Source organism: Mesorhizobium sp. M0478, from assembly GCF_040321305.1.
GTDB lineage: Bacteria > Pseudomonadota > Alphaproteobacteria > Rhizobiales > Rhizobiaceae > Mesorhizobium.
This window is the reverse complement of record NZ_JAMYRH010000003.1, coordinates 167,512-282,854: the sequence shown is the minus strand read 5'-3', so window position 1 is coordinate 282,854 and position 115,343 is coordinate 167,512. Positions and strand designations below refer to the sequence as shown.

The following is a 115,343-nucleotide window of genomic DNA, read 5'->3' as shown; positions in this document are numbered from 1 at the left end:
TACCGGCCGCCCTGGACGGTCTTCTTCTGCCACGCAAAGGATCAGAGCGGTCTGCCCTCTCGCTTCCGGAACGTCCTCGAATGCCTCGACAATGGCGCCTGAGGCGAGATGCGCCATTCGCTTCTCGCCAACCCAGTTGCGAGGCAGGGGTACAGGTGCGCCGATCAACCACTCGTCTTTGTCGTTCTTGAAACGTGTTTCCTGGAAGCCATCAATGCCGGCTCGCATCGCTGCGCAGGCCGATGGCGCATCAAGGCCAACCGCCGTAACCATGCCGACCGAAATAATATCCAGTGCCGGCTTCACGTCGTCTCGGCCTCCAGCACAATCGTTTCATCGGAGCGGGAATAGACACGCCCCGTGGCATGCGCCCGCATCATCGCTTCGGTAGGCGGCCCGATCCAGCATTCAGAAAAGTCGAGTATGGTTCGGTGAAGTCGCTGCGACACCCGCCAGACCAGCGAGAAGCGCCCGTTCTCCGGGTCGAAAAGTATAGTGTCCGGGTTGATATTTGCGTCGAGAGATTTTCTTTGACCTTTGAGTAGCGCCACGGGCAGCGCAGTCTGCGGCAGGCGAAAGCTCACCCGTCCTTCAGGCGTCAGGTTCACGAGCTGCACGTCTTCGCCGCCCTTCGGCAGGTCAATCTGCTGGTCGGCAGGCGCCATCTGGAAATAGCGATCGTCAAAGTCCGGAGGCAGGAACGGAAATATGTTTTTGGTCCAGTTGTCATCGTAGGTGCCGCCATATTCGATGCGTCCCGGCCAGCCACGCCCCATCGGACCAAAGCTCATCGGCTGGTAGTCGCCGAAGGGCGAGCGTACATCCTCGCCCATTGCCTGGGTATTCGGCAGCCGTAGGCCTGGGATCCGCCGCTGGTTCTGCGCGCGCGACCAGCCGGTTCCCACGGGGTTGTGTTTATAGCTGCCAGGCAGCTTGTCTTCCGGATCCAGCCTGTCGATGCCGCCCCAGGCAACGTCGTAGGAGATGGGCAGTTTCAGAAACGGTTGCGGCGATGTGGCGGTAAACACCGGGCCGATGGAGCGCCATTCGCGATGGCCGACAACCTCGAACAGCTTTGACCAACCACCAACCTTGAGACCGACCGGCACACGTTCGGCTGGTCGGCCGTTTGGGGCGTAAGCAAACCCGTTGGCAACCACATCGCAGCGCGGCTTGCGAAAGGCAAAATCTGTCTCCCACAATGTAGCCGAATATCCCGGGATGCCCGTGTGCGTGTCAGCCATGACCAGCGGAACCTGTTCCGCCGATCTTCGTACCGTTTCGCCCGGCTTCGACGGGAAGTCGAATGTGCCTTTCACGACCACGACCAGCCAGTCGTGTCCGGCAACATCGGTGGCAGTCGTGAATTCGTGCGGATACCCCATCTGGTTCCAGATCTGCATCAGCTGGTCTCCCAGCTGCCGGCGAGGATTGTCTCCAGCGTCGGTTGCGGCGCGTGCGGACCGATGTCGAAAATGTCGGAGTGCGCCGTCCACATCACCATGTCGGCGATCAGCTCTTCGCCCGGCTCGGCCTGTGGCATCGGCAGTGCCGTCAAAGCTGCATCCAGTTCTTCGGGCGTCAGCTCGCCCTGCTGGGCGGCGGTGGCGGCCTCCTCGATTCCGGCAAACCATGCCTCGGCATGCGTCAGCGCGACAGGCGCTTCGGGTAGCAGGGCAACGACGCTCAAGGGGAATTTCCGGCCCACCTTGTCGGCGCTCTGCAGGATGATGCCCGCCGACGCGCCGAAGGAGTTCGGGCCGGCCAGAAACCGCAGCGCCGTGGCCGGCGGCCAGATGTCCTGGCCAAACAGCGGCACCAGATGCTGCGCCAGCCAGCGGTCCCAAAGCCGCACGAACTCGCCCGTCAGCCGCCGGCTGACGAAGTCGCCGGTGGCGGGCATTTTGCCGTAGAAGCCAGGCAGGATCAGATCTGCGGCGGACATGAGAATTTCTTGAACATCTGGAGGTTGTAGGGATTTTCGACACTCGCCGCCTTGAGCTTGAAATCGGCGTACATGCCTTTCGTCCCCAGCCGCAGGCTGTAGACATCGGACAGCGACGTCCCGGTGAAGCGGCCGCCGCGCAGCATCCTCAGCCACGCCCAGCTGCCGGTCTCGTTGAGCATGATTTCGGGCGAGCCGTCGATCGGCTGGAAGGCGAGCGAGATGACGCCGGTGCCGTCCTTGCCGGGCCACGTCATCGGCTGAGGTCGCGTCGCATTGTTGAAATAGACCAGGTTCTGGCCGTCGAGGTTGAGCGTCACGCGGGTGACGTTGGGCGACAGGTCGGTCGGCTCCAGCGTGAACGCCATCACCGGGCCCTGACCGCCGGGAAAGAGATCGTCGCGGATGCGCCGCGCCTGCTCGAAGGCGGCGAGCGCCGATGGGTCGAGGCCGAAATCGGCACGCCATTTCCAAGGCTGCGCCGAGGTGTCCACATAGCTGATCAGATGGTCGTTGATGAAGCCGTCGATCATCCCTGCCGGTCCGAACAGGCGGGCGAAGTCGCGCACATTGACGTCGACGGCGCTGTCTGGGCTGAACGGATAGCGGTCGTTGAGCGCGGCCTGGCAGAAGGGCAGGATATCGGCGCGCCAGATGGCGTTGAGCTCGGAGGCCACGGCCTTCTGCGTCAACCCGCTGGTGTCGCCGGCAATGCCGCTCAGCCAGGTGTTGACCGGGTCGGGCAGGATCTGTGCCTGGCGGGCGACGGCGCCGGTCAGTTCGGCCAGCCCGCCCTGTTTCTTGATCGCGTCCTGCGGGTCGGGATTGGCGGTCACCGTTTGCAGCACATTGGACAGCGCCGTCAGCGCAACGACCGCGGCATCGAGCGCCGGCGGCTGGCCGTCGACCTCGGCAATCGTGCTCTTGAGCGGCTTGAAGTGTTCGGCCACCAGCGTGCCGGTCAGGTCGACTTCGCTGGCCGATCCTGCGCGCGGCAGCAGCTTGGCGCCAGTCTTGACGATCTTGCCCAGTTTGCCGAGTTTGCCCAGCAGTTTCGAGCCGCCCTTCGCCGCCGCCTTGTCGTCGGTCGGCGCCTCGTCCGAGCGGGTGAGGTCGACCTCCTGGACCACCGCCGTCAGCAGCCGCTTCAGCGCGGAATCGGCGCTGGAAAGGTCTTTCAGATTCTCGCTGGCAATGTTGAGGTCGCTGAGCGGCGCCAGCCGCATGTCGCGCAAAAAACTGTCCCACTGCGCGATGTAATCGTCATAGTAGAGCTTCAGGATATCTTCCGACAGCGCCGACACCGAGGTCTCGGAATTTTCCGAGCAACCGCCGGCAAACACCGCGCGGTCGAGTGCCGCCTGGGCGGCCACATCCTCGACCCGGTCGAGGATCGCGTCGTGGAAGCCGTCATAGGTGAAGGCGCCTGATATGCCGACGCGCAGCGTCTTGTCGGAGCGTCGCGAAAACACCTTGGCGCCGTTCGGCCCGGCGAAATTGGCGGGGATCCATTCCTTCAATCCGGCCACCGCCGGATCGGCCAGCAATTGCTTGTAGGCCCGCGCCGGCAGCGAGATCGTGCAGACCGTTTTCAGCGCTTCGGCGACCAGCGCCTGGTCGGGCGCGATGTAGCTGTCGTCGACCGCCATGCGCCGGATCGCGGCCAACTGGTGTTCTTCCGCATCGGCGGTCGGGAAGGGCGCGGCCGGCGCGAATTCGGGCAGGTCGTTCACCCACCAATTCTCGACGAAGTCGGAGTCCATCTGAGACAGGCCGGTCATCATGCGGTAGGTCTTGAGCGCCCCCAGCATGAAGTCCGGATCGCGGATCTGCCGCCACATGGTCGCTTCGAGCAACGCCACCATCCGCGGCTCCAGCACGTTGCGCAGAGCGTGGTCATAGGTGTCGGTCTGCGCCCGCATCATCTCGGCCGAAGCCGATGGTCCGAGCAGGTCCTGTGCCTTGTTGGGAGGCGCAGTCCTGGCATTGGCGACTTCGTCCATGGCGGTCAGGGCAACGTCCATAGCCGGCTGCAGCACCGAGGCGGGCGTCGCGGCGGTCGACGTCAGCGGCGCCTGCAGTGCTTCGAACTGGCCGGCTTGCGCGGCGATGGCGTTGCGATTGTCGTAGTAGGACCAGGTGAACAGGCCGCCGGCGAGTATGGCCGCAGCCGCGCTGGCAGCGGCGGCACCGCGCCAGATCCAGCTGCGGCGGCGCTGCGCCAGCGGATCGAAGGTGCCGAGCCCGGCCTCCTTGAAGATCACCTCGGTCAAAAGGTTCTTGAGGAAGAAGCTGCGCTTCTCGAAGCGCTGCGTCGGCATCGTGCGTCGTGCCGGCAGGCCGAAGGAGGAGGCGAGCGCCGCGGTCAGCCGGTCGATCGGCGCGCCTTCCTGGGTCGCCGAGGTGAGATAGAGGCCGCGCAGCCAGGCTGCCTCCTCGTAGCGGCTCTCGCCGAACATCGCCTCGACCAGCACCTGGATCGGCTCGGACAGGCTTTGCAGCTGTGCGGGAAAGCGGAAGATCTCGGCCCGTTCGGCCAGCTTGTCCTCATCCTCCAGCCGCGGCACCAGCCGCTTTTCCAGCTCCCTCGACAGCGTCGTGATTTCGCCCGCGATCATCTTGGCGTCGACGCGTGCATCGAGCGGGAAGGTCGTCCCCCATACCTGTTCGCGCGCCGCCGTCGACAGGCCGCCGAAGAAAGCCTCGAAGCCTCTGATCAGATCGGCCTTGGTCAGCATCAGATAGACTGGCAGGCGGATTTCCAGCCGCTCTTCGAGCTCGGCCAGGCGCCTGCGGATCTTGCGGCCATGCGCCTTGACGGCTTCGTCGCCCTCGGACAGCGCGTCGATCCCAAGCGCAACGATGACGCCGTTCAGCGCACGACGGCCACGATGCTTCTTCAACAGATCGAGGAAACCCAGCCATTCCACGGCGTCGACATCGGGCTGGCTTTCCTGCTGGACATAGCGCCCGGCGGTGTCGATCATCACTGCGTTTTCGGAGAAGAACCAGTCGCAGTTGCGGGTACCGCCGATGCCCTGCAGATCGTCGGTCAGGTCGATCGGAAAGTTGAGGCCGGATTGGCGCAAGGCCGTCGTCTTGCCGGTCGCCGGGGGGCCGACGATCACATACCACGGCATCTCGCGCAGGAACTTGCGGCCGCCGAGCTTGCGGCGCTTCAACTCGACCATGACGTCCTGGAACTTGGCGCCGACCGCGGCGACGTTTTCCTCGCCCGGGCTGAGCCGCTTTTCCTCGACCGGGGCGGAAATCTCGGCGACGAACATGCGGTTGGCGCGGATTGCGCGGCGCTGCGCGACGATCAGCCAGATCAGCCAGAAGATCACCAGAAGAGCGATGATGACGATGCGCACCGTCTCCGACGCCATCGGCACATAGTCGCCGACCCGTACGATCGGGCCGAATACCCAGATGATCAGCGACAGCAGCGCCAGGCCGATCAGCGTCCACAGGAAACGCGAAGTCAGGACCGCCCAGAGGAAGCGCAGGATGAACATGTCACAGCCTCTTTTCGACCAGCACTTCGACGCGGCGGTTCAAGGCCCGCCCTTCGCGTGTGCCGTCGTCGGCCACCGGATCGGTGGCGGCCCGGCCTTCGGAGCGCACGCGCTCCTTAGGCACGCCGTTCTGAACTAGGATATCGGCAATTTCCGCGGCGCGGGCTTCAGACAGCCGCTGGTTGGTGGACAGTGGGTTGGTCTTTTGCAAGGGAACGCCGTCGGTGTGGCCGACCACGGTGATATCGCCGATCAACTCCTGATTCTCGAGGATCACCTTGGCGACCGAGGCGATGAGCGGATCGAAGCCGTCTGTCAGCTGTGCTCGCGACGACTGGAAGAGTTCGGGATTGGAGGCCTGGATGACCAGCCGCGCCAGCGACACGCTCTCCGTGCCGCTCAGCGCTCTCTTGAGCTCATCCGGCGCCGCCGCCTGGAATTCCGGCAGCAGCGCGAAATCGACCGCCACCGGCGGCGGCGCGTCGACCTTCGGCGAAGCGCGGGTTACATCCATACGCGTCGGCGGCGGCAGTGCGCGCACCAGCGCCGAAAGCTCGACCGCCTGGCTGCTCAGGCTCATCGACAGCCCGATATGAATGGCGGTGGCGATCACCGCCGCTGCCGCAACCATCACCCAGATCGGCACGATGAAGCGCTGCGGCTCGTCGGAGGCGATCACGCCCTTCCAGTTGGGCGAAAGCTGTGCGCCTTCGGCGTCGCTGTCGCGCAGGAAACGCGCCGCGGCCACACGCACCGCATTGAGCGAACGGTCGCCGGAGCGGCCCGGAACGCGATATTTGCCGCGGAAGCCGAGCGCCATGCAATGATATTGCAACTCCAGCATTTCGCGGTCGCGATTGGGATGGCGTTCAAGCTCTTCGAGCCGGGCGAAGAACTGCGCGCCGGCGTCGACGTCGCCGCGCAGCATCACCACCAGCGGCTGGCGCGGCCATGCGCTGGCGCCGCCCCACGGCGTGTTCAGCGCCAGATCGTCGAGCAGGGCCGCCACCAGCCACGCGGCCTGGTCGGCGCGCTCGAGCGAGGAGCCCTGCGCCATGGTGGTGTCGCGGCAGCGCACAAGTTCGTCGAGCAGCCTGGTGCGCAGGGCTTCCGGGTTCTCCGGCGGCTGCGCGTTTTCGAGTTCTGGTGCAAATTCCAGCAGCGGCGAGAACGCGTTGACGAGCACGTTCGAATGCGCGCGCGCGGTGCGTTTCGCGGTCACCCCTGACGCCGGCAGCGGCATGGCGCGCGGCGTTGGCGCTCCGCTCAGCCGAATGCGCGTCCGCTCCCGATCCTCGGACAGTCCGAATGGATCGTCCCTGCTCATCATCTCACCTGTTGACCGAGTAGCAGTCGACCTGCGGTTCGCTGGGCAGCACGCCCGAAACGCCGATCACAAAACCCGGCGCTTCGAGCAGCGAGGCCCAGTGCTCGCTTTTCTGGTCCAGTTCGAGACACAGCCGGTCGCCGTCATAGGGAATTTCGCGCGGCTGCGAATGAAGGGGCTTCAGCGGAATGCCGGGCAGGCGTGATTTCCACAGCCCTTCGAATTCGCTGGCCGAGCCGACCGTCGCCTGGTTGACGAAAATCTTGCGCAAGGCATCCTCCGACAGTTCGGAGCCGATCCGCACCACGATGCGGCTCGCCACCAGAAGTTTCGGGTTGTCGATGCGGATCTTCCACACATTGGTGGCATGCCGCATGACCGGCAGGGCGCGCGATTTCGGCTCGATGTAGCGCAGGCTGAGGATCAGCGAACGCAGCGCGTCGGCCAGCGCCGAATAGGCCGGGCCTGGCGCCATGTGGTCGTAAACAGGCAGTTCGCCGAGCCGCCTTGCGCTCGAGCCATAGGTCGCCATCGAGCCGGCTAAGCCAGCCAGCTCCATATAGACCTCGGCTGGATGGAAGACATCCTGCACCAGCATGTGCGCCAGCCGCGGCCGCGCGGCGTTGACCAAATTGAGGATCAGAAGATCCTCGACGCTGCGCCCGGGGCCGCCCAGCACCATCTTGCCATGCGCCTCGGCGATCTGGTCGAGGCCGGTGACCACTTCCTGCAGCAGCCGGCTGTACCAGGACGCCGCGCCGATGACCAAGGTCGGCGGCAGGAAGGTGTCGTCCAGGGCCACGCCGCCATCGGCGCGCACGCCCTTGAATTCGGCCACCGGCAGCGCGGTGTAGCCGCCGACGGCCGTGCCCGGCGCCAGCAACAGCGCCTGCGGCCGTGCGATCTCGATTTCCTCGGGATCGGAGCCGCCATGCACGGCGTCGCGCACCGACACGATCCGGCCGCGATAGCGCGCGCCGGACGGCTCGGCGTGAGCGGGGTCGAAGCCGACGCCGCCTGGCGGTTCGAGCGGCAGCGCTATCAGCACCGGTCCAGCGCCCATCTCCGGCGTCACCGCCAGCGGCCGCGGCGCATCCATCGTCTCGGGGATCGCGAACGGCGTCCCGTCTGGAAAGATGCCGCGTGCCGAGAGCACCGAGATCTGGCCGGCATCGAGCTGTGCCTGATCGAGCGTCAGCGTTCGAAAGCCGAACGTATGCAGATGCCCCGCCTGCAAGGCGCCGCGCACCGTCGCTTCGAAGAAGCGGTCCTGTTGCTGGAAATGCTGGGTGCGGAGGAACAGCCCCTCCGACCACAGCACCCTGTTTGCATCGCTCATGCCGCCACTCTCTGCTTCTTGCTCGTCACCATTGGCGCGGCTTTGCGGATTGCCGCCGGCTAAGCGGAAATGCCGCCGCTGCCGAGCTTCACATTGACGGTGAACTTCGATCCCGGCGACACCGACTTGGTCGTGCGCCAGTTGCGTCCGGTGGGTTCCCTGATCAGCGCGACGAAGCCGAGTGCGGCCACTTCCGGTTCGACCGTGATGGTCTTCGATGCGGTCTTGCCGGGTCCGACCGATATCGTATCGGAGCCGATGAGATCGCCGCCAAGTGCCGCGCCGGCGCCGCCCTGCAGGGCGAAGTAATCGGCCGAATTGAAGGCGCCGGTGCTCTTCAGCCGTAAGACCATTACCGTTACCGGCCTGTCGCCGCCGCCCGGTCCCGGGTTCATGCCGGCCCCACCGGCCAAATTGACCGTTATGACGGACGGTTTAGGCGGGCCGCTCTGGCAAGCCGTCAGCAGTCCCGTAGCCCCGATGGCCAGAATGAATTCGCGTCTGTCGATCATGTCTCAGTCCTCCTCATATGCATCACGAAAATCAGCGCCGATCTCGCCCAGAAAACGCGTCTCGGCGCTGTGAGCGATTTCACGGTGGCGTTTCTGGTACAATTCCCAGAGCTTGGCGCCGCGCCCGCCGGTCAGCAGATTGCCGATCGCCGAACTCGACTTCAGTTCCTGCTCGATCGCCGCCGGATCGAAGCGGTCGATCATGCGCTTGAGCGCGCCTTGCACGCCGCGCCAGGCACGAACGTGGTGCTGCGCCAGATCGCGCACCGCGTCCTTGATCGCCGCTTCGGCGCCGAGGAAACCGGGGCTGCGCTCGGCCAGCATGGTCACCAGAGCATCGTCGACCGAAGGCAGGAATTTGAGCGGGTTGACCTCGGACGCGCCAACCACGGTCTGGGCGACGCGGGCGTTGCCCTTCTCTTCGGCGCGCTTGCGCAAAAGTTGCATCAACCCTTCCATCATCAGCCGGTATTCGCGGCCGAACTTCTCCATGTCGGCCACCGGATCGCTGCCGGGAAAATCGGACTCGTCCATGCCCATGCCGCGCAGGAAAGCGGCGCGCAATTCCGCGTCCGCCTGTCCGGTCGACGGCCGCGCAGCAGCTTGCCGGACAGGAGCACGTGGTGGCGGTGGAGGCGGGGTTGGCGGTGGCCGCTGTGGCGATGCCTCGGCCGCGCGGACCGGCAGATCCCAGGGCGCCGGGGCAGGCGAGGGCGCATCCACTGCGCCGCCATCCGTCGCGCCTGCGTCGAGACTGGTGGACTCGGCCGGGCCAAAACCAAACCCGTCATCGTAGGCCGGCGGCTGCTCGGAACTGGATCTGCTCGGCTCTCTCGACAGCGGTGCGGAATCGAGGCCGAAGGGATCGTCGAACAGCGGCTTGCCAACACCCTTGTCGGGGGCGGTCTCGGCCACCGGCGTTGCCACAGGGTCGAGGCTGAACGGATCGTCGAACGCCTGCGAGCTGCGTTCATCGGACCGCGCACGCGCGAATGCGCCGGGCACCGGCTTTTCGAATGGATCGGGCAGGTTGGCAGGGCGTGGCCGTCCCGGCTCTTCTTGGGTCGTGGACGAAAAGAAATCGTCGCCACCGAGACTGACCGGCGCCCGCGACGCCACCGGCTTGCTGGCGGGCATCGAAGGCCTCAAGGCCGGCGCCTCGGTCTTCGCCGTCTGCAAATCGACGCACACCACATAGTCGCCCAACCGCAGCCGCATGCCGCTTTGCAGGCGCTCGGTATTTCCCGCGCCGAGTGGGCTGCTGGCATCGTCGATGAACAGCCCGCTGCTGGAAGTATCGGTGACGAAATAGCCGCCCTGCTTGCTGGTGATCTTGCAGTGGGCGCGCGAGACGAACATGTCGGGATCGTTGATCTGCCAGTCGGCGTCGGCGCTGCGGCCGATCACCAGCTCACCCTCGTCCAGCCGCGCCTGCCGCGTGACTTGCGCGCGGGGTCCCTGTTCGAGCGTCAGCAGCAGGCTCATGCCGCCACCTCTTCGCGCCAGCCGACGATGGTGCGCAGCCGCATGTCTTCGGCATCGCCTCGCGCAGGGTTGCGCGCCAGCCAGGTGGTGCGGGCAAGCTGGACGGTGCCGAGCTTTGCCGGCGGCACTGCCTTTGCCGCAAGCACGATCCTGAGATCGACATCGATGGTCTCGCCGATCAGGTCGCGCACCGCCTGCTTCAACAACTTCAGCCGCTCGCCGCCGGGCAGGAACGCCTTGTAGTCGATATAGCTGAGCGCACCGATGCGCAGTTCGATTCGGCTTTGCCGGCTGAAGCTGCGCGGGCCGATGGTGGCGCTGCGGCCGAGTGTGGCATAGCTGCCGGCCAGCCGGCTCTGCAGCGCCTTGGGAATGGTCATCCAGGCGCCGACGAATTCCTTCAGCACCACCGGAACCTTGAAGGCTTCGGCAATGAACAGCGTCAGCCGTTCGGGACCCTCGACCTGGCTGGCGAGCGAGGCGGCCTGGCGAAGCTTTACCGCATCGAGTTCGGCGTCCTGGGTGCCCGGCAGCCCGATGCCGGCCATCGCTTCCAGCATCGAACGGACGCGGCCGCCGACACCGCGTTCGACCTGCACGGCCGGATGCGCATCCGCCCAGGCGCGATAATAAAGCGCGATCATCCGGTGCTGCAGGATGTTGACGAAATCGACGAAGGTCGTGTCGCTCGTTTGCCGCGCCTCGGCGCCTGCATACCAGCGCTGCGAAAGCCGATCGAGCACCCAGCGCGTCAGATGCAGCGGCATCGGCCCTTCAGGCCCGAGCAGGCCGAGATTGTTGACCGTCACCCGCGCCGGCGACTTGTCCGTCGGTTCGTGGAAATCCACCACGTCCTGCACTGCGAAGGACAGCCGCACATTCTGGCCGAGCCTTGCCGGCTCGCGGTCCGGCCGGCCGGAATGGCCGAACAGGCCGCCTTGCCGCTCCAGCCGGCGCAGCAGTTCGAAAAAGTCGAAACTCTCGGACAGGGTTGCGGCTCGCTCTAGATCAGGTAGCGATTGCCGGGCGTCATCGGCCATGGCACATCCTCCTGTTTCTGGAGCAACCGCGTGCGCGTGCGCACGAACCCGTTAATGCCGGCATGGCGGGCAAACAGCCGCGACAGCAGGCCCGACAGCAGCAGAGTGCTCTGTCCCGCCAGCACCGACTGGTCGACATGCAGCGTCACCTCCGTGCCGCGCCCAAAACACATTGGTCCTTCGATCGCCAGCCTTTCGATCACCGCGCGCGAATCGATGCGCACGATCGAGCGTACATTGCGGGCAAGCCCGGGATCGCCGCGTTCGGCATAGAGATCGAGCAGCGCATGCAGCGGATCGACGCCGCGGCCTTCCTTGGCCAGGCTGAGGAAGTTCAGCGCCAGCTGCGAGACCAGCCGCCAGGCCAGGTCGTCGGCGCGCGACTCGCTGTCGGCGCCGGTCGGCAGCGCTGCCGGGATGGCCGGCTGCGGCGAACGCAGCGCGCCGAGCAGCCTGACCGATTCCACCGGGTCGCCCGCTTCCAGCGTCAGCGTTGGCGTGTCGTCGAGGATGGCAAGATCGCGGTTTGTGCACAGTGCCACGACGTCGACGCGCTTGAGCGGCCGGTTGGCCTGACTGTTGACTGGGCGCGAAACCGCCAGGAAGACGTCGTCCCCGGCATAGGAGGTCCGCGTCACGCCCTGGCGCCGCTCGTCCTCGGTCGGCCGGCGCGGCCGCCGCTCCGTCGAATAGACCCAGCCGCTGCCGCGATTTTGCCCAAGGCTGAAGAGTTCCGGTATCTCCGCGTCGGGTCCCTCGGCATCGGCGTCTTCGACGCGGATGACGCGGTAGATTTCAAAGTCGCGCGCCCGCGTGCGGTCGGCATGCAGCACCTGGCGCGTCTTGCGCTGGTCGAGCTCGACGATGTTGCACTCGCGCTCGAAGAGATTGATGATCGGGGTGGCGAAGAGATCGAAATCCGCCGGCGTCAGATCGGCGAGTTCGGGCACCGGACGCCGGAACAGGAAGATGATTTCGAGCCCGGCCTGGCATTTGCGCACGACCGGCAGCAAGCCGGTGACGCGCCCATAATGGAAGCGCTCGGGCATCATGAAATATTCGCGCAGCAGGCGGTAGCCTTCGAAGGTCGGCCGCGTGCGCGGCATCAGCGCCTCGGCATCGGCAATGCCGACCATCTCCGGCGGCGGTAGCGGCGACAATGGATTGGTCTTGCCTTCCGGTCGAGCGCCGACACCAGAGCAGACTCCGAAGATGGCGTCGAAGATCAGCGGCGCCTTGGTGCGGTTGGCGAAATAGAAGTCGAGCCGGTCGAGCGCCAGTTCGTCGAGCTTGCCTTTGCCGGTCCGCGCCAGCGTGATGCGAAGTGCCGCTTCGCCGGCCTTGCCGGCGATCGGGCCGATGCCGGCGGCGGCAAGCGCGCTGCGGTCCTGGAAATAGGCGACCGAACTGATCGCGATCGGAAACAGCGTCATGTCCTGCGCGGTGGTGAAGGTGCAGCGTGTCGACAGGCCGGCCTGCAGGCTGGAGACCAGCCGCGTGCCGCGCTTGACGACGTGGCCGGCAAGCATTGTCTGCACCTGCTGGCCGGGCTTCAGCACCACCATGGCGGTTGCCGGCGCCGGCGTGACGAGATCGGGATAAAGCACGTCGAGGATGCTGCGCGAAAACCGCGAGCGCTCGGCATCCACCTTCAGGCGCGTGCGCGCGGCGAGGAAGGCGACGCCGTCGAGCAGCCGCTCCACATAGGGGTCGGGACACGGCACCGTATCCAGCGACAAATTGCGGGCAACCGCCGGATGCATGTCGGCGAACTCCGCCGCCAGCCCGCGTATGTGGGACAGTTCCTCCTCGTAATATTCTACGAAGACCCGGTCCATCTCTCAGGCTTCCCTGAACTCGGTGCGCGCCAGTCCGTTGTCGAGATTGATCGTCGTGCGCAGGCGCATGCGCTCGGGCGTCGGCGTCATGATCAGCACGGCGTCGATCTCGATCTTCAGGCCGGTCTTGTCGCCGAGGTTGACCGTGACTTTCGTCGCGCTCTCCTTCAGCCGCGGCTCGAATGCGGCGAGCACGGCGCGGATCTCGCGTGCCAGAACATCGCGATCGAAGTCGCGCGACGACCGGCCGGAGAAGGACGGCACGCCATAATTGACAACGCTGCGGCGCACCTCCGGAAAGTCGGCCAGCGATGTCGGACGGTCGGTCATCTGCTCGGCCTCGAGATCGGATAGCAGCGGCGCGGATTCGAAACGCTCGGTGTTGAACAGCGCCTCGATGTCGCGCCGCACGGCCTCGCGCAGCACATCGGGCGACACCACGATGCCTCGGCTTTCAAGCTCGCCACGGTGCCGGTTCTGAAACGCCAGCCGGTGCAGCCGGCGCTTCTGATCGGGGTTCAATGCGTCATCGGCGTCGATGCGCCTCGGTCCGTCTGCCAGCAGCTCGTCCAGGCGCTCTGCGCCAAGCTCCTCCTGCAGAGCCTGCCTGAGCCCGTCTATCTCCGAGCTCAGGCCCGGCAGGTCGTTGACGAGGCGGTCCCACAGCGAAGGCTGTACCGCCTCGCGCTTGGCCCGTGAACCGCCCGCCTGTACCTTGTCGGCGGCAGGGCGCTTTGCTCGCCCGTCACTTGCCGACATAGACATCCATTTCGGCTTCGTCATTGTCGTCATAGACGAACTTGATCTTCTTGTAGGCGAAGGAGACTTCCTCCTGGATCAGGTCGGCTTCATCATTGGCCTGCGACATGTCGTATTCCATGATCGAGGCGTCGGTCAGGGTAACGACCAGATAGTCCTTGCTCTCGCCGTCGATGGTCCGCCGCGCGGAGAATTTGACCTCGTCCAGCGCCTTGTTTTCGAACAGGGCCTTGGCCAGATAGGGTGAGGCCTTGTCATAGTGCTTGGTGAACTTGATCATGCCCATCGACACGCGGCCTCGGCGCGAGAGGGAATTGGGGTCGTAGGGCGCGACCATCTTGTAATCGACGCCATGGATTTCGATCTCGTCGTCATGGCCGTCGCGTGTGCTGGGCCCCTTGATATCCGGAACTTTCAGAAAACCGTCGATCTTCATTGTGGGCATTTTCGTTCTCCACCGCTTTCAAACAAAGGTTTGGTTGCTGCAATCAGGTCTTCACGGACGGCAATTCCGACACCAGCCTAAGCGAGGCGTTGATGCCCTCCAGCTGGTAGTGCGGGCGCAGATAGAAGCGGGCGTTGTAGTAGCCCGGCCGGCCCTCCACGCTGTCGACCTGCACCTCGGCGGCGGCAAGCGGACGCTTGGCGCGCGCCTTGTCGTCGGCGAAGGCCGGGTTGGCCAGCACGTACCGGTTGATCCATTCGGTCAACCAGATCTGCATGTCGGTACGTTCCTTGAACGAGCCGACCTTGTCGCGCGCAATCGCCTTGAGGTAGTGGGCGAAGCGCGAGACCGGGAACAGATAGGGCAGGTTGGCGGAGAGCCGCTCGTTGGACTGGGCGTCGGGGTCGACCAGGCGGCCCGCCCGCGTCTCGTCATCCTGCAGCGAATGGGCGCCGATAAAGGCCGCGAGATCGGTGTTCTTGCGGTGCAGGATCGGCATCAGCCCGAGCTTGGCCAGTTCCGCCTCGCGCCGGTCGTCGATGGCGACTTCCGTCGGGCATTTCATCGCGATCGAGCCGTCATCGGTCGGGAAGGAGTGCACCGGCAGGTTAAGCACAGTGCCGCCATTCTCGACGCCGCGGATCTGCGTGCCCCAGCCATAGAGCTTGTGGCTGCGGTTGATGTTGACGCCCATCGGGAAGGCGGCGTTCATCCAGACATATTTGTTGTGATCGCCCTGCACTTCCTCCTCGAAGGAGAAGCCCTTGACCGGCACGGTCTCCGAGCCGTAGGGCAGCCGCGCCAGCACGCGCGGCATGGTCAGCCCGATATAGCGCGCATCCTCGCTCTCGCGCAGCGATTGCCACGAGGCGTAGGCCGGGTTGGAGACGATCTGCTGCAGGTCCTGCGGGTTGGGCAGTTCCTGCCAGCTGTCCATGCGGAACAGCCGTGGCGAGGCGGCGGCGATGAATGGCGTGTGCGCCGAGGCGCAGATGCCGGAGATGTTGCGCAACAGGCCGACGTCGCGCGGGTGGTTGGAGAACTCGTAGGCGCCGATGACGCAGCCGATCGGTTCGCCGCCGAGCATCGAATACTCGTCGGTGTAGACCTTCTTGAAGATCGGGCTCTGGTCCCACATCTGGCCTTCATAGTCTTCGAGCGTATCGGCCAGCTGCTCCTTGGAAATGTTCATCACCCGGATCTTCAGCTTCTGATCCGTCTCGGTGTTGTTGATGAGGTACCAGAGGCCGCGCCAGGTGCCTTCCATCTGCCGCACTTCCGGCGCGTGCAGGATTTCGTTGACCTGGGTCGTCAGCATCTTGTCGATGCCGGCGATCAACGACTTGATCGACTTGATCGAGTTGGACGAAATCGTCGTCGTCTCGGAGCGCGACTGCGCCGCCAGAGCCAGGTTGCGAACCAGCTGCTGCAGCTTCTCGCTGTCGTCCTTCTTGACCTTGAAGTCCTTCTCCAAGAGCTGGCTGAATTCGCCGAGATCGACGGCCTCGGCCTCGGCGACGGATGCTGCGGTCTTTTGCTGTTCGGCCATGATCTATTCCTCACCCTTGTCGTCGGACAGCGCCTGGGCGGCGATCTGGCCAAGCAGCGGCTGGTTGTTCAGCAATTGGGCGATGCGCTTTTCGGCATCGACGCGGCCGTCCATGAAGCCGAGCAGCTCCTCGAGCTGGCGCCGCATCTTGAGGATTTCGGCCAGTTGCGGGACCTGTTCGGCGATCTTGTCGGGGGCGAAATCGCCCATCTTGGTGAAGGTCAGGTCGAGCGCCAGTTCTTCGTCGCGCTCCTGTCCCTCGGCCTGCGGCAGCGTGTTCTTCACCCGCGCCTTGACCCTGGGTCCCAGCGCTTCCATGAATTTGGGGAAGCGGTTGGCATCGGTCTCGACAAAGGAACGGTCGAGCACCGTCTTGGACGCTTCCCTGGTCTGCGATGCGCCCGACAGGTCGGCCATCACGCCCATGACGAACGGCAGTTCGATCGTCGTCGGGCTGCCGTAGGTTTCGACATCGTAGGCGATCTGCACGCGCGGGGCGCGATTTCGCTCGATGACCTTCGCTTTGCTTTCGGCTGGCATGTGTTGCTACCTTTCATCCTTCTGGGCAGTCTTCTTGGCGTCGGGAACGCCGGCGAGCAGCCGGAATTCCTTGAGCCCCGACGGGGCGAGGTCTTCCATCAGTTCAACGAAATCCATGTGCACCATCCTGCGCACCCGGCGGGCGAGATGCGGGATCGGGCTCGACGGCTCGGTGCGGTCGTAGAACGCGACCACAAGGTCGAGGCACTTCACCACATCGTCGCGCGAGGAAATCCTGTCCGGGAGCCCCGCACCGGTCTCCGCGTAGCTTGCCATCGTCTCGGCTCCATGACCGTTTCTGACCGGCGCGGCCGGGCTTGCCGGGGGAGCAGCCGGGCTGGCCGCCCCCTTCGTCGCTGCCTCTTCCGTGGTCTCGACCGCCGTATTGCGTTCCAGCGTCGTCAGCACGCGCTGCAAAAATCGTTTCAGGTCCGGGACGGCGGCCCCGTTGCTGTCAAGGCGGGCATTCAGCGCCGCATCGACCGCGTCGAGCGCCTCGATCGCTGCGTGCGCCCCGGCGATGAGCGCCGTCATCTGTTCACCGGCCTGGTCCTGATGGGCGGCACAACCGCTGCCCACCCGGTTCAGGAGCTGTCCGTGCGCGCTGACCAGTGCTGCCTTCTCCGTGGCATTCAATCCCGACGCCGCTTCCTGAAGCATGACGCGATCGTCGAGCGCACCCTGTTCGAGATCGCGTCCGCTGATCGGCCCGATGGGACGCGGCGCGAAGAAGACCATCTGCCTGAGGTTCGCCAGCAGGCCTTCCTGGCCGTTCTGCAGGTCGGCCAGCGCGTTGAGGCGGCGCAAGGCGGCCTCGCGTGGTTGGGGGCTGGCCCGCAGCGCCGGGTGCATCGTCTCCCAATGCGTCTCGAAGGTCCTTGCAATCAGGGTCAGGCCCTGTGCCAGTCCGGCCAATCCCTCTTCATTGGCCAGCGCCCGGGCGACAATGACGAGCAGGCGCAGGTCGCGGCCATGCGAACGCAACTCCTCGGCCTTGCCGAGCACGGCAGGCCAGTCGACCGGAATGGTCGATTGCGCGGCTGGCTTGTTGCGCCCGTCATGGACGACCTTGACCTGCGGCTCCGTGAGCCGCTCCAGCTCATGAAAAGCCGGATCGTTGCGCAAGTCTTCGCCTGACGGATTTTCACCGTCCAGCGGAGCAAGCCAGAGTGCGAGATCGATCACAGATACCCCCGGCGACCGGCTCTAAAACCGTACGTGACCCAACGTTAGCACACGGTTGCATATTCCCACAATTCGCCATCCGCTCAAAAGTTAACGAGCGCTAATGAATGTCGGTGCAACTGCGTCTCGGATGGCGCAATTCATGGCGTGCTTGGCCAACCTCGTATGTGAAGCGCATCGCATAGGATTAGAAAAAATCGTGGTTGTCTGCATTTGGCGGCGCGGGACTCTCCACAAAGGGAAAAGGCCGGCTGCATCAAGCGCTTTGTCAAGCGGCTGCTTATGTGGCAGGCTGTCGACGGGGCAGATTGCAGGAGCACGTTCGATGGAACAGCGCCGGTCGTCGCAGGGGTTCAAACGCAAGGAACTGGTTGGCAAGCTCAATCCGGTCTGCCTGCGCGCCTTCAAGGCCGCCGCCGACAGCGCCAAGCTGCGCGGCAATCCTTACGTCGAACTCGTCCATTTCATAGAACAACTGGTGCTGTCCGAGCGTTCGGATGTGCAGATGATCATTGCCGATGCCGGCGTCGATGCCAGCCGGCTTACCAGCGAAATGACCCGCGCCGTCGACAAGCTGCCCTACGGCGCCACCTCGATCGAGGAATTTTCCGACCACATCTTTCACGCCATCCAGGAGGCCTGGAACCTGGCGACGCTGGAATTCGGCATGGAGGAGGTCCGCAGCGCCCATGTCGTGCTCGCCTGCCTGAAGACGCCGGTGCTGGAAGGCCTGGTGGCGAAGATCAGCGGCGAATTCGACAAGATCGACGCCGACGGGGTCATCGCCCGCTTTGCCGAGGTGGTGGACGGTTCGCTCGAAGCCGGCGCCACGGCAGCAGTGGCTCCCACCGCGGAGGCGCCGCGGCGAGCTCCGGGCGGGGACTCCGCGCTGGCCAAATACGCCACAGACCTCACCCAGCGCGCCCATGACGGCAAGATCGACCCGGTCGTCGGCCGAGACCCGGAGATCCGGCAGATCATCGATATCCTGATGCGGCGCCGGCAGAACAACCCGATCCTGACCGGCGAGGCCGGTGTCGGCAAGACCGCGGTGGTCGAGGGGTTTGCCCTGCGCATCGCCCAGGGCGACGTGCCGCCGCCCCTGCAGGGCATCAGCGTGCGTATGCTCGACGTCGGCCTGATGCAGGCCGGCGCCAGCGTCAAGGGCGAGTTCGAGAAGCGCCTGAAGGCGGTGATCGACGAAGTTCAGTCATCCGAGACGCCGGTCATCCTGTTCATCGACGAGGCGCACACGCTGATCGGCGCCGGTGGTGCCGCCGGAACCGGCGATGCCGCCAATCTCTTGAAGCCGGCGCTGGCGCGCGGCGAATTGCGCACCATCGCCGCAACCACCTGGGCCGAGTACAAGCAGCACATCGAAAAGGACCCGGCGCTGACCCGCCGTTTCCAGGTGGTCAAGATCGATGAGCCGTCGGAAGCGGTCGCTGTGCTCATGCTGCGCGGTGTAGCCGGCGTGCTCGAACAGCATCACGAAGTGCAGATCCTGGACGAGGCGATCGAGGCGGCGGTCGGCCTGTCGCATCGTTACATCCCGGCGCGGCAATTGCCCGACAAGGCGGTCAGCCTGCTCGACACCGCTTGCGCCAGGGTGGCGATCTCGCAGCATGCGACGCCGGCCGAGGTCGAGGACATTTTGCGGCGCCGCCAGGCGCTGGAAGTCGAAAGCGGCATCATCGGCCGCGAGGCCGCGATCGGCATCGAAGTAACTGACCGGCAGGCGCGGGTCGAGGCCGGGCTCACTGAGGCCGGGACCATGCTCGCCGCCGCCGAGGAGCGCTGGGAGCGCGAAAACGCGCTGGTTGCCGAGATCCTCGAACTGCGCGCGCGGCTGCGCGGCGACGGCGTCCCGCTCGATGCGGTGGCGACAGCTGAGGCCGAAGCCGAACCGGCAGCGCCGGACGAAGAAAAGACCAAGGTGCCCAAGGCCGAGACGCCCAAGGCCGAAACGTCCGAGACCGAAGCGCCGGCTGCCGAAGGTGCGCCGTCAGATCCTGCCGCCGATCTGGCGCGGCTGCGTGAACTCATGGCCGAGCTTGCCACCGCGCAAGGCGAGACGCCGCTGATCCTGCCGTCGGTCGACCGCAATGCGGTAGCTGCCGTGGTCCAGGACTGGACCGGCATCCCGACGGGACGGATGCTGTCCAGCCAGACCGAAAAGGCGCTCAAGCTGGCCACCACGCTGTCCGAACGTGTCGTCGGCCAGGATCACGCCATGGAGATGATTGCCAAGCGCGTGCAGACCAGCCGCGCCGGGCTCGGAGCGCCGGAAAAGCCGGTCGGCGTGTTCCTGCTCTGCGGCCCCTCGGGAGTCGGCAAGACCGAGACGGCCCTGGCGTTGGCCGAGACGCTCTATGGCGGCGAACAGAACCTGATCTCGATCAACATGTCCGAATTCCAGGAGGCGCACACCGTCTCGACGCTCAAGGGCGCACCGCCCGGCTATGTCGGCTACGGCAAGGGTGGCATTCTCACCGAGGCCGTGCGCCGAAAACCCTATTCGGTGATCCTGCTCGACGAGGTCGAGAAGGCGCATCCCGACGTCCACGAGATCTTTTTCCAGGTCTTCGACAAGGGCATGATGGATGACAGCGAGGGAAGGCGCATCGACTTCAAGAACACGCTGATCCTGCTGACGTCCAATGTCGGCTCCGAAGTCATCATGGAGCGGACCGGCAACGGCACGGTGAGGGCAGGGCTCGACGGCCTCGATGCTGCACTGCGCGCTCCACTGCTGAAGGTGTTTCCAGCGGCCTTCCTCGGCCGCGTCGTGACCATCCCTTACTATCCGCTCTCGGATTCGATGATCGAGGCCATCACCCGCCATCAGTTCGGCAAGATCGCGCGGCGGCTGCGCGCCAGCCACGACGCCGAACTGGTGATCGGCGACGGCGTCATGGCGCTGGTCAGGGCGCGCTGCACCGAAATCGAGTCCGGTGGCCGCATGATCGACGCCATCCTCACCAACACGCTGTTGCCGGAACTCAGCCGCGGCGTGCTGAACCGGTCGCTCGACGGCGAGAAGATGACCAAGGTGACCGTCAGCGCTTCCACTGACGGGTTTGCCTATTCGTTCGAATAGTCAGGCCTGACTGCTCGGCTCCGTCTCGGCGCGGATCAGCTTGATGTCGGCGCCGGCTGCCCAGGCGCCGATATCCTCGCGCCGCAACGCCGCCGCCATCATGTCGGGAAACAGGTCCGGCGTGCAGGCGAAGACCGGTATGCCAAGTGCCGCGACCGAAGCCGACATCGCCGGATCATAGCCCGGCCGGCCCTGATCGGTCAGCGCCAGCAGCACGATGACATTGACGCCGGACCGGACCAGCGCCGCAAGCCGCCGCAGCAAGTCCTGGCCGTTGCCGCCCTCATAGAGGTCGGTGATCAGCACGAAGTGGGATTTGGTCGGCCGCTCGATGCGGTCGGCGCAATAGGCGACCGCCTGGTTGATGTCGGTGCCGCCGCCGAGCTGCACGCCAAACAGCACCTCGACCGGGTCGCTGAGCTCTTCGGTCAGGTCGACGATGGCCGTGTCGAAACAGACCAGCTTGGTGCGCACGACCGGCAGCGACGCCATCACCGCGGCGAAAATCGAGGCGTAGATCACCGAGCTCGCCATCGAGCCGGACTGGTCGACGCACAGCACCACTTCGTCGAGATCGACCAGCCGGCGTTGCTTGCGCATGAAGCCGACCAGTTTTTCCGGCACGACGGTTTTGTGCTCAGGCTGGTAGTGGCGAAGATTGGCCGAGATGGTGCGCGGCCAGTCGATGTCGCGTTGGCGCGGCCGGTTGGTGCGTCGCGACTTGTCGAGCGCGCCACGGATCGCCTCGGCGGTCTTCTGCTCCAGCCGCTGCATCAGCTTGGCAACGATGTCGGCGATGATGGTGCGGGCGATGTCCTTGGTCTTGGCCGGCATCACCGAACGCAGCGAGATCAGGTCGGCGACGAGGTTGACGTCGGCCTCGATCGCCTTGAGGAATTCCGGCTCCATCAGCATCTGCTTCAGGTTCAGCCGCTCAAAGGCATCCTTCTGGACGATCTGGACCACCTGGGCGGGAAAGAAGGAGCGGATATCGCCCATCCATTGCGCCACGCGTGGCGCCGAGCGGCCGAGCCCGCCGCGCCGCTTGCGCGGGTCGGCATCGGCATTGGCGCCGTCGCCGTAAAGCGCATCGAGCGCCGAAGACAGTTTTTTGTCATCACTGGAAAGGGCGGAGGAAGCCTCGTCATCGGCGCCGATCGCCAGCCGCCAGCGGCGCTCGCGCCCGCTATCGGAGGATGCTGGGCCGGGTTCGGGCACTTCGGCTTCGTCATCCATTGTCACACTCCGCCCGCCAGCAATGGCCCAAGCCGCTCCAGGTGACGGCGCCAGCCCTCGCCGCCATCCGGCGCCGGCGTCAGGCCGGCCGGCAACCTTGCGGTGCGGCCGAGCACGGCCTCGATCAACCGCTGCCGCTCCATCGAGTCCAGATTGGAGAAGACGCGGCGCAGCAATGGCAGATGCGCGATGAAAGCTTCCTCGTCGAGCGATTTCAGCCACCCATCGACGGCGCCGCGCAGGCCCTCGTCGTAGATCAGCCGCTGGCCGGCAGTGCTGAAGAAACCTTCGAAGAACCCCGCTGCCTGGGCGACCGGCGTCCCCGGCGACAGCCTGCGTCCGAGCAGCCCGGCGGCGTCCTCTGCCGACAGTTGGCCGGCTTCATAGAGCAGATGCGCGGCGCAGCCGGCGAGCAGCGCCGTCGAGCCCGGACCTTCCAGCACGCCGGTCAGGCCGTTGCGCCATGCATCGAGCACGCCTTCGCCGGGCTCGACCAGCCGGATCGCCGTGTCGGCCTTGCGCACAGCACCGACCAGCGTGGTGGCGGCCTGCTCGTCCAGGTCGCGCACCGCATAGGGCAGCGCGATCGCGCCTTCGACGATCAACCGTTCCAACAAACCGGACAGCCGGTTGGTTTCGGTCTTGCGCGCCTCGCCGTAACGGATGATGTCGGCAAGCGGCGGCACCGAGGCCAGCATCTCCAGGCATTCGCTGCTGTGCGCTGCGCGCGCCTCCAACGCTACAAGGCCGGCGCTCGCGGCCTCCGACAGATCCGCCGTAATGGCGCTCTGGACAAGGGCGGCAAGCGTGTCGAGGCTCGCGGCCGCACCGAGCATCTGGATCAGGCGGCCATTGGCGGCCTTTTCGATAGTCGGGCCGTAGATCAGGTTCTCGACCAGGCGCACGGCATATTCCGGCTCCCAGGCCAGCGTCCATTTTTCGCGAAAGGTGCCGCGGCTGCGGCCGGCGTCGGCCAGCCTGCCCCATTGCACGCCAAGCACGTTCAGCCGGTGCAGCAATGTCGAACGAAACAGTCCGCTTTCGCTGCGCAGATCGACCGACAGCTCGCGTTCCAGCGCCTCCGGCTTCAGCCGCGCCGCCTTCTGGTTGCGCTGCAGGTCCTCGATCAGCGGCGCCAGCGGCGTGTCGGGCGGAATCTCGCCGACATCCGCGCCCAAAAGCAGCTCGGCCTCGACCAGCGCCCACAGCACCGCTTCGCCGTTGAACAGCGCCGCGATCGCGGCATCGCGCAATTCCTCGAAGCCGGGCTTCGGCCGCTCGCGAATGGCAGCCAGTGTGCGCGCAAGCCGCTCGGCCTCGATCAGCGACGCGGTCGACACCAGATGGCCCTTCGCCCGCAGCACCGCCGCGATCGTCGCCAGCCACAGCGTCGCGGCGTCGCGCCGCCCTCGTGTGCGCCACAGATGCTTGCACCAGCCGGGCGCGACGACGCCAGCGCCATAACCATAGCCCAGCGCAAGACGCGGCCCGGTCCATGGCGCCCATGTCATGATGCTTTTGCGCCGGGCAATTCCCTTGATCAGCGCCTGGTCGTTCTTCTGCGTGTGCGCGGCCTGCAGGGCCGGCACATGCCATGCGCCGCAGACGACGGCGATCGGTCCGGCGAATTCCTTGCGCGCGGCGGCGATTTCCAATCGCATATGCGCTTCACGCTTGGCCTCGAACGGCGCGATCGCACCTTCGCCGTCGCGCAGCGTCGTCATCGCATCGGTGATGGCAGCGAAGATTGGACCCGGCTGCGGATTCTGCTCGATAATGTCGGCCCACCAGCTTTCGCCATCTTCATAGCCGGCGGCCGCAGCCAGCGTGCCGATCGGGTCGCGATGCGATGCGGGCTCGCCATCCTCACCGGTTTCGTCCTTGGGTTCGGGCTTGTCGGCGTCAGCCGTTTTGTCGGGGTCGTCGGTTGCCGGTGCCGCGAACCGTGCCGATGACGGCAGGTCGATGAACCGCAATGCCGCCTTGTTCGCCACCGCCCACACCGCCGCCTGGTATTCCGGCGAGAACTCGGCGAACGGCCAGAAACTTGTCGCGGCCGGATCGTCCTCGGGGTAGCAGAGCAGCGCCACCGGCGGCTGCATCTGCGGGCGCGCCAGCAATGGCAGCAGGGCGGACGCGTCGCTCGGCCCTTCGATCAGCACCGCGACCGGCTGCAAGTCCCGCAGCGCCTGCACCAGGCTGTCGGCGGAGCCCGGCCCGTGATGGCGGATGCCGAAATAGGCGACGTCGCTCATGACCTCAGATCGCTGCGTTCAGCGCCGCGTAATAGCCGGCATAGTCCGGCCGCTTCTTGAGCACCGTTTCGAGATATTCCTCCAGCACCACCTTGTCCTGCACCGGGTCCTTGACGATGGCGCCGACAAGGCTGGCGGCGAGGCCTTCGGCGCCGAGCTTGCCGCTGTCGAACCACGCCGCCTGGCTGAGGCCGCCGACCATGGTGGCGATCGCCTCGGCGGTCGAGAGCGAACCCGAAGGCGTCTTCAGCGTCACCTTGCCGTCGGCGGTTGCGCCCGAGCGCAGCTCGCGGAAAATGGTCAACACGCGAGCGATCTCCTCGCCGACATTTTTCGGCACCGGCAGGTCGAGCCCGCCGGCCATCTCGTCGACCCGCTTGGAGACGATCGCCACCTCTTCCGCCATGTCCTCGGGCAGCGGCAGCACCACCACACTGAAGCGGCGTTTCAGCGCCGAGGACAGCTCGTTGACGCCCTTGTCGCGGTTGTTTGCGGTGGCGATGATGTTGAAGCCGCGCTGGGCATAGAGCGACGTGTTGAGTTCCGGGATCGGCATCATCTTTTCCGACAGCACGGTGATCAGCGTATCCTGTACATCGGAGCCCATGCGCGTCAACTCTTCCAGGCGGCATAGCTTGCCGCTCTCCATGGCGCGGTAGAGCGGCGTCGGCACCAGCGCCTCCTGGCTCGGCCCTTTGGCCAAAAGCTGCGCATAGTTCCAGCCGTAGCGGATCTGGTTCTCGTCGGTGCCGGCCGTGCACTGCACGATCAGCGTCGAGTTGCCCATGATGGCGGCGGCGAGATGTTCCGACACCCAGGACTTGGCGGTGCCGGGAACGCCGAGCAACAGCAGCGCGCGGTCGGTAGCGAGTGTCGCCACCGCGGTTTCCATCAGCTGGCGGCGGCCAACATATTTCGGCGATATCACGGTGCCGTCGCTTGCCTTGCCGCCGAGCAGATAGGTCAGCACGGCCTTTGGCGACAGGCTCCATCCGGCCGGCTTCTGGCGTTCGTCATTGCGCGCCAGCGCCTGCAGTTCAGCGGCATAGGCCTGCTCGACAGGGAGGCGGATGGCTGCGTTCATGGTGCTGTTCTCCGGATTGTCATGGGTTGGTTCCCGTCAGGGCCGCGTTGAGGCGCAGGAAAGCGAGCGAGGCTGCCGCCGGCGGCATGCCGGCCGCAACGACATGCTCGATCAATTTTTCCGCTGTCGCCGCAGTGGCCAGAAAGCCCAAAGTTTCCAACAGGTCGTCGACGGTTCGCTTCATCGCGTCATCATTGCCGGCGACAGCCGAACGCAACACCGCCAAGCTCTGGCCGTTCGTCAGGTCGGGCCAATCCAGCCAGTTGGCTTCGAAGCCCTCGGCAAGGGTGAGCGTGCTAACATACTGCGGCGTATCTTTCAGGATCAGTCTGACCAGGACACGCTTCCTGCGGCTATCCAGGCGCGGTGTCAGGTGCAGCACGAACAGTGCCGGCTTGCCACCCTCGGCGATCAGCGTGTCGGCCATCTGCGTTACTGCAGCGTCGCTGCCCGACGCTGCGACCATTCGTGAGATCTGGATGTCCGCATTGTTGTCGGCACCGAACTGCCAGGCTGCAATGAAATCGGGTTCGCTGACCCCAAATCGGGAAGCAAGGTCGACCAGATTGCAGGTCTCGAACAGTTCGGCGCGGCGCTTTTCCTGCGCCGGCGATTTGAGCTTTGCCGGCGTGTAGGTGGTGCGGCGGCGGATAAAGCCGGATTTGCCTTCTGCGATGAAGGCGGCAAGTTCGGCAACGGGATCGTCGGCACCGCCACCAACACGACCGTGCTCGCCCAACCTCGCCAGCAGCCGGCTCACCAGTTCCTGCACCTTGCCGGAGCGGTCAGTGGCCAGGCTTTTCAGGAACGGCGCGTCCTCAGGCGTCAGGCCGAAATGCATGAGTTCGATCAGTGCCAGCCGGACTTCCGCCGGCTCGCCGGGCGCCTTCGCTTCCATCAGGCTGCGGGCCGTGGCCGGATCGCGACGGCGCATCTCGGTCAACGCGATACGGCGCGCGGCGGGGTAAAAGTCATCCCAGTTCTGCACCGTCAGTTGCTCCTGCGGCGCAATCTTCAGCCCCTCGACGCTGGCCTGCCAGTCGATCCACGGCGCATAGATGTCAGGGCTGTTCTGGTCTGATGCCGACGGCATCCAGTCCATCGGATGCAGCACGTAGCCACGGCCGGCGACGAGCGTCGCCACGCGCGCCTTGCGCCGCGCATCGACGGTGTTCTTCAAGGCAGCCCGCAACAGCGGCCGCAACCGCTCCGGCAGCAGCGGCAGGCCAAGCCTCGGCAGCGGCGGGCGCCGCTTCAGCGACTTCGGCGCGGCTGGCCTTAAGCCCACATCGAGCGCCTGCGCGGCGATGGCCAGCAACAGCCGCTCCCGTTCGTCCGGGCTTGCGCCGCCGGCGATTTCCTTCCACGCGGCTGGCGCCAGATCGAACGCAGTTCCGCCGGTGATCCAGCAGTCGCGCATCGTCGCCAGGCCGGTTTGCTCGAGCTCGTTCATGACAGATCGAGCCTCCCGAAGCCGCTTTGCGCGGCGAGCAGATCGAGCCGCGCGCCGTTCCACAGGGCTGCCGTTGCCGAAAGGTCGAGACCGAGCACGGTTTGATCGACGGTTCCGGCGACAGGCAGGGCGATCCCTTGCGGGTCGTGCGCCGCTTGCCACCAGGCGGTGCCGCGCTCATCGAGCAGGATCGCGCCGGCAGGCAGCATCAGCGGGCTATCGGTCGACCAGGGTGCTGCGTCCTGGTGCGCCGCATGCGCCGCCAGCGGATCCTTGACAATGCCGAGGCCGAAATCCGGCCAGGCGCCCGACACGACATCGCCCTTGCGCTCCGCTACCAGCGCCCGCAGCCGTTGGCGTGACGGATAGAACACCAGCCTTGCATCGAACCGGTCGCCAGGTGTGAACGCGGCAGAGCGGCGGCCGGCCGAGGCCGGAAAGAAATCGAGTAGCAGCGCAAATTGCGGCGTCGGGCTTTTCAGGTCGAGCAGCCAGGTAGAATGGCTGACAAGGCCGTCGCGGCGGGTCTCGATCTTCTCGCCGATGACTTCCCACTGGCTGTCGACCTGTCTTGCATCGGGATTGGCCAGCACCTGGTCGCGGGTTTCGGATGCCGACACCAGCCGCTTCAATTCGGGATCGTCTGGCGCCGAGCGCCAGGCCTTGGCCAGCAAAACCAGCTTGCCGAGTTCGCGGATCGCCGCGTCCGGCCGTTCCTCGCTGCGCAGCGCCATTAGCCGGGCCGGGATTTCGTCGATGCGTCCCGCAAGCGCCGTTGCTTTCATGTCGACCAGCCTGGCGGCAATGCGGCGGCAGCGCTCGCTGCTGGCGTCGGCAAAGGCGGAAAGGCCGAGCCGCAGCTGGTCGGCAATCCACTGGTCGAGTTCGTCCAGCGCGCCTGCCACCGCGGTGCGCGTATCTTCCGCCCGCTTGCGCTGCGCCGTCTCGCGGCGCTCCGTCGCGGCGGCGTCATCGACGGTGCTTTCCTCTGCCTGCGAGGCCTCGCCAATGCTCTTGCCAGACGCGCCCCTGCCAGACTTTGCGTCGACCGGCGGGGGCGCACTCTTCCTGCGCCGGCCAAGCCAGTCATTGACCCATTCCGGCGTTGTTTCGGCTGATGTGAAGCTGGCCGGCGCCGTGGCGGCGATCCACATCAGCGCCAGCGTGTGCTTGCAGGGAAATTTTCGCGACGGGCAGGTGCATTTGTAGCCGTGGTCGCCGGTGTCGACGACGGTGCGATACGGGTTGGATCCCGAGCCCTGGCATTCGCCCCAGATCAGCGCCTGCTGCTCGTTCTTCTCCAGCCGCGGCCAGTTCGAGCGCTTGGTGAGCTTCGAGGCGGCGCTTAGCGACGCCTGATCGGGGGCCAGCGCCTCGATGGTTTTCAGTTCGAATTCCAAGCCGCGCCTCTCGTCACCCCAAATCAATGCCTGGCATCAATATAGGGTGACGTTTGTGAAGGATTGTTGTGGCCCCGGCAAGACGAAGATAGCGCAGATCAGTACAACGGCGTGGCCATATGCCGGGGCGTCGGCCATTGCGCCGTGATCTCGGGCTGCACCGGGCGCTCGAGATAGGTCGACAGCACGACATAGCTTCGCGTCGAGGTGACGCCGGGCGTTTCGTAGAGACGCGCCAGCAGGCCTTCGAGCGCCCTGGTGTCCTCGGTGCGGACCTTGAGCAGCAGGCAGGTGTCGCCGGCCACCGAATGGATTTCCTCGACCTCAGGATATTGCGAAACGGCCATCAGCTCCGGCGTCTTGCCCCAGCCCTTGGTATCGATATGCACGAAGGTGAGCAGCGGCTTTTTCACCGCCTTCGGGTCGATGATCACAGCCGTGCCGCGGATGGCGCCGCTGCGCCGCAGGCGCTTGACCCGCTCATGCGCCGCCGGCGGCGACAGGCAGACGCGTTCGCCAAGTTCGGCGTAGCTGATCGTCGCATCCTCGACCAGCACGCCTAATATTTTTCGGTCGATTGCGTCGAGCTCTCGGGGAGCTACCTTGTTCTGCAGAACCCCATCTGTTTCTTCGTCCATATCGAAATTCCTTGTTGTCGCGGAATTCAGTTCGGCCATTATGACCCGATGACGAACGCGCATCAAGCTGCAACGCTCCATCAGCCGATCCCGGCGCTGGCCTATCTCCTGACCGGCTGCATCGCCGTCATCGGCTCGAACTCGCTGGTCCTGGGTCCAATTGCTCCGGCAGTCGCCGCATCCTTCGGCACCAGCGTGCCGGCGGTGATGGCCGCGTCGGCCGCCTTCGGCCTCGGCACTTCCGCCAGCGCGTTGTTCCTCGCCCGCTATATCGACGGCGTCGGCGCCCGCCGCATGCTGCAGGGCGCTCTGCTGTTGCTGGCGGTCGGCCTTCTCGCCAGCGCGCTGGCGCCGACGGTGATCATGCTGGTCGCGGCCCAGGCCGTCGCCGGCATCGCCGCGGGCGTCGCCATGCCGGCCATCTATACCAGTGCAGCGGCAATTGCGCCGCCCGGCCGTGAAAGCGGCACGATCGGCGTCGTGCTGACCGGCTGGACGGTCTCCATGGTGGCCGGCGTGTCGCTGTCGGCCGTGCTTGCCGATCTCGTGCACTGGCGCGCCGTCTTCGCCGCCGTCGCGGTGCTTTCCGCCATTGCGCTTGCTGCCTTGTCGATGACCTCGCTCAGCGACGTCAGGAAGGGCGGCCCGGCGCCGTCGCCGTTCGTTGCGCTGGCCATTCCGGGGATCGTGCCGCTGCTCATCGCCTGCACCGCCTTCATGACCGCTTTTTACGGCGTCTACGGCTATCTCGGCGATCATCTGCACCAGGATCTGGGCGAGCCCGTCAGCGCCAATGCGCTGGCCGCGCTCGCCTATGGCGCCGGCTTCGGCGCCGCGGCCTTCCTCGACGGCGTCATCGACCGCATCGGCGCACGGCGCGTCATGCCTTTCGCCTATCTGCTGGTCGCCGTCGTCTATGTCGCGATCGCGCTCGCAAGCAGCAATTTCGTGCTGATCCTGGCTATGATCGCCATCTGGGGCCTTGCCAATCATTTCGGCCTGAACGTGCTGGTGATGCGCCTTACCGCGCTCGATCCGTCGCGCCGCGGCACCATCATGGGCCTGAACAGCTCGGTCACCTACCTCGCCGTCTTCATCGGCACCACCAGCTTCGGGCCGCTTTATTCGACATTCGGCTTTGCCATCTGCGCGATCGTTGCCGCCGTGCTGATGCTGGTTGCGGCAGCAGCGGGGTCATGGCGGTCGCCGCCGCCCATCAAGCCGTAAAGCTTGCGTCCTCATCCCGTCCTTCGCTAGAGCTTGGCTTGCCATGCGAGCCCCGCCCGGATGAAGACGACGCTTGAAACCACTGCCGACCCCTCGTCAGACGACCTCGCCTTCCTGGCCGAGCGGCTGACGGCGTTCAATGACGGCGATGTCGGCCCCTCCGGCCGCAAGCCGATCGCGGTCTTCGTTCGTGACGAGCACGGCGCTGTCGTCGCCGGCATTTCGGGATACACCGCCTGGGGCTGGCTCTATGTGCAATGGCTGTGGGTCGACGAACGCCTGCGCGGCCAGCATATGGCCGGCGACATGCTGGACGCTGCCGAGCGCGAAGCAGTCGCCCGGGGCTGCCAGACCGCCTGGATCGACACGTTCAATCCGACAGCGGCCAAAGTCTATGAGCGGCAAGGCTACCGGCGTTTCGGCGAGCTGCCTGACTTTCCCATCGGCCGCAGCCGCATCTTCCTGCAGAAGAAGCTCTAACCTGCCAGCCGCCCGCCTTGCATCGGCCGCGGCACGCCGGTGGTGCTGGGAAAGCTGATCGGCAGGCCGCGCAGCACGCGCACGGCAAGGAAGGCAAAGCATTCGGCCTCCACCGCATCGCCTTTCCAGCCCAGTGTCTCGGCCTGCACCACCTCGACGTTGGCGCGCCTCGCCAGCATCGCCATCATCGTCGGGTTGCGGCGGCCGCCGCCACTGACCGCTAGGCGCTTCGGCCGGCGCGGCAACAAATCGAGCGCCTTGCCGACGGCCGAGACGGTGAAGGCCGTCAGCGTCGCCGCCCCATCCTCTGCGCTGAGGCCGTCGGCCATGGCGGCGCCGAAGTCGAAACGGTCGAGCGATTTCGGATAGGGCTTGGTCAGATACGGATGCTGGAGCAATTTGGCCAGCCGCACTTCATCGACGGTGCCGGCCGCGCCCAGTGCGCCGTCGCGGTCCATCTCGCCGAGGCCGTTTGCCTTGATGAAATCGTTGAGCGGCGCGTTGGCCGGGCCAGTGTCGAAGGCGACGATGTTGTCCTTGCCGTCCCACCAAGTGACGTTGCCGACACCGCCGAGATTGAGCACAGCGGTGTCCCCGCTGGCGTCGGCTTCCCTCAAAAGCGCCGCGTGGTAGGCAGCCGCCAGTGGTGCGCCCTGGCCGCCAGCGCGCACATCGTCCGAGCGGAAATCATAGGCGACCTTGGCGCCCAAAATGGAATGCATCAGCGCGCCATCGCCCAACTGGCGCGTATCGCCGCGCCGCCCGGGTTGCGGGGCACGATGCAGCACGGTTTGGCCGTGAAAACCGACCACGCCGATATCGCCTATGGTTAGGCCGTAGCTTTCGACAAGGTCCTTCACCGCCGCCGACTGCGCCCGCGTCAGCGCCTCCTCGGCTTCGGCAAAGATCGCCGGCTCGGGCCCGTCGAAATTCCACACCCGGGCCTGACGCAGCGTCTCCTCCAGCAAGGCACGGATCGCTGCGGGGTAGGGGGCCAGCGTATAGGTGCCGAAATCGGCGATCCGCTCGCCATCGGTCTTGATCAGCGCCACGTCGATATTGCCGTCAAGCACGGTGCCGGTCATCAGGCCGACGGCCCAGATTGGTTCCACGGTCGACTCCCTTGCGACACCGTTTGCGATTCCAACGCAATCACCTGTCGGACGGATTGTCTCGCCAGGCAAGACCCTGGCCGCGGTCGATTGCTCCGAACCTGCCGGCAGAGTTTTTCACCGAACAGCGAAAATCGAGCAACGCCGTTCTTGCGTCTCGCCGCTCAAGACGCCAGCTATGAGACGAACACGTCATCGCCAAGGAGAAACGACATGGCATCCGAAGTCGCAGTGATCGCCGGCGCGGGTGCGGGCCTGAGCGCCTCTTTGGCACGCCTTCTCACCACGGAAGGCTATCGTGTGGTGCTGGCCGCCCGCAACACGGCCAAACTCGCGGCGCTGGTCGGGGAAACCGGCGCGCTGGCCGTCGAAACCGACGTCGCCGATCCGGCCTCCGTCGCCGGCCTGTTTGACGCCGCCGACAAGCAAGGCCCGCTGGCCCTTGCCGTCTTCAATGCCAGCGGCCGCACGCGCGGCCCGATCGCCGAGGTCGATCCCGATGCGGTCAAACAAGCCTTGCTTGTCGGCGCCTATGGCGGCTTCCTGGTCGGCCAGCAAGCGGCGCGGCGGCTGCTTGCGCGCGGCTCCGGTTCGATTCTTTTCACCGGCGCCTCCGCCAGCATCAAGGGCTTTCCCAACTCCGCCGGCTTTGCCATGCCGAAATTCGGCCTGCGCGGTCTGGCTCAGTCGATGGCGCGCGAACTCTTCCCGAAGAACATCCATGTCGCCCATTTCATTATCGACGGCCAGATCGAGCCGGTCGGGACGAAGCCCGAGCGACCGGACAGCCAGCTGTCGCCCGATGCGATCGCGCAGACCTATCTCGCGACCCATCGCCAGCATCGCAGCGCCTGGAGCTTCGAGGTCGAGCTGCGGCCCTTTGTCGAGACATTCTGACCGGTCCGGCGTGACCGTTCTCGCAATTGCGAAATCTTTGAGAGAATATTCCCGGCTTCGTGTTTGAGAAGAAATGCGGTTCTTTGATCCGGCAAGCAGCATTGCCGATGATGTCGTCAAGGCTTGGTATTCCACCTCGCCGCAATGACTTCAGGATTACGAGGGATCGACAATGTCCGAACGCGGAAACGCTTCCAGCTCTCTTCTTTTTTCAGCCATCAGCCGGCGAGCTGCCCTTGCGGCACTTTTTGCCTCGGCCGTCACGCTTGCCGGTCTGGCTCAGCCGACGCCGTCCTTCGCCGAGGACAAGAAGTCTATCAAGGTCGGCATCATCAGCGGCGAGGATGAGGATGTCTGGCGCGTCGTCGTCGCCCAGGCCGCCGAAAAAGGCCTGACCGTCGAGACCGTGGTGTTCAACGACTACACCCAGCCCAACGAGGCGCTCGAGCGCGGCGAGATCGACGCCAACGCCTTCCAGCACCAGCCCTATCTCGACAACCAGATCAAGACCCAAGGGTACCACATCGTGCGCGTCGGCTACACCGGCGTCTGGCCGATCGGCCTCTACTCCAAGAAATACACCAAGGTTGCCGACCTGCCCGAAGGCGCCGTCATCGGCTTGCCCAACGACCCCTCGAATGAGGGCCGCGCGTTGCGCGTTCTGCAGAACGAAGGCGTGATCAAGCTGAAGGACGGCACCGGCATCCTGGCGACCACCGCCGACATTGCCGAGAACCCGAAGAAGGTCGTCATCAAGGAACTGGATGCCGGCATTGTCGGGCGCTCGGTCGAGGATCTCGACGCGGCTGTCGTCAACACCGACTGGGCGCTGAAGAGCGGTCTCGGCCCGGACAACCGCATCGCCCAGGAGCCAGTGGCCGACAACCCCTACCGCAACTTCATCGCCGTGAAATCCGGCAACGAGAACGAGGCGTGGGTGAAGACGCTGGTCGCGTCCTACCAGAACGAGGCGGTCAAGGCCGAGTTCGACAAGGTCTACAAGGGCACCGGGATCAGCGCCTATTGATTGGCGCCTGGTTGTCAGGAGCAGGCGGCCCGCTGTTGAGCGGGCCGCTGTCGCATTTTGTCGAGCGTTGAAACGGACAGTGAGATGAACCAGCACGTCACGGCCGAGGCATCCGGTCCGGTCAATATATCGGCCGGGCAAGAAGATGTCGTACGCCTGGTCGACCTCAAGCGCCGCTTTGGCGCGACGCCTGCGCTCGACGGCGTCTCGCTGACGGTGCGCAAGGGCGAGATCCTCGGCATCATCGGCCGCAGCGGCGCCGGCAAGTCGACGCTGATCCGCTGCCTCAACGGGCTGGAGCGGCCGGACTCCGGCGACGTCTTCATCGAGGGCCGCGAGATCGGCCGGCTCGGCGAGCGTGAATTGCAGCCGCTGCGGCGTCGCATCGGCATGATCTTCCAGCACTTCAATCTGCTGTCGGCCAAGACCGTGGAGGACAATGTCGCGCTGCCGCTGAAGATCGAGGGCCGCCCAAAGGCCGAACGGCTGGCGCGCGCCGCCGAATTGCTCGACCTCGTCGGCCTGTCGGAGAAGGCGAAGGCCTATCCGTCCTCGCTGTCGGGCGGCCAGAAGCAGCGCGTCGGCATCGCCAGGGCGCTGGCCGCGCGGCCGGCGCTGCTGCTGTCCGACGAGGCGACCTCAGCGCTCGATCCGGAGACGACGCGCTCCATCCTGGCCTTGCTGAAAGACATCAACCGGCAGCTCGGCCTCACCATCCTGCTCATCACCCACGAGATGGAGGTGATCCGCTCGATCGCCGACCGCGTCGCGGTGATCGATGCCGGGCGCATCGTCGAACAAGGCCCGGTGTGGTCGGTCTTTGCCGAGCTGCGTTCCGAAATCACCAGGAGCCTGCTCGGCGGCATCCGCCCGCAACTGCCGGCCGAGATTGCCGGCCGGCTTGCTCCCGGAGGCGGCGCCGAGCTCATCCTCAGGGTCGACGTCGCAGGTGAGGCCGCGCGCGGTCCGCTGCTGTCCGATCTTGCGGTGGCCGTGCCGGGACGGTTCCGCCTCGTCCATGGTGGCATCGACCATGTCCAGCAGCAGCCGGTCGGCACGCTGTTCCTTGCGGTCGCGGGCAACGATCCGAAACATCTGTCCAAAGTAATCGCATTCCTGAAGGCCCGCGACGCACGGGTGGAGGTGCTTGGCCATGTCGCCGGTTCTGTTTGAACTTCTGCTGCGCTCGATCTGGGAGACGGTCCTGATGACGGCGGCATCGGGCCTCATCTCGCTCGTCTTCGGGCTGCCGCTCGGCCTGGCATTGATTGCCACCGAGCGCGGCGGCATTGCCGAAAGCCTGTGGGTGAACCGCGCGCTCGGCGCCGTCATCAACGGCTTCCGCTCGGTGCCTTTCATCATCCTTCTGGTGGCGCTGATCCCGGTGACGCGGCTGATCGTCGGCACCTCGATCGGCACCTGGGCGGCGATCGTGCCGTTGTCGATTGCGGCGACGCCCTACTATGCCCGCATCGCCGAAGTGTCGCTGCGCGAGGTCGATCGCGGCCTGATCGAGGCGGCGCGCGCCATGGGCGGCAACCGCTGGACGATCATCCGTGAGGTGCTGGTGCCCGAAGCTTTGCCCGGCATCGTTGCTGGTTTCACGGTGACGCTGGTGACCCTGATCGGCGCCTCGGCCATGGCCGGCGCCATCGGTGCCGGCGGGCTTGGCGACCTCGCCATCCGCTACGGCTACCAGCGTTTTGAGACCAGCGTCATGGTCGCCGTGGTCATTGTGCTGATCATCCTCGTTTGCGGCATCCAGTGGGTCGGTGACCGGCTGGTCGCCAGGCTGGACCGGCGCGGATGAGCGCCACGAACGTTATTTGCCGGCAGGCTGCCAAACGCAGCGCCGGCTTTCTCTATCGGCGCCGAGATTGGATTGCGCGTTGCTTTGATCGGACCGGCCTGCGTGCCACCGTGACAGCGGAACAAGGAGCTTGACCATGCCCAGGATCGTACCCGTGCTTGATCTCGGCCGTCTCGAACAGGGCGCTTCCGAGCGGCGAACGTTTCTCTTCGACCTGCGCACGGCCGCGCGCGATGTCGGCTTCTTCTATTTGACCGGCCACGGCATATCGGCTGCGGATACCGCAGAAGTGCTCGACGCCTCGCGCCGGTTCTTTGCCTTGCCGGAAGCCGACAAACTGGCGATCGAAATGGTGAAGTCCTCGCAGTTCCGCGGCTATACGCGCGCCGGCGGCGAGCTGACCAAAGGCAAGGCCGACTGGCGCGAACAGCTCGACATCGGCGTCGAACGCCCGGCCATCGAACAAGGCCCCGGCGTGCCCGCCTGGACGCGGCTGCAAGGGCCCAACCAGTGGCCGGCCACGCTGCCCGAGCTGAAGCCGGCGCTACTCGCATGGCAGGCCAAGGCGACGGCGGTGGCGATCCGGCTGCTCCGGGCCTTCGCTTTGTCGCTCGATCAGGCCGAGGACGCCTTCGATCCCGTCTACCGGGCCGAGCCCAACCATCGCATGAAGATCGTGCGCTACCCCGGCCGCGACGCCACCGGCGACAACCAGGGCGTCGGCGCGCACAAGGATGGCGGTTTCCTGACGCTTCTGTTGCAGGACGAGAGCAAGGGGCTGCAGGTCGAATATGACGGTGCCTGGGTCGACGTCGATCCGCTGCCCGACACGCTGGTGGTCAACATCGGCGAACTGCTCGAACTGGCGTCGAACGGCTATCTCCGGGCGACAGTCCACCGTGTGGTGACACCGCCGGCCGGCGTCGAGCGCGTCTCGGTCCCGTTCTTCTTCAGCGCCCGGCTCGACGCCACGATTCCGCTGCTCGACCTGCCCGAGGAACTGGCGGCCGAGGCGCGGGGCCCGGCCAGCGATCCCGACAATCCGCTGTTTCGCAATGTCGGCACCAATGTGCTGAAGAGCCGCCTGCGCTCGCATCCCGACGTGGCGCGCCGGCACTACGCCGATCTCCTGGAAACCGGCGCCTCACCGGCTGAAATCTTTCAAAACGAGATCGAAATTTCCGAATCTCGCGTTGTTTTAGAAAGCCGTTCGTCGCCATCTGCCGCGAATACGCGCATATAGGAATTATCGTTCGGCGGTTTCCTCCCATTCCACCGAGCGGTGTTCCCCTCTGAAGGTTCTTGACCTTCTTTTGGCCGGGCCGCTTTCGCGCCCGGCCTTTTTTATGTCAATAGCTCTTCTTTCTTCCCCACAAGGGGAGAAGGAAGAGGCGCCAGGGACTTCACCCAAACTTCGGATCAAGGCTGCCCGACTTGTACCGCTTGGCCATCTCAGCTACCGGCAGCGGCTTGATCTTCTGGGCATTGCCGGCGGTGCCGAACTGCTCGAAGCGCTGCTTGCACAGCTTGCGCATCGCCGCCATCGCCGGCGTCAGATATTTGCGCGGATCGAACTCGCTCGGGTTTTCGGTCAGCACCTTGCGGATGGCGCCGGTCAGCGCCATGCGGTTGTCGGTGTCGATGTTGATCTTGCGCACGCCGTGCTTGATGCCGCGCTGGATCTCTTCCACCGGCACGCCCCAGGTCGGCTTCATCTGGCCGCCATATTTGTTGATGATCTCCTGCAGGTCCTCGGGCACCGAGGACGAGCCGTGCATGACCAGATGCATGTTGGGCAGGCGGCGGTGGATTTCCTCGATGACATTCATCGCCAGCACCGCGCCGTCCGGCTTCCGCGAGAATTTGTAGGCGCCGTGGCTGGTGCCCATGGCGACAGCCAGCGCATCGACATGGGTGTCCTTGACGAATTCGACCGCCTGCACTGGGTCGGTCAAGAGCTGGTCGTGGCTGATGGCGCCTTCGACGCCGTGGCCGTCTTCCTGCTCGCCGCCGCCGCTCTCAAGCGAACCGAGCACACCGATCTCGCCTTCCACCGACACGCCGCCCCAATGCGCCATGTCGACGACGCGCCGGGTGATTCCGGAATTGTAGGCGTAGTCGGCCGGCGTCTTGCCGTCCTCTTTCAGCGAGCCGTCCATCATCACCGAGGTGAAGCCGTACTGGATGGCGGTGACGCAGGTGGCTTCGTTGTTGCCATGGTCGAGATGCATGCAGACCGGGATGTCGGGGTGGATTTCGACCAGCGCGTCGATCAGCTTGGCCAGCACCACATCATTGGCGTAGGCGCGGGCGCCGCGGCTTGCCTGCAGGATGACCGGCGACTTGGTCTCCTCGGCCGCCTCCATGATGGCGAGGCCCTGTTCCATATTGTTCATGTTGAAAGCGGGTACGCCGTAGCCGTACTCGGCGGCGTGGTCGAGCAATTGTCTCAGTGTTATGCGAGCCACCCAATAGTCTCCCGTATCTGGTTTCAAGCGCAACGTCGCGGGCCGGCCGATTGCCGGCCTAGATGCTTCTGGCCGGATTTCGCCAGAACCGCAACCGTCAGCGGCCATCGAGGCCGCAATTCTTGTTGCAGGGCTGAAATCCGGTAGCCAGCCGGTGAGGCGCTAATCTCCCCCATTGAGGGGGAGATGGCCGGCAGGTCAGAGGGGGTCGGTTCGACTGGAGCGCTAGCATCATCTGTCGGTGCTGGGAGGTCGCGTCAGGACGCGCCGACCCCCTCTGTCGCCTTTGGCGACATCTCCCCCTCAAGGGGGGAGATTATCCGCGTTCGGGGAACATCGCCTTCAAGCCTTCGCGCGAAGCCTTGGCCACACCGCGCTCGGTGATCAGCCCCGTCACCAGCCGTGCCGGCGTCACATCGAACGCCGGATTGGCCGCCGGCGTCGCTTCGGGCGAAACCCGAACCTGCGCGATCTTGCCGTCCGCCGTCTTGCCCCAGACCAGCGACACCTCGTCACCGGAGCGTTCCTCGATCGGGATTTCGGTGAGGCCATCACCCACCGTCCAGTCGATGGTCGGCGAGGGCAGAGCGACGTAGAAGGGCACCTCATTATCGGAGGCGGCGAGCGCCTTGAGATAGGTGCCGATCTTGTTGCAGACGTCGCCATTGGCCGTGGTGCGGTCGGTGCCCACGATCACCATGTCGACCGCGCCACGCTGCATCAGATGGCCGCCGGCATTGTCGACGATCAGCGTGTGCGGCACGCCGTGGCCGGCCATCTCCCAGGCGGTCAGCTGGGCGCCCTGGTTGCGCGGGCGCGTCTCGTCGACATAGACATGGACCGGAATGCCGGCCTCGACGGCGAGATAGATCGGCGACGTGGCGGTGCCGTAATCGACCGTCGCCAGCCAACCGGCGTTGCAGTGGGTGAGGATGTTGACCGGCTCGCCCGGCTTCTTGCGTGCCGCGATCTCCTTGATGATGGCAAGCCCGTTCTCGCCGATGGCGCGATTGAGATCGACATCCTCGTCGGCGATTTCGGCAGCGCGCTTATAGGCCGCCTCCGCGCGCTGTCCCAATACGATCGGCCTTAGGAACCGCCGCATCTCGTCCAGCGCCCAGCGTAGATTGATCGCAGTCGGCCGCGTCTTGTGCAGTGTCTCCCAGACCGCGTCGAGCGCTTCGTCAGACGGATCGTCCGCCATCTGGATGGCGACGCCGTAGGCCGCGGTGACGCCGATCAGCGGCGCGCCACGAACCCACATGTCACGGATCGCGGTGGCGATGCCGGCAACGCTCCCGATCGTCTCGACCCGGAACTCGTGCGGCAGCCAGCGCTGGTCGATGATCTCGACCGAACGCTGGTCGTCGCTCAGCCAGATGGTGCGGTAGTGGCGCTCGCCGACGTTCAAATCCTGCTCTCCCGTTCGATCAAAGCGGCCAGATTATTGACCTCGTCCATGCCGTGAATCTGGCGCCGGTTGACGGCGATGTGACGGCCGAATTTCAGCGCCTTGGCCTCGCAGGAGGCTCGCAGATCCTCGTCCTCGATGGTCTCGAAATCGGCATTGTGGGCGAGGCCGAGGATGCGCCGGTGCACCTCGATGCCGGCAAAGCCCAAGAGGTCGGTCCAGATCTGGTGCAGCACATGGTCGAGCGCCTGCTCCGAGGCGAGAATGTCGCCCTGATCCTCGAACAGGCTCTTCTGGTAAAGCATGCCGGTGCGCTCGGTGCGCCATAGATGCGAGAACTCGGCCCGGAACACCGTCCAGGTGTCGTTGGTCACCCCGAGCAGATAGGCACGCATGGCGTCACGCTTGCCCTTCTGTTCATGGCCGCGCTGCGAGAAGTAGGACATCCAGAAATTGGCGAGCAGCATGCCTACATCGAAGGCCATCGGACCGTAGAAGGCGAACTCCGGATCGATCATCCGCGTCTCGGTGTAGGTGACCATGATCGAGCCCGAATGCAGGTCGCCATGCAGCAGCGTCTCGGCGTTGGCGGCGAAGATATGCTTCAGCCGCTGCGCTTCGACCTTGAGGTCGCGGTCGGCGCGCAGTTCGGCAACCAGGCCGTCGAGCTGCGGCGAGGTGTGCCGGTTCAGCTTGGCATCGAAATATGGGTCGGAAAACACCAGGTCTTCGGTGATGCCGCAGAGCTCGACATTGTCGGCAAACAGCGCCAGGTCGGCCTTGCGGTCCTTGGTGGGCATGGAGAGATCAGAGCCGCGGAACAAAGTGCGGGCCATGAACAGGCCGATGTCGCGGGCGATATTTGGCAACTCGCGGCCGTCGATCAGGGCACGGCGCAGGATGATGTGCGGCGGCGCCAGATATTCCATGATGATCAGCGCCTGGGCTTCGTCGAAATGGAGGATCGCCGGCACCGAGCCCGGCGCGCGCGCCTCTTGCCGCGTCAGCGCGTGATACTCGAAGAAGGAGCGTTTGAGCGGCAACGGCCAGCTGTCGCCGACGAGGCGAACATAGGGCAGGGCCTGCTTGACCACGGCCGCACCCGAGCCGCCTTCGACGATGAAGACGAGGTTCAGATTGCCGTCGCCGACCTCGCGCACCTTCCAAGGGCCCTTGCCGATTTTGGCGCACAGCGCTTCGTTCGTACCGAGGCGCGTTGCAAGCGTCTCCACCGACAGTGCTTCAAACGGCAATTTCGCAGTCATTCCTCACCCTCCCGCTTGCTCGCTCCAATCATAGTGGAGCGATGGCGGTGAGGCCAAGCTAGGAAGCTGACTGGCAATTGTCAATCGAGTTGACAATTGATCACGTAGCCCATAGCGTCATCGTCAGGGAGGAACGAATGGGCAATGATGCCGTGTTCCGCGTGGACGGGCTGAGGAAATCCTTCGGCCTTATCGAGGTGCTTGGCGGCGTCTCGCTCGAACTGCATGCCGGTGAGATCACCGTGCTGATGGGCGCCAACGGCGCCGGCAAGTCCACCCTCGTCAAGATCATCAGCGGCGTCTACGACCATGAAGGCGGCATCATGCACCTCGCTGGCGGCAACTTTGCGCCGAACACGCCGGCAGAGGCGATCCGCGCCGGTGTCGTTACCGTGCACCAAAACATCAATGACGGCGTCGTCGCCGATCTCGATGTCGCCACCAATCTGACGCTCGACCGGTTGACCGGCAAGGGCGCGCCGCTGCTGTTCAACCCCGGCCGGGTGCGCCGCGAAGCCAAAGCGGTGGCCGACCGCATGGGGCTCGCCATCGACCTCAAGGCCCGCATCAGCGACCTGTCGCTGGCCGATCGCCAGATGGTGGCCATCGCGCGCGCCATGGCGCACCAGCCGAAAGTGCTGATCCTCGACGAGCCGACCTCGTCGCTGTCCAGCGCCGAGGCCGACCGGTTGTTTGCGCTGCTCGACCGCTTGCGCGAGCAGGGCGTCGCCATCCTCTACATCTCGCATCGCATGTCGGATATCAGGCGGCTGGCCGACCGCATCGTCTCGATGCGCGATGGCGTCATCTCAGGCGTCTTCGATAGCAAGCCTCTCGACTATGAGGGCGCCGTTAACGCCATGCTCGGCCGCAAGATCCATCTTGACCGCATCGAAGCCAGGAGTTCTGCCGAGCCGATCCTGACCGTCGATGCCTTCCGCATCGCCCCTGGTGCCCGGCCATTCTCGCTGACTCTCGGCGACGGCGAGGTCGTTGCCATTACCGGCCTCGTCGGCGTCGGCAAGACAGCGCTCGCCGAGACGCTGTTCGGCCTGCGCAAGCCGCTGTCCGGTACGATGACTTTATATGGCAAGCCCTATGCGCCTGGGTCGACGGGCGAAGCCATCGCCGCCGGCGTGTTTCTGGTCGCCAAGGACCGTGGCGAAAACGGCATCGTCGGCGGCTTCAACATCCAGGAAAACATCAGCCTGCCCTTCCACAAGCGCATGTCGCGCTTTTCAGTTCTCAAACGCGGCCTTGAACGCACTATTGCCCGCCGGCAGATCGAGGATCTCGGCATCGTCTGCCGCTCGGAGAAGGACGACATGACCACTCTGTCGGGCGGCAACCAGCAGAAGGTGATGGTGGCCCGCTGGATGGCGCAGGACGCCCGATTGTTCATTCTCGACGAACCGTTCCAGGGCGTCGATATCTCCGCCAGGCGCGACATCGCCGCCAAGCTGAGGGCCAGCGCCAATGGCCGCGCCACGCTGCTGTTCGTCACCGAACTCGACGAGGCACTGGAGACGGCCGATCGCATATTGGTGATGTCCGAGCAGACCATCGTCGGCGAACACCGCAACGCCGATGTCGATCTCGACCGTCTGCTGGCCGAAGTCGCGGGCGGGCCGTTGCACAGTGCGGCCTGAGCCACGATGATTGAAGAACTGAGGGTTGGAATGGAGTGCACGGGTTTGAGTTGGGTATTGACGGCGGGCGCTGAATGACGCTGCGCGATTACGCTATCCGCTACGGGTTCATCGTGCTTCTGTTCGGGCTGATCGCGTATTTCGCCATCGCCGCCGACGGGTTCGTCTCGCCGCAAAGTGCCGTCTTCATTTTCCAGTCGGTCGCCATCACCGGCGTGCTGGCGCTGGGCGTCACCGCCACACTGGTTGTCGGCGGCTTCGATCTCTCGATCGGCTCGGTTGCCACATCGGCCATGATGGCGGCTGCCTATGTCATGGTGGTGCTGGAGCAGAACGTTGTCGTCGCTGTCCTCATCTGCCTGCTCATCGGCGCCCTTGTCGGCCTCATCAATGGCTGGCTGATCGTCTATATGCGCGTGCCCGATCTGCTGGCGACGCTCGGCATGATGTTCCTGCTCGTCGGCCTCCAGCGCATCCCGACTGAAGGACGCTCCATCGCCACCGGTATGACAATGCCGGACGGCTCGGTCGCCAACGGCAAATTCTCCGACGCCTTCCTGGCGCTCGGCCGCCATCGCTTCGACTTCTTCATCCCGAACCTCATTCCGGTCTCGGTGGTCGTGCTGATCGTGCTCGCCGTGCTGATCTGGTTCTTCCTCGAATACACACGCTTCGGCCGCATGATGTATGCCGTGGGCAGCAATGAACGGGCCGCCGAACTCGCCGGCGCGCCTGTCAAGGCATACAAAATCTGGGCCTACGTCATTTCAGGAGTTTTTGCCTCGATCGGCGGGATTTTGCTGGCCGCACGGCTTGGACGCGGTGACATCGCGTCGGGTAATAATCTGCTGCTCGATGCGGTTGCCGCGGCGCTGATCGGCTACGCAGTGCTCGGCGCCGCCAAGCCGAACGCCTTCGGCACCGCCATCGGCGCGCTGTTCGTCGGCATCCTGCTGCAAGGCCTGACGATGATGAACGCGCCTTACTACACGCAGGATTTCGTCAAGGGCGTGGTTCTCGTCGTCGCCCTTGTCTTTACCTTCGCCCTTTCCGGCCGGGGCAGGAGATAGAATGGCTGCCGGGACAGTTTTGGGTTCAACAAACGGAGGAAAGAACGTGAACATCACAAGACGACTTTTGGGGAAGGTCGCGCTCGGATTGGCCGGCGCAACAATGCTGATGCAGGTCCCGGCCTTTGCCGCCGACAAGCCGGCGCCGTTCGACAAGCCCGGCGTCAAGATCGCGCTGGTGCGCTATCTCTCGACCGGCGATTTCTTCCAGGCCTATCTCTCGGGCGTCGAGTCCCAGTCCAAGGCGCTCGGCATCGATCTGCGCGTGCTCGACAGCCGCCAGGACGCCGCCCTTCAATCCGACATGGTCGACCAGGCCATCGCACTCGGCGTGCAGGGCATCATCATCCAGCACGGCCTGACGGAATCGATGAAGGACGCCGCCCAGCGCGCGGTCGATGCCGGCATCAAGGTCGTCGCCTTCGACGTCAATGTCGAAAACCCCAAGATCCCGCAGATCGAACAGTCCGACAAGGACCTTGCGCGTCTGGCGCTCGAGCAGGCGGTCAAGGACAATGGCGAGAGCTGGAACGCCGGCTATGTCTATGTCGCTGGCATCGCGCCGCTCGACCGCCGCAACGAGACCTGGGTCGACGTGAAGAAGAAACATGCCGGCATCAAGGAAGTCGCGATGTTCGGCACGCTCGACAACCCGATCGCCAACTCGGTCGCCAACCAGGCGCGCTCGGTGCTGCAGGCGCATCCCGACATCAATGTGATGTTCGCGCCCTATGACGAGTTCGCCAAGGGTGTGAAGATCGCCGTCGACGAGGCGGGGCTGAACAAGAAGATCAAGATCTACTCCGCCGACATCTCTACCTCGGACATCGCGGCCATGCGCGAGACCGACAGCGCCTGGGCCGCCACCGCCGCCACCAACCCTGCCGTCGTCGGCCAGGTCTCGGTGCGCGCGCTGGCGCAGCTGCTCGCCGGTGAAGATCCCGGCCACAACGTCATCGTGCCGCCGACGCTGATCACCCAGAAGGACCTGATCGACAAGGACATCAAGAACATGGAGGACCTGTCGGCCAAGCTGCCGCAATTCGCCCATGCCGATGTCGCCATGCCGGCCTGGATGCCGAACCCGAACGCGAAGTAGGATCGGTCATCTGATAGATGCGAAGGGCGGCATGGGCCGCTCTTTTCATATTGATCGTAAGCCTGCCGGCCTACAACCAATGGTCTGGATCGCGCATCCCGTGGACAATCGCCACAGCGATAACACCATCGGGCTGCGGCTCGTAGATGATGATATAGCGGCCTTCGACGAGCACGCGGGCCGTTGCGCTTAACTCGGGCCGTGCGCTGCCCATCTTGGGGTGCTGCGCCGCCAGCTCCAGTCTTTCGAAAATGCGCATCAACAGTCTGTCTGCTGCCTTTTCATTGTCGGCGGCGATGGTGTGCCAGATGTCTCGCAAATCCTGCGAAGCGCGCGGTGTGAGCCTATAGCTAGCCACGGGCGCGGCGTTCTGCCTTCAGGCTGCCGATGAACTCGGTGGGGTCGACAGCCACTGGCTTGCCGCTGCCCATCCCGTCGGCATAGGCCCGCTTCAAGTGCTGGAGTTCGAGCGTGCGCAATTCCTCGCGCTGCTCCCATAAGCGCAGGGCGTCGCGGACAATCTCGCTGTTGGAAGCATAACCGCCACCTTCGATAGCGCTTTGCAGGCGAGCTATCTGCTGCGCGGTGAGGGATATGGTGAGGGTGCGCATAGGTTCGTTTTTCATACCCACATTATAATGCATCCAACAAGATCTAACAATATCTGTTAGGAATCTGCCCCTGCATCATGACCGCCCGACTCGCACCAGCCACCGCGCCGTCCTCGCCATGCAGGCGTGCAGTACCGGAACACCATATTCGATGGCAGGCAGGTCGTGCGGCGCACCCTTGGCGGGGATCGCCAGCATCCGCCCATGCCCGCCCGGCGCCAGGCAAAGCTGCGTCCCATCAGACGGTGTCGCCAGCGCGCCGTCCTTGAAATTGCTCAGCAGCCATTGGCCTTCGCGGGTGACGAAGATGGGAACGGCGTCGTATTTCGCCGGGTCCAGCGCGGCTATGACATTGGTTGCCGAAAGCAGCGACACCTCATGCTCGGCGGAGCGCCCGCCGAACAGCAAGCCGACACGAAGTCTCTTCGCAGCCATCGACAACTCCACCAAGGATCAGGGTCGGAGCTCGCATGCGAAACACAAGGCGCGCCCTAAAGTGGTCGAGCAATAGGCCAAGGATTGGAGTGGATTTTGACCAGTTCGAGCAGTTTTTCAGCACGACCTGCAAAAGCAGTTCTCCGCCTGGAGTCCTTCAGGTGGGAGAGCGGTTCGTCGTTTTGGTGAACGATGAACCGCTCCAGGTCTATGTCTAGCGCAGCGCTGCGGCGATGTTGCCACCGTCGACCGTCGTCACATCGGCGGTGGTGCGTTCGGCCAATGCTTGGTGCAGGAAGGCCTGCGCCACGTCTTCTGCCGTCACCTCCTGTCCGAGCAGATTGCCCGACATGTATTCCTTCTCCGACACGCCGCGCGCGCCGGAACGGCTGGCGATCATGGCGTCGGTCAACAGGCCGGAGCGGATGCGGTCGGCGTTGACCGCATTGGAGCGGATGCCGTGCGCGCCGTAGTCGAGCGCATATTGCCGGGACAGGAATAGCGTCGCCGCCTTCGGCACACCATAGGCGCCGAATTTCGGACCCGGGTTGACCGCCTGCTTGGAGGTGTTGAACAACAACACACCGCCGGTGCCCTGTTCCAGCATGATGCGCACCGCGTTCTGCGCCGCCGACTGGTGGGCGAAGAAGTTGAGCTCGAAACTCTTGCGCAGCAGGGCATCGTCGAGCTCGCCGATGCGGCCTTCCCAGGCGGCACCGGCGTTGGAGACCAGAATGTCGACGCCGCCATAGACAGCGACAGCTTTGTCGAAGGCGGCGTGCAGCTCGGCCGGGTTGGTGATGTCGGCGCCGACGCCGATCGAATTGTTGCCGGCTGCCTTTGCCGCCTCGGCCGCCCTGGCCGCATCGAGATCGACGACGACGGCATGCGCGCCATTGGCGGCGAACAGTTTTGCCGTCGCAGCACCGATCGCGCCGGCGCCGCCAGTGATCAGCACCACCTGGCCGGTCAGCGGCTTCGGCTTGTTGGAGGCGAGCTTGGCCTGCTCAAGCGACCAGTACTCCAGCGGGAAGAGGTCGGCCTTCGATAGAGGATGGAAGCTGCCGACGGCCTCGGCGCCGCGCACCGCCTCGATCCACATCTCGCCGACATCAGATGCGATCTTCGCATCCTTCAGCGTGCGGCCATGGCCGAACATGCCGAGGCCCGGCACCAGCGTCAGCCGCGGCATCGGGTCGAGCATGGTGCGCTGGACGTCGTCCAGCGCATCGTTGGTTTCGAAATAGGCGCGATAGTCGTTGGCGAAGGCGTCGACATGGCTCTTGATGACGGCCTTGTAGTCGCCAATCTTGTCGGCGTCTGGCACCGGAACCGCCATCGGTCCGGTCTTGATGCGGATCGACAGGTCGGGCGTCGACACGCCGCGTCCGGCATAGTCTGCAATGCCGGCTGAGTTGATGAAATCGACGATGGCGTCCGAAGTGCGGAAATCGCTGATCATGCGGTCGAAGCGGCCTTCGCCACGCGCCACTGCCACCGCGCCACGCAGCATCGGCGCGATCGCTGCCGGCGTTGCGAGCTTGGCCGGCAGTGCGGCTTTCGCTGTCTTCGGCTTGCCGTTCTTCGCCACATAGTCTTCGGCCACGTTCACATAATGGATCATGCGGTCATAGGCCTGCTTCGCATCGTCGCCGAAGGTGAAGATGCCATGCTTGTCGAGGATCAGGCCTTCGACGCTGGGGTCGGCGTCGTAGACATCGGCGGCCACCTTGGCGAGGTCGAAGCCCGGCTTGATGTAGGGCACGTACCCCATCTTGTCGCCGAACACGGTCTTGATCAGCGGCTTGCTGTCCGGCTGGTCGACGATGGCGAGGATCGCGGTCGAATGCGTGTGGTCGACGAATTTATGCGGCAGGAAGGCGTGCAGCAGCGTCTCGACCGATGGATTGGGGGAGGCGGGGTCGATGAGGTTCGCCCGCTGCAGCGCCACCATGTCCTCGTCGGCGAGGCTGGCCAGCGCACGCGCCTTCAGCAGCGCGCCGAGCTTGACCGACGGCAGGCCTTGCGGCTCGATCACACCCATGTCCCAGCCGCTGCCCTTGACGCACAGCACATCCCATTCGTCGCCGACGAGATCGGTGGCCTTGGTCTTGCAGGAGGTGTTGCCGCCGCCATGCAGCACCAGCCGCGGCTCGCCGCCGAGCAGCCGGGTCGTGTAGACGCGCAGCGCGAGGTCGCGGGCAACGCCCTTTTTCGCATAGTCGGCAACCAGTCTTTCCGCGTCGCCGTCATTCCAAAGGTTCTTCATGTCGCTATGTCCGCTTTGCTGTCTTTGATGTTGCTGTGAACAGGAGTACCGCGACGCCTTGATGACAATGCGCCGGCTGCTGGGATTTCGTTGGTCAGGAAGCCTTTTTTGCCCCCGCACTGGCTCCGGCATGGTCGAGCAGCCGCCGCGCCATGCTGGCGCCGACGACGAGATGCGTGCAGAGCCCGCCGGCGAGCGCGGCGAGCAGCGGTTCGAACTTGCTGTCTTCCTGCACCACCATCAGCCGCTTTTCGATCTGGCGCAGTGACGACAGCGAGGCCGAGATGACGCGGCGGTTGTAGCTGCAGTCGAGCGCCTTGCCGGCGGCATCGATGATCTGGCCGGCAACGACGCCGGCGGCGCCCGCTTCGCGCAACAGCCCCATCTCGCCGGGGCTGAGCGCGCCGCATTTGACGACATGGCTGTCGCCATCGACCGTGCCTACCGAATAGAGCGCCAGATCGCAGTTTGCAATATCGGCCAGTTGTTCGCGGATCACCGGTTCGGCGCGCAGCCCATGCGCCAGCAATTCCGTCGTCAGCACCAGCGGCGCGTAGAAATTGAGGCCCTTGGCGTTGAGCCGCCGGGCGATCTCCATCGTGCACTGGTCGGGACGGTAGGAGTAGGGCGCGCCGAGATTGCCGCAGAGCTGCACAACGGTGACGTCCTGCAGGTCGGCATAGGACATGACGTCGGCGATGGTGTAGACGGTGCGGCCCCAGGCGACGCCGATCCGGCCGCCCTTCTTGACCAGTTCGAGAAAGACGCCCGCCGCCAGCACCGCAACGTCCGTCGAAGGGTCGACGACATAGGCATTCTCCGGCGCGATCCACACCGCATCAAGCTTGAGCGCGTCCTCGAGCTGGCGCGCAAGCACGTCGTCGGTGAACAGCTGCGTCGAGGTCGAGATGTTGACGATGCCGGTCTCGCGCGCCTTGCGCAAATACATGGCGACCGAGGCGCGGGAGATGTTAAGCTGGCTGGCGACCTGGTCCTGGCGCAGGCCATGGGCATAATAGAGCCATGCGGCCTTGTGGATAAGCTGTTCTGCCGGTCGGATCGCCATGCCGTCTCCTCGGCTGACATTATTCACGGCTCTCGACAAAAGTCAAACTGGCGTGGGTACACGATACCTCTTTGCCCAGCGAATCTGGACGATCATTGCGCCAAATGTGCCCGGTCGGGAATCGCCGATGGTGACGTGGCGGGAAGCTGTGGATAGAAGTTCTCAACAATGAAAATTCGGGGAGCACGGGATGGGCAGTCCCTACGAGCAGGATCTCGGCAAGAACGCCGCCAACCATCAGCCGCTGACGCCGCTCACCTATCTGGAGCGGGCGGCAAGCACCTATCCCGATCATGTCGCCATCATCCATGGCAGCCAGCGCATCACCTATCGCACCTTCTGGCAGCGCTCGCTGAAGCTCGCCTCGGCGCTGTCGAAGCGCGGCATCGGCAAGGGCGATACCGTCACGGTGATGCTGTCGAACACGCCGCCGATGCTGGAGGCGCATTTCGGCGTGCCGATGGCCAAAGCGGTGCTGCATTCGCTCAACACAAGGCTCGATGCCGCCGTCATCGCGTTCCAGCTCGACCATGCCGAGACCAAGGTGCTCATCGTCGACCGCGAATTCGCTGCTGTCGTCAAACAGGCACTGGCACTGGCCAAGGTGAAGCCGCTGGTCATCGACTATGACGATCCCGACTATGCCAGCGATGCACCCTATCCGAAGGGCGAGCGCATCGGCGCGATCGACTATGAGGGGTTCGTCGCCGGCGGTGACGAGGGCTACGCCTGGTCGATGCCCGACGACGAATGGGACGCCATCTCGCTCAACTACACCTCGGGCACCACCGGTAACCCGAAGGGCGTCGTCTACCACCATCGCGGCGCTGCCCTGATGGCCTACACCAATACCATCCATGCCGGCATGGCCAAGCACGCCGTCTATCTGTGGACGCTGCCGATGTTCCACTGCAATGGCTGGTGCTTCCCGTGGACGCTGGCCGTCCAGGCCGGCACCCATGTCTGCCTGCGCTGGGTGCGGCCGAAGCCGATCTACGATGCCATCGCCGACCACGGCGTCACACATCTTTGCGGTGCGCCGGTCGTCATGTCGGTGCTCATCAACGCCAGCGATGAGGACAAGCGCCACTTCCCGCAGACCGTTACCTTCAACACCGCTGCCGCGCCGCCGCCGGAAGCCGTGCTGTCAGGCATGGCCGATGCCGGCTTTGCCGTCACCCATCTCTACGGCCTGACCGAGACCTATGGCCCGGCGGTCGTCAACGAATGGCACACCGCCTGGGACGGTCTCGACAAGGGCGAACGCAGCGCCAGAAAGGCCAGGCAGGGCGTGCGCTATGCCGCACTCGAAGGCCTGACGGTGATGGACGCGGAGACGATGCAGAAGACGCCGGCCGACGGCGAGACCATCGGCGAGGTCATGTTCCGCGGCAACATCGTCATGAAGGGCTATCTGAAGAACAGGAAGGCGACCGACGAGGCTTTCGCCGGCGGCTGGTTCCACTCCGGCGACCTCGGCGTCATGCATCCCGACGGCTACATCCAGCTCAAGGACCGCTCCAAGGACATCATCATCTCCGGCGGCGAGAACATTTCATCGATCGAGGTCGAGGAAGCCCTCTACAAACACCCGTCCGTGGCGTCCTGCGGCGTCGTCGCCAAGGCAGACGACAAATGGGGCGAGGTGCCGGTCGCCTATGTCGAGCTGAAGCCCGGCAAGGTGGCAAGCGAGGCCGAGATCATCGAACACTGCCGCGCGCTGCTCGCCCGCTTCAAGGTGCCGAAGGCGGTGATTTTTGCCGAGATCCCGAAGACATCGACGGGGAAGATCCAGAAGTTTCAGCTGCGGGAAATGGCGAAGGGATCTTAGTTCCAGAGCGCAACGGCACGCGCAAGGTCGAGTTCGCGCACACCCTCTGTCACCAAATTATACGCGTACGTCGAATTCGCATTGACACTTCCCTCTTTTCGATTTACGACTGACGAAAGTTGAAATTCGTCACTCATAAATCGACAGAGAGCCATGTCCGAAGCCGCCAGCATAATGGCCGACTCCACCCGCCAGGAGAATGTCACCCGCATTCTCGACTGTGCCGAACGCCTGTTCCGGCACTATGGTTACGGCAAGACCAATGTCGCCGACATCGCCCGCGAACTCGGCATGTCGCCGGCCAATATCTACCGTTTCTTCGCCTCCAAGGTCGAAATCCACCAGGCCGTCTGCGGCCGCATGCTCCTCGCCAGCTACAACATGGCCTACGAGATTTCCCGGTTGCCGATCAGCGCCGAGGAGCGGCTGCGCCGCTACGTGCATGCGCAGTACAAGATGACGCTGGAAGTCATGCTCGACGACCAGAAGGTCCACGAAATGGTCATCGTCGCGCTCGAGCGCGACTGGGGCGTCATCGACAAGCATATCGACAGCATTCACGACCTGTTTGCCGAGGTCATCCGCGAGGGCATCGAGGCCGGCGAGTTTGCCGACCAGGATCCGGTCATCGCATCGCGCTGCTTCGGCGCCGCCACCGTCATTCTGTGCCACCCGCAAATGGTGGCGCAGTGCCTTGCCAAGACCAATCGGGCGATGCCCGACGATCTCATCGATTACGCGATCAAGGCTCTGAAGTAATAGCCGCCGCCCGCCGGGCGCCGGTGTCGACCGTTCATCTCCAGTCGGGAGTACGAAAGTGTCTTTGTCCAGTTCCATCATCCGCAAGCTGCCGGTCGCCGGCCTGATCGTCGCCACGCTCGGGCTCGCCGCCTGCAGCCAGGAGAAGACCGAGGTCCAGGACATCATCCGTCCGGTCAAGGTGGTCGAGATCGGCCAGGCCGAAAAGAGTCGCGAACTCACCTATTCCGGCTCGGTGCGAGCCCGTACCGAAATGAACCTCGGCTTTCGCATCTCGGGCAAGGTCACTGAGCGTCTGGTCGACATCGGCCAGCATGTGACGACAGGCGATGTGCTAGCCCGTATCGATCCCACGGACTATGAGTTGTCGGTCAAGAGCGCCAAGGCCAGCCTCGACGCCGCCGAGCGGCAGGTCGAGACGGTCGATCTGTCCCGCAAGCGCGCTGAACAGCTTTTTGCCAAGAACTTCACCTCCAAGTCGCAGCTCGAACAGGCGACGCTGAGCTACAACCAGGCGGTAGCGACGCGCGATGCCGCCCGCTCTACCCTTGCCCAGGCGCAGAACCAAGTCGTCTACACCGATCTCAAGGCGAGCGAGAACGGCATCGTCACGGCGGTCTCGGCCGATGTCGGCCAGGTGGTCGGCGCCGGAACGCCTGTGATGACTGTTGCCGTTGACGGCGAAAAGGAAGTGCTGATCGCGGTTCCCGAAATGGACATCGCCGCCTTCAAGCCGGGAAAGGACGTCAAGGCCAGCTTCTGGTCCGATGACGCGCTGGCGCTCTCCGGCAAAGTGCGTGAAGTCGCCGGCAGCGCCGACCAGCAGTCGCGCACCTTTGCCGTCCGCGTCTCGCTGCCCGACGACCCGCGCGTGCTGCTCGGCATGACCGCCAACATCGAGGCCTCGGTGGCCAAGAAGCAGGAGATGGTGTCGATCCCGCTTAGCGCGCTTGCGGAAAAGGATGGTCGCAAGATTGTCTGGACCGTCGACCGCGCCGGCGAGACGGTGCACGAGCGCCTGGTCAAGGTTGCGGAGTTCACCGCCGACGGCGTCAGCGTCGCCGACGGGCTCAAGCCGGGGGATGTCGTCGTTGCCGCCGGCACCCAGTTCATGACCGAGAATCTCAAAGTCAAGCTGACCGGCGATGCGGTCCAGGCCGCCTCTGCGGAAGGCGATGCCGCAAAGGCCCTGCGCTGACCGCAGGCATGAAGCCGGCTTGATCGTCGCTTTGGCGAAAGGGCTGGGCAAGCGAATTCAGGGTTTCCGGGCGGCGAGCGCCCGATGGTCGAGACGCCAAGATCGAGTTCCCCCGCATCGATCCGCGCGTCCCACCGCGATGAGTGTCTCTCCGCTCGGAAAGCCTCGCCGCCCGGAAGCCAGCATCGGAATATCCTAGCTGCATGCAAAGCGCATGCGCGCACGATCAACGAATTGGACTGACGCCGATGACCACCACCGACAGCACTGAAAAGCAGCCTTTCAATCTTTCGCGCTGGGCCATCGGCCATCCCTCGATCGCGCGCTTCCTGTTCGGTCTGATCATCATTGCCGGCGCGCTCGGCCTGATGCGCATGGGCCAGAAGGAAGACCCCGATTTCACTTTCCGCGTCATGGTCGTCCAGGCGATCTGGCCGGGCTCCTCGATCCAGGAGATGGAAGACCAGGTCGTCAACAAGATCGAGCGCAAGCTGCAGGAAACGCCGCACCTCGACTTCGTCCGTTCCTACACCCGCGCCGGCAGCGCCATCATCACCGTCCAGATCAAGGGCGACACCAATGCAGAGGAGGTGAAGGACGCCTTCTACCAGGTGCGCAAGAAGGTTGGCGACATCTCCGGCGACCTGCCGCAAGGCCTGCTCGGGCCCTATTTCAACGACGAGTTCGGCGACACCTTCATCACCCTGCACTCGATCGGCGGCGACGGCTACAGCTATCCGGAGCTGAAGAAATTCGCCACCCAGGCTCGCGACATGCTGCTGACGACGCCGGGCGTCGAGAAGGCCGTCATCATCGGCGACCAGCCGGAGAAGCTTTATATCGACGTCTCGTCCAAGGCCCTGGCCGAACGCGGCCTGACGCTGACCGACCTGCAGAACGCCATCAAGGGCCAGAACAATGTCGATCCGGCGGGCTCCGTCGACACCGGCCTGCGCTCGGTGCGCATCTCGGTCGAGGGCGATGTCACCAGGGCTGCCGACATCAGGGAATTGCGCCTGCGCGCCGGTGGTCAGGTGACACGTCTTGGCGATATTGCCACCGTGAGTTCCGGTCTCGAAGATCCCTATCAGCGCAAGTACCGCTTCAACGGCCACGAAAGCGTCCAGGTCGGCGTCGTCATGGCCAAGGGTTTTAACGTCAGGGACGTCGGCACGGATGTCGAGGCGACCTACAAGCGCTTTGAGGAAGCGCTGCCCTACGGCGTTGCGGTCGACCAGATTTCCAACCAGCCCGAGGTTGTCAAGGACGCCGTCAACGAGTTCATGGAGGCGCTCGGCGAGGCGCTGCTGATCGTGCTTGCTGTCTCGCTGCTGTCGATCGGCTGGCGTTCCGGCCTGGTCATCGCCATTGCCATTCCGCTGGTGCTGGCCGCCACCTTCGCCATCATGTACGAGCTCGGCATCGATCTGCAGCGCATTTCGCTCGGCGCCCTGATCATCGCGCTCGGGCTGTTGGTCGACGACGCCATGATCGTCGTCGAGATGATGGAGCGCAAGCTGGAAGAGGGGCTGGTCAAGATCGATGCGGCGAGCTTCGCCTATTCCTCGACCGCCTTCCCGATGCTGAGCGGCACGCTGATCACCATCGCCGGCTTCATCCCGGTCGGCTTCGCCGCCTCGACCGCAGGCGAATATGTGCGCACGCTGTTCTATGTCGTCGGCATCGCGCTCGTCGTGTCGTGGTTCGTCGCCGTCTATTTCACGCCGTGGCTGGGCTACATGATCCTCAAGCAGCGCAAGCATGCCGGCAACCATCATGACGCCTTCGACACCGGCTTCTACCGGCGGCTGCGCGCCACGGTCGGCTGGGCGGTGCGCCACCGCATCATCGTTCTGGTGATGACGCTGGTCACCTTCGCCACCAGCCTGTGGGCGTTCCAGTTCATCCCACAAAACTTCTTCCCGCAATCCTCGCGGCCGGAAATCCTCGTCGATCTCTGGTTGCCTGAGGGAACCTCGATCAAGGAAGTCGAGACGCAGGCCAAGGCGCTGGAAGCCCGGATGATGGACGACAAGGACAAGCGCTTCATCGCCACCTATATCGGCGAAGGCGCGCCGCGCTTCTTCCTGCCGCTCGACCAGCAATTGCGCAATCCGAACTATGCGCAGCTTCTGGTGATGGCCAATGACGAGCCGGCACGCGAGCGGCTGATCCTCAAGCTGCGCTCAATCCTGGCGCAGGATTTCCCCTCGATCCGTTCCAAGGTCGACCGTCTGTTCCTCGGCCCGCCGACCGGCTGGCCGGTGCAGATGCGCATCATGGGTCCGGACCGCCAGGAGGTGCGCCGCATCGCCGACCAGGTGAAGGCGAAATTCGCCGAAAATCCGCTGCTCGGCGCCGTCCATGACGACTGGCTGGAGCCGGTACCGGCGATGAAGCTGATCATCGACCAGGACCGCGCCCGTGCTCTTGGCGTCACCTCGCAACGCATCCGCCAGATGCTGCAGGCAGCGATGTCCGGCGCGCCGCTCGATGACTTCCGTGATGGCGAGGAGACGGTTTCCATCGTCGCCCGCGAACCGGACGCCAGCCGCAGCCTGCTGTCCTCGGTCGACTCGGTCTATATCCCGACCGATTTCGGCGGCTTCGTGCCGCTGTCGCAGGTGGCCAAGGTGGTGCCGGTGCTCGAGCAGGGCGTCGAATGGCGGCGCGACCGCCTGCCGACCATCTCGGTGCGCGCCACGCTGCCGGATGGCGTGCAGTCGAACGACGTCGTCACCAAGCTCTACAATGACATGCAGGGCATGCGCGCCGGCCTGGCGCCCGGCTACAAGATCGAGATCCAGGGCGGTGCGGAAGATTCCGCCGAAAGCCAGGCCTCGATTGCCGCCAAGGCGCCGATCATGCTGGCCGTCATCGTCGTGCTCCTGATGATCCAGCTGCAGCATTTCGGCAAGGCGATGCTCGTGCTGGCCACCGGTCCGCTCGGCATCATCGGTGCGGCGGCGGCTCTGTTGATCAGCGGCGCGCCGTTCGGCTTCGTCGCCATCCTCGGTGTCATCGCGCTGCTCGGAATCATCATGCGCAACTCGATCATCCTGGTCGACCAGATCGATCAGGACATCGCCAGGGGGATGGACCGATCGGAGGCCATCATCGGCTCGGCCGTGCGCCGTTTCCGGCCGATCGTGCTGACGGCGATGACGGCGGTGCTGGCGCTGATCCCGATCTCGCGTGCGGTGTTCTGGGGACCGCTCGCCTACGCCATGATGGGCGGCATCCTCGTCGCCACCGTACTCACCATCCTGGTGCTGCCGGCAGGCTACGCGCTGTTCTTCGGCCGCGAGCCGAAGAAAGGCAGGAAGCCGGCTGATGAGGCGGTGCAGGACAATGACAGGCCGCCACTCGCGCTGGCCGCCGAGTAGGCGCTGCCGGCGCACAGGATGCACCTTGGAAAAGGCTGGAACGCCGTACGCTTGACGTGCGGCGTTCTGGCTTTCTCCTTGCCGGTGGCACCGAGCACCCAGGCAAGTATCTCAACACCAGGCGGGTTCATCAAAATAGGTTGAACGGCCACCTGTATGAAAATGCTTCGCGGCGCCGGTTTTGCAAAACAGAATTCCTTTCCTGGACGGCAAAGCCGTCCGATCCTGCTTACATATCGGAGCGGCAACGCTCATTCGCATCAGGTGATCATCCCATGGCAGACAACAAGCAATTGCGGCTCGGCGCCTTCATGCGTCCGGTCAGTCTTCACACCGGGGCCTGGCGCTATCCCGGCTCATATCCCGATGCCAACTTCAACTTCGCCCATCTGAAGCGCTTCGCGCAGACGCTTGAGGCGGCGAAGTTCGACGCCTTCTTCATGGCCGACCATCTGGCCGTTCTCAACATGCCGATCGAGGCGCTACGGCGCAGCCACACGGTGACCTCGTTCGAGCCGTTCACGCTGCTGTCGGCGCTCGCCGCCGTCACTGATCATATCGGCCTTGTCGCCACCGCATCGACAACCTTCGACGCGCCCTATCACATTGCCCGCCGCTTCGCCTCGCTCGACCATATCAGCGGCGGCCGCGCCGGCTGGAACATCGTCACCACATCCAATCCCGACGCCGCGCTGAACTTCGGCCTCGACGAGCATGTCGAGCACGACGAGCGCTATCACAATGCGCGGGAATTCTACGATGTGGTGACCGGCCTCTGGGACAGCTTTGCCGACGACGCCTTCATCCGCGACCCCGAGAGCGGGCTCTATTTCGATCCCGCGAGGCTGCATGTGCTCGACCATAAGGGTGAGCATCTCTCGGTGCGCGGCCCGCTCAACATTGCGCGCCCCGTGCAGGGCTGGCCGGTCATCGTCCAGGCCGGCGCGTCTGAGGCCGGGCGGCAGCTGGCAGCCGAAACGGCGGAGGTGATCTTCGCCGCCCACTCCGATCTCGCAGCCGGACAGCGCTTCTTCGCCGATGTCAAAGGCAGGGCCGAGAAGCTTGGCCGTTCGCGCGACGACATCAAGATCCTGCCCGGCGCCTTCGTCATCGTCGGCGACAGTGTCGAGGAAGCACAGGCCAAACGCGCCAAGCTCGACAGCCTGGTCTATTACGAGAGCGGCATTGCCTCGCTATCGATCGCGCTGGGGCACGACGCATCCGGCTTTGATCCCGACGCGCCCTTGCCCGAAATCCCCGAAACCAATGCCTCGAAGAGCGGCCGCGAGCGCGTCATCGAGCTGGCGCGCCGGGAGAATTTGACCGTCCGCCAGCTGGCGCAGCGGCTCGGCGGCTATTCCGGCCTTGCTTTCGTCGGCACGCCGAAAACCATCGCCGATTCGATGGAGGAATGGCTGTTTGCCGAAGGGTCAGACGGCTTCAACGTCATGTTCCCCTATCTGCCAGCCGGGCTCGACGACTTCGCCGAGAAGGTGGTGCCCGAGCTGCAGCGGCGAAAGCTCTTCCGGCGCGAGTATGAGGGCACCACCTTGCGCGAGAATCTCGGCCTGAAGCGGCCGCCGAACCGGTTCTTCGAAGGCTCCGAAGGGGCCATTCGCAAGGCCGGCTGACGTCCTGCCATAAAAAGAAACAGGCGCGCCGAAGCGCGCCCATTCTTTTCAAGCCATCACTTTCAGATGACGAAGTACCAGTTGGCGAGCAGCATCACCACCACGCCGGCGACCAGCGTCAGGTAGGGCAGCATGCCTGCCTTTTTGACCGAGAGGTCTGCGCCCGCCATGCCGAGGTCGGCCAGCATGTGGTCGGGGAACTTGCCCTTGTCTTGGACGTAGTGCCGGTAGCAGAACACCGGGATGATCAAGGCGGCTGTGATCAGGCCGGCCCAGAGCGCCATCGGGTTCCACACCTTGGCGCCGGCGCCCATGAAGATGGCGTTTACATAGGCGAAGATGGCGCCGAGGCCGAGCAGCCAGCTCGGCGCCTTCCAAGGCCGGTTGATGTGGCCGTTGTCGATGCGGTGGATCCAGCCGGCATTGAGGTTGAGGAAGTTGAAGATGATGTAGCCGCAGTTCGACACGGCGAGGATGAAGAAGAAGCTCGTCGCGTCGGCCGAGGCGATGGCCAGCACGATCAGGTTGAAGACGAGATCGGTCCACATGGCGCGCGTCGGCGCGCCATGCTCGTTGACGTGGCTGAGATAGCGCGGCAGCCAGCCATCGACCGAGCCCTGGTAGAGCGTGCGCGACGAGCCGGCCATTGCCGTCATGATGCACAGCACCAGCGCCAGGATCATCAGCATCACCAAGAGGCTGTGGATCAATGCGCCACCCCCGACCATGCCGGCCAGTGCATCGGCGACACCCGAGCCGTCGACGATCGGCGTCGCCAGCATGCCGTTGAGGCCCAGCACGCCCTGGAAGGTGAAGGGCACCAGGATGAACAGAAGCATGCAGAGCAGGCCGGAATAGAAAATCGCCTTGAACGTGTCGGTGCCCGGGTTCTTGAACTCCGATGTGTAGCAGACGGCGGTCTCAAAACCATAGGTCGACCATGCGGCGATGAACATGCCGCCCAGCACCAGCGTCCAGCCGGCAATGTTCCACGAGCCGGGCTCCGGCGCGTAAGCCGCCGCCAGCGGCACCAGCGGCGAAAAGTTCGCCCAGTTGATCTGGCCGGTGACGATCGGCACGACACCGACGATCAGCATCGGGATGATGACCAGGAGGCCGATATACTTCTGCACATTGGCGGTGCCGAGAATGCCGCGATGCTGGATCGAGAAGATGATCAGCATCAGCACCGCGCCGATGAAGAAAGTGGCATTGAGGGTGAAGGAGACAGGACCTAGCGTGTGGCTGAACAGCGTCCAGTTGCGGATCGCCGGCGTGGCCGCCGCGGTCACCGCGGCGATGGCGTCGGCAGGCACCGTTCCGGCATGCGCCGCGATATAGGCGACGACGTCCGGCGACGCCTCGGTGAACAGCGGCACCGGCGCCAGCGCGTTGAGAATATAGGCGGCGGCGATCGAGCAGCCCAGCGACAGCACCGGCGACCAGGCGAACCAGTTGCACCACACCGACAGCGGCGCGATGAACTTGGAATAACGCAGCCAGGCGGTGGCGCCGTAGATCGAGGCGCCGCCCGACTTGTTCGGGAACAGGCCGGCGATCTCGGCATAGGTGAAGGATTGCAGGAAGCCCATGATCATGGAAGCGATCCAGATCCCGAAGGCCAGCGTTCCCGTCGTTCCGGCAATGCCGCCGATCGAAAACAGGACAAGGGCAGGAACGCCGCTCGCCACCCAGAAGGCGCCGCGCCAGTCGATGTTGCGGAGCAGCTTGCCTTCAGCGGGCTGCTCCAGGGCAGTGGTAATCGTGCTCATCTGTCTGAATTCCCCATTTTGTGTTCCCGGCCGGTGATGCCTCGGCTTCGCGAAGCTTGTTCCCCGGTACATGACCGCACGACTCCAGTGTTTCCACTCAGTCGTATTTTTTTCTTAACAGTGAAGATTGATCCGGCGCGCTTTCACGTCAAGTGATTTGTGGCGTCGTGCACATCACGGTTGCGAAACGCTCGCTTTGTCCTTCTCCCCTTGTGGGGTGAGAAGCGGTCCGCGGTAGCGGACGGAAAGCCAATTGCTTTCGAGCTTCGAACGCCCTGAGCCTGCGAAGGGCCGGGGGTGCAACCCTCAGGATCGCGGCCTGGTCTTTTGCGGATCGTAGTGGGCGAAGGCCACGACGCGCGCCGGCAGCCGCTTGGCATGACCGTCGAGCTTGCCGATCTCCACCTCTGTGCCGATTGCCGCGTGGGTGACGTCAAGCCTCGCCAGAGCGATGTTTTTGTTCAGCACCGGCGAGCGCATGCCCGAGGTGACGACACCGATCTGGGCGCGGCCGATATGGACGCAATCCCCATGGCCGACGGCGACATTGCTGTCGATGTCGAGGCCAACGAGCTTGTGCTGCGGATGTTCCTTGCGCCTTATCAGAGCCTCGCGGCCGATGAAATCGTCGGTCTTGGCCTTCAACGGTACGGTGAAGCCAATGCCCGCCTCGAACGGGTCGGTCTGGTCGGAGAATTCGTAACCGGCGAAGATCAGCCCGGCTTCGATGCGCACCATGTCGAGTGCCTGCAGGCCCATCGGCTTCAGCCCGTGCGGCTGGCCGGCCTCCCAGATGGCATCGAACACTTTTTCGGCGTCGCGTGGGTGGCACCAGATTTCGTAGCCGAGCTCGCCGGTATAACCGGTGCGCGACACCACGACCGGAATGCCATTGCCGCCGCCGATGCGCGCGACAGCGAAGCGGAACCATTCGAGTTCGTCGATCGACGGTTGCAGCGGCGAGGTCCAGACCACCTCTCGCAAAATGTCACGGCTCTTCGGCCCTTGGACAGCGACATTGTGCATCTGATCGGTGGAGGAACGCACCAGCACGTTGAGGCCAAGCTTTTTCGCGGTGTCGCGCAGCCATTCGCCGGACAGGTCGTCGCCGCCGACCCAACGGAAATTGTCCTTGCCGAGCCGCAGCAGCGTGCCGTCGTCGATCATGCCGCCATGCTCGTAGCACATGGCGGAATAGACGACCTGGCCGACGCCGAGCTTCTTGACGTCGCGGGTCAGCGTGTATTGCAGCAGCGCCTCGGAATCCGGGCCGGTGACCTCGAACTTGCGCAACGGCGACAGGTCCATGATCACGGCATCCTGCCGGCAGGCCCAGTATTCGGCGATGGCGCCTTCCTTGGCGAAGGAATTGGCCAGCCAATAACCCCGGTATTCCACGAAGTTGCGGGTGTGCTTGGCGAAGCTTGAATGGAAGGCGGTCTCGCGGGTCATTTTCGGTTCCGAATCGGGCGTCATGCGTCTGGCGATCGCTCGCGAGAATTTGTGTTGGCCGGAATAGGTTCGCACATGGATGTCGGTCGGGTTCCAGCCATTGGCCGGTGTCGTGTCGTCGGGACAGGCGGAGGAGACGCAGACGATGTCGGTGAGCGCCCTGAGCAGGACATAGTCGCCGGCGCGCGACCACGGCTCATCCGACACCATGACGCCATGGGCGTCGATCGCCGTGTTGAAGAAGAAGTTGATCGCCATCCAGCCGGCACGTGGGGTGACACCCTTGTCGGCCAGCGCGCGGTTGAAATTCTCCGAGCAGTTGGTGTGGCCGGGATAGCCGATGTCGTCGTAATATTTGGCGGCACACGCCAGCGCGAACGCGTCATGCCGGCCGCATGTGTCCTGGATAACCTCGACCAACGGCTCCATGTCCTGGTCGTAATATTTCGAGTGAAGGCCGGGCATCGGGTAGCTCGACCCCATCAGCGTGCGCGTGGTCGTTACGTCGAGCGGATGGTCCAGCCCCTTGTCCAGCTTGCGCGCCGAGAAGCACTGGAAATCGGTGCACTGGCGGCCGTCGACATCGATGATCTGCAGGTAGTCGCCCGCCTTGACGAAATAGGGTTCGGCTGTCGCCGAATGGACGCGCAGATCGAGCACCGGATCGGCAAGCGGATCGGCCAGCTGCGACTTTGTCTTCAGGCGCACGGTGGCGCGGCGCACCATGACGGTGAGCGGCGTTGCCGTGTCGTGGCCGTCGACCAGCATCGGCCCGCTAGGCGCTGCAATCAGCAAGCCGCCATCGCGCGCGACGGTGAAGGCCTGCTCGGTGCCTGCCGGCGTGGCGCCGCCGAAGACGCGCACCGCCTTGGCCTGGTCAAGCTGCACCTGGCGGCGCTCGAGTCCGCGGCGCACGGAAGCGAGGCTATCGTCGCCCTCGGCCAATAGCGCCTTGATCCCGGCGGCATTGCTATTGGACTTTTCGCCGAAGATGGCGGGGTCGGTGGCGCCTGACTTGTCCCAGGCCAAAAGCTCGCAGGCCTGGCCGCCCTCGACATTGCGGATGGCAAATGTATCGCCGGCCTCGATATCGATCAGCACCGCGCCGTTACCGGGGGCCGCATACCGCTCCATGCCCGGCGGCAGCGCGATCTGGCCGGGCCGCAGGATGAGGCTTGGCCGGGGCGGCCCGGCTGTCACTGAAGGGTAGGGCGACTGGCTCATCTCAGCCTTGCGGTTCGAGAAACAAGTTTGCCTGTGTGTAAAATTATTTTAGCAGCAAGAATAGCAGCGCGGTTGGGTTTGGCAAGGTGGAGGTGGCGTTCTCGACGCGGTCGCTGCAGGTTAGACCCTTCCAATCAAACCCATCTTCCGAACGCCAGCGCCGCCCCTCATCTGGCTGCCGCCATCTTCTCCCCGTAAACGGGCGAAGCGGTCGTCGCCGGCTTCGCCAATCGCCAACGTTGCAGGATGAGCGCCGAGGCTGCGGCCAGCTTCTTTCTCCCCGTCACTATACGGGGAGAAATGCCCGGCAGGGCAATGAGGGCGGCGCCAACATCTGAAACTATCGAGCTAAAGCTCCTCGGAATGCTCGACAGCCACACCATACTCCGCAGCCGAATCCAACATCGTGTGCCACAGACTTTCGGCAAACGTCGCAAACACCAGGAGGTTGAACACCGCCTGCCCATCCGCCTTGTCACCACCACGCCAGAGCGTGACGCTGGTGTGATCCATCGAAGTCGCGGCAGCAGCGCCAACCGGAAACGCATCGGGATGCAAATCAATCGACGACAGTTTCGCCAGCATGGCGCGCGCCTTGGGGCCGCAGACGCTGATCAGCACGCGGGCATGCGATTGGTCGGATAGTGAGGCGGAAGATGCAAAGGTCTGAGCGAGCACCTCAGTCCTGCCACCCTTCGACAGGACAAAAAACTGATCCGGTCCCGACCAGATCAGCGTCGCATCCGCGGTGCCAACCGCCTTCGGCGTTTCCGGAGCCGCGACGCCGAAACGAGCGTTCGCCGCCTCGGCCAAATCACCCGCCTTGCCGCGCCGTGCCATCACCTGGACGAGGTCGAAATTACGGATCTCGGTCAGCGACACACCGGCATCGCCTTGCACGCCGTAAGCGCCAGGAGCGAGCGCGCGCTCGAGCGGGCTACGAACATCCCAGGAAAAATCAGCCACGCTGGCGCCCTCCATCGGGATCGTAGAAGACGGGATTGCAGAGTTCGACATCATAGTCTTCACCGCGCAGCGGATCATGCGCGTGGACGATCTCGCCGATGCGTTCGCGGCCGCGCTCGACAAGGCCGAGACCGATCCACTGGTCGAGCGCCGGCGAGAAGCAGACCGAGGTGACGTAGCCCTGGTCGTTATCAGGCCCGGGCGTCTGGCCCTTCGGGATGATGTGCGCGCCGGAGCGCAGGCGGCGCGCCTTGTCGACCGGCTTGATCCCGACCACGACCTGCCGGTCCGGCGCCACCAGCGCCTCGCGGCCGGCCATGACGCGACCGATGAAATCCTTCTTGGTCGACATCATCTTGCCAAGGCCGAGATCGGCGGCGGTCGTCGTGCCGCTCAGTTCCGGCCCAGCGACATGGCCCTTTTCAACGCGCATGACGCCGAGGGCTTCTGTGCCATACGGCGTCACGCCGAACGGTTTTCCCGCCAGCATCAAATTGCGTGCCATCGCTTCACCGTAACGCGCCGGCACCGAAATCTCGAACGCCATCTCGCCGGAGAAGGAGATGCGGAACAGCCGCGCCTTGATGCCGCCGCGCAAAGCGACTTCGCGCACGCCCATGAAGGGAAAACCTTCGTTCGAAAGGTCCTCGGCAGGGTCGACGATTTCCTTCAACAGGTCTCGCGTCCTTGGCCCGGCAATCGAGAATTGCGCCCACTGGTCGGAGACTGAGGTCAGTTGCACGTCGAGTTCGGGGAATAGCACCTGCCGGCAGAATTCGAGATGCTGCATCACCAGCCCGGCCTTCGCCGTGGTCGTGGTGAGGAAATAATGGTCATCGGCCAGCCGCGAGGTCGTGCCGTCATCATAGACGAGGCCGTCCTCGCGCAGCATCAGCCCGTAGCGGGCTTTTCCCACGGCAAGGTTTGAGAAGGTGTTGATGTAGACGCGGTCGAGGAAGGCGCCGGCATCGGGGCCGTGCACATCGATCTTGCCCAGCGTCGAGACATCGCAGAAGCCGACGCCGCCGCGCACCGCCTTGACTTCGCGGGTCACGGATTCCAGCCAGTCCTTCTCGCCCGCGCGCGGATACCATTGCGCGCGCTTCCACAGGCCGGTGTCGACAAAGATCGCGCCCTGTTCGGCCGCCCAGTGATGCGACGGCGTCAGCCGCGTCGCATGGAAATTTTCGTCGCGATGGTGGCCGGCAAAAGCGCCGATGGCGACCGGCACGTAGGGCGGGCGATAGATGGTCGTGCCGGTCTCGGGAATGGATTTGCCCGACACCGCCGCCATGATGGCGAGGCCGGCGACATTGGACGTCTTGCCCTGGTCGGTCGCCATGCCGAGCGTGGTGTAGCGCTTCAGATGCTCGACCGATTCAAAGCCTTCGCGCTGCGCCAGCTCGATGTCGGATGCGGTGACATCATGCTGCTGGTCGACGAAAGCCTTGCCTTTGCCGGCGACGTGCCAGAGAGGCGTCAGCGAGAAGGCCTCGTCGCTGGCGGTCGGCGGTGATCCAGCGCTGCCCGACCGCCCCGCTTCGCGTGCGGCCGCCGCACCAGCTTCAAAACCTTCACGCAGGCAGGCGCCGAGGCCAAAGGCACCGTTGGCGGCACCTGCCGCGACCATACCGGGCGGCGCGCCGTCCGGCACGAAGGCGGCGATGTCGTCTCGCCATTTCGGCCGGCCGCGATGGTAAGAGGTGAGCCCGACCGCCGGATTCCAGCCGCCGGAAACGGCAAGCCCGTCGGCCTCGACCTCGGCGCGCGCGCCGCCGGTCAGCGACACCGCTATTTTTCTTACGCCGTCCTTGCCGCCGTCGACGCCGCTGACCGAGCCGTGCAGCACGGTGAAGCCGTTCCTGGAGGCGAGGGAACGATGGGCAGGCGAGACGTCAGTCCGCGCATCGATCACCGCCGCGACCTGCAGTCCGGCTGCGAGCGCGGTCTCGACCGTGCGCCAGCCATCCTCATTGTTGGTGAACAGCGCAACACGCTTTGCCGGCGTCGCGGCATAGCGCGCGACATAGGTCCGCATCGCCGACGCCATCATTACGCCGGGCGTATCGTTGCCGGCAAAGACGATGGGACGCTCGATCGCGCCTGCAGCCACAACACAGCGCTTGGCCACGATGCGCCACAGCCGCTGTCGCACCTGATGCTCGGGCGGAACCGGCAGATGATCGTTGACGCGTTCGATCGCGCCATAGGTGCCGCCGTCATAGACGCCGAACAGCGTCGTGCGCGTCATGATGCGAACGTCAGGCATTGAGCTGAGTTCGGCCAGTGTGCGCTGGATCCATTCCGCAGCCGGCAGCCCATCGATCGTGCCGCCATCCGACAACAGACGGCCGCCGAGCGCAAAATCTTCTTCGCACAGGATGACGCGCGCACCGCTGCGGCCTGCAGCGAGTGCGGCGGCGAGACCGGCCGGACCAGAGCCGGCGATCACCACATCGCAATGCGCCCAGGCCTTGTCGTAGTGATCCGGATCGGGGGTGACCGCCGCGCGACCCAGACCCGCGGCGCGTCGGATCGCCGGCTCGTAGACCATTTCCCAGAATTTTGCCGGCCACATGAAGGTTTTGTAGTAGAAGCCGGCGACGAAGATCGGTGCGAACAGCTGGTTCACCGACATCACATCGTGGCGCAGCGACGGCCAGCGGTTCTGGCTGGCCGCTTCGAGGCCTTCATAGAGTTCGGCCGTCGTGGCCTTGGTGTTGGCCTCGCGCCGTGCGCCGGTGCGCAGTTCGACCAGCGCGTTGGGTTCTTCCGAGCCCGCAGTCAGAATGCCGCGCGGACGATGGTATTTGAACGAGCGGCCGACCAGCTTGACGCCATTGGCGACCAGCGCCGACGCCAGCGTGTCGCCCTGGAAGCCGGAAAATGTCGTGCCGTCGAAGCGGAAGGTGAGGGGGGTGGAACGGTCGATGAGACCGCCGGATGAGAGACGATGAGAGGTCACGATGTCCAGCCTCTGATCCATATGGTGTCATGGCGAAGGATGGCGCCGCCCCTTACCCTCCCCCTTGTGGGGAGGGTCGCTGCCCAGCAGCGGGGTGGGGGTGCGGCACCGCCCCCCCCCCCCCCCCGCGGTGCGCCCACCCCACCACGCGGGGGGGGGGGGGGGGGCCCCGCCCGCGGGGGGGGGGGGGGCCGCGGCACCGACCCCCACCCGGACCTGCGGTCCGACCTCCCCACAAGGGGGAGGTAGGGGGCTGGCGCTTTTCGCGACGGCTGTGGTCTCGACAGAATAGCTCATGTCTCCACCTGGCTCGCACCAGCCCCCGCCGCCGGTTCCACCGCCGAGATCTCGTGCGTCAGCGTGTTGCGGGTGACCTTCAGCCAGGCCCGGCAGCCACCGCCGTGATACCAGTTCTCTGCCATCACGCCGGCGATGTTGTCGCGCAGATAGACATAGTCGTAGACGGCATCTTCGCCGGCATCCGCCGCCGGCCGTACAGGCTTGGCATCGCCGAGATAGCTGAACTCGCCGAGTTCGCGTTCGCCGCAGAAAGGACAGGTGATACGCATCTTGTTCCGGCCGCCTCAATGCAGGTTCGGTTGGGCGCCTTGGCCCTTTTCGTCGATCATGGCGCCGCGCTGGAAGCGGTCGAGCCGAAACAGCGCCGCCTCCTTGTGCGTTTCGTCACGCGCCAGAAGATGGGCAAAGACCAAGCCGGAACCGGGCGTCGCCTTGAAGCCGCCATAACACCAGCCGGCGTTGAGGTAGAGCCCATCGACCGGCGTCTTGTCGATGATCGGCGAGCCATCCATCGACATGTCCATGATGCCGCCCCATTGGCGCAGAAGCCGTACCCGGCCGATCATCGGGATCAGCGCCATGCCGCCTTCGCAGACATCCTCCATGACAGGCAGATTGCCGCGCTGGGCGTAGGAATTGTAGCCGTCGATGTCGCCGCCGAAGACCAGCCCGCCCTTGTCCGACTGGCTGACATAGAAATGCCCGGCGCCGAAGGTCATGACGCCGGGGATGAGCGGCTTGATCGCCTCCGAGACGAAAGCTTGCAGCACATGGCTTTCGATCGGCAGGCGCATGCCCGCCATCGCTGCGACACGCGACGATGACCCGGCGACTGCCATGCCGACCTTGCCGGCGCCGATCTTGCCGCGCGACGTCTCGACGCCAGTCACCTTGCCGTTGCCGTCCCGGACAAAGCCGGTGACCTCGCAGTTCTGGATGATGTCGACGCCGAGTTCGCTCGCCGCATGGGCATAGCCCCAGACCACCGCGTCATGCCGCGCGGTGCCGCCGCGGCGCTGCAGGAGGCCGCCCTGCACGGGAAAGCGCGCATGGTCGAAATTCAGGAACGGCAGCATCTTCTTCAGCGCCGCCTGGTCGAGCAGTTCGGCATCGATGCCATTGATGCGCATGGTGTTGCCGCGCCGCGCATAAGCGTCGCGCTGCGCATCGGAATGATAGAGGTTGAGGACGCCGCGCTGGCTGACCATCGCGTTATAGTTGAGGTCCTGCTCCATCCGCTCCCAAAGCTTCATCGAAAGCTCGTAGAAGCCGGTATTGCCGGGCAGGCCGTAATTGGAACGGATGATGGTGGTGTTGCGGCCGGCATTGCCGGAGCCGATCCAGCCCTTTTCCAGCACGGCGACGTTTCTGATGCCGAACTCGCTGGCGAGGAACCAGGCGGTGGCGAGCCCATGGCCGCCGCCGCCGATGATCACCACATCGTAGTGGTCCTTGGGCGCCGCATCGCGCCAGGTGCGCTGCCAGTTCTTGTGGCCGGAAAGGGCAGCACGGGCGAGCGAGAAGAGCGAATATTTCATCAGGTCATTCCGAGGTCGCTCGCACCGCTAGGACGATTATATGTCCAGCGTGTGGTCGCGCTCCCATTGCGTGAAGTGCGAAGCATAGGAATTCCATTCCTGGTGCTTCAGCTTTAGATAAGCCGACGAGAATTCCTCACCCAGCGCCGCCTTGAGCGATTTGTCCTTGTCGTATTCGCGAAGCGCGTCGAGCAGGTTGAGCGGCAGCTTCGGCGCGCCCTTCACAGTGTGACCGTTCTGGTACATGTCGATGTCGTAGCGCTTGCCGGGATCGGCCTTGGAGCGGATGCCGTCGAGACCGGCGGCAATGATGACGGCCTGCAGCAGATAAGGGTTTGCGGCGCCGTCCGGCAACCGCAGCTCGAAGCGGCCGGGGCCGGGCACGCGCACCATGTGAGTGCGGTTGTTTCCGGTCCAGGTCACCGTGTTCGGCGCCCAGGTGGCGCCCGAAATGGTGCGCGGCGCGTTGATGCGTTTGTAGGAGTTCACCGTCGGGTTGGTGATGGCGGCCAGCGCCGAGGCATGTTTCATGATGCCGCCGAGGAAATTCTTGCCCTTGGCCGACAGGCCGAGTTCCATCGCGTTGTCGGCAAAGACGTTGACCTTGCCGGCCTTGTCCCAGACCGAAATATGGGCGTGGCAGCCATTGCCGGTCAGGCCCTGGAAAGGCTTTGGCATGAAGGTCGCGCGCAGGCCGTGTTTCTCGGCCACCGACTTGACCATGAACTTGAAGAAGGAGTGCTTGTCGGCGGTGGCGAGCACATCGTCGAAGGCCCAGTTCATCTCGAACTGGCCGTTGGCGTCCTCATGGTCGTTCTGGTAGGGGCTCCAGCCCAGCGCCAACATGTGGTCGCAAATCTCGGCGATGACATCGTAGCGGCGCATCACCGCTTGCTGGTCGTAGCAGGGTTTTGAAGCCGTGTCGTATTTGTCGGAGATGACGCTGCCGTCCGGCGAGATCAGGAAGAACTCTGCCTCGACGCCAGTCTTGACATGCATGCCGTCATTGGCGGCTTCCGCGATCAGCCGGCGCAGCGTGTTGCGCGGCGCCTGCTCGACTTCCTTGTCGTCCATGATGCAGTTGGCGGCGACCCAGGCGACATCGGGCTTCCACGGCAGCTGGATCACCGAATCCGGATCCGGCACCGCCAGCATATCAGGATGCGCCGGCGTGAGGTCGAGCCAAGTGGCGAAACCGGCGAAGCCGGCGCCGTCCTTCTGCATGTCGGCGATCGCCTGCGCCGGCACCAGCTTGGCGCGCTGGCCGCCGAACAGGTCGGTGTAGGAAATCATGAAATATTTGACGCCGTTCTCTTTGGCGAATGCGGCGAGATCGTTCCCCATTATAGTTCCTCGCTTATTTTGATGTGTTTTTTAGAAGCCGTTTTTCCCCGGTATCCAGTTGGTGCCGGCCAGCGGCACGCCAGCCATGGCGGCGGCTTCGATGGTGAGGGCTACGAGATCCTCGGGCTCGAGATTGTGCAGGCTGTTCTTGCCGCAGGCACGCGCAATGGTCTGCGCCTCCAGTGTCATCACCTTGAGGTAGTTCGCCAGCCGCCGTCCGGCGGCGATCGGATCGACCCGCTTCATCAGTTCGGGGTCCTGCGTGGTGATGCCCGCGGGGTCGCGACCCTCGTGCCAGTCGTCATAGGCGCCGGCGGTGGTGCCAAGCGCATTGTATTCGGCCTCCCAGCGCGGGTCGTTGTCGCCGAGCGCGACGAGCGCTGCCGTGCCGATCGACACCGCGTCGACGCCGAGCGCCAGCGCCTTGGCGACGTCGGCGCCATTGCGGATGCCGCCCGACACGATCAGCTGCACCTTGCGGTGCATGCCGAGATCCTGCAGCGCCTGCACCGCCGGCCTGATGCAGGCAAGCGTCGGCTGACCGACATTTTCGATGAATACTTCCTGGGTGGCCGCCGTGCCGCCCTGCATGCCGTCGACGACGACGACATCGGCGCCGGCCTTCACCGCAAGTGCTGTGTCGTAATAGGGGCGGGCGCCGCCGACCTTGACGTAGATCGGCTTTTCCCAGTCGGTGATCTCGCGCAGCTCGAGGATCTTGATCTCGAGATCGTCCGGCCCGGTCCAGTCGGGATGGCGTGAGGCCGAGCGCTGGTCGATGCCCTTCGGCAGCGTGCGCATTTCGGCGACGCGGTCGGAAATCTTTTGTCCCAACAGCATGCCGCCACCGCCGGGCTTGGCGCCTTGGCCGACGACCACTTCGATGGCGTCGGCGCGGCGCAAATCCCTGGGGTTCATGCCGTAGCGTGACGGCAGGTACTGGTAGACCAGTTGCTTGGAATGCCCGCGCTCTTCCTCGGTCATGCCGCCGTCGCCGGTGGTGGTCGACGTCCCGGACAGGGTCGCGCCACGGCCGAGCGCTTCCTTGGCCGGGCCGGACAGCGACCCGAAGCTCATGCCGGCAACGGTGATCGGGATTTTCAGCTCGATCGGCTTCTTGGCATAGCGCGAGCCCAGCACGACCGACGTGTCGCACCGCTCGCGATAGCCTTCCAGCGGATAGCGCGAGATCGAGGCGCCGAGGAACAAAAGGTCGTCGAAATGCGGCAGCTTGCGCTTGGCCCCGGCGCCCCTGATGTCATAGATGCCGGTCGCCGCCGCGCGGCGGATTTCGGAAAGCGTGTAGTCGTCGAAGGTCGCGGATTTGCGCGGCGTCGTCGGCGGGTTCTTGTAGGTCATGCTGCCTCAATACGCGTCGGCGTTGTCGATATTGAAATTGTAGAGCGTGCGCGCCGAGCCGTAGCGCTTGAATTCCGACGGCTTGACGCCGGTGACGCCGGCGCGGTCGAGCAGTCCCTGCAGCAGTTCGATATGCTCGGGCCGCATCTCCTTGGCGATGCAGTCGGCGCCCAGGCTTTCGACCTTGCCGCGCACGAACAGCCGCGCTTCGTAGATGGAATCGCCAAGTGCGTCGCCGGCATCGCCCAGCACCACCAGATTGCCGGACTGCGCCATGAAGGCCGACATGTGGCCGATATTGCCGTGCACGACGATGTCGATGCCCTTCATCGAGATGCCGCAGCGCGAGGATGCGTTGCCCTCGATGACGAGCAGCCCGCCCTTGCCGGTGGCGCCGGCATACTGGCTGGCGTCGCCCTTGATGACGATCGAGCCCGACATCATGTTTTCGCCGACGCCAGGTCCGGCCGAGCCGTGCACGGTGATGGCAGCGCCGTCATTCATCCCGGCGCAGTAGTAGCCGACGCTGCCGCGCACATCGATGCTGACCGGCTGGTCGACGCCGACGGCAACCGAATGGCTGCCCTTCGGGTGCAGCACTTCCCACGCCGTTTCGTTGGAGCCGGGCGTCAGATTGTGAAGCGCCTGGTTGAGCTCTCGCAGCGACGACACATCGAGATCGAAGACCCGGGACGCCTGGTCTTGCGCCGCCTTCGAAAGTTTGGTTGCCGGCATGGGCTCAATGCTCCCAGAAATAGACGGTTGCGGGTTCCGGTTCCCAGACCCTCGCATTGTCTATGCCGGGCAGTTTGGTCAGCGCGCGATATTCCGAGCCGAAGGCGACATACTGGTCGGTCTCGGCCATGACGGCGGGCTTGCAGGCGATCGGATCGCGCACCACGCCGAAACCGTTCTTGGTGCCGACGACGAAGGTGAAGAAGCCGTCGAGGTCGGACAGCGTACCTTCCAGCGCCTCGCCGAGGTTCTTGCCATGCGCCATCTGCGACGAGAGATAGGCGGCGGCGACCTCGGTGTCGTTCTCGGTCTCGAATTTCATGCCCTCCCGCACCAGCTCACGTCGCACATTATTGTGGTTGGACAGCGAGCCATTGTGTACCAGGCACTGGTCGGCGCCGGTCGAGAACGGATGCGCGCCCATCGTGGTGACGGCCGATTCCGTCGCCATGCGGGTATGGCCGATGCCATGCGTGCCGGTCATCGAGCGGACGTCGAAACGGTCGACGACCGCTTCCGGCAGACCGACTTCCTTGTATATTTCCACCGCTTCGCCGGCGCCCATGATGCGCACGTCGGGGCGGATTGACTGCAGCGCTTCGCGCGCGGCATCGACCTTGTCGGGCGCGGTCCGGAGCACCGCATGCGTCGACTTCACCGCTATGCTCACCGGCGCGCCAATGGCCTTGGCGAGTTCGGCGTCGAGGCCGCGGAAATCGCGCTCGGGCTTCGCCGACTGGATGGTGATCTTGGCTTCATTCCTGGAAGGCGCGCCATAGATGGCGATGCCGGCGCTGTCGGGGCCGCGATCGCTGAGCGATATCAGCATCTGCGACAGCATCGAGCCGAGCTGCGGCTCAAGCGACTTGTCTTTCAGAAAAAGTCCGACGATTCCACACATGTCAGCCTCCCGGCGTTACCACTAGACGATGATGTATCGAATGCGTCGTGCGAATTCAATCGTATGAAAAAAATATTCCTGTAGTTACGTATCCGGCTCGATGCGGCCTTGTGAACTATCGCCGCCGTCGCGGGCGCTGTGAATCCATGTGGCGGTGCGGATGCGGGCTATTCTGTAGGCATCGAGGATCGACAGCGCATAGATCAGGAAGCCGCCGGCGTGGCGGCCGACGAAGCTGGCGTCGGCCGGCGCGATCTTGGCCGTCACCCAGGCGAGGATCACCATGAAGAACAGGAACTGCAGGCCGCGCACGGGCACGCCCAGAATGACGTGGCCGCTGGCCGGTAAGACGATTGCGGCGCCGAGCACCAGATACGGGTTTGTCGGTGCGGGTGCGCTCATGCGACCTGCCTTTCCTGTCGGTTGATGGCATCGCGCAGCACTGAGGCCGAGGTCAGCAGTCTCTCGACCAGCGTTGGATCCAGCCTTGCGCCGCCGAATGCGGCCTGCCGGAACACGCCGTAGCGCGCCCGCTCGGCCTCGGCCAGCAGCCAGACGATGCGCACGCCGTTCGGGGTGATCAAGAGTTCCTTGGCGCGGCCTTCGGCAAAGATGTCGAGATGGCTGGCGATCAGGTTCTGCGGAAAGCGCGCCGCCCTGAGGTCGGTTCGCAGCACGGCTTCAGCCGGAAATCCCGGAGCCTTCGGCAGCGTATGCTGAAGATGATCGAAATTGGAGAAGGTCGTCGGCGAGCCCGGCCGCATCATCATGTCGAAGGTCGCCGGCACCGCAACCGGCTCTGTGATCGTGACACTCAACCATCGCGCCGGCAGCTTTCGCGTTGCCAGCGTGTCGACGATGGTGCGCAGCTGCACGCGCTGTCCGTTCCATGTGCCGGCCCAGGTGACAACGCCGGCTGTGCCATCGGAGACATCAACGGCATCTGTGATGACGGTCCGGATGCTGGCTGCCTCGGCTGCAAGATCAGCCTTGGCCTTTTTGCGGCTGGCGCGCGTATGCCAGGCGAGGTGCAGGACGAGAGCCACGGCGACCGCCCCGGCCAGCAATGCTGTCGTCACGTCAGACACCTCGTCACGCCATGCCCGCCCAGACCGGCAGGCCCTCTCCTGTCAATAGCCCTGCGGCTTCGGCCACGGCATGGTGAACTGGTCGCCGCGGCGCACATAGCGGTAACGGTAGAAGTGGAACCACAGCGAGATCAGGAAGTAGAAGGCGACCATGGCGATCAGCTGCGTGCCGTAGCCGAGGAAGATCGCAAAGAAGGTCACCACGCAGAGGCAAAACAGCACGATCGCCGGGATCGGGTGGAACGGGTGCGTATAGCCGCGGCGGATCGTGCCCAGCGGCCACTTTTTGCGGAACATCATGATGTTTATGCTCATGAAGGTGTATTGCAGCACGCCCGACAGGATTGAGAAGGTGATCGCCTGGTTGAGGTCGGCGATGAAGGCGAAGGCGAGCGCGATCGGCAACAGGAACAGGATCGAGCGATAGGGCGTGCGGTATTTCGGGTGCACGGCCGAGAACCATGTCGGCAGATAGCGGTCGCGTCCAAGCGAGAACCACGCGCGGGCCGCATCGTTGATACAGCCATTGGCCGACGCCAGTGCCGCGAGCAGCGTGGCGACGAACAACAGGTTTTCCAGCAGCGGGCTGCCGGTCAGCTTGCCGGCGTCCCACAAGGGATAATAGGTGATACCGAGGTACTCCCAGGGCATCAGCGAGGCGCAGACATACCAGGTCATGGCGGCGGCGATCAAAAGCGTGATCATGCCGGCCATGGTGCCGTAAGGCAGCGAACGCGCCGGCGAGCGCACTTCCTCGGCGGCCTGCGTGGTGCCTTCGATGCCGAGATAGTACCAGATGCCGAACTGGAAGGCCGCGATGACGCCGATCCAGCCATAGGGCAGCGCATTGCCGGGGGTGACCAGTTCGTTGAGCTTCAGCACAGCACCCTGCGTCCAGGGGCTGACCGAGAAGAACAGGATAACGATCGAGACATAGGCTATCGCCGTGATGACGAAGTTGACGTTGAGCGTCATCAGCACGCCGCGATAGTTCAGCCATGCCAGCACGACGATGGTGGCGGCAATGAAGGAGTTGTGGGTGAGCCCTTCGACGCCGGCCTTGGCGACGATGGTGTCGCCGAGCAGGATGGCGTCCGAAACCTCCAGCATGGTGTAGGCAAAGACCAGGAACAGCGCGACGTTGAAGGCCATCAGCGGCCCGACAATGTGCTTGGCCTGCGCGTATTGGCCGCCGGCGGCGGCAACCGTCGATGTCACCTCGGAGTCGATCATGGCGACCGAAGTGTACAAGAGCCCGACCACCCAGCAGACGATCAGCGCCGCCAGTGCGCCGCCCTTGTCGGCCGAGAAATTCCAGCCGGTGAATTCGCCGACCAGCACGATGCCGACGCCAAGCGCCCAGACATGGGCCGGGCCGAGCACGCGTAGCAGTGAAACCCTGTCGCCGTGTATTGCCGGTTCAAGCGTGATCGTCATTGTTCAATCCCCACTCAGATCCGGTGTTTTTCGGAAGCGGCTTCAAGCTCGCCTTCGCGCGAGGAAGTCAGCACCTCCTCGGAATAGGTCGTGTCGATCTTGAACCAGTCGTAGAGCATCCACAGCGCAAGCACGACCGAGATGCCCCACGATGCGTAAGAGAGTGCGACCCACATGAGCGTGCTTCCCCAAAATCTCTGGCGTTACTTGTCGTCGAACTTTTCGTTGATGACGTCGCGATATTCGCGGTCGGAGGCGCGGAACAGGAAGACGAAATAGCCGATCAGCACCGCCGCCATGATGATCAGCGTCGGCCAGTCGATGATGTAGTGGAAGCGGTTCTGGATGATGTCGTGCGCGGTCTCCGGCGTATAGCCGAGCTTTTCCCAGATCGAGGCCATGGTCGGGTTCTGTCCCAACGCTTCCCAGGTTTTGGCATCGAGCGCGTCGATGGATTTCGCCGCACCCGCCAGGCCGAGTTTCAATGGCAGCCACAGCGCCACGAAAATGGCGACCACGACGACCACGATATCGAAAATCTGCCCGGCCTTGCCTTGTTCCGGCGGCGTGTAGCGCGACATGACTTCTACCCCTCAGGACGTTCTGTTTTCAGGACTTGCGGCTGCGGGCCGCGTCGGCGTTCTTGATGTCGAGACCGTAGATGAAGTCCTTGTCTTCCTTGTAGTGATTGACCATCGCCAGGATGGCGGCCGTATTGAAGATCAGCACGGCGGCGGCAGCGATGGCGACGACGATCTTGATCCCGGTGTCCGGGATGTAGGGCCATGTCATGACGAGCACGAAGAGGATCGTCGCCCAAAGGCAGATGATCAGGAGCGCGGACCCGCGCAGGTCGGAACGGTACAGCGTTTCGATGCGCTGCTGCAGGTCTGACATCGGTTTCCCCTTTTCCAGCGCCCGACCCCGAATTGGCCGCCCGCTGCCTCTTTCAACAGAGTGAAATTTTTTTCATAAATTCGGGCCGAATCCAGCAATTGTCAAGCCGATTTTACGTTGGGTTAACCGTTTGTCCCCAGCCGCGAATTTTGCCTGACAATGAAATTATTTGCTTCCGGGTATTGCGGCATCAGGACGTTTGCGATCAATATTCGACCAAATGCTCCCGCCTCGCGCAGGGAGCCGGGAACACAATAGAATTTTCGAACGGAGGATTTGCGGATGACGGCATCCTGGAGATTTTCGACCCTGGCGGATCGCCATCGCGCGTTAGGCTCGAAGCTCGAAGACTGGAGCGGCATGGGCACCGCCTGGACCTACGACAAGGACGCCGACGAGGAATACACCGCCATCCGCACCAGGGCCGGGCTGATGGATGTGTCGGGCCTGAAGAAGGTTCACATCACCGGGCCGCACGCCTCACACCTCATCGACCTGGCAACGACGCGCGACGTGGAGAAGATCTATCCCGGCAAGTCGGCCTATGCCTGCATGCTGAACGAGGCCGGAAAATTCACCGACGACTGCATCCTCTACCGCACCGGGCCGAACGCCTGGATGGTGGTGCACGGCTCCGGCACCGGCCATGAGGAATTGCAGCGCGCTTCCGTCGGCCGCGACGTATCGCTGCGCTTCGACGACAATCTGCACGACCTGTCGCTGCAGGGACCGACCGCGGTCGACTATCTCTCAAAGCATGTGCCGGGCATTCGCGACCTCAACTATTTCCATCATATGCAGACGCAGCTGTTCGGCTTTCCCGTCATGATCTCGCGCACCGGCTATACCGGCGAGCGCGGCTACGAGATATTCTGCCGCGGCCAGGACGCCGGCACGATCTGGGACAGGATCCTCGACGAGGGCAAGAGCGCCGGCATCATTCCGTGCCGCTTCACCACGCTCGATATGCTGCGCGTCGAAAGTTATTTGCTGTTTTATCCCTATGACAACTCGCAGAAATATCCGTTCGAGAACGAAGGCCCCGGCGACACGCTGTGGGAGCTCGGCCTCGACTTCACCGTCAGCCCCGGCAAGACCGGCTTTCGCGGCGCCGAAGAGCATTACCGCCTCAAGGGCAAGGAGCGCTTCAAGATCTACGGCGTGCTGCTCGACGGCAAGCAACCCGCGGATGAGGGCGCGCCGGTCTATCGCGACGGCAAAAAGGTGGGCGTGGTCACCTGCGCCATGTATTCGCCGCTGGTCGAGAAATCGATGGGCATCGCCCGCCTCGACGTCGACTGCGCGGTCAAGGACACCAAGCTCGAGATCCGCAACAAGAGCGGTTCGATCAGGGCGACGGCGCAGCCTCTGCCCTTCGACGATCCCAAAAAGACCAAGCGCACGGCGAAAGGCTGAGGCACAATCGACAGCGAGGGGTTTCGAGGTACGAAGTAGAGAATGGCAGCCAAAACGATCATCAGCCGGCCCATTTACGGAACCCTGTCCCCGCAGCCCGGCAAGCATCATCTTTTCGTGGCGGATGCGGAAGGCGCGCTGGCGATCGTCGATATGGCAAGGACGGCGCCCCCCGGCTTCTTCGACGGCGCCGAAATCGTCTTCATTCCCGGGGCCGACGGCAAGCATGTTGCCGCTCTTGAGGCACTGAAGTCCGCGCAATTTCATGTCGCGCCAACCTTCGCCAGCCTGCTGCCCCGGCTGAAGCAGACGCTTGCCAACGCGCATATGGGCCTGCGCCTCTATCTCGCCGGCACCGAAGGGCTGATCGGCCAGGCCATGCAGGTGGCGCTCGAAGCCGGCATCGATCATACCTCCATGCAGACCGAGCATCGCGGCTCATTGGCGCGGCGCATGCAGTGCGTGCATTGCAAAGGCATCACCGAAAATGTGACGACGCAGCCGGCCACCTGCGCGCATTGCGGCCTGCTGCTTCTGGTGCGCGATCATTATTCGCGACGGCTGGCAGCATTCCAGGGCGTCTGCATAAATGCCGAGGATCGCTCGGAGATTCCTCCCATCGAGGAGGTCTTCCCATGAGCACCGGCACCACCAAGCTCGATGTCGTCGTCAGCGACGTCGTCCCGGTCAACGAACTGGTGACGCGCTTCCATTTCCGCCGCCGTGACGGTGAGCTTTTGCCGACCTTTTCCGGCGGCGCCCATGTCGTGGTCGAGATGCGCGATGGCGACCGCACAAGGCTCAATCCCTATTCGCTGATGGGATCGCCGCTCCACACCCGCGAATACACCATCTCGGTGCGCCGCGACGATGTCGGCCGCGGCGGCTCGTTGTTCATGCACCGGAGCGTCAAGCCCGGTCTGGAGATGGTGGTCAGCTACCCCGTCAATCTGTTCTCGCTCGACCTCAGGGCAAAGAAGCATCTGATGCTTGCCGGCGGCATCGGTATCACGCCGTTCATGGCGCAGACCGCGCAGCTCGCCGGGTCCGGCGGCAATTTCGAGCTGCACTACACCTGCCGCACCGCCTCGCTCGGCACCTATGCCGATGTGCTGCAGGAGCGCTATGGCCGTCGCGTCCGGCTCTATCACGACGACCGCGACGAGCGCATCGAACTCGACCGTCTCTTGTCCTCGCAGCCGCTCGGCACCCATCTCTATGTCTGCGGCCCGGCCGGCATGATCAACTGGGTGCGCGAGCGCGCCACGGCTCTCGGCTGGCCGGCGGAGACCGTGCATTACGAGCATTTCGCGGCACCCCAGCCCGGCCTGCCGTTCGACGTCACACTTGCCGTCAGCGCCAAGTCCATCCGCGTCGGCGAGCAGCAGAGCCTGCTCGAAGCCATCGAGGCCGCCGGCGTCGATCCGCCCTATCTCTGCCGCGGCGGTGTCTGCGGCCAGTGCGAGACCAACGTCATCTCGCATGACGGCAAGTTCATCCACAACGACCACTGGCTGAGTGAGGAAGACCACCGCTCCGGCTGCAAGATCATGCCGTGCGTGTCGCGCTTCGAAGGCAAGTCGCTGGTCCTGGAAAGATAGGAGGCGAGCTTGGGCATCACCTTTCGCAAGGAAACGTTTCGCGACGATTTCACCTTCAGGAACAGCCCGGAACACATCAGGCGGTTTCCGTTTCCGTTCCACGAAGACAGCTACATGTATGCGGTCAACATCGAGCCGCATGTCGTCGGTCCCAAGGGCAGCGTGCTGGAAAACCTGATCGACGTCGACGAGCACTATGTCGCCGAGATGCAGGACCGCGCTTTGGTGCTGGCCGAGGATCCGCTGCGCTGCCAGTCGCTGCCGCACATGACGCTGGCCGGCTGGGACCTGCTCGAACTTTTGATGGAGCAACAGGCACTTGGCTATCCCGAGCATTTCACCCTGATCCGCGACGGCGACCGCTGGCGCTGGATCAACCGGCCGCTCGGCATCGACGACACCTTCACCTTCGGCGACACCTCGACACTGCCTTACGGGCCGATGGAGTACATCACCCGCCAGAGCCAGGGCGATTTTTGCATCCTCGACCAGCGCGACGGCAATCTGTGGATGGATGCCGGCATGGTCACCACCCAGGCCGACTGGTCGCTCGATTTCGACATCGGCATGAATTTTTTCGAATGGCACGCGCCGGTGCCGCTGGCGCATGAAAAGGGCATTTTCGTCAGGGCGCTGAAGTTCCTCACCAACATCCAGCAGGGCAAGCCGGCGCGGCGGCTGAACTGGACGATGACCATAAACCCGCGCCTCGACACCAGCCCGGAGAATTACCACAAATGGGGCCCGGACCGCGCGACGGTGACGCCCGAAAATGTCGGCGACAAGGTGCATCTGCGCGTCGAACTGCAAAGCTTCTGGCGCTTGCCGCGCTCGAACGGCATCGTCTTCCCGATCCGCTGCTATCTGATCAAGATGAACGAACTGGTGACACAGCCGAAATGGGCAAGGCGACTGCACCGGGTGATCCGGGATTTGCCGGAAGAGCTGGCCACCTACAAGGGCCTGACGCGGTATCGGCCGACGCTGCTCGAATGGCTGTCGAAGTTGGATGATGGCAGTGCGACGTCACCGGGGTTCGGGCCGGACTAAAGGCCCCCTCATCCGGCCGCTGCGCGGCCACCTTCTCCCCGAGCGGAGAAGAGATCGCCAGCGCTGACGCCAGACTCCTCTCCCCTCGGGGAGAGGTCGGATTGCCCCGAATTGCTCTTGCAATTCGGCCTTGGCAATCCGGGTGAGGGGGCTGCGGCGGTCCGATTACCCAGCGCTATTCTGCGGATAGCAAATGATCGACAGATACCGCATCGGCAGTTTTGTCAGCTGCTCCGGCCCATGCGGCGCATCGGCGTCGAAGAACAGGCTGTCGCCCGGCTTCATCGGATAGAGGTTGCTGCCGTGCCGGTACACCACCTCGCCCTCCAGCATGTAGAGGAATTCCATGCCCTCATGCTGGAAGGTCGGGAACACATCCGAATCCTCGGTCAGTGTGATCAGATAGGGTTCGACGACGACGCCGCTGGTGTTGGAGCCGATATGGCCGAGCAGATTGTATTGATGGCCGGCGCGGGTGCCGCGGCGTTCGACATCTAGCCCTTCGCCGGCCTTGACGAAGACGGCGCTGCGCTCTTCCTCGAAACGCCGGAAGAAGGCGGTGACGGGAACGCCGAGCGCCCTGGACAGCGCCTGCAGTGTGGTCAGCGACGGCGAGGTGATGCCGTTCTCGATCTTCGACAGCATGCCCAGCGAAATATCGGTGGCGACGGCGAGATCGGCGACGGTGATGCCGAGCTTCTTGCGGAAGGCGCGCACCTCGCGCCCGATCGCCACCTCCAGCACTTTTTCGCGCTTGTCGCGAATGGCGTGCGGATTCTGCGTCAGCGGCGCGCGGATGGCCTTCCCATCAGCGGAGGTCTTCGGCAGCGGCTTTGCTTTTGCCGAAGCGGGACCAGCCTTGGAGTCGGAACTTGTCTTCGCCATCTCGCCCCCGAATCCCTGTGATTTATTTCACTCCAGGTGAACATATTCGGTGCCGATACAGAAACGCAACCGCGACAGCAAGCCCTTAAGTCGAATGGTGTCCGCTCAGGATTTGCGCTGTCATCAGTTTCTGCTGGAAATCTGGTGGGGCGAAATGCGGTTTCGCCATAAGCCCAGTTGACAGCATCGAAGAGGCAATTACTGTCACTGTGAGTGAAATTTGTTTCGTAAGAGCAATCCTAAGAAAAGCGTGAAGCGGTTTTCCCATAGGAACTGCGTCAAAGTCGAAATCATCCCGGGAGGCCTGCCATGAAAACGCGCGTTGCCGTCATTGGAGCGGGGCCATCCGGTCTGGCCCAGCTCAGGGCCTTCAAGTCGGCTGCCGACAAGGGCGCCGAGATCCCCGAAATCGTCTGCTTCGAAAAGCAGTCGGACTGGGGCGGCCTGTGGAACTACACCTGGCGCACCGGCCTCGACGAGCATGGCGACCCCGTCCACGGCTCGATGTACCGCTACCTCTGGTCGAACGGACCGAAGGAGTGCCTGGAATTCGCCGACTACACATTCGAGGAGCACTTCGGCCGTCCCATCGGCTCCTACCCGCCACGCGCGGTGCTGTGGGATTACATCAAGGGCCGGGTCGAGAAATCAGGCCTGCGCAAATGGGTGCGCTTCAACAGTCCGGTGCGCATGGTGACCTTCTCGGACGAGACGAGAAAATTCACCGTCACCGCGCATGACCGCACGAACGACGTCACCTACTCCGAGGAGTTCGACAATGTCGTCGTTGCCTCAGGGCATTTCTCGGTTCCCAATGTTCCTTATTTCGAAGGCTTTTCGACGTTCAACGGCCGTATCCTGCACAGCCATGATTTCCGCGATGCTATGGAGTTCAAGGGCAAGGACATACTGATCATCGGCCGCTCCTATTCTGCCGAGGACATCGGCTCGCAGTGCTACAAATACGGCGCCAGATCGATCACTTCCAGCTACCGCTCCAAACCGATGGGGTTCAAATGGCCGGAGAACTGGAAGGAAGTACCGCTGCTGCAGAAGGTCGTCGGCAAGACGGCGCACTTCAAGGATGGCACCACCAAGGACGTCGACGCCATCATCCTGTGCACCGGCTACCTGCATTCCTTCCCGTTCCTCACGGAAGAGCTGAAACTGAAGACCGCCAATCGCATGTGGCCGGACGGGCTCTATGAGGGCGTCGTGTGGGAGAAGAACCCGAAACTGTCCTATATCGGCATGCAGGACCAGTTCTACACTTTCAACATGTTCGACGCCCAGGCCTGGTTCGCCCGCGACGTCATCATGGGCCGTATCAAGCTGCCGTCGGTACAGGCGATGGCCGAGCACGGCGCCAAGTGGCGGGCACGCGAAGAGACGCTGGAAGACGCCGAGCAGATGATCTGGTTCCAGGGCGACTACACCAAGGAATTGATGGACCAGACCGACTATCCCGGCTTCGACGTCGAGGCGGTCAACCAGACCTTCATGGAGTGGGAGCACCACAAGGCGGAAGACATTATGAGCTTTCGCGACCACGCCTACCGCTCGCTGATGACCGGCACCATGGCGCCATTGCACCATACGCCCTGGCTGCAGGCGCTGGACGACTCGATGGAAAGCTATCTCCAGGTGAAGGGCGTGGCGGCGGAATAGGTCGGCGTGATGCAAAACAATGCGCCGGCACCGGCCCAGTTTCAATTCAGAGGGTAGTCGGGAGCCGCATCGGTCTCCGTCACCTTGACCCACACCAATTCGCTATAATAGGCACCCTCCGGGCCGGTGCCGTACATGGACAGTCTGTCAGCCATCAGCAGATGTGTCATGTCGTTGAGTGCCCGGCCGGTCGGCTCCTCGGGCCAGGCGAAGACGCCGTCGGTTTTGGCGCCGAACCTCACATCGGTGCAGCCGAAATCGATCTCGACCTTCCAGGATAGCAACGGCCTGATATCGCTGGGCGGCGGGCGCGGCGGATCGGGCTGCTCGAAGTGATGGTCGACCGAGACTCTCGTCGGCACTGCCGGCGTGATGCCTTTGGCTTTGAAGGAGGCGATGGCGTCGTCGCCAAATCTTGCGAGCAGGCCAGCGTGCCATAACCGGTAGGTCGCGCGGAAAAAGCCGCTGACCCGGATAGATTTGCCGTCGTTGTTGAAGACGTTCACAGCGGCGTAGAAACGGCGCAGTCGTGGCGCCAGCGCCGGCCAGTCGCATTCGGCCGGTGTCCCCGGCGTCGAGATGAAATCGTCAAGCAGATCGCTGCCGCGCACATTGGCGTTCAGCACCGTGCAATCCTCACCATGGATATGCCAGTGCCGCCGGAGCTCGGCTGCTGCGATGCCAGGCTTGCGCAGCTCTTCCACCGAGGCGCGAACCCGAGCAATCGCGTAGGACGTAGCCGCATCCAACGTCTCAAACCCCGAAACCACATGCTCGCCGGTCTTGGCCATGTCGAAGACGACGACAGTAAAAGGCGGTTCGCGCTGATCGGACATTCGGCAGCAAGCTCAGGCTGGTCGAGGATGAAGCAGCTTTCCGCGCGAAAATGCGCCAAAGTCAAGAGCTGGAGCGCGGCCTGCCATTTCCAGAAGAGGCGAACTCCAGAAGAGGCGAAACCGTCTATCCGAGCCGTGCTTGAGCTTTCGCGGCTCAGGGGTCGGAGACCGACCGCGATGATGTCGATGGCAGGTTGTTGCCAGCCCGCGACAATGCCGCGACCCTGGACCGTGCGATGAACACTTCCTGGCCGAGATCGCGTGTGCCGGCCACGGGGCAGGTGATGATAATCACTTCAATCCAGCGGATAGTCGGGAGGCGCCTCCGTCTCGGTCACTTTGGCGGTTAGTATCTCGCAGTCGTTGGCCCAGTCGGGGCCATCGCCGCGCATGGCCATCATGTCGGCCATCAGCAGGAGCTGCATGGTTCTGAGCGCCCAGTCGGTGGGCTCTTGCGGCCAGGCGAAGATTCCGGCGGCGTCGCCGCCGAACTTCACGTCATGGCAGACGAAACCGACCTCGACCTTCCAGGATCGCAGCGTCACGCCTGGCGGCGGGTAGGGCGGGTCGGGCAGCTCGAAGTAATTGGCGACCATGAGCTTCGTCGGCTCCGCCGGCTCGATCCCCTTGGCCTTGAAGGCGGCAATGGCGTCGTCGCCAAAGCGCTCGAGGAGGCCGTCTCGCGTCAGCCTGTAGGTCGAGCGAAAGAAGCCGCCCGCCCAGACGGATTCGTTGTTGCCGTTGGAGATCAGCAGCGAGGCGCGGAAGCGGCGCAGCCTTGGCGCGAGAACTTGCCAGTTGCATTCGGCCGGCATCGACGGCGTCGCAATGAAATCGTCGAGTAGATCGCTGCCGCGCACTCCGGCGTTCAGCACCGAACAGTCTTCGCCATAGAGGTGCCAGAGCTGGCGAAGCTCAGCAGTGGCGATGCCGGGCTTGCGCAAGTCCTCCACCGAGGCGCGAACCCGCGCAATGGCGTAGGACGTCGCCGCCTCCAGCGTCTCAAACCCCGAAACTACGTGCTCCCCGTCCGGCTCGCCGGTCTTGGCCATGTCGAAGACGAGTACGGCAAAAGGCGGTTCGCCGGGATTGGACATTCAACAATTATCCTAGTCTTGCCCGCGCCTTCGCCGTCCAGGCATTGAACAGCCGGTCTGCGACGATGCCGATGAAAGCGATGGCGAGACCCGCGACAATGCCGCGTCCGGAATCGGCCTTGGACAGCGCGATGAAGACTTCCTGGCCGAGGTCGCGTGTGCCGACCATGGCGCAGATTATGATCATCGCCAGCGCCATCAGGATCGTCTGGTTGACGCCCAGCATGATTTCGGGAAGCGCCAGTGGCAATTGTACCCGAAAGAAGGTCTGGCGCGGCGTGCAGCCGGAAACCTTCGCCGCCTCGATCAATGCCGGCGGCACTTGCCGGATGCCGTGATTGGTGTAGCGGATCGCCGGCACCACGGCGAAGGCGACCGTGGCGATCATGGCGGTGACGTCGCCGACCCGGAACAGCATCACCACGGGAATGATGAAGCAGAAGGACGGCAGCACCTGCAGCGTGTCGATGATGGGCGTGACGATCTTTTCGAAGCGGTCGCTGCGCGCGGCCATCAGGCCAATCGGGATGCCGATCAGGCAAGCGATGAAGGCCGAGATGCCGCAGAGATAAACCGTCGCCATGGTCTTTTCCCACAGGCCGGTGACGGCGCAGAAGGCGGTCAGCGCGGCGACGAGGGCGGCGAGACGCAGGCCACCGAACTGGTAGCCGGCGAGGCCGAGCAGGGCCACCGCGCCGAGCCACGGAAAGCCTTCGCAGAAGGCGCGCAGCGGGTTCAGTACATTGAGGATGAGCGCCACGCGAAACGCTTCGATCACGTCGAAGAAGTTGATCGTCACCCAGCTCACCGCCGCCTTCCACAGTGGCGCGGTGGTGAAGGTGATCTCCTTGGGCACCGCTGCGAACGCCGGTACGAACGGGCCGAGCAGCGTCGTCACGACCAGGATGGCGATGGCCAGCGACAGATTGGGATAGCGCCGCCAAAAGCTCTGGTTCGCCTGCTGTTGAACATGGCCCTTCGCCTGTTTGTGGGCGATGGCTTGGCTCAACCGGTCGAGCCCGATTGCGAGTGCCACAATGGCGAGCCCGGCTTCCATCGCTTCGCCGACCTTCAGCGCACGCAACGCCAGCAGCACATCATAGCCGAGGCCGCCGGCGCCGATCATCGAGGCGATGATCACCATGTTCAGCGCCAGCATGATCACCTGGTTGACGCCGATCATCAGTGTCGGCCGCGCCGACGGCAGCAGCACGCGCCACAATTTCTGCCGCGCCGTGCAGCCGGCCATCTCTGAGAAATCGTCGATCTCTGACGGCACCCGCGACAGGCCGAGCATCGTCGCCCGCACCATCGGCGGCGTGGCGAAGATGGCGGTGGCGATCATCGCCGAGACCGGGCTGTTGCCGAACAGGAGCAGCATCGGGATGAGATAGGCGAAGGTCGGGATGGTCTGCATCAAATCGAGGGCAGGTGAGATGATCAGCCGCTCGGCCCATGGCTTGCGCCACGCCCAGATGCCGGCGAACAGGCCGGTGACGATGCAGAACGGCACCGCGATGGAAATCAGTGCCAGTGTCAGCATGGCGCTGGTCCATTGGCCGAACAGCGCGGTGTAGAGGAAGCAGCCGCCGACGAGCATGCCGAGTTTTCTACCGCCCACGGCATGCCCGGCGATGAAGGCGGCGGCGCAGACGCCGATCCAGGACAGGCGCGGCAGGACATAGGCATCGGCACCATGACCAATCTTGAAATTCTTGGCCAGCAGGTCGAGCGCGAAATCGAGGGGAACGCCGAGCACCGCGGTGATCGAGCGGGTCAGCCAGGACAAGTTCGACTTGATCCAGCGCATCAGCGCACTGACCCAGTCGGCGACCGGGATAACCGCCTCGGCCGGATAGTTGACGGCCCAGGGCAGTCTGTCCTGCAGCAGAAACACCACCAGCACGGCGGCCAGCGCCAGCGCCCAGATCAGCAGCCAGCGCTGAACCGGTGGCCTCGTTTGGCTGGCGCTTGCAGTCACCGTCATGCGCCGGCTCTTTGCTTGTCGATGCCGGCCAGCAGTCCGATCACGGCTTGCGGCGTCACCTCGCCGATCGACTTGCCGCTGCCGTTGACCACCGCGAACGGTTTTCCCGAAGCGACGATGCTGGCCGAGAAGCTGGCGATCCTGGCGTCGGGCGAAACCGTGCCGCCATGCTCGGAGCCATCCAGGGCACGCATCAGGCTGCGCGCCGAAATCACCTTGGCGCGGTCGACATCCCGGGTGAATTCGGCGACATAGTCGGTCGCCGGATTGACCACCAGTTGCTCCGGTGTGCCGATCTGGATGACCTCGCCGTCCTTCATGATGGCGATGCGGTCGGCCAGCCTGATCGCCTCGTCGAAATCATGGGTGATGAAAACGATGGTCTTGTGCAGCATGGTCTGCAGCCGCATCAGCTCGTCCTGCATCTCGCGGCGGATCAATGGGTCAAGCGCCGAGAACGGCTCGTCGAGGAACCAGATCTCCGGCTTGGTCGCGAGGCTGCGGGCGATGCCGACGCGCTGCTGCTGGCCGCCGGAGAGTTCGCGCGGATAGAAATGCTCGCGGCCGCGTAAGCCCACGAGATCGATCACCTCCCGCGCTCTCGCTTCGCGCGTCGGCCGGTCCTGGCCCTGGATACTCAGCGGGAAGGCAATGTTCTCCAGCACGTTCAGATGCGGCAGCAGCGCGAAATTCTGGAACACCATGCCCATGCGATGGCGCCGCAGTTCGATCAGCGCCGAATCGGAAATCTTGAGCAGATCGTTGCCTTCGAATTCGACCTTGCCGTGGGTCGGCTCGACCAGCCGCGACATGCAGCGCACCAGCGTCGACTTGCCGGAGCCGGACAGCCCCATAATGATGAAAATCTCGCCCTGGCGGATTTCGAGATCGACGGCGCGCACCGCGCCGACCAGTCCGGCCGCGGCGATGTCGGCCATGCTGGCCTTGCCGTCACGCTCGCGGATGAAGCTGGCCGCGTTCGACCCGAACAATTTCCAGACATTGCGGCAGGCAAGCTTTATCGGCCGCACATCCTTGGGCGTGCCAGTTGCCTGCGGTTCAGTCGCTTCCGTCATCCAATGGTCCTTCTGGAAAATGGAGATAAGACCCGGCCGCTAGGGCCGGGTCTGGCTTCCAGTCAGGCGATCACTGCGCCCAGGCTTTCCAGTCGGCTTCGTGGGCGGCGATCCAGGCGGCGGCGACATCTTCGGGCGTCTTGCCGCCGAGGTCGATCTCGCCGCTCATCTTGTTGAGCTCATCGGTATCGATCGTGTACGCCTTGGCCACCTTGTAGGCGACCGGCCATTTGTCCTTCATGCCGGACCAGGAGTATTTCCAGATTTCGCCATGCGGTTTGCCGCAATCATATTTGGCATCCGGGTTGGTGCCCCATTTCGGGTCGGTGTAGCACTCGGGCGTATACTCCGGGAATTCGACCCACTCGCCCTTGTACTTGGCCGGCGCCCAATGCGGCGAATAGATCCACAGCATGATCGGCGCCTTGCGCTGATAGGCCGAGTCCAACTCGGCGAACATCGCCGCGTCGGTGCCGGCATGGATGACGGTGAAGGGCAGCTTCAGCGCCTCGACGCGCTCGTCGTCAAAGCCTTCCCAGGTTACCGGGCCGCCGAGATAGCGGCCCTTCGGCGCCGTCTCCGCCGTCGAGAACGCCTCGGCGCATTTCGGGTCCTTCAGCGCCTCCCAATTGGGCAGGCCCGGGCATTTCTCCTTCATATATTCGGGAAACCACCACTCTTCCTTGGCCTTCGGCCCGAGCTTGCCCAGCCGCTCGGTCTGGCCGGTGGCGTCGGAGGCCTTCATCGCCTCGCCGGCCGTCGTGTCCCAGAACTCCAGGCCGACATCGAGGTCGCCATTGGTGAGACCGGTGGTCAGGCTGGAGAGGTAGTCGGCTGTCGGATATTCGACGGTATAGCCGAGCTTTTCGAGGATACCGCCAAGGATCTTGGCGTTGAGATTGACGCTGGTCCAGTCGAACAGCGCGATCTTGATCGGGTCGTTGGATTCGGGTGCTGCTGCCTGGACCGGCGATGTAAGCGAACTTGCGGTGGCAAGCGCAAAGGCTCCCATTGATAGGTTCGAAATCACACTGCGAAATGACATGCTTGTTCTCCTGTCAAACCATGTGGAAATTTCTTGATCGTTCCCTTCTTGCGTCTTTTCTTGATTGTGTTGGAAAGGCGGGTCGTTACGCAAGCTCGTTCGCACCAAGCCAGTGCCGCAGCCGCAACTTGCGCAGGCGAAATGGTTGCTCGACTTGGCGTTTATGTGATGCCGGGCGGGCCCGCGTCATGGCATCGGATGGATTGCTGCGTGAGCAATCGTCAACAGATCGATCGCCGCTCCAGCGGCGCTCTCAGACGTGCGAGCCATCAAGGTCCCATGGTCTCGGCCGGCGAGCCCCATCCCCGCCAAGGCCGTTTCATGAGATGAAATTATATATACCAACGTTCATGCGGCGCAACGGCTGATGCCCTGTGCACTGCGGAATTTCAGACTGGTCGATTGCCAACCGCCAGAGCTGACGTTCACGACATGATCAGGCCGCCATCGACATTGATGGTTTGGCCGGTGATGTAGGTGGCGTCGTCGCTGGCGAGAAAGCTGACCAGGCCGGACACGTCCTCGCCGCTGCCGGCGCGTCCCATCGGGATGTTCTTCACCCATTCGGCCATCAGCTCGCCGGGCTTGTAGTCACCCATCAGCTTGCCCCAGGCGGCGTCGTTGTAAGCCCACATGTCAGTGTCGATAATGCCGGGGCAAATCGCGTTGACGGTGATCTTTTCCTTGGCTACTTCCTTGGCCAGGCTCTGGGTGATGCCGACGACGCCGAACTTCGACGCCGCATAGTGCGGCGTGTAGATGAAACCCTGCCGCGCCTGGCCCGATGCCGTGTTGATCAGCCGGCCGCCGTCGCCATGCTTGCGGATGCGCGCGATCGCTTCCTGGCAGCACAGGAACACGCCCTTGGTGTTCACTGCCAACACCTTGTCCCACTCGGCTTCGGTCATTGCCTCGATCCGGGCGATGGTGATGACGCCGGCATTCTGCACCGAAATGTCGACGCGGCCGAATTCCTTCTCGGCGAGGTCGTACAGCGCGGTGACCTCGTCCTTGTTGGTCACGTCCATGCGCATCGACGCGACCTGGGCGCCAGCCGCTTTGAGGCCGGCGGCGACCTCTTCGACGCGGGCATCGATCGCGCTGACCACGACCGCGGCACCTTCCTCGGCGAAGCGCTTCGCCATCGCCGCGCCGATGCCACCGCTCGCGCCGGTGATGACCGCAGTCTTGCCTTCAAAACGCTTCTGCATCTTTTCTCCTTACCAGCAGACAAAACCGCCATCGACGATCAGGTCGATGCCGGTGACGTAACTCGCGGCGCGGCTGGCCAGGAACACGGTCGGGCCGACCATCTCTTCCGGCGTCGCCATGCGGCCCATTGGTGTGTCGCGCTCGAATATCTTGATCTGTTCCGCGACCTCAGGCCGTTTGTTCATCGGCGTCAGCGTGTAGCCGGGGCTCACCACATTGACGCGCAGGCCGCGATCGGCCCATTCCATGGCGAGGCTCTTCGACATGTGGATGACGGCCGCCTTCGACGAATTGTAATGCGCCTGGGTCAGGCCGCGATTGACGATCGAGCCCGACATCGAGGCGATGTTGATGATCGAGCCCTTGCGCCGCGTCAGCATGGCGCGCGCCTCGGCCTGGCAGGACAGGAACACGCCGCTGACATTCACGTCGTAGATACTCTGCCATTTTTCCAGCGGCAGCGTCTCGGCCGGCTCGGCCCCGGCGATGCCGGCATTGTTGACGGCGATGGTCAACGCGCCGAGTTCGTTCTCGGTGCGCTCGATCGCTGACGCGAGATCGGCCTCCGACGTCACCGTTCCGGTCAGCACCAGCGCCTTGCGGCCAAGTGCCGAAATCTTGTGCGCCGTCTCGTCCAGCCCGCCCTTGGAGGAGTGGCCGAAACAGGCTATGTCGGCGCCGGCTTCGGCGAGCCCGATGGCAATGGCCTGGCCAATGCCGCTGCCGGCGCCTGTTACCAGCGCTACGTCGCCGCTGAGATCGAATAGTTTCATGTTGTTCCCCCTCCTGAAATGAAGGGGCGCCAGTCTTTGCTGGCGCCCCGCGCGGTCCGGTCCTTGGGAGGATACCACCTGCTGTGCTTTGTTCCGACTCCTGTCCTCAGCTCGTGGCGAGTTCCATCACCGCGACATTGCTCGCCTCGCTGCGGTCGAGAATGCCGCGCTGGCGGCCGCGGCTCAGCACCAGCACCCGGTGCGACAGCCCCAGCACCTCCTCGAGGTCGGAGCTGACCACCACCACCGCCATGCCGGAGCGGGCGAGGTCGGCGATCACGTCGTAGATAGCCGCACGCGCGCCGACATCGATGCCGCGCGTCGGTTCATCGAGGATGAACACTTTTGGCGGTCGCGACACCCATTTGGCAATGATCACCTTCTGCTGGTTGCCGCCGGAAAGCTTGCTGACCGCCTGGCCAGGTTTGCCCTTGACCCCGAGCCTTGCGATGCCGGCTTCGGCGAATTTCTGCACCGCTTTCGGAAACACCCAGCCCTTCGGCGCGACATGGTCGAAATTGCCGAACGCCAGATTCTCGCCGATGGTCTGGTCGAGCACCACGCCTTGCGCCTTACGGTCTTCCGGCACCAGCACGACGCCGGCCTTGATCGCTGCCGCCGGCCCGCTGAGATGCACCGATTTGCCGGCAACGCGCACCGAGCCCGACGAGATCGGATCGGCGCCGGCGATCGCCCGCACCAGTTCGGTGCGGCCGGCGCCGATCAACCCGGCAATGCCGAGGATCTCGCCTGCTTTGACCGAGAAGGAAACGTTGTTGAAGCTCTTCTCCGGCGAGGACAGGTTGTCGACCTCGAGCAGCGTCTCCTCGCGCGGCGGCGTCAAGTGTGGGAACATCCGCTCGACCGAGCGGCCGACCATCTGCTCCACTACTGTGCGCACGGGAATATCGGCGCGTTCGTGGCGGGCGACGATGCGTCCGTCGCGCATCACAACCACGCGGTCGGCAATCTGCGCGATCTCGTCGAGACGATGGCTGATGTAGATGAAGGACATGCCCTCCGCCTTGAGCTTGCGGATCTGCTGGAACAAAAGCTCCGTTTCCTCGCCGCCAAGCGCTGCGGTCGGTTCGTCGAAGATCAGCAATTCGGCATTGAGCGTCAACGCCTTGGCGATCTCGACCTGTTGCTGGGCGGCGATGCGCAGCGTGCCCACCTTGCGCTCGGGCGAGACGTCGAGGCCAAGCCGCTTCAACTGCGCCGAGGCCTTGGCGTTCATCGCTGCGCGGTCGATGCGGCCGCCGCGCATCGGCAGGCGCCCGACATAGACGTTCTCCGCCACCGACAGATCCGGCAGCAGCTTCAGTTCCTGATGGATCATGCCCACACCGGCATCGATGGCGGCGGCGGGCGAGGCGGGGGAATAGGGCTTCCCCCGCCAGATGATGGTGCCCGCGTCGGGCCGGGTCGAGCCGGCGATGATATTGGACACCGTCGACTTGCCGGCGCCGTTTTCGCCGAGCAGCGCCACAACCTCGCCCGGCCGCACCTCGAAGCTCGCATCGGCCAGAACCTGGACCGGTCCGTAGCTCTTGCAGAGGCCGTTGACGAAAAGCCCGTTGTGCGGGCTTTCGCTGTGGCGAGGATCAGGAGACATCGTGGCGCTCTCTCTAAGCGGTGCGGGTTATTACGGGTGCTTGGCGATGAACTGTTCGACATTGTCCTTGGTGGTCAGCGTCGCATCCTGCAGCTGCTCGGCCGGAACGCTTTCGCCGGCCACCAGCTTGATCGCCGCATCGACGGCGAGCCGGCCCATGCCTTGCGTCTGCTGCGTCGCGGTGACGTCGAACACGCCGTCCTTCAGCGCCTTGAGTGCGGCCACGTCGCCATCGAAGCCGGCGACCCAGACCTTGTGGCCGGGATTGGCGACCTTGACCGCCTGTGCCGCGCCCAGCGCCAGCGCATCGGCCTGGCCGATGACGATGGAGACATCGGGATGCGACTGCAGCAGGTCCTGCGTCAGCTTGAAGCCTTCGTCCTGGTGCCAGCCTTCGCTCCACAATTCGCCGACCACCTTGATATCGGGATAGGCCTTGAGCGCTTCGCCGCAGCCCTTCGAGCGATCCACTTCCGGCGTGGTGCCCTTCTGGCCGTGGATGATGATCAGTTCGCCTTTGCCGCCGGCCTGCTTGGCGATGTAGTCGCACACCGCCTGCGCCGAGGCGACGCTGTTGGTGGCGATGAAGGTGTCGCCGGGCGCGCCGTCGGCGTTGCGGTCGACATTGACGACCGGGATGCCGGCAGCCTTGGCGGTTTTGGTCGGCACGGTGGCGGCGGTGGCGCCGGCCGGAATGTAGATCAGCGCGTCGATGTTCTGCGTGATCAGATCCTGCACCTGGCTGACCTGCGTTGCCGAATCGCCCTTGGCGTCGACGGTGACGATCTCGATGCCCTTTTCCTTGCTGTAGGCTTCGACCGACTGCTTGATCTGGTTGAAGAAGTCGGCCTGCAGATTGGCCACGGCGAGGCCGAGTTTCTTGGCCTCCTTGGCCGAGGCCATGTCGGTCAGCCCGAGCATAGGAATGATGGCGGCAGCGGCCAGCAGCAATGAACGTTTGGTCAGCATGTGTTTCCTCCGTTGATAGTCAAACTGTCCCGCCAGCGCATCGCGCCCCTTGGAACATCCCAGTTTCGGATCGACCGATCCGTCTATCGCCCGGACGCTCCGGGCGAATTCTCAATTGTGCCCCGCTCTCTATCGCGCCCTGCGCCGCCAGGTGTCGCTGGCGACGGCCAGCGCGATCACCACGCCGATCACCACCTGCTGGATGAAGGGCGAGACGCCGAGCAGATTGAGGCCGTTGCGCAGCACGCCGATGATGAGCACGCCGACCGCTGTGCCGCCGATCGAACCGACGCCGCCCGAGAGGCTGGCGCCGCCGATCACCACCGCCGCGATGGTGTCGAGTTCATAGCCCAGGCCGGAACTCGGCTGCACCGAATCCAGCCGCGCGGCGAGCACGATGCCGGCAAGACCCGCAAGCACGCCGCAAATGGCATAGACCCAGTTGGTCAGCGACTTCACCGGAATGCCGGAGAGCCGCGCCACCTCGGCGCTGCCGCCGATGGCGTAAAGGCTGCGGCCGGCGGCGCGGTAGTTGAGGAAGATGGCGAAGACGATCGCCAGCACCATCATCACCCCGACTGTGACCGACAGAAAGCCGAAATGGCGGATGATCGACAGGCTGGTGAACCAGTCGGGAAAGCCGACGATCTGCGAGCCGTCGGTGATCATGTTGGCAAGGCCGCGCGCCACCGACATCATCGCCAGCGTCGCGATGAACGGCGGCAGCCGGGTGACGGTCACCAGCAGGCCGGACACCAGTCCGCAAAGGCCGGCGACGACCAGTGCTGCAACGACGCCGGCCGCAAGGCCGAGATTGAGATAGTCGGGGTGGGAGACAAAGCCCATCACCATGGCGGCCAGCGCCAGCACCGAGCCGACCGAGAGATCGATGCCGCCGATCAGGATCACCAGCGTCATGCCGATTGCCATGATGCCGAGCACCGTGATCTGGTCGAGCACGTTGAGGATGTTGCGCACGGTGAGGAACGTGTCGGTGGTCAGTGTCAGCGCCAGGCAGAGCAGCAGCAGTCCGATCAGCGGTCCCATGGTTCCGGCAAACAGTGCCGAAAGCTTCGCGGCCGTCGCACCTTGAGTGCCGGGCGCGGCTTTCAACTCGCCAGCCTTCGACTCGCTTGCATCATTACTCACGGCCACTTCGTCTCCTCCGTCAGCGAAACGGCGATGGCCTGCCGTCCGCTCTTGTTCACCAGGCACCTCCCTGTGAACAATTTATCTTTGATATGCAATTTTGTTCAGCTAAACTGTTCATTAGAAAATTGTCAAGAGCCGTTGCGCCATTCGGCGGTGGTTTGCGCCACAGGGCGGTTTGTCCTAGGGAAGGCCAGGGGGCGGCGCTTGCGGAAAGATTTCCGAAATCTGCCGCGGGAGGGCAAAAGATGGCGACCGTCGAAAACGAGAAGGCCTCGCGCTTCCCCGATGCCGAGCTCAAGGCCCGGGCCGCCTGGCATTACTATGTCGAAGGTCTGACGCAAGAGCGCATTTCCGAGATCCTCGGCGTCGGCCGCATCAAGGTGCACCGCATTCTCTCCGCTGCGCGAGAGGAGGGCATCGTGCAGTTCCGCATTCGCGACAGTGTCGTCGAATGCGTGCAGCTCGAGGAGAGCCTGAAGCAGCGTTTCGGGCTCAGCCAGGCGGTCGTGGTGCCATCAGCCGCTGATCGCAGCAACGCGCCGCTGATGATCGGCCACGCGGCTGCCGCCTATCTCGCCGACAATGTGAATGCCGGCGACGTCATCGCGCTGGGCTGGGGTCGCACCCTGAAATTCGCCATCAACGAACTGCCGAGGCGGCCGATCGCCAGGACGACGGTTGTCTCGATGCTCGGTGGCCTCACCCACGCGCAGCCGCTCAACCCGACCGAAAGCGCCTGGGAGTTCGCCGAAAAGATCGGCGCTGAATGTTTCCTGCTGCCGGTGCCGGTCTATGCCGACAAGCCGGAACAGCGCGATGCCTTCATGAGCCAGCGCAGCGTTCAGGATGTCGTCTTCCGCGCGCGCCGCGCCAACATCGCCGTGCTCAGCGTCGGCTCGTTTTCCAAGGACAGCCCGATCGCCAATTACGGCTTCATCAAACCGAGCGAACTCGAGGAATTGCAGGCGGCCGGCGCGGTCGGCGACCTCTTGTGCCACTTCATCGACGCCGAGGGCCACCCTGTCGACCATGAGGTCAACCGCCGCGTCTGCGCCTATCCGCTGCAGGATCTGTCCGATATTCCGAGCATCATCCTGGTGTCAGGCGGTCAGGAGAAGGTCGCCGTCATGCGCGCGGCGCTGGCCAACACCAGGATTTCGGTGCTGATCACCGATGAGGATGCGGCCAAGGGATTGCTCAACCGCTGAAGCACGCGGGGGCTTGTCAGAATTCGCAGGGCTCCGGACGACTGTCGTCCGACCAGTCGGCCAGCGCGACCGGCACGAATTTTCCCGCGACCGGTTTGCCGTCGTCCAGGTCCTTTGAGGCAATGCCTCTGCCGGTGAGAAAATTGATGTCGCAGCCGCCCAGCGTCGTCTCGACCGAGCCGTCGGCTTTCTGCACATTCCAGTCCCAGTCGCGACTGTAGCCGGCGACAAGGAATTTACCGCCGCGCCAGACGATGGTCAGCGTCGCATCCCATGATTTGTTGGCGCCGCAGCCGAAGCACGAGGTGACGGCAAGCGATCCCTTGCCCTTGCTTTCGAGCCCGAGAATACAGTCCTGCGTCAGCGCCTTTTTGACAAAGTCAGGCTTGCGCGAAGGATCGAGCTTTCCTTCGCCGGCAGCCAGATAGATCGAGAGATCCGCCAGCCCGCTGTCGGGATCCGCCGCGATCGCGGCCCGATCCATCCTGCCGTCATTGTCCATGTCGAGCGTGACCTCGAAGGGCGGCTCGTCCTGCGCACGCGCCGTCATTGGAGCTGCCGCAAGCGCGACAATCCAGGGCAGGGCGGCAAGGTGAAATACTGCTTTCATAGGCCCGATGAGTCTAGCATTGGCCGGGCAGGACGCAAAATCGGCAAGCTGGGCAGGTTGGGCATGGGAGCCTCACGCAGGCAAGCTGCGCTTGAACTCAGATCGCACCGAGCCGCGCGTGGATGTCGCGTGTCGCGTGATAGAGGTCGCGGTAGATCGCCTTGCGCGCCCGGTAAGCCGGCACCAGCGTCATATCCGGATCGACACGCCTGGCCGGCGCCGCCGCCATTGCCTTGGCGGCGTCTTCCGCCGAGGCGAACCAGCCGATCGCCGAAGCAGCCAGCATGGCCGCGCCAAGGGCCGCCGCCTCGTTGACCGGCGACACGAACAGCGGCCGCTCCAGCACGCTGGCCATGATCTTCATCAGCAGCGCCGAATTGGTGCCGCCGCCGGCGGAAATCATCTCTCCCGACTTGCCGCCGCTTTCGGCCTCCATCGCCTCGCTGGCGATGGCCTGCTCCAAAGCGATGCCTTCCAGCGTGGCGCGGAAGAGATGCCTGGGCTCATGGTCGAGCGACAGGCCAACAACGGCGCCGCGCGCCGCGCCATCCCAATAGGGGCTCATGACGCCGGCCCAATAGGGCATGACCAAAAGACCGTCGCCGCCGGCCGCAACATCGACCGCACCCTTCTCCAGTTCTGCCGCGGAAGACGCGCCGGTGGTGCGCACGATCCAGTCGACCAGTTGCATGCCCGAGCGCAGCACGGTTTCCAGCATGAAGCCGGAGCCGGTCGGCGAGACCAGCGTGCGAAACGCATCCGATGTGGTGACCGTGCCGGAATAGCAGCCGCTGACGACGCCGGAGCCGAGCGAGAGATAGCTCTTGCCGGCACCATAGACGCCCATGCCGAGACCCATGGCCTGGCCATCGCCGGCGCCGGCGACAATTGGCGTGCCCGCTTTGAGGCCAGTCAGCTGGGCAATGCTTTCGGCAAGGCCGCCGCAGATTTCGCCTGGGCCGATCAGCGCCGGCAACTGCCGTGGCTGCAGCCCTGCAGCCGCGACAAGCTCAGGGTGCCATTCGCCTGTCGCGACATCGAGCAAGCCGAGCGGGTCGGCACTTGCCGTGCTGGTAACCAGCCGTGCGGTCAGCCGGTGAACGAAGAAGCCATGAACATCGACCAGGGCGGCGGCGTTGGCCAGCACCTGCGGCTGGTGTTCGGCCAGCCAGGCGATGGCATAGAGCGCCGGCGTCGGATCCGGCGGCTTGCCGCTCCAGTCGCGGATCGTCTCGCGGCCAAGCTCGGCCGACAGCCTGGCGACTTGAGGCCGGGCGCGCTCGTCAAGCCACAGGATCGCCGGGATGAGCGGCGTGCCGGCCTGATCGATCAGGGTGAAGGTCTCGCGCTGATGGGCTATGGCAATTGCCGCCACGCGCGCGGCGCCGACCTTGTCGGCAACCTGCTTCAGCGCACTGATGAGGGCTGCCCACCAATGTTCGGCATCCTGCTCGAAATGGCCGGGCTTCGGATTGGCCAGCGGATAGGCCTCGCGCGCCTGGAACAGCTCCGCGCCGTCGCGGGTGAAGGCGATTGCCTTCACCGCCGTCGTCGAGGCATCGATCCCGATAACGACATCGTCCATCACAGGGAGATCCCGAAGGTTCAGGCGGCGTTGGTCACAAACTGTCCGTCCGACTGGTCGAGACGGCGGCGTATCTGCGTTATCACCATCGAATCGTCGGGTACACAATTTTCATAGGTGAGGAAGTCGCCGGTCTTGACCGGCTTGACCACCTTGGCGCGTTCGGCAATCCCGAGCGGCAGCGCGCCCTTGGCGCGGGCGTCCTCCCAGGTCATGGCGAAGCCGCGATAGTCGTTCTCGCCGATCATGCCGAGCGATTGGCCCGCGCAGAGATCGCTCTTGGCCACCGCCACCGCTTCGGCGACCGGATGGTCGAGGGGCTCCATGTCGGCGCGTTTGTAGACCACGGCGCGCGCCGCCGACAGTGGCACTTCAAGGCTTGTCAGGTGATAGGGACGGTAGATCGTGAAATAGGGGCCCTTGCCGACCTTGAGGTCGACCATGCGCTCCAGCACGCGCGGATGCCTCGTTTCGATGATGCAGAACACGCCGGGCGCCACGCCCTTGCCGATGGAATAGTCGACCACGCCCTTGCGGTGCAGCACGCCGCCATCCTCGCGCGGGCAAAGCACGCTGGCCAGTTCCTCCAGCGTCGCCGTCGGGCCGTGCATGCCCGGCACGTCGGGCACCAGCCCGGTGGCGTTGGCGATAGCCACCATCTCGATCGCCGTCTTGGAACCGTCGACGAACTCGACCAGCATGCGCGCATTCATATTGCGCTCGGCCGCTTCCTTCTCGTAGTCGGCGGGCATGGCGTCGATCTTGAGCGGGTTGTTTTTGCCCTTGCCGGCGGCGATGATGTTGAAGCCGAGGCTCTTGGCGAAGCCGATGATCTCCAGCGTGCAGGCGGGTTCGTCGCCGGCCGCACCGGTGTAGACCACGCCGGCCTTGCGCGCTTCCTCCTTGAGGAAGCGGCCGATCGTAATGTCCGCCTCGACATTGAGCATAACGATGTGCTTGCCGTTCTTCATCACTTCGAGCGCAAACAGCGTGCCGATGTTGGGATTGCCTGTCGCGTCGATGATGACATCAATGCGGCCGGCCGCGGCCAGCGCATGCAGATCTTCGGTGACAGCGATCTTGCCGGCCTCGATGGCGCGGTCGATGGCAGAGGCGGTCGCAGCCTGGACGATGTCGGAGCGGTCATGGCCGGCGAGCAGTGCGGCATCGATCGCCGCTTGCGGGCGCACCTCGGAAATGGCACCGATCCGCATGCCCGGCATCAGCGCCACCTGGACGACGATGTCGGTGCCCATCTGCCCGGCGCCGGCGAGACCGATGGTGATAGGCCCTTGGGCTTCAGCGCGCTGCAGAAGTTCCGCTGCAAATTGCGGATGGGCCATATCGCTTCCTCCAGTCATGACGCGCCGCAGCGTCAAATCATCATTTTGAACATTCCTATTTCCATTTGAAAAATATTTCAACCGCAAATCGGAGAATGGCTGCAGGGCCAAATCTCCCACGGAGGATTCGTGGGGTGACAGCTTCATGCTGCGCTTGATCTCAGCCGATCTCTAGGAAAGGCTTGCCGAGCAGGTCGGGCACGACATCGACGCCGAGGCCGGGCCCGTCGGGAATGCCCATGTGGCTGCCGGTGACCGGTGGCGCGTTGGAGGCCGTGCGCACCGTCACCCACTCATGGAAGGCGATGGCGTGCAGCCGGCGTTCTTCCGGCGTCGACAGCGACAGATGTGCCATCGCCGCCGTGTCGATCTCGGCGCCGCCCGTATCCTCGACGGTGATCATGAAACCGAGATCGACGGCGACGTCGCGGATTTGCCTTGTCCTGGTTACGCCGCCAAGCCGCGAGATCTTCAGCGTCAGCCCGTCGGCGGCGCCCAGGCGGTGGATTTCCAGCATCGCCTCGAGCGAGATGACGCTCTCGTCCAGCACCATCGGCTTGTCGAGCATGCGGCGCACCGACATGTTCTCCTCAATCGACGTGCAGGGCTGCTCGAACGTGTAGTCGATGCCGCGCGTGGCGTCGGCGAACTGCCGCGCCTGGTAGGGTGTCCAGCCGGCATTGGCGTCGCAGAAAATCACCGTGCCTTTCGGCACGGCCGAAGCGACTGCGCTCACCCGCTCGATGTCTTCATGCACATTGCCGCCGACCTTGACCTGCAGCCGGCGGCAGCCTTCCGCGATGATCCTTTTGGCCAGTGCCGCCATCTGGTCGAGCGTGCCGTGGGTGACGACGCGGTAGGTCTCCGCCATGTCGCTCTCGCGGCCGCCAAGCATGGTCACAAGCGGCACGTCGGCGGCGCGGGCGGCCAGATCCCAGCAGGCCATGTCGAGCGCCGACTTGATGTAGGGATGGCCCTTGAACACCGTATCCATCAGCCGGCCGATGCCGGCGAGAGCACGCGGGTCCTGGCCGATCAGGTGCGGCGCGATCTCGACCACGCCCGCGCGCGTTCCCGCCGGAAACGCGGCCGAATAGAAATTGCCGAGCGGCGCCATCTCGCCCCAGCCGGTCACGCCGCTGTCGGAGGTGATGGCGACGATCACCGCGTCGAAACAGTCGGCCACACGCCCCTTGGACATGCGGTAAGGCCCGTCCACGAAGGGCTGCACGACGCGATAGGCCTTGATGGATTTGATCTGCACTTGTCTGTCCGTTGTCTCTAGGTGTTGAGGAGGGTCAGCCCTTCGATGTTCCGCTGCTCGAGGCCACGCGCATAGGCAAGCAGCTCTTCGAAATCGAGGTCGATATGCTCGCGCGCATGGCGCTGGGCAGCGCGCATGTCGGCGCCCTTCAAGAACCGCACATAGGTCTCGTGGAGATCTTCGGCCGGCACCGGCTCGTTGCGGGCCCGCTGGTGCAGGGCAAAATACATCTGCAGCCGGCTGGTCAGCCGCTGCCAGGTTTCCAGCAGCACCGAATTGTCGGCCCATTCATAGATCAGCCCGTGCAATTGCAGCGCGGCTTCGATCTGGCGGGTGGTGTCGCGCGCGCGCGTCGCCTGCTTCCCTGCCTCGTGCCGGCGGTCGAGTTCGTCGAAGAAGCGCTGGTCGCGCAGCTTCCATGTCCGCTCGATGGCGAATTCATCGAGCACCTTGTTCAGCGAATAGGCGTCGTCGATATCTTTGGCGGTGACATCGATGACGAAGGTGCCGGCATAGGGAATGCTGGTCAGGATGCCTTCCTGCACCAGCTCGCGCATCGCCTCGCGCAACGGCGCACGGCTGACCCTCATCTGCTCGGCGATCCTCAGCTCGTTGAGCTTTTGGCCGGGTTCCAGCTGGCCGGTCAGGATCGCCCGCCGCAACAGCGCGACGATCTCGGCCCGGCGTGTCGTATCCGCGATCGGACTGAAGTCCAGCTTGGCCATTCCGTCACTCCAGTGAGAGCCGGAAACCAGACAAGCAGATTGTCGACAATCCTACAAGATGATTGTTCCGGATTCTTGTGCCTTGCGGTTACTCCAAAAACGGCGTGCGGCGCTCCATAAAAAAACGGCGCCCTCGGCGTGGAAGCCGAAGGCGCCGCAGGACCGGGGCTGATGGGGGTTATCAGCTGGCCGGTTTCTCCTGGGGCAACGGCGAGATCGGCATTCCTGGTCCGATCTTCTGCAGATTGCCCGTTATCACCTGGTCGCCTTCGGCAACGCCGCTGAGGACCGCCACAAGATCGCCGCTGGTCGCGCCAAGCGAGACGATGCGCTGGTCGACCGTGTTGCCCTTGCCGACGACATAGACATATTTGCCGAGCTGGCTCGAACCCAGCGCCACCTGCGGCACCATCAGCGCGTCGGGCAGCTGCTTGATGTGCAGCCGCACGCGGACATACTGGCCCGGCAGCAGCGAGAACTTCGCATTGCCGATGGTGGCGCGCGCCGTAATCGTGCCGGTCGAGTGGTCGACCGTGTTGTCGATGAAGGTGAGTTCGCCCTTCTGGCTGGCTTCGGTCTCGCCGGGCAGCAGCACCTCGACCTCGATCGGGCCGGCGGCCCGGGCCCGTTCGATTTCGGCCAGGTCCGTCTCGCTCGGATTGAAGGTGACGTAGATCGGGTCGAGCTGCACCAGCGTGTTCAGCACCGTACCGGCGACGCTGACCAGCGTGCCGACCGAAGCCTGGTTGCGGCCGACGCGGCCGGCAAACGGAGCGTGGATTTCGGCGTAGCTCAAATTGAGCTCGGCCGTGCGCACCGCCGCCTGGTTGACGGCAAGCGACGCTTCGGCCTGGCGCAAGGTGCTCGTACGCTGGTCGAACCCATCCTTGGCCAGATAGCCGCTCTTGGCGAGTTCGGAGCCGCGGCCGAGATTGGAGCGCGCATAGTCGAGGCTCGCCTGGTCGCGCTGCACTTCGGCCTTGGCCTGGTCGAGAGCCGCCTTGAAGTCGTCGGGCGAGATCTTGTAGAGCAGATCACCCTGGCGCACATCCGCGCCGTCCTTAGCCGTCTGCTCCTGCAGATAGCCGGGCACGCGGGCCTGCAAGGTGACGCTGCGGATCGCCTCGATGCGGGCGGCGTAGTCGAGATAGATCGGGATCGTCTTCTTGACCACGCTCGTCACCGGCACCGGCATTACGAATGCCGCAGGTGCTGCCGTCGCTGCCGCCGTGCCGGCATTGAGGCTGAGATTGCCCATGTCGAGGAAGTGGACGCTTGCCACCGAGATCGCTCCCAGGGCGACGGCCGTTCCCAAAGCTATTTTCCATTTACGCATTTTGGTCTCCAATTCTATTCGGCTGCTTCGGCCAGGCGCATCGGCGCTGGTTCGGCAGTCGGTTCATTATTGTCCTGGTCATGAGCAGCGTTCGGTTCGCTGCGCACGCGGCCTTCGCGCAGCTGTTCGATGACCGCGTAGAAGACCGGCACGAACACCAGCGACAGGATGGTCGCCGCGACCATGCCGCCAAACACGGTGGTGCCGATCGACTGCCGGCTTGCCGCACCCGCACCCGTCGCAAACATCAGCGGCAGCACGCCGAGGATGAAGGCGAAGGCCGTCATCAGGATCGGCCGCAGCCTCAGCCGCGCAGCTTCCATCGCCGCGTCGACAATGCTCAGTCCCTCCTCGCGCCGCCGCCTTGCAAACTCGACGATCAGGATCGCGTTCTTGGCGGCGAGGCCAATCAGCATGACGAAGCCGATCTGCGAGTAGACGTCGATCTGCATGCCGCGCAGGAACAGGGCTGCGAAGGCGCCGAACAGGGCCAGTGGCACCGCCAGCAGCACCATGAACGGCATCGCCCAGCTCTCATACTGCATCGCCAGGATCAGGAAGACGAAGACGATGGCGAGGCCGAAGACGACCGACGCGATCGATCCTGCCTTGAGCTCCTGGAAGGTGATCCCGGTCCATTCGAAACCGAAATCCCTGGGCAAAGCGGTGGCGGCGGCCCGTTCCATCGCGGCAACCGCCTGGCCCGACGAGAAGCCGGGGGCTGCGCCGCCATTGATCGTGGCCGAGGCGTTGTTGTTGTAGTGCGGCACGGTTTCCGGGCCGACGAACGGCACCAGTTTGCCCAGTGTGCTCAGCGGCACCATGCCGCCGGAGGCGTTGCGCACATAGAGCCGCGAAAGGTCGCCTGCGTCGGCACGTGCATCCTTGTCGGCCTGGATGGTCACCCGGAAGGTGCGGCCGAACAGGTTGAAGTCGTTGACGTAGAGCGAGCCGAGATAGATCTGCAGCGTGTTGAAGACGTCGGGCAGGTTGAGGCCGAGCAGTTTGGCCTTGCTGCGGTCGAGGTCGTAGTTGAACTGCGGCGTCGAGGTCGAGAACGGCGAGAACAGCTGCTGCGGGTTGATTTCCGGCTGCTTGCGCGCCTCGGCGATCACGGCTTGCGTCGCGTCGTTGAGGGCTGAACTGCCGCGCCCGGTGAGATCCTCGACGACGAATTCGAAGCCGCCCGTGGTGCCGATACCCGGGATCGAAGGCGGATCGAAGGACAGCGCGAAGGCTTCCGGAATCTGCATCAGCTTGCCGCGCACGTCGGCTACGAGCTTCGACGCGCTCTGGTCGGGGCCGCGCTCTTCCCATGGCTTCAGGATGGCGAACTCGACAGCCGAGTTCGACTGCGCCGCACTGGTCAGGAAGTTCAGGCCGCTGATCGAACCGACAATCTCGACCCCGGGCGTAGCCTGCAATATGTCGCGCGCCTTCTGGGCCACCGCGTCGGTGCGCTCCAGCGAGGCGCCGTCAGGCAGCTGGATGACGACGAAGAAGTAACCCTGGTCCTCGACCGGAAGGAAGGTCGAGGGCAGCTTCTGCCAGACGAAGTAGGTGGCCACCAGGCCGGCCGCGAACAGGCCGAGCATGATCCAGCGCAGCCGGATGAGGATACGCACGCCGTGCGCATAGGCATGCGACAGTCTGTCGAAGCCCGTGTTGAACCAGCGGAACGGGGCGAACTGCGTCTCGCCGCGATGGCGCAGGAAGGCGGCACTCAGCGCGGGGCTGAGCGTCAGCGAGTTGAAGGCGGATATGCCGACCGAAATCGCCACCGTCAGCGCGAATTGATTGTAGAGCTTGCCGGAGACGCCGGGAATGAAGGCGACGGGCACGAAGACGGCCATCAGCACTGCGGTGGTGGCGATGATTGGTCCGGTGACCTCGGCCATCGCGGCCTTGGTCGCCGCCAGCGGTTTGAGGCCCGCCTCCAATTGTCGCTCGACATTCTCGACCACCACGATGGCGTCGTCGACGACGAGGCCGATGGCCAGCACCATGCCGAGTAGGGAGAGCATGTTGAGCGAGAAGCCCATCATTTCCATGACCACCATCGTCGCCACCAGCGACACCGGAATGGCGATGGTCGGGATGATCGTCGTGCGCCAGCTCTGCAGGAAGATGAACACCACGGCCACGACCAGCACCAGCGCTTCGCCAAGCGTGATCAGGACGTCATGCATCGATGCCGACACGAAGCGCGTGGTGTCGTAGTGCATGGCGTAGCTGACGCCCTTGGGGAAACGGGCCGACAGTTCCTGCATCTTGTCCTTGACGTGCTGCTGCAGATCGAGCGCGTTGGAACCGGGCATCTGGTAGACGGCCAGCACCACCGTCGGGTCCTTGCCGAAGAAGGCCGACGACGAATATTGCAGCGCGCCGAGCTCGATGCGGGCGACGTCGCGCAGCCGCACCAGCGAGCCCGTGCCGGTGTTGGCGCGCACGACGATGTCGCCGAACTCCTTGGGGTCGCTCAGGCGGCCGACGGCGTTGACCTGCATCTCGAAGGCGGTGCCGGCGGGCGCCGGCGACTGGCCGATCTTGCCGGCCGCCACCTGGACGTTCTGTTCCGAGATGGCGTTCTGGACGTCGACAGCGGTGATGCCGAGATTGGCGAGCTTGTCCGGATCGAGCCAGACGCGCATCGAATAGCGGCGTTCGCCGAAGATCTGCACGTCGCCGACGCCGGGCAGCCGCTTCAGCGGATCGACGACCTGCAGATAGGCGAGGTTGCTCAGCGCCACCGGATCGACCGAACTGTCGGGCGAGGTCAGATTGACGATGAGGACGAAATTCGGGTTCTGCTTCTTGATCGTCACGCCACCCTGGTTGACGATCGCCGGCAGCGACGAGGCGGCTTGCGAGACGCGGTTCTGGACGTCGACGGCCGCGGTGCTCAGGGAATAGCCGACATCGAAGGTGATGGTGATGGTCGAGGAGCCGTCATTGGAGCTCGACGACGACATGTAGGTCATGCCTTCGACGCCGTTGATCTGCTGCTCCAGCGGCGTCGTCACCGTATCGGCGACCACTTGCGCGCTGGCGCCCGGATAATGGGCGCTGACCACGACCTGCGGCGGCGTGATGTCGGGAAACTGCGAAACCGGCAAAAGGAAATAACAAATCGTCCCGGCGAGCACCATGATGATGGCGATGGCCGAGGCGAAGATCGGACGATGGATGAAAAAGTTTACCACGACACGCAAACCTCTTTAGAAGAACCGGCCTCTTTAAAAGAATTGGCAGACCGGGACAGCCGCCGGCCGCGCACCGAACCCGGGTCTTGCAAAAAATACGAAGACGGCGCCGCACCGCTGAGGCCCTGCTCATCGGCAACGGTCCTCAGCATCGCTTCGAAGGCGCGCGGATTGACGCGGTCCGCTTTCATCACCAGCCGGATCATCGGATCCCGGATGGCTTCATCGATGGTCAAATCCTTGCGCTGCGACATTGGAGCGTCTCCATTCCAGCGATTCGCATCGGACGATCGCGAACCGGTTTTCATCTCTTCACCGGCCGGAGCCGCATGACCTGCAATTTTCACCCTTTGTGATCTGGCAGGACCAGTTCACGGCCTTGTTATTGACGGAAGGCCACATAGGTGTTACCAGTAAGTAACATTCGGATAGTTACAGACCGGTAACACCCTAGTCAAGAGGTGAACCGAATTTTTAGGGAGACAAGGAGACTGCGATGGCAGACGGCATTACCGATCGCGTGCGCCCCCGGGACCGAATCCTGGAGACGGCGCAGGACATGTTTCACAAGCATGGCATCAAGGGCGTCGGTGTCGACGCAATCACGGAAGCCGCCGGCACCAACAAGATGACGCTCTACCGTCATTTTGAGTCGAAGGACGAACTGATCGTCCAATGCCTGCGCGCGTCGGCGGCTAAAGGCGCCGCGATGTGGGACCAATTCGAGGCTGAGCATCCCGGCGACAAGCTCGCCCAGTTGCATGCCTGGATTCGCATGGCCGCTGCTTGCCTGGCGGCTGACGGTCGCGGCTGCGACATGGCCAATGCCGCCGCCGAATTGACCGAGCCGGACCATCCCGCCAGGAGCGTGATCAAGGAGCTCAAGAGCGCTCAGCGCGATCGCCTCGTTGCGCTGTGCCGGGATGCGGGCATCGGTCAGGCCGAGCTTCTGGCCGATACGCTGTCGCTGCTGTTCGAAGGGGCGCGCGTCAGCGTGCAGACCATGGGCTGCCAGGGCCCCAGCACGCAGTTCGTGCGCATGGCTGAAGGCCTGATCAGCTCTTTCAGGGCGCGCTGAATTCCAGCTTTCGGAGTTGAGGAGTCCCCATCATCCGGCGGGGCTTTTGGCTATTCTCCGAACTTGCCCGTCAACTCTAATTTAGATTCGTTTGAGAATGAAAAAAGCCCGCTGCCGGGAGGAGGTGGCAGCGGGCTCGATTTCGAACGAGATGCGGGAGGAGGTGCACCGCGCTCAGCGTCGGCATCGCATCTGGGAGGAGTAGATGGCCGACACCCAGATGAGTACGGGTTGCCCAATGATTCGGCAACAATGAAAGTTGCATGGCTGCTGTGCAGATTTGCGGCATCTACCCCGACTTGTCGTACAAATCGGAGAAACCGCCACGGCGCGACTTCACTGCACCGGCACGTTTTCCTTGAAGATCAGCCGTGGCTCGATGAACTTCTTCGTCAGGTAGGGCGCGGCGGACGCGATCGAGCCGAGCAGGCGGATCACAGATTGCTCCGCGATCAGCCGCGCATTCTGGTCGATGACGACATCGGCGAGGTCGTCGACGAGATAGCCGCGCGTTTCCTTGGTCAGGTCGTGGCAGATGAAGACCGGCTTCTTCTTTGGCTTGGCCTCGAGCAGCGCTCTCGCCACACCTGAGCGCCCGGCCCCGACGCAATAGATGCCGAGCAGTTCCGGCTCGTTGTGCAGCGCCTGCATCGTTGCTGTGTAGCTGCCTTCGGGTTCGTCATTGATCTCGACCGCACTCGAGACCGTGAGATTGGGGAATTCCTCTGTCAGCACCGACCGAAAACCCATTTCGCGCTCCTCGTGCCCGCGATAGGAACGCGAGCCGACGACCATCGCCAGATGACCCTGGCGGCCGTTGAGGAAGCGCCCCATCAACAGCGCCGCCGTGCGTCCGGCAACCCGGTTGTCGATGCCGACATAGGCCGAACGCGGGGCGGCTGGAACGTCGGAGACCAGCGTGACAAGGCGGATGCCTGCCTCGACCACATCGCGCAATATGTTGCGCGTTCGCGGATGATCGACGGCAATGACGCCGACGCCATTGGCCTTCAGCGACAGATTTTCAACCGCCGCCTGCAGCGCTGCCGGCGAGATGCCGCCGAGATTGTGGATCCGGCACGAGGCGACCAGCGGCAGGCGTCCCGCATAGTCCTCGATGTGCCCGGCGAGGTCGATCATGAAACCGTTGGCGCCGATCGGCAGGAAGAATTCAAGATGCGCCGGCCGCGACGGCAGCGTCACCTGATCGACCACCGGCAAATAGCCGAGCTGCTTGGCCGCCTCCATCACCCGTTGGCGGTTGGCGGCGCTCGCGCCGGCCCGGTTGTTCAGAACCCGGTCGACGGTCGCGGTCGACAGGCCGCAGCTCCTGGCTATGTCGGCAACGGTGGCTTTCATGGCTGCAGTCATAGAGCATGATCCCGAAAAGTGGGAACCGGTTTTCTCGGACAAACGGGAACCGTTTTGTCAAAAGGTCATGCTCTACAACGAGTTAGAGCGGATGCGTTTCCGTGCCAGACGGCGCGAAGACGGTTCAGCCGTGCGATGGCCCGCCTTCGATGATGGCGTCGCGGATCTCCTTGTCCGACATCCCGGTGATGATGCGTTCGACCTCGGCCACGCTGGTCTTCTTCGGGTCGATGTCGTCGGCCACCACCTTGCCCCGGCGCATGACGACGATGCGGTCAACCACCTGGAAGACATGGTGGATGTTGTGGGCGATGAAGATGCAGGAATGCCCGGAATCGCGCGCGTTGCGCACGAAGCTCAGCACGCCTTGCGTCTCGGCGACGCCGAGATTGTTGGTCGGCTCGTCGAGGATGATCAGGTCGCTGTCGAAGTGCATGGCGCGCGCGATGGCGACGGCCTGCCGCTCGCCGCCGGACAGGGAGCCGATCGGCGTCGTCGGCGGGATGTTCTTGGAGATGCCGACCTGTTTCAACAGGTCGCGGGCGACATTGTTCATCGCCTCCTGGTCCATGCGGTTCAAAAAGCGCGGCGGTTTGATCGGCTCGCGGCCGAGGAACAGGTTGCGCGCGATCGACAGCTGCGTCACCAGTGCCGAATCCTGGTAGATCGTCTCGATGCCGTGCGCGATGGCGTCGCTGGTGCTGCGCAGATTGACCTTCTTGCCGCGGATGAAAATGTCGCCGCTGGTCAGCGGCACCGCCCCCGACAACACCTTGATCAGCGTCGATTTGCCGGCGCCATTGTCGCCGAGCAGGCCGACGATCTCCCTTTCGTTGACATGAAAATTGGCGTCTTCGAGCGCCTGCACGCGCCCGTAGGACTTTTTGATGTTGGACATGCGGATGAGCGGTTCAGCCATGGTTCTAGGTCCCTGCCTGATGCCGGCGTTCCAGCCATGAGTGCAGCGCCATCATGCCGAGGATGATGGCGCCGATGAAGATGTTGTAGGCCAGCCCGGGCACGCCGATCAGCACGATGCCGTTGCGCATGACGCGCAGGATGAGGATGCCGAGCACGGTGCCGATGATGGTGCCGCGCCCACCGGTCAGCGCCGTGCCGCCGATCACCACCATGGCGATGACTTCGAGCTCGTAGCCGGTGCCGCTGTTGGGGTTGGCGGCCGACGTGCGCAGCGACGAGATGACGCCGGCAAGCGAAGCCATCACCGACGACAGCACGAACAGGCCGATCTTGACGCCGCTGACGTTGACGCCGCGCGCCCTTGCGGCGCCTGGATTGCCGCCGGCTGCCTGGATCCAGTTGCCGGTCCGGCTTTGCGTCAGCACGTAGCCCAGCGCGATGGCCGCCGCGATGAACCAGAAGAGCGACATGTAGATGCGGAACGGGCCGATGAAGAAATCACCGACCAGCGCTTCGGCCAGCCAGCTGCCCTCGGCGCTCCACGTCCGCTGCGGAAAGCCGTCAGTGACGAACAGCGCGGTGCCGCGCACCACCAGCAGCATGCCGAGCGTCACCAGGAAGGATGGGATTTTCAGCTGCGTGACGAACCAGCCATTGACCAGGCCGATGAAGGCCGCGATCAGCAGCGCGGCGAGGAAGCCGACCTCCAGCGAGGTCAGGCCGCTGTTGAACAGCGTCCACATCAGCACCGGCGAAAAGCCGAACAGCGAGCCGACCGACAGATCGAATTCACCCGACGTCATCAACAGCGTCATCGCCAGCGCGATCAGCCCGAGCTCGACGGTGAAGGCCAGCGTGTTGGAGATGTTCTGCGGCGACAGGAAATCGTGGTTGATGCTCCAGAACACCGCGATTTCGACGATGAGCAGAACGAAGGGCCCGAATTCCGGCCTCGCGATCTGGCGTTGGATGAGCGAACGGTTTTCCACTGATAACCTGCGACAGGAAGGGGAAGGCTGAGCCCAGCGCGCAACGCGAAGGGCTCGGCGAAAGACAGTCGCGACCGCGGCTGCGGCCGCGACTGTTGAAGGTCTGGGTTATTTGCCGGACAGGATGTCGTCGTAGACCTGCGCGGTGTCCTTTTCATAGAGCGCGCCGGTGATGACGTTGAAGCCCGGAGGAATGCCTGACGCCGCCATGTTGGCCAGCGACAGCGCGACGTAGCTGGTCGCCTGCGGGTCCTGCCACTGGCCGGCATTGACGTAGCCGGTCAGCACTTCCTGGGTGGTGTCGAGCGAGTTGCCCCAGCCGACGACCGGGATTTCGCCCGGCTTGATGCCGGCCTGGTCGAACACCCGCTTGATCGAGCCGGTGACCAGATCGCCGAGGCCGATGATTGCCTTGACCTTGGCCTTGTTCGCGGTGAGATAGTCGACCATGCGGTTGATGGCTTCGGCCTGGTCGAGCGTCGCTTCGGTGATCTCATAGGTGATCCCCAGCGGTTCGAAGACGCTCTTGATGCCTTCCTCTTCCTGGACGCCGTAGGTGGCGCCGGGGATTTCGACCGGCATCCAGACGAAGTCGCCCTTCTTCACCAGACCCTTGTCGACCAGATATTGCGCCCAGTGCTTGCCGAAGGTGACGTTGTCGCCGCCGACATAGGCGTCGAAGCTTGCCTTGGGATCGGGCGTGTTGAAGTTGATGATCGGGATCTTGGCGGTGTTGGCTTCCTTGGCGATTTCGATCAGGCTGCCCGGATCGGGGCTGGTGGTGACGATGCCGTCGGCCTTTGCCGAGATCGCGGCGCGCACGGCCTCCTGCTGCGAGGCAACGTCGCCATTGTGGAACGAAGTGTTGACGGTGTTGCCGGTGTCCTTCGCCCATTGCTTGGCGCCGGCCAGGAAGTAGGTCCATACCGGGTCGGCCGGGCCGCCATGCGAAATCCAGTAGAACGTCTTGGCCTGTGCCGCCGCCGGAACGGCCAGCGCCACAATCAAGCCAAGCACGAGTAATCGTAGCCTCGTCAGCATTTGCTTTCCTCCCATGTTGAAAAACGACCTCCACGTCCGGCGATGATCCGGGCCATGCCCTTGATCCTCTCCTCCTGCCAGCGCCGACCCGGATGCGCAGAGCATCTTCTTTTGCGGCCGATGGCAAGCCTCTATCCGCCCAATGGATGGTGGCGCGATGCAACGCGCCATCATCGATCCCATCAGATCGCATCAGTTAGAGGGCAATTCCAGGAAAAGTGTGAAACGGTTTTCCGTCCGGAATTGCGTCAACCATGAGATAGAGATATTTCCCGGCAAGCAGGCGGGGCTTAAACTCAGGCGCGCGGATTTTCCTGGAAGCGCTCGGCCTGGCGGTTGGGCAGCACCTTGGCCAGCCGGTCGAGCGCGAGCGCCAGCACCATCACCGCGCCGATCACGAAGGGGCTCCATGCGGCGTCGATGCCGAACAGGGTCACGCCGCTCAAGATGACCTGGACGATCAGCATGCCGATCACCGCACCGAAGACGGTGCCGCGCCCGCCGGAAAGCGAGGTGCCGCCGATGATCGCCGCGGCAATCGCCATCAGCACGAAACCGCCGCCTTGGTCGACGTCGGTAACGGGAGAGCCAAGCCACAGCGCGCCCGCCAGCCCCGAGACGACGCCCATCAGCACCAGCGTCTGCAGCCGCACAGCACCTGTCGGGATGCCGGCATAGAGCGCCGCCTGCGGATTGCTGCCGACGGCCTGGATCCGGTAGCCGAAGCGGCTGCGGTGAAGCACGAGGTGCATCACCACCGCCATTGCGACGAAGACAAAGACAGCCGTCGGCACAAGGCCGAACAGCTTGCCGTGAACGATCTCAAAGAAGTCGCCGCCTGGGCTGGCCGGAGCTGTCGCTTGCATCTTGACGGCCACCGCCGCCAGGCCCCGGAACATTGCAAAGGTGCCCAGCGTAACGACGATGGCCGGCAGTCGCAGCGCCACCACCAGCAGGCCGTTGACGAGGCCGAGCCCGGCGCCGAGCAGCACGCCGGCAAGGGCGGCAAGCCACGGGTCGATGCCGGCGGCCAGAAGGAATGCGGTGAGAAGGGCCGCGAGATGGAATATCCAGCCGACGGAAAGGTCGATCTCGCGGAGTGCGAGCACGAACACCATGCCGATCGCCAGCATGCCGGGATACGCAGCGGTTTCCAGCAACGACAGCACATTGGCCTCGTCGAGGAAATCCGGCCGGGCAAAGCCTGTAATCGCCACAAGGACAACGAGCCCGATGAGCGGCCTGAGTTCGACGGGCAGGCGAAGGCTGCGCTTCGGGTGGGCAGCCGAACCGGCAAGCTGTAGCATGGGATCCAATCGTGTCATGCCATGGCTCCCACGAGTTTCTTTTTCGGCCGCTCCGCCTCCGGCATCTCGCCGGTGGTGGTCAGTTGCAGCACTGTCCTTCGCTTCATCTCGGCGCCGGACAGCTCGCCGGCGACCCGGCCGCGGTGGAAGACAAGGACGCGGTTGCTGAGGTTGGTCAGTTCGGACGGCTCGACCGAACGCAGCAAAACGATACAGCCATTGGCTGCCATCTGCCGGATCAGCGCATAGATCTTGCGCTTGGCAGCCGCCTCGATACCGCCAGCCGGATTGTCTAGGAGCAGCACTTGCGGCGCCGTCTCCAGCCATTTGGCGATTACGATCTTCTGCTGATCGCCGGCCAGCAGCGAATTCACCGGCGCGTCCGGCAGGCCCTTGATGCGCAGCGCATCGATCTGCCTTGCGGCGGCGGCGAGCGCGGCCTTGGGCGAGTAGCGGCGCGACCCCCAGTTGCGGGCGCCGGTAGCGATGTTGCCTATGTTGAAGGCCAGCGACCGGTCGGGCATCAGGCCGTTGCACAGGCGGTTGGCCGGCACCAGGCCGATGCCGCGCCGCGCCGCTTCGGTCGGATTTCCAGGCAAGCCGTAGCCGTCGGGGAGCCGCACCCTGCCGCTTTGCGCCTTGCGCAGGCCAAACAGCATCTCGAACAGGTGTTCAACGCCTGACCCCTCAAGCCCGGCCAAGCCGAGGATCTCGCCGGAGCGGGCGGTGAAGCTGACGCCGGAAATCCGGCCGCCGCTCAGACCCTCCACCGTGATCCGCGGCCTTATCGTGCTGGCATTGGCCGGCAGTGCAGGCGGGAACAGGCTGCCGCGCTGCTGGCCGATCATGGCGTCGATCACATCGGCTTCGCTCAACGCCGAGCGCTCACTTGTCAGCACGTCACGGCCGTTGCGCATCACGGTGACCTGGTCTGCGATCGCAAACACATCCTCCAGCCGGTGCGAGACATAGAGCACGCTCGTGCCCTTGGCCTTGAGGTCACTTAGTACGGTGAACAGGTGCTCGGTCTGGCGCCGGTCGAGCGCAGAATTCGGTTCATCGAGGATCAGCAGCCTCGGGCCTTCCAGAATTGCGCGGCCGAGTTCGACATAATGCCGTTCGCCCATGCCGAGTTGTCCCACAGGAGCGTGGACATCGACGTCGAGCTTGAGTTGCCGAAGCAAGGTGCGGCTGCGTGCCTCCATCTCGCGCCTGGAGACGAAGCCATTGCGCAACGGCTCGCGATTGACGAACAGATTGGCCAGCACCGAGCGGTCGGCAAACAGGCCGAGCCCCTGGTGGACGACGCCGAAGCTGTGCTTGCGTGCAGCGATCGGGCTGTCGACGGTGACCATCTGGTCGCCGACGCGGATGGTGCCGCTGTTGGGCCGGAGCACGCCGGCAAGCACCTTTACCAGCGTCGACTTTCCGGCGCCGCTTTCACCGACGACAGCATGGATGGTCCCCTGTCCGACAGACAGGTTCATATCTCTGAGCGCGACAACGCCGCCATAACGCATGGCGAGATTGCGCACCGATATCATCGGCAAACCGAGCATGCGATTCGGCCCCCACAGACCGCGCCCCGATCCTGGAGCGAATTTCCGATACAGTCACCCGGATTCCGCTAACAAACGGCTTACAGGGACCGGATAGGAACGTTTATCGGCTATCCGTTCGTCCCGCTGCTCCGAAATCAGATCAGGTCGGCCTTGGCGAGGTCCCGCATGAGATGGCTGGCGCCGTAGGTCCAGTGCGGGCAATCGGGCGACAGAAGCACGCGGTTCACCAGCGCGCCGAATTTCTCCGACGAGATGGTAACGATGTCGCCGATCTTGTGGGTGAATCCCTTGCCCTTCTCGCCGCGATCCTTCGACGGCACGAACATGGTGCCGAGATAAAGCGCCAAGCCGTCGGGATACTGGTGGTGCGGCCCCATGGCGGCCGCGACCAGCTCTTCGGGCGAACGGCTGATCTCGGCCATCGAGCTCGCGCCCTCCAGCGAAAACCCGTCCTCGCCCTCGACCTTCAGCCGCACCGTGGCGCGCTTGACATCGTCGATGGAAAAGCTTGCGTCGAACAACCGGATGAAGGGCCCAAGCGAGGCCGAGGCATTGTTGTCCTTGGCCTTGCCGAGCAGCAGCGCCGAGCGTCCCTCGACGTCGCGCAGATTGACGTCGTTGCCGATGGTCGCGCCGACGATCTTGCCGGTGCTGGCGGCGATCATGGCGATCTCCGGCTCGGGGTTGTTCCAGGTGGAGACAGGATGCAGCCCGACATCGGCGCCGAAGCCGACGGACGCCATCGGCTGGCATTTGGTAAAGATCTCGGCGTCGGGGCCGATGCCGACTTCCAGATATTGCGACCAGGCGCCGCGCTGGATGAGCTTGGCCTTGATCTCCATCGCTTCGGGTGAGCCGGGCTTCAGCTTCGACAGATCGTGGCCGATCAGCCCGGCAATGTCGGCGCGGATGGCGTCGGCCTTTTCCGCCGAGCCGCGCGCCTGCTCCTCGATGACGCGTTCGAGCAGGCTGACCACGAAGGTCACGCCCGACGCCTTCACCGCCTGCAGGTCGACAGGCGAGAGCAGATAGGGTTTTGCCGGATCGCGGGTGGCCTGAAAACTGTTGGCGGCGATCGCGTCGAGCGAGCCGATCGGTTCGCCCTTGGCAGAGCGCACGTGTCCGGCCGGATCGGCCATCTCGCAGATGTCGCGCACTGTGGGTGCGGTGGTCGAGGTGACGTCGAAAACGATCCCGTCGCGCACGGTGACCACCAGAGGATGCGAGGCATCGCTTGCCCTGGCTCGGCCGATGAAGAGCCCGTCGGCGGGAAGCTGCGTTGGGTTCGTCATGGCTTACGGTCCTTTGATGATCGAGATGGCAGCTGGGCCGCGGCACTTTCACCGGATTCACGCCAAAGGTCTATCCCGTGGCGCAGGCAATTGTCGGTTCTGACATGAGGCCCGCTCTTTCAAAAAAATGAAACTAGCACTAGAATTTTCATTTTCCGCATACTCCAGGTGAAGCCTTGCCCACACCGTTTTCCGTTCCGATCTGGCAGAAGCCGCAGACCGCATCCGCCTTCCAGTTGCTCGTCACTGCGCCGGTCGACGTTGCCATCGTCGGCGGCGGCTTCATGGGCCTGTCGACCGCCTTGCACGCAGCCCGGCTCGGTCTCGGTGTACAGGTGCTGGAGGCTGGCGAGATCGGCCAGGGCGCCTCGGGCCTCAATGGCGGCCAGGTCATTCCCGGCCTGAAATATGATCCCGAATGGCTGCTCGAGCATTTCGGCCCCGAGCGTGGCCAAGCGCTGGTCGATTTCGCCGCCTCGGCGGCGGATACGGTGTTCGATCTCATCCGCGACGAAAAGCTGGCGGTGCCGCTCACCCGCAAGGGCTGGATCCAGGCCGCGCATACCGAAACCGCATTGAAAGCGGCGGCGAACAGGGATGGTCAATGGCGGGCGCGTGGCGCCGATGTCCGGCTTCTGAATGAAAGCGAGATCGCCGATATGACCGGCGCGCAAGGCTATCTCGGCGGCTGGCTCGACCGCCGCGCCGGCATCATCGATCCGCTCGCCTATACAGTGGAACTGGCGCGCATCGCCGCCGCCGCCGGCGCCAGCATTGCCGAGCGGCAGAAGGTGGTGAA

95 protein-coding genes and 1 pseudogene (2 of these 96 only partly in view) are annotated in these 115,343 nt (G+C 64.2%); 24 read left to right on the top strand and 72 right to left on the bottom strand.

Annotated features, from left to right (window positions below; all coding sequences use genetic code 11):
- The 15 genes in view from NKI64_RS09260 to tssA are tightly spaced (at most 59 nt apart) and all read right to left on the bottom strand, a layout consistent with a single transcriptional unit that may run on beyond the window.
- Positions 1-306, bottom strand: partial view of a 3-oxoacyl-ACP synthase gene (locus tag NKI64_RS09260; RefSeq protein WP_352498065.1) — the 5' portion only. Its footprint begins 720 nt before the window's first position; 306 of the gene's 1,026 nt are visible here — the first part of the coding sequence; the start codon lies at positions 304-306; the stop codon falls past the left edge of the window.
- A complete protein-coding gene (locus NKI64_RS09255; RefSeq protein WP_352498066.1) occupies positions 303-1,403 on the bottom strand; it encodes a DUF2169 family type VI secretion system accessory protein in 1,101 nt (366 codons plus the stop codon). The genes NKI64_RS09260 and NKI64_RS09255 overlap by 4 nt, the downstream gene beginning before the upstream one ends.
- Entirely contained in the window at positions 1,403-1,945 is a 543-nt protein-coding gene (gene tagF, locus NKI64_RS09250; protein WP_023726336.1) for a type VI secretion system-associated protein TagF, read from the bottom strand. The genes NKI64_RS09255 and tagF overlap by 1 nt, the downstream gene beginning before the upstream one ends.
- A complete protein-coding gene (gene tssM / locus NKI64_RS09245; protein ID WP_023823516.1) occupies positions 1,927-5,463 on the bottom strand; it encodes a type VI secretion system membrane subunit TssM in 3,537 nt (1,178 codons plus the stop codon). The genes tagF and tssM overlap by 19 nt, the downstream gene beginning before the upstream one ends.
- A 1-nt stretch (position 5,464) precedes the next feature.
- Positions 5,465-6,790: a type IVB secretion system protein IcmH/DotU gene (icmH, locus tag NKI64_RS09240; protein ID WP_352667669.1), complete on the bottom strand. Its 1,326-nt coding sequence runs from the start codon at positions 6,788-6,790 to the stop codon at positions 5,465-5,467.
- A gap of 4 nt (positions 6,791-6,794) precedes the next feature.
- A complete protein-coding gene (gene tssK / locus NKI64_RS09235) occupies positions 6,795-8,129 on the bottom strand; it encodes a type VI secretion system baseplate subunit TssK (RefSeq protein WP_352667666.1) in 1,335 nt (444 codons plus the stop codon).
- A gap of 59 nt (positions 8,130-8,188) precedes the next feature.
- Positions 8,189-8,641 carry a type VI secretion system lipoprotein TssJ gene (gene tssJ, locus NKI64_RS09230; RefSeq protein ID WP_352519182.1) on the bottom strand — a complete coding sequence of 151 codons (453 nt, stop codon included), beginning with the start codon at positions 8,639-8,641 and terminating at the stop codon, positions 8,189-8,191.
- 3 nt (positions 8,642-8,644) lie between these two features.
- On the bottom strand, positions 8,645-10,126 hold the full coding sequence (gene tagH, locus NKI64_RS09225) for a type VI secretion system-associated FHA domain protein TagH (RefSeq protein WP_352667663.1): 1,482 nt from the start codon (positions 10,124-10,126) through the stop codon (positions 8,645-8,647).
- The gene (gene tssG / locus NKI64_RS09220; protein ID WP_031194673.1) at positions 10,123-11,166 is read right to left on the bottom strand and encodes a type VI secretion system baseplate subunit TssG; all 1,044 of its coding nucleotides are present in this window, start codon (positions 11,164-11,166) and stop codon (positions 10,123-10,125) included. The genes tagH and tssG overlap by 4 nt, the downstream gene beginning before the upstream one ends.
- The gene (gene tssF / locus NKI64_RS09215; protein WP_352667659.1) at positions 11,130-13,004 is read right to left on the bottom strand and encodes a type VI secretion system baseplate subunit TssF; all 1,875 of its coding nucleotides are present in this window, start codon (positions 13,002-13,004) and stop codon (positions 11,130-11,132) included. The genes tssG and tssF overlap by 37 nt, the downstream gene beginning before the upstream one ends.
- A gap of 3 nt (positions 13,005-13,007) precedes the next feature.
- Positions 13,008-13,763: a type VI secretion system baseplate subunit TssE gene (tssE, locus tag NKI64_RS09210; protein WP_023804372.1), complete on the bottom strand. Its 756-nt coding sequence runs from the start codon at positions 13,761-13,763 to the stop codon at positions 13,008-13,010.
- A complete protein-coding gene (locus tag NKI64_RS09205) occupies positions 13,750-14,199 on the bottom strand; it encodes an Hcp family type VI secretion system effector (protein ID WP_352667966.1) in 450 nt (149 codons plus the stop codon). The genes tssE and NKI64_RS09205 overlap by 14 nt, the downstream gene beginning before the upstream one ends.
- 52 nt (positions 14,200-14,251) lie before the next feature.
- The gene (gene tssC / locus NKI64_RS09200) at positions 14,252-15,757 is read right to left on the bottom strand and encodes a type VI secretion system contractile sheath large subunit (RefSeq protein WP_023682611.1); all 1,506 of its coding nucleotides are present in this window, start codon (positions 15,755-15,757) and stop codon (positions 14,252-14,254) included.
- A gap of 3 nt (positions 15,758-15,760) precedes the next feature.
- A complete protein-coding gene (tssB, locus tag NKI64_RS09195; RefSeq protein ID WP_023673718.1) occupies positions 15,761-16,297 on the bottom strand; it encodes a type VI secretion system contractile sheath small subunit in 537 nt (178 codons plus the stop codon).
- Positions 16,298-16,303: 6 nt separating this feature from the next.
- Positions 16,304-17,482, bottom strand: a complete 1,179-nt coding sequence (gene tssA, locus NKI64_RS09190) for a type VI secretion system protein TssA (protein ID WP_023687034.1) — start codon at positions 17,480-17,482, stop codon at positions 16,304-16,306.
- Between the two features lie 325 nt (positions 17,483-17,807).
- Here tssA and tssH point away from each other — a divergent pair, with 325 nt between their 5' ends.
- Positions 17,808-20,582 (top strand): type VI secretion system ATPase TssH, encoded by a 2,775-nt coding sequence (gene tssH / locus NKI64_RS09185; protein WP_352667656.1) that lies wholly within the window; start codon positions 17,808-17,810, stop codon positions 20,580-20,582.
- Here tssH and NKI64_RS09180 read toward each other — a convergent pair whose 3' ends face one another.
- The 6 genes from NKI64_RS09180 to NKI64_RS09155 form a co-directional block, all read right to left on the bottom strand.
- Complete coding sequence (locus NKI64_RS09180) at positions 20,583-21,818, bottom strand: VWA domain-containing protein (RefSeq protein WP_023687036.1); 1,236 nt, start codon at positions 21,816-21,818, stop codon at positions 20,583-20,585.
- Positions 21,819-21,820: 2 nt separating this feature from the next.
- Positions 21,821-24,073 (bottom strand): DUF5682 family protein, encoded by a 2,253-nt coding sequence (locus NKI64_RS09175; protein ID WP_023732191.1) that lies wholly within the window; start codon positions 24,071-24,073, stop codon positions 21,821-21,823.
- Between the two features lie 4 nt (positions 24,074-24,077).
- Positions 24,078-25,157 (bottom strand): ATP-binding protein, encoded by a 1,080-nt coding sequence (locus NKI64_RS09170; RefSeq protein ID WP_352667652.1) that lies wholly within the window; start codon positions 25,155-25,157, stop codon positions 24,078-24,080.
- Between the two features lie 19 nt (positions 25,158-25,176).
- Complete coding sequence (locus NKI64_RS09165; RefSeq protein WP_352667649.1) at positions 25,177-26,610, bottom strand: DUF5691 domain-containing protein; 1,434 nt, start codon at positions 26,608-26,610, stop codon at positions 25,177-25,179.
- Positions 26,607-28,010 (bottom strand): SWIM zinc finger family protein, encoded by a 1,404-nt coding sequence (locus NKI64_RS09160; protein WP_023684463.1) that lies wholly within the window; start codon positions 28,008-28,010, stop codon positions 26,607-26,609. The genes NKI64_RS09165 and NKI64_RS09160 overlap by 4 nt, the downstream gene beginning before the upstream one ends.
- A 98-nt stretch (positions 28,011-28,108) precedes the next feature.
- The gene (locus NKI64_RS09155; RefSeq protein WP_023724276.1) at positions 28,109-28,648 is read right to left on the bottom strand and encodes an Lrp/AsnC family transcriptional regulator; all 540 of its coding nucleotides are present in this window, start codon (positions 28,646-28,648) and stop codon (positions 28,109-28,111) included.
- A 48-nt stretch (positions 28,649-28,696) separates the two neighbouring features.
- Between NKI64_RS09155 and NKI64_RS09150 the strand changes: the two genes are divergently transcribed.
- Together NKI64_RS09150 and NKI64_RS09145 are read left to right on the top strand one after the other, a co-directional pair.
- The gene (locus NKI64_RS09150) at positions 28,697-29,875 is read left to right on the top strand and encodes an MFS transporter (protein ID WP_023701530.1); all 1,179 of its coding nucleotides are present in this window, start codon (positions 28,697-28,699) and stop codon (positions 29,873-29,875) included.
- Between the two features lie 60 nt (positions 29,876-29,935).
- Positions 29,936-30,355, top strand: coding sequence for a GNAT family N-acetyltransferase (locus tag NKI64_RS09145; RefSeq protein ID WP_023692175.1), 420 nt, complete (start codon positions 29,936-29,938; stop codon positions 30,353-30,355).
- Here NKI64_RS09145 and NKI64_RS09140 read toward each other — a convergent pair.
- On the bottom strand, positions 30,352-31,467 hold the full coding sequence (locus NKI64_RS09140; RefSeq protein WP_023709179.1) for an anhydro-N-acetylmuramic acid kinase: 1,116 nt from the start codon (positions 31,465-31,467) through the stop codon (positions 30,352-30,354). The genes NKI64_RS09145 and NKI64_RS09140 overlap by 4 nt on opposite strands.
- A gap of 213 nt (positions 31,468-31,680) precedes the next feature.
- Between NKI64_RS09140 and NKI64_RS09135 the strand changes: the two genes are divergently transcribed.
- The 5 genes from NKI64_RS09135 to NKI64_RS09115 all read left to right on the top strand — a co-directional run bounded on the left by NKI64_RS09135 (position 31,681) and on the right by NKI64_RS09115 (position 36,444).
- On the top strand, positions 31,681-32,364 hold the full coding sequence (locus tag NKI64_RS09135; protein ID WP_023668581.1) for an SDR family NAD(P)-dependent oxidoreductase: 684 nt from the start codon (positions 31,681-31,683) through the stop codon (positions 32,362-32,364).
- Positions 32,365-32,536: 172 nt separating this feature from the next.
- Entirely contained in the window at positions 32,537-33,391 is an 855-nt protein-coding gene (locus NKI64_RS09130) for a MetQ/NlpA family lipoprotein (protein ID WP_023668580.1), read from the top strand.
- A gap of 84 nt (positions 33,392-33,475) precedes the next feature.
- Positions 33,476-34,564 (top strand): methionine ABC transporter ATP-binding protein, encoded by a 1,089-nt coding sequence (locus tag NKI64_RS09125; RefSeq protein WP_352667644.1) that lies wholly within the window; start codon positions 33,476-33,478, stop codon positions 34,562-34,564.
- Entirely contained in the window at positions 34,545-35,201 is a 657-nt protein-coding gene (locus NKI64_RS09120) for a methionine ABC transporter permease (protein WP_023668578.1), read from the top strand. The genes NKI64_RS09125 and NKI64_RS09120 overlap by 20 nt, the downstream gene beginning before the upstream one ends.
- Before the next feature lie 136 nt (positions 35,202-35,337).
- A complete protein-coding gene (locus NKI64_RS09115; RefSeq protein WP_023701524.1) occupies positions 35,338-36,444 on the top strand; it encodes an isopenicillin N synthase family dioxygenase in 1,107 nt (368 codons plus the stop codon).
- 160 nt (positions 36,445-36,604) lie between these two features.
- Here the strand turns inward: NKI64_RS09115 and fba are convergent, their stop codons facing one another.
- The 3 genes from fba to mtnK all read right to left on the bottom strand — a co-directional run bounded on the left by fba (position 36,605) and on the right by mtnK (position 40,345).
- Positions 36,605-37,669, bottom strand: coding sequence for a class II fructose-bisphosphate aldolase (gene fba / locus NKI64_RS09110; RefSeq protein WP_352625580.1), 1,065 nt, complete (start codon positions 37,667-37,669; stop codon positions 36,605-36,607).
- A 316-nt stretch (positions 37,670-37,985) separates the two neighbouring features.
- Positions 37,986-39,080 (bottom strand): S-methyl-5-thioribose-1-phosphate isomerase, encoded by a 1,095-nt coding sequence (gene mtnA / locus NKI64_RS09105; protein WP_023668575.1) that lies wholly within the window; start codon positions 39,078-39,080, stop codon positions 37,986-37,988.
- Entirely contained in the window at positions 39,077-40,345 is a 1,269-nt protein-coding gene (gene mtnK, locus NKI64_RS09100; RefSeq protein ID WP_352667639.1) for an S-methyl-5-thioribose kinase, read from the bottom strand. Before mtnK ends, mtnA begins: the two co-directional genes overlap by 4 nt.
- Before the next feature lie 137 nt (positions 40,346-40,482).
- Here mtnK and NKI64_RS09095 point away from each other — a divergent pair, with 137 nt between their 5' ends.
- The 3 genes from NKI64_RS09095 to NKI64_RS09085 all read left to right on the top strand — a co-directional run bounded on the left by NKI64_RS09095 (position 40,483) and on the right by NKI64_RS09085 (position 44,163).
- On the top strand, positions 40,483-41,994 hold the full coding sequence (locus tag NKI64_RS09095) for a sugar ABC transporter ATP-binding protein (RefSeq protein WP_352537167.1): 1,512 nt from the start codon (positions 40,483-40,485) through the stop codon (positions 41,992-41,994).
- Positions 41,995-42,068: 74 nt separating this feature from the next.
- On the top strand, positions 42,069-43,064 hold the full coding sequence (locus tag NKI64_RS09090) for an ABC transporter permease (protein WP_023668572.1): 996 nt from the start codon (positions 42,069-42,071) through the stop codon (positions 43,062-43,064).
- A 46-nt stretch (positions 43,065-43,110) separates the two neighbouring features.
- Positions 43,111-44,163 (top strand): substrate-binding domain-containing protein, encoded by a 1,053-nt coding sequence (locus NKI64_RS09085; RefSeq protein WP_023692173.1) that lies wholly within the window; start codon positions 43,111-43,113, stop codon positions 44,161-44,163.
- A gap of 70 nt (positions 44,164-44,233) precedes the next feature.
- On the opposite strand, the gene NKI64_RS09080 is transcribed toward NKI64_RS09085, so the two are convergent.
- From NKI64_RS09080 to NKI64_RS09060, 5 genes and pseudogenes are all read right to left on the bottom strand, one after another.
- Positions 44,234-44,521: a type II toxin-antitoxin system RelE/ParE family toxin gene (locus NKI64_RS09080; RefSeq protein ID WP_023696644.1), complete on the bottom strand. Its 288-nt coding sequence runs from the start codon at positions 44,519-44,521 to the stop codon at positions 44,234-44,236.
- Positions 44,514-44,774: a ribbon-helix-helix domain-containing protein gene (locus NKI64_RS09075; RefSeq protein ID WP_023692171.1), complete on the bottom strand. Its 261-nt coding sequence runs from the start codon at positions 44,772-44,774 to the stop codon at positions 44,514-44,516. Before NKI64_RS09075 ends, NKI64_RS09080 begins: the two co-directional genes overlap by 8 nt.
- Positions 44,775-44,862: 88 nt before the next feature.
- Positions 44,863-45,209, bottom strand: a pseudogene (locus NKI64_RS09070) (D-alanine--D-alanine ligase A); the annotation flags it as partial.
- A gap of 214 nt (positions 45,210-45,423) precedes the next feature.
- Positions 45,424-47,478 carry a bifunctional aldolase/short-chain dehydrogenase gene (locus NKI64_RS09065; RefSeq protein ID WP_352667634.1) on the bottom strand — a complete coding sequence of 685 codons (2,055 nt, stop codon included), beginning with the start codon at positions 47,476-47,478 and terminating at the stop codon, positions 45,424-45,426.
- Positions 47,479-47,572: 94 nt separating this feature from the next.
- Positions 47,573-48,544, bottom strand: a complete 972-nt coding sequence (locus tag NKI64_RS09060) for a sugar-binding transcriptional regulator (protein ID WP_352667631.1) — start codon at positions 48,542-48,544, stop codon at positions 47,573-47,575.
- Positions 48,545-48,734: 190 nt separating this feature from the next.
- Between NKI64_RS09060 and NKI64_RS09055 the strand changes: the two genes are divergently transcribed.
- From NKI64_RS09055 to NKI64_RS09035, 5 genes are all read left to right on the top strand, one after another.
- The gene (locus NKI64_RS09055; protein WP_352667628.1) at positions 48,735-50,375 is read left to right on the top strand and encodes an acyl-CoA synthetase; all 1,641 of its coding nucleotides are present in this window, start codon (positions 48,735-48,737) and stop codon (positions 50,373-50,375) included.
- A 153-nt stretch (positions 50,376-50,528) separates the two neighbouring features.
- Positions 50,529-51,134 (top strand): TetR/AcrR family transcriptional regulator, encoded by a 606-nt coding sequence (locus tag NKI64_RS09050; protein WP_023668564.1) that lies wholly within the window; start codon positions 50,529-50,531, stop codon positions 51,132-51,134.
- A gap of 58 nt (positions 51,135-51,192) precedes the next feature.
- Positions 51,193-52,332, top strand: coding sequence for an efflux RND transporter periplasmic adaptor subunit (locus NKI64_RS09045; protein ID WP_023692166.1), 1,140 nt, complete (start codon positions 51,193-51,195; stop codon positions 52,330-52,332).
- A 248-nt stretch (positions 52,333-52,580) separates the two neighbouring features.
- Positions 52,581-55,718 (top strand): efflux RND transporter permease subunit, encoded by a 3,138-nt coding sequence (locus NKI64_RS09040; RefSeq protein ID WP_023729265.1) that lies wholly within the window; start codon positions 52,581-52,583, stop codon positions 55,716-55,718.
- 275 nt (positions 55,719-55,993) lie between these two features.
- The gene (locus tag NKI64_RS09035) at positions 55,994-57,349 is read left to right on the top strand and encodes an LLM class flavin-dependent oxidoreductase (RefSeq protein ID WP_352667624.1); all 1,356 of its coding nucleotides are present in this window, start codon (positions 55,994-55,996) and stop codon (positions 57,347-57,349) included.
- 62 nt (positions 57,350-57,411) lie between these two features.
- Here the strand turns inward: NKI64_RS09035 and NKI64_RS09030 are convergent, their stop codons facing one another.
- From NKI64_RS09030 to NKI64_RS08955, 16 genes are all read right to left on the bottom strand, one after another.
- Complete coding sequence (locus NKI64_RS09030; protein ID WP_023684441.1) at positions 57,412-59,121, bottom strand: trimethylamine N-oxide permease; 1,710 nt, start codon at positions 59,119-59,121, stop codon at positions 57,412-57,414.
- Between the two features lie 306 nt (positions 59,122-59,427).
- Positions 59,428-61,797: a trimethylamine N-oxide demethylase gene (locus NKI64_RS09025; RefSeq protein ID WP_023701513.1), complete on the bottom strand. Its 2,370-nt coding sequence runs from the start codon at positions 61,795-61,797 to the stop codon at positions 59,428-59,430.
- Between the two features lie 348 nt (positions 61,798-62,145).
- Positions 62,146-62,763 (bottom strand): sarcosine oxidase subunit gamma, encoded by a 618-nt coding sequence (locus NKI64_RS09020; RefSeq protein WP_031201653.1) that lies wholly within the window; start codon positions 62,761-62,763, stop codon positions 62,146-62,148.
- A complete protein-coding gene (locus tag NKI64_RS09015; RefSeq protein WP_352667620.1) occupies positions 62,756-65,749 on the bottom strand; it encodes a sarcosine oxidase subunit alpha in 2,994 nt (997 codons plus the stop codon). The genes NKI64_RS09020 and NKI64_RS09015 overlap by 8 nt, the downstream gene beginning before the upstream one ends.
- 272 nt (positions 65,750-66,021) lie before the next feature.
- Positions 66,022-66,297, bottom strand: a complete 276-nt coding sequence (locus NKI64_RS09010) for a sarcosine oxidase subunit delta (RefSeq protein ID WP_023684437.1) — start codon at positions 66,295-66,297, stop codon at positions 66,022-66,024.
- Between the two features lie 15 nt (positions 66,298-66,312).
- The gene (locus NKI64_RS09005; RefSeq protein WP_023740642.1) at positions 66,313-67,566 is read right to left on the bottom strand and encodes a sarcosine oxidase subunit beta family protein; all 1,254 of its coding nucleotides are present in this window, start codon (positions 67,564-67,566) and stop codon (positions 66,313-66,315) included.
- A gap of 36 nt (positions 67,567-67,602) precedes the next feature.
- Positions 67,603-68,910, bottom strand: coding sequence for a type III glutamate--ammonia ligase (gene glnT / locus NKI64_RS09000; protein ID WP_352667616.1), 1,308 nt, complete (start codon positions 68,908-68,910; stop codon positions 67,603-67,605).
- A gap of 30 nt (positions 68,911-68,940) precedes the next feature.
- Entirely contained in the window at positions 68,941-70,269 is a 1,329-nt protein-coding gene (locus NKI64_RS08995; protein WP_023729272.1) for an FMN-binding glutamate synthase family protein, read from the bottom strand.
- A 6-nt stretch (positions 70,270-70,275) separates the two neighbouring features.
- Positions 70,276-71,004, bottom strand: a complete 729-nt coding sequence (locus tag NKI64_RS08990) for a GltB/FmdC/FwdC-like GXGXG domain-containing protein (protein WP_023668551.1) — start codon at positions 71,002-71,004, stop codon at positions 70,276-70,278.
- Positions 71,005-71,008: 4 nt separating this feature from the next.
- A complete protein-coding gene (locus NKI64_RS08985; RefSeq protein ID WP_023668550.1) occupies positions 71,009-71,905 on the bottom strand; it encodes a class II glutamine amidotransferase in 897 nt (298 codons plus the stop codon).
- An 84-nt stretch (positions 71,906-71,989) separates the two neighbouring features.
- On the bottom strand, positions 71,990-72,307 hold the full coding sequence (locus NKI64_RS08980; RefSeq protein WP_023668549.1) for a hypothetical protein: 318 nt from the start codon (positions 72,305-72,307) through the stop codon (positions 71,990-71,992).
- Positions 72,304-72,993: a hypothetical protein gene (locus tag NKI64_RS08975; RefSeq protein ID WP_023704841.1), complete on the bottom strand. Its 690-nt coding sequence runs from the start codon at positions 72,991-72,993 to the stop codon at positions 72,304-72,306. The genes NKI64_RS08980 and NKI64_RS08975 overlap by 4 nt, the downstream gene beginning before the upstream one ends.
- Before the next feature lie 42 nt (positions 72,994-73,035).
- Positions 73,036-74,430 (bottom strand): APC family permease, encoded by a 1,395-nt coding sequence (locus NKI64_RS08970; RefSeq protein WP_023668547.1) that lies wholly within the window; start codon positions 74,428-74,430, stop codon positions 73,036-73,038.
- A gap of 14 nt (positions 74,431-74,444) precedes the next feature.
- Positions 74,445-74,606: a hypothetical protein gene (locus tag NKI64_RS08965; protein WP_023668546.1), complete on the bottom strand. Its 162-nt coding sequence runs from the start codon at positions 74,604-74,606 to the stop codon at positions 74,445-74,447.
- 27 nt (positions 74,607-74,633) lie between these two features.
- On the bottom strand, positions 74,634-75,011 hold the full coding sequence (locus NKI64_RS08960; RefSeq protein WP_023668545.1) for a hypothetical protein: 378 nt from the start codon (positions 75,009-75,011) through the stop codon (positions 74,634-74,636).
- 28 nt (positions 75,012-75,039) lie between these two features.
- On the bottom strand, positions 75,040-75,327 hold the full coding sequence (locus NKI64_RS08955; protein ID WP_023804352.1) for a hypothetical protein: 288 nt from the start codon (positions 75,325-75,327) through the stop codon (positions 75,040-75,042).
- A gap of 282 nt (positions 75,328-75,609) precedes the next feature.
- Between NKI64_RS08955 and NKI64_RS08950 the strand changes: the two genes are divergently transcribed.
- The 4 genes from NKI64_RS08950 to NKI64_RS08935 are packed head-to-tail and all read left to right on the top strand — an operon-like array spanning position 75,610 to position 79,394.
- On the top strand, positions 75,610-76,743 hold the full coding sequence (locus NKI64_RS08950; protein ID WP_023668543.1) for an aminomethyl transferase family protein: 1,134 nt from the start codon (positions 75,610-75,612) through the stop codon (positions 76,741-76,743).
- A gap of 42 nt (positions 76,744-76,785) precedes the next feature.
- Positions 76,786-77,382, top strand: coding sequence for a dimethylamine monooxygenase subunit DmmA family protein (locus NKI64_RS08945; RefSeq protein ID WP_023668542.1), 597 nt, complete (start codon positions 76,786-76,788; stop codon positions 77,380-77,382).
- Positions 77,379-78,344, top strand: a complete 966-nt coding sequence (locus tag NKI64_RS08940) for a PDR/VanB family oxidoreductase (protein WP_352462066.1) — start codon at positions 77,379-77,381, stop codon at positions 78,342-78,344. The genes NKI64_RS08945 and NKI64_RS08940 overlap by 4 nt, the downstream gene beginning before the upstream one ends.
- 9 nt (positions 78,345-78,353) lie before the next feature.
- Complete coding sequence (locus NKI64_RS08935; protein WP_352667612.1) at positions 78,354-79,394, top strand: heme-dependent oxidative N-demethylase family protein; 1,041 nt, start codon at positions 78,354-78,356, stop codon at positions 79,392-79,394.
- A gap of 165 nt (positions 79,395-79,559) precedes the next feature.
- Here NKI64_RS08935 and NKI64_RS08930 read toward each other — a convergent pair whose 3' ends face one another.
- Positions 79,560-80,279, bottom strand: a complete 720-nt coding sequence (locus NKI64_RS08930; protein ID WP_352667609.1) for a helix-turn-helix domain-containing protein — start codon at positions 80,277-80,279, stop codon at positions 79,560-79,562.
- Positions 80,280-80,588: 309 nt separating this feature from the next.
- Here NKI64_RS08930 and NKI64_RS08925 point away from each other — a divergent pair, with 309 nt between their 5' ends.
- Positions 80,589-81,947, top strand: a complete 1,359-nt coding sequence (locus NKI64_RS08925) for a trimethylamine monooxygenase (protein ID WP_023668538.1) — start codon at positions 80,589-80,591, stop codon at positions 81,945-81,947.
- A 41-nt stretch (positions 81,948-81,988) separates the two neighbouring features.
- Here the strand turns inward: NKI64_RS08925 and NKI64_RS08920 are convergent, their stop codons facing one another.
- The 10 genes from NKI64_RS08920 to NKI64_RS08875 form a co-directional block, all read right to left on the bottom strand.
- Positions 81,989-82,783: a hypothetical protein gene (locus NKI64_RS08920; protein WP_023709928.1), complete on the bottom strand. Its 795-nt coding sequence runs from the start codon at positions 82,781-82,783 to the stop codon at positions 81,989-81,991.
- Between the two features lie 296 nt (positions 82,784-83,079).
- On the bottom strand, positions 83,080-83,880 hold the full coding sequence (locus NKI64_RS08915) for a hypothetical protein (protein WP_023709927.1): 801 nt from the start codon (positions 83,878-83,880) through the stop codon (positions 83,080-83,082).
- A 7-nt stretch (positions 83,881-83,887) separates the two neighbouring features.
- Positions 83,888-85,867 (bottom strand): ABC transporter permease, encoded by a 1,980-nt coding sequence (locus NKI64_RS08910; protein ID WP_023709926.1) that lies wholly within the window; start codon positions 85,865-85,867, stop codon positions 83,888-83,890.
- Positions 85,864-86,943, bottom strand: coding sequence for a quaternary amine ABC transporter ATP-binding protein (locus NKI64_RS08905; protein WP_023709925.1), 1,080 nt, complete (start codon positions 86,941-86,943; stop codon positions 85,864-85,866). Before NKI64_RS08905 ends, NKI64_RS08910 begins: the two co-directional genes overlap by 4 nt.
- 70 nt (positions 86,944-87,013) lie before the next feature.
- On the bottom strand, positions 87,014-87,988 hold the full coding sequence (locus NKI64_RS08900) for an ABC transporter substrate-binding protein (protein ID WP_023709924.1): 975 nt from the start codon (positions 87,986-87,988) through the stop codon (positions 87,014-87,016).
- A 425-nt stretch (positions 87,989-88,413) separates the two neighbouring features.
- On the bottom strand, positions 88,414-89,199 hold the full coding sequence (locus NKI64_RS08895) for a glucose 1-dehydrogenase (RefSeq protein WP_023709923.1): 786 nt from the start codon (positions 89,197-89,199) through the stop codon (positions 88,414-88,416).
- Between the two features lie 9 nt (positions 89,200-89,208).
- Entirely contained in the window at positions 89,209-89,973 is a 765-nt protein-coding gene (locus NKI64_RS08890; protein WP_352514467.1) for an SDR family oxidoreductase, read from the bottom strand.
- 106 nt (positions 89,974-90,079) lie between these two features.
- Positions 90,080-91,588 carry a sugar ABC transporter ATP-binding protein gene (locus NKI64_RS08885; RefSeq protein WP_023815212.1) on the bottom strand — a complete coding sequence of 503 codons (1,509 nt, stop codon included), beginning with the start codon at positions 91,586-91,588 and terminating at the stop codon, positions 90,080-90,082.
- A 30-nt stretch (positions 91,589-91,618) separates the two neighbouring features.
- The gene (locus NKI64_RS08880; protein ID WP_023735613.1) at positions 91,619-92,557 is read right to left on the bottom strand and encodes a sugar ABC transporter substrate-binding protein; all 939 of its coding nucleotides are present in this window, start codon (positions 92,555-92,557) and stop codon (positions 91,619-91,621) included.
- 129 nt (positions 92,558-92,686) lie between these two features.
- Complete coding sequence (locus tag NKI64_RS08875; protein ID WP_050591508.1) at positions 92,687-93,670, bottom strand: ABC transporter permease; 984 nt, start codon at positions 93,668-93,670, stop codon at positions 92,687-92,689.
- Between the two features lie 284 nt (positions 93,671-93,954).
- On the opposite strand from NKI64_RS08875, the gene NKI64_RS08870 reads away from it, so the two are divergent.
- Positions 93,955-94,917, top strand: a complete 963-nt coding sequence (locus NKI64_RS08870) for a sugar-binding transcriptional regulator (protein ID WP_023668527.1) — start codon at positions 93,955-93,957, stop codon at positions 94,915-94,917.
- Between the two features lie 16 nt (positions 94,918-94,933).
- Here the strand turns inward: NKI64_RS08870 and NKI64_RS08865 are convergent, their stop codons facing one another.
- The 8 genes from NKI64_RS08865 to NKI64_RS08830 form a co-directional block, all read right to left on the bottom strand.
- Positions 94,934-95,467 (bottom strand): hypothetical protein, encoded by a 534-nt coding sequence (locus tag NKI64_RS08865; protein ID WP_023735611.1) that lies wholly within the window; start codon positions 95,465-95,467, stop codon positions 94,934-94,936.
- A 157-nt stretch (positions 95,468-95,624) separates the two neighbouring features.
- Positions 95,625-97,112: a xylulokinase gene (locus NKI64_RS08860; protein ID WP_352667602.1), complete on the bottom strand. Its 1,488-nt coding sequence runs from the start codon at positions 97,110-97,112 to the stop codon at positions 95,625-95,627.
- A 20-nt stretch (positions 97,113-97,132) separates the two neighbouring features.
- Positions 97,133-98,455, bottom strand: coding sequence for an NAD(P)H-dependent oxidoreductase (locus NKI64_RS08855; protein ID WP_023735609.1), 1,323 nt, complete (start codon positions 98,453-98,455; stop codon positions 97,133-97,135).
- A gap of 160 nt (positions 98,456-98,615) precedes the next feature.
- Positions 98,616-99,719 (bottom strand): mandelate racemase/muconate lactonizing enzyme family protein, encoded by a 1,104-nt coding sequence (locus NKI64_RS08850; RefSeq protein WP_023754063.1) that lies wholly within the window; start codon positions 99,717-99,719, stop codon positions 98,616-98,618.
- Positions 99,720-99,736: 17 nt separating this feature from the next.
- The gene (locus NKI64_RS08845; protein ID WP_352652892.1) at positions 99,737-100,444 is read right to left on the bottom strand and encodes a GntR family transcriptional regulator; all 708 of its coding nucleotides are present in this window, start codon (positions 100,442-100,444) and stop codon (positions 99,737-99,739) included.
- A gap of 181 nt (positions 100,445-100,625) precedes the next feature.
- Positions 100,626-101,780, bottom strand: a complete 1,155-nt coding sequence (locus NKI64_RS08840) for an efflux RND transporter periplasmic adaptor subunit (RefSeq protein ID WP_023692135.1) — start codon at positions 101,778-101,780, stop codon at positions 100,626-100,628.
- 14 nt (positions 101,781-101,794) lie between these two features.
- On the bottom strand, positions 101,795-104,983 hold the full coding sequence (locus tag NKI64_RS08835) for an efflux RND transporter permease subunit (protein WP_023687080.1): 3,189 nt from the start codon (positions 104,981-104,983) through the stop codon (positions 101,795-101,797).
- Positions 104,977-105,237 carry a hypothetical protein gene (locus NKI64_RS08830; protein ID WP_023692134.1) on the bottom strand — a complete coding sequence of 87 codons (261 nt, stop codon included), beginning with the start codon at positions 105,235-105,237 and terminating at the stop codon, positions 104,977-104,979. Before NKI64_RS08830 ends, NKI64_RS08835 begins: the two co-directional genes overlap by 7 nt.
- A 242-nt stretch (positions 105,238-105,479) precedes the next feature.
- Between NKI64_RS08830 and NKI64_RS08825 the strand changes: the two genes are divergently transcribed.
- Positions 105,480-106,061, top strand: coding sequence for a TetR/AcrR family transcriptional regulator (locus NKI64_RS08825; protein WP_023668517.1), 582 nt, complete (start codon positions 105,480-105,482; stop codon positions 106,059-106,061).
- Positions 106,062-106,397: 336 nt separating this feature from the next.
- On the opposite strand, the gene NKI64_RS08820 is transcribed toward NKI64_RS08825, so the two are convergent.
- From NKI64_RS08820 to NKI64_RS08790, 7 genes are all read right to left on the bottom strand, one after another.
- Positions 106,398-107,420 carry a LacI family DNA-binding transcriptional regulator gene (locus NKI64_RS08820; RefSeq protein ID WP_023668516.1) on the bottom strand — a complete coding sequence of 341 codons (1,023 nt, stop codon included), beginning with the start codon at positions 107,418-107,420 and terminating at the stop codon, positions 106,398-106,400.
- A gap of 136 nt (positions 107,421-107,556) precedes the next feature.
- Positions 107,557-108,351 (bottom strand): ATP-binding cassette domain-containing protein, encoded by a 795-nt coding sequence (locus NKI64_RS08815; RefSeq protein ID WP_023668515.1) that lies wholly within the window; start codon positions 108,349-108,351, stop codon positions 107,557-107,559.
- Positions 108,352-108,355: 4 nt separating this feature from the next.
- Positions 108,356-109,342 carry an ABC transporter permease gene (locus tag NKI64_RS08810; protein ID WP_023696604.1) on the bottom strand — a complete coding sequence of 329 codons (987 nt, stop codon included), beginning with the start codon at positions 109,340-109,342 and terminating at the stop codon, positions 108,356-108,358.
- 108 nt (positions 109,343-109,450) lie between these two features.
- A complete protein-coding gene (locus tag NKI64_RS08805; RefSeq protein WP_023687083.1) occupies positions 109,451-110,383 on the bottom strand; it encodes a substrate-binding domain-containing protein in 933 nt (310 codons plus the stop codon).
- Positions 110,384-110,679: 296 nt separating this feature from the next.
- Positions 110,680-111,708 carry an ABC transporter permease gene (locus NKI64_RS08800; protein WP_198022180.1) on the bottom strand — a complete coding sequence of 343 codons (1,029 nt, stop codon included), beginning with the start codon at positions 111,706-111,708 and terminating at the stop codon, positions 110,680-110,682.
- Positions 111,705-113,249, bottom strand: a complete 1,545-nt coding sequence (locus NKI64_RS08795) for a sugar ABC transporter ATP-binding protein (protein ID WP_352667596.1) — start codon at positions 113,247-113,249, stop codon at positions 111,705-111,707. The genes NKI64_RS08800 and NKI64_RS08795 overlap by 4 nt, the downstream gene beginning before the upstream one ends.
- Before the next feature lie 137 nt (positions 113,250-113,386).
- Positions 113,387-114,544 (bottom strand): fumarylacetoacetate hydrolase family protein, encoded by a 1,158-nt coding sequence (locus NKI64_RS08790; protein ID WP_023668510.1) that lies wholly within the window; start codon positions 114,542-114,544, stop codon positions 113,387-113,389.
- 176 nt (positions 114,545-114,720) lie between these two features.
- Between NKI64_RS08790 and NKI64_RS08785 the strand changes: the two genes are divergently transcribed.
- Positions 114,721-115,343: the 5' portion of an NAD(P)/FAD-dependent oxidoreductase gene (locus NKI64_RS08785; RefSeq protein WP_352667593.1), read on the top strand. The gene runs 655 nt beyond the window's last position; the window shows 623 of its 1,278 coding nt (coding positions 1-623); it begins with the start codon at positions 114,721-114,723; its stop codon lies off the right edge, out of view.

Coding starts and splice junctions, on each gene's coding strand:
- NKI64_RS09255 (WP_352498066.1), bottom strand. CDS start 1,403: ATGCAGATCTGGAACCAGATGGGGTATCCGCACGAATTCACGACTGCC.
- tagF (WP_023726336.1), bottom strand. CDS start 1,945: ATGTCCGCCGCAGATCTGATCCTGCCTGGCTTCTACGGCAAAATGCCC.
- tssM (WP_023823516.1), bottom strand. CDS start 5,463: ATGTTCATCCTGCGCTTCCTCTGGGCGGTCCTGACTTCGCGTTTCCTG.
- icmH (WP_352667669.1), bottom strand. CDS start 6,790: ATGAGCAGGGACGATCCATTCGGACTGTCCGAGGATCGGGAGCGGACG.
- tssK (WP_352667666.1), bottom strand. CDS start 8,129: ATGAGCGATGCAAACAGGGTGCTGTGGTCGGAGGGGCTGTTCCTCCGC.
- tssJ (WP_352519182.1), bottom strand. CDS start 8,641: ATGATCGACAGACGCGAATTCATTCTGGCCATCGGGGCTACGGGACTG.
- tagH (WP_352667663.1), bottom strand. CDS start 10,126: ATGAGCCTGCTGCTGACGCTCGAACAGGGACCCCGCGCGCAAGTCACG.
- tssG (WP_031194673.1), bottom strand. CDS start 11,166: ATGGCCGATGACGCCCGGCAATCGCTACCTGATCTAGAGCGAGCCGCA.
- tssF (WP_352667659.1), bottom strand. CDS start 13,004: ATGGACCGGGTCTTCGTAGAATATTACGAGGAGGAACTGTCCCACATA.
- tssE (WP_023804372.1), bottom strand. CDS start 13,763: ATGTCGGCAAGTGACGGGCGAGCAAAGCGCCCTGCCGCCGACAAGGTA.
- NKI64_RS09205 (WP_352667966.1), bottom strand. CDS start 14,199: ATGAAGATCGACGGTTTTCTGAAAGTTCCGGATATCAAGGGGCCCAGC.
- tssC (WP_023682611.1), bottom strand. CDS start 15,757: ATGGCCGAACAGCAAAAGACCGCAGCATCCGTCGCCGAGGCCGAGGCC.
- tssB (WP_023673718.1), bottom strand. CDS start 16,297: ATGCCAGCCGAAAGCAAAGCGAAGGTCATCGAGCGAAATCGCGCCCCG.
- tssH (WP_352667656.1), top strand. CDS start 17,808: ATGGAACAGCGCCGGTCGTCGCAGGGGTTCAAACGCAAGGAACTGGTT.
- NKI64_RS09180 (WP_023687036.1), bottom strand. CDS start 21,818: ATGGATGACGAAGCCGAAGTGCCCGAACCCGGCCCAGCATCCTCCGAT.
- NKI64_RS09175 (WP_023732191.1), bottom strand. CDS start 24,073: ATGAGCGACGTCGCCTATTTCGGCATCCGCCATCACGGGCCGGGCTCC.
- NKI64_RS09170 (WP_352667652.1), bottom strand. CDS start 25,157: ATGAACGCAGCCATCCGCCTCCCTGTCGAGCAGGCCTATGCCGCTGAA.
- NKI64_RS09165 (WP_352667649.1), bottom strand. CDS start 26,610: ATGAACGAGCTCGAGCAAACCGGCCTGGCGACGATGCGCGACTGCTGG.
- NKI64_RS09155 (WP_023724276.1), bottom strand. CDS start 28,648: ATGGACGAAGAAACAGATGGGGTTCTGCAGAACAAGGTAGCTCCCCGA.
- NKI64_RS09150 (WP_023701530.1), top strand. CDS start 28,697: ATGACGAACGCGCATCAAGCTGCAACGCTCCATCAGCCGATCCCGGCG.
- NKI64_RS09145 (WP_023692175.1), top strand. CDS start 29,936: ATGAAGACGACGCTTGAAACCACTGCCGACCCCTCGTCAGACGACCTC.
- NKI64_RS09135 (WP_023668581.1), top strand. CDS start 31,681: ATGGCATCCGAAGTCGCAGTGATCGCCGGCGCGGGTGCGGGCCTGAGC.
- NKI64_RS09130 (WP_023668580.1), top strand. CDS start 32,537: ATGTCCGAACGCGGAAACGCTTCCAGCTCTCTTCTTTTTTCAGCCATC.
- NKI64_RS09125 (WP_352667644.1), top strand. CDS start 33,476: ATGAACCAGCACGTCACGGCCGAGGCATCCGGTCCGGTCAATATATCG.
- NKI64_RS09120 (WP_023668578.1), top strand. CDS start 34,545: ATGTCGCCGGTTCTGTTTGAACTTCTGCTGCGCTCGATCTGGGAGACG.
- NKI64_RS09115 (WP_023701524.1), top strand. CDS start 35,338: ATGCCCAGGATCGTACCCGTGCTTGATCTCGGCCGTCTCGAACAGGGC.
- mtnK (WP_352667639.1), bottom strand. CDS start 40,345: ATGACTGCGAAATTGCCGTTTGAAGCACTGTCGGTGGAGACGCTTGCA.
- NKI64_RS09095 (WP_352537167.1), top strand. CDS start 40,483: ATGGGCAATGATGCCGTGTTCCGCGTGGACGGGCTGAGGAAATCCTTC.
- NKI64_RS09090 (WP_023668572.1), top strand. CDS start 42,069: ATGACGCTGCGCGATTACGCTATCCGCTACGGGTTCATCGTGCTTCTG.
- NKI64_RS09075 (WP_023692171.1), bottom strand. CDS start 44,774: ATGCGCACCCTCACCATATCCCTCACCGCGCAGCAGATAGCTCGCCTG.
- NKI64_RS09065 (WP_352667634.1), bottom strand. CDS start 47,478: ATGAAGAACCTTTGGAATGACGGCGACGCGGAAAGACTGGTTGCCGAC.
- NKI64_RS09060 (WP_352667631.1), bottom strand. CDS start 48,544: ATGGCGATCCGACCGGCAGAACAGCTTATCCACAAGGCCGCATGGCTC.
- NKI64_RS09055 (WP_352667628.1), top strand. CDS start 48,735: ATGGGCAGTCCCTACGAGCAGGATCTCGGCAAGAACGCCGCCAACCAT.
- NKI64_RS09050 (WP_023668564.1), top strand. CDS start 50,529: ATGTCCGAAGCCGCCAGCATAATGGCCGACTCCACCCGCCAGGAGAAT.
- NKI64_RS09040 (WP_023729265.1), top strand. CDS start 52,581: ATGACCACCACCGACAGCACTGAAAAGCAGCCTTTCAATCTTTCGCGC.
- NKI64_RS09035 (WP_352667624.1), top strand. CDS start 55,994: ATGGCAGACAACAAGCAATTGCGGCTCGGCGCCTTCATGCGTCCGGTC.
- NKI64_RS09030 (WP_023684441.1), bottom strand. CDS start 59,121: ATGAGCACGATTACCACTGCCCTGGAGCAGCCCGCTGAAGGCAAGCTG.
- NKI64_RS09025 (WP_023701513.1), bottom strand. CDS start 61,797: ATGAGCCAGTCGCCCTACCCTTCAGTGACAGCCGGGCCGCCCCGGCCA.
- NKI64_RS09015 (WP_352667620.1), bottom strand. CDS start 65,749: ATGGATCAGAGGCTGGACATCGTGACCTCTCATCGTCTCTCATCCGGC.
- NKI64_RS09010 (WP_023684437.1), bottom strand. CDS start 66,297: ATGCGTATCACCTGTCCTTTCTGCGGCGAACGCGAACTCGGCGAGTTC.
- NKI64_RS09005 (WP_023740642.1), bottom strand. CDS start 67,566: ATGAAATATTCGCTCTTCTCGCTCGCCCGTGCTGCCCTTTCCGGCCAC.
- glnT (WP_352667616.1), bottom strand. CDS start 68,910: ATGGGGAACGATCTCGCCGCATTCGCCAAAGAGAACGGCGTCAAATAT.
- NKI64_RS08995 (WP_023729272.1), bottom strand. CDS start 70,269: ATGACCTACAAGAACCCGCCGACGACGCCGCGCAAATCCGCGACCTTC.
- NKI64_RS08990 (WP_023668551.1), bottom strand. CDS start 71,004: ATGCCGGCAACCAAACTTTCGAAGGCGGCGCAAGACCAGGCGTCCCGG.
- NKI64_RS08985 (WP_023668550.1), bottom strand. CDS start 71,905: ATGTGTGGAATCGTCGGACTTTTTCTGAAAGACAAGTCGCTTGAGCCG.
- NKI64_RS08980 (WP_023668549.1), bottom strand. CDS start 72,307: ATGAGCGCACCCGCACCGACAAACCCGTATCTGGTGCTCGGCGCCGCA.
- NKI64_RS08970 (WP_023668547.1), bottom strand. CDS start 74,430: ATGACGATCACGCTTGAACCGGCAATACACGGCGACAGGGTTTCACTG.
- NKI64_RS08965 (WP_023668546.1), bottom strand. CDS start 74,606: ATGTGGGTCGCACTCTCTTACGCATCGTGGGGCATCTCGGTCGTGCTT.
- NKI64_RS08960 (WP_023668545.1), bottom strand. CDS start 75,011: ATGTCGCGCTACACGCCGCCGGAACAAGGCAAGGCCGGGCAGATTTTC.
- NKI64_RS08955 (WP_023804352.1), bottom strand. CDS start 75,327: ATGTCAGACCTGCAGCAGCGCATCGAAACGCTGTACCGTTCCGACCTG.
- NKI64_RS08950 (WP_023668543.1), top strand. CDS start 75,610: ATGACGGCATCCTGGAGATTTTCGACCCTGGCGGATCGCCATCGCGCG.
- NKI64_RS08945 (WP_023668542.1), top strand. CDS start 76,786: ATGGCAGCCAAAACGATCATCAGCCGGCCCATTTACGGAACCCTGTCC.
- NKI64_RS08940 (WP_352462066.1), top strand. CDS start 77,379: ATGAGCACCGGCACCACCAAGCTCGATGTCGTCGTCAGCGACGTCGTC.
- NKI64_RS08930 (WP_352667609.1), bottom strand. CDS start 80,279: ATGGCGAAGACAAGTTCCGACTCCAAGGCTGGTCCCGCTTCGGCAAAA.
- NKI64_RS08925 (WP_023668538.1), top strand. CDS start 80,589: ATGAAAACGCGCGTTGCCGTCATTGGAGCGGGGCCATCCGGTCTGGCC.
- NKI64_RS08920 (WP_023709928.1), bottom strand. CDS start 82,783: ATGTCCGATCAGCGCGAACCGCCTTTTACTGTCGTCGTCTTCGACATG.
- NKI64_RS08915 (WP_023709927.1), bottom strand. CDS start 83,880: ATGTCCAATCCCGGCGAACCGCCTTTTGCCGTACTCGTCTTCGACATG.
- NKI64_RS08910 (WP_023709926.1), bottom strand. CDS start 85,867: ATGACGGTGACTGCAAGCGCCAGCCAAACGAGGCCACCGGTTCAGCGC.
- NKI64_RS08905 (WP_023709925.1), bottom strand. CDS start 86,943: ATGACGGAAGCGACTGAACCGCAGGCAACTGGCACGCCCAAGGATGTG.
- NKI64_RS08900 (WP_023709924.1), bottom strand. CDS start 87,988: ATGTCATTTCGCAGTGTGATTTCGAACCTATCAATGGGAGCCTTTGCG.
- NKI64_RS08895 (WP_023709923.1), bottom strand. CDS start 89,199: ATGCAGAAGCGTTTTGAAGGCAAGACTGCGGTCATCACCGGCGCGAGC.
- NKI64_RS08890 (WP_352514467.1), bottom strand. CDS start 89,973: ATGAAACTATTCGATCTCAGCGGCGACGTAGCGCTGGTAACAGGCGCC.
- NKI64_RS08885 (WP_023815212.1), bottom strand. CDS start 91,588: ATGTCTCCTGATCCTCGCCACAGCGAAAGCCCGCACAACGGGCTTTTC.
- NKI64_RS08880 (WP_023735613.1), bottom strand. CDS start 92,557: ATGCTGACCAAACGTTCATTGCTGCTGGCCGCTGCCGCCATCATTCCT.
- NKI64_RS08870 (WP_023668527.1), top strand. CDS start 93,955: ATGGCGACCGTCGAAAACGAGAAGGCCTCGCGCTTCCCCGATGCCGAG.
- NKI64_RS08865 (WP_023735611.1), bottom strand. CDS start 95,467: ATGACGGCGCGTGCGCAGGACGAGCCGCCCTTCGAGGTCACGCTCGAC.
- NKI64_RS08860 (WP_352667602.1), bottom strand. CDS start 97,112: ATGGACGATGTCGTTATCGGGATCGATGCCTCGACGACGGCGGTGAAG.
- NKI64_RS08855 (WP_023735609.1), bottom strand. CDS start 98,455: ATGGCCCATCCGCAATTTGCAGCGGAACTTCTGCAGCGCGCTGAAGCC.
- NKI64_RS08845 (WP_352652892.1), bottom strand. CDS start 100,444: ATGGCCAAGCTGGACTTCAGTCCGATCGCGGATACGACACGCCGGGCC.
- NKI64_RS08840 (WP_023692135.1), bottom strand. CDS start 101,780: ATGCGTAAATGGAAAATAGCTTTGGGAACGGCCGTCGCCCTGGGAGCG.
- NKI64_RS08830 (WP_023692134.1), bottom strand. CDS start 105,237: ATGTCGCAGCGCAAGGATTTGACCATCGATGAAGCCATCCGGGATCCG.
- NKI64_RS08825 (WP_023668517.1), top strand. CDS start 105,480: ATGGCAGACGGCATTACCGATCGCGTGCGCCCCCGGGACCGAATCCTG.
- NKI64_RS08820 (WP_023668516.1), bottom strand. CDS start 107,420: ATGAAAGCCACCGTTGCCGACATAGCCAGGAGCTGCGGCCTGTCGACC.
- NKI64_RS08815 (WP_023668515.1), bottom strand. CDS start 108,351: ATGGCTGAACCGCTCATCCGCATGTCCAACATCAAAAAGTCCTACGGG.
- NKI64_RS08805 (WP_023687083.1), bottom strand. CDS start 110,383: ATGCTGACGAGGCTACGATTACTCGTGCTTGGCTTGATTGTGGCGCTG.
- NKI64_RS08800 (WP_198022180.1), bottom strand. CDS start 111,708: ATGACACGATTGGATCCCATGCTACAGCTTGCCGGTTCGGCTGCCCAC.
- NKI64_RS08795 (WP_352667596.1), bottom strand. CDS start 113,249: ATGCTCGGTTTGCCGATGATATCGGTGCGCAATCTCGCCATGCGTTAT.
- NKI64_RS08790 (WP_023668510.1), bottom strand. CDS start 114,544: ATGACGAACCCAACGCAGCTTCCCGCCGACGGGCTCTTCATCGGCCGA.